The organism is Roseomonas marmotae, from assembly GCF_017654485.1.
In the GTDB taxonomy this organism is placed as follows: domain Bacteria; phylum Pseudomonadota; class Alphaproteobacteria; order Acetobacterales; family Acetobacteraceae; genus Pseudoroseomonas; species Pseudoroseomonas marmotae.
In genome coordinates this window covers 518,374-628,952 of sequence record NZ_CP061091.1, presented here as the reverse complement: position 1 = coordinate 628,952, position 110,579 = coordinate 518,374, and the positions used below count along the sequence as shown (strand labels likewise).

Here is a 110,579-nt window from a genome sequence, read left to right as displayed (position 1 = left end):
CGAACTGGCCGTCGCGAATGCCGCGCGCGGTGGCATCCTCGGGGTTGATCTCGACGAACATGTCCTGCTGCAGCTCGGCCAGCCAGCGGTTGGAGCGCGTCTCCTCGCCGCCGCCCTCGTATTCGACCAGGCGGCCGGAGGTGAGGATGATCGGGAAGCGCTGCGCCGCCTGATAGGAGCGCTGCTGCACCGACTTGCCCAGATGCGGCATGCGGAAGCCACGGCGGTCGTCAAGCGTGGGGTATTCGGCGATCAGGTCGGTGCGCGGCGTGTAGATCGGCTCGCGGTGCACCGGCACGGGGTCCGGCAGGTTCCAGGCATTGCCGCGCGCCTTGGCGTTTCCGTAGGGCACGCAGCCATGCTCCATCGCCACGCGGATGATGCCGAAGGAGAGGTCGGTGGACCAGGAGACGCGGTCCTCGTTCCCCTCGCCGACGCGGGCGATGATCTCCTTCTCCCGCGGCGTCAGCTCGTCATACCAGCCGAGCCGCTTCAGCACGGCGACGGTGAATTCCGGATAGCCGTCGGTGATCTCCGAGCCCTTGGAATAGGAGTTCTCGGCCAGCAGGGTCTGGCCGTTGCGCTCCACGCCGAAGCGGGCGCGGAAGGCGCCGCCGCCTTCCTTCACGTGCAGGTTGGTGTTGTAGAGGATGTGGCTGCCGGGATGCTTCATCTCCGGCGAGCCCCAGCAGGGCCAGGGCAGGCCATAGGTCTCGCCCGCCACGGGCGTGCCGGGCTTGCCGCGCAGCGTCACCACGTCGAAATCGGCCTGGTGCTGCATATGCAGCTTCAGCCGCTCCGGCGACTGGCCGGAATAGCCGGTCGAGATGGCGCCGCGGTTGATCTCACGCAGGATGCTCTCGGCCACGGGCGCATTGCCGCGCACCTCCATGGTCTTGAACATCTCCGGCCCGAAGCCGAGCTTGCTGGCCAGCCGGTAGAAGAGCTCGTAGTCGGTCTTGCTCTCGAAGATCGGCTGCACGACCGGCTCGTACCACTGCAGCGACCGGTTGGAGGCCGTGCGGCTGCCGGCGCATTCGAACTGCGTGCAGATCGGCAGCAGGTAGGTGTTGTCGCGGCGGTTCGACATGCTGGAGAGGTTGGTCGGATGCGGGTCCGCCACCACCAGCAGTTCCAGCTTCTCCATGCCCCGGATCGCCTCGGGCATGCGGCTGACGGTATTGCCGCCATGGCCGATGGCGATCATGGCCTTCAGGTTATCGGGCTGCTCCACCTGGTCCTTGGGCAGCAGCACGGCATCGAACCAGCGGGTGGTCGGGATGCCCGGCGTTTCCATCAGCTTCTTGCTGGCGAAGCGGGAGACCATCCAGTCGTAGGGCACGTCCCAGACGCGGCACCAGTGGCGCCAGGCGTTCTCGTCGATGCCGTAATAGGCGGGCAGGGTGGTGGTATCGAGGCCGAGATCGGTCGCGCCCTGCACATTGGTATGGCCGCGGAAGATATTGGCGCCGGTGCCGGGTTTGCCGAGATTGCCGGTGACCATCAGCAGGGTGGCATAGGCGCGCACATTGGCCGTGCCCACCGTCTTCTGGGTGGCACCCATGCACCAGACCAGGGTGGAAGGCTTCTGCGTCGCGAAGATCTGCGCGACCCGCTTCAGCTGCTCCGGCGGCACGCCGGAGACGCGCTGCACCTCGGCCGGGTTCCACTTGGCGACTTCCTTGCGGACGTCATCGATGCCGTAGACGCGCTGTTCGATGAACTCCTTGTCTTCCCAGCCATTCTCGAAGATGTGCCAGAGCATGCCCCAGATGACCGGGATATCGGTGCCGGGCCGCAGCCGCACATATTCGGTGGCATGCGCCGCCGTGCGGGTGAAGCGCGGATCGATGACGATCATGTTCGCGCGGTTCTGCTCCTTCCCCGTCAGCACATGCTGCATGGAGATGGGGTGCGCTTCCGCCGGGTTGCCGCCCATGATGATGATGGTGCGGGCATTGCGGATGTCGTTGTAGCTGTTGGTCTGCGCGCCATAGCCGAAGACATTGGCGACGCCGGCGACGGTGGTGGAGTGGCAGATGCGCGCCTGGTGGTCCACCGAATTGGTGCCCCAGAAGGCCGCGAACTTGCGCATCAGATAGGCGCCTTCGTTCGAGAACTTGGCGCTGCCCAGCCAGAAGACGGAATCCGGCCCGGATTTCTGCCGGATCTCCAACAGCTTGTCGCCGATCTCGTCGATCGCCTGGTCCCAGGACAGGCGCTGCCACTGCCCGTCCACCAGCTTCATCGGGTATTTCAGGCGGCGGTCGCCATGCGTCAGCTCGCGCACCGAGGCGCCCTTGGCGCAATGCGTGCCACGGTTGATCGGGCTGTCCCAGGACGGTTCCTGGCCGACCCAGACGCCGTTCTGCACCTCCGCCGTGACGGTGCAGCCCACCGAGCAGTGGGTGCAGATATTCTTCACGACCTTGATGGGCTGGCTGAAATCCATCGGCCCCGCCTCCGCCTTGCGGGCGGTGGAGAGGTTCAGCGTGCCGAGCGCCGCCAGCCCCGTGGCCCCCAGGCCGGCCTGCCGCAGGAAGGCACGGCGGTCCAGCCCGCCGGCAGAGAGGCCCTGATAGGCGGCGGACAGCCTCTGCCGCGCCGTCGCCCCTTCGCTGCGCTTGATCAACATGGCGCTTTATCTCCCGGCGTCGTGCTCAGTAGCGGTTGGTGCGGTAGAAGGCCTTGACGTGTTCCGTCTCGCGGTAGCGGGTGGCCACACGCTCCTCCGGCTTTTCCTTGTCAGGCCTGACGCCATCCAGGCCGCCATCCATGTTGAAGGCCGCGGCGGGGGCCGTGGCCGCGACGGCCGCGCCGCCCGCCAGCCCCAGCGTCTTCAGGAAGCTGCGCCGCCGACCCGTGCTCTCGCCTTCGCTCATGCCCGCCTTCTCCTGTCTCATGCCGGCAGCGCTGCCGCCGCCGTCTCAATCTCGATGAACGCCACGCCCAGCGCGCCGACGGCAGAGTAGAAGCCGCCGTCCCGCGCCTTTTCCAGATCCGCGAAGGCACGCCCGGCCCAGGGGCGCAGGTGACGATCGAAGAATTCCGCCACATCCTGCGCCGGGGCCTGGAAAGCGCCGCTCAGCAGCCCGGCCATCGCCTCGCAGAGGAAGCCGAGATGGTCCTCCGGCTCCGCCATGCCGGGGCTGCGCGCGATGCCCAGGCGCAGCAGGTCCGCGCGCACCAGGGCCAGCGGCCGCTCATGCAGGAAGCCGGTCAGGTAGTAGGAGGCGAAGGGCAGCAGCTCGCCGCGCCCGACGCCGATAAAAAGCTCATGATACTCGCGTCCGACCCGGGCCAGCTCGGCATGCGCCGCGGCCTCGGCCAGGGCCAGGCAGGCCTGGCCCAGCGGCGTGCCGGGCTGCGGGCCGAGCGACGCCAGCCCGCGCAGCAGCGCCGCGTCCGGCGGCGCGAGCAGCAAGCGGCCGAGAAGCGCGAAAAGCCGCGCCCGCTGCATGTCCAGCGGGTCGGCTATGCCTCCTTCAGGCTGCCCCGGTTGCGTCATTCCTGTCTGCCGATCATCCGTTCACGAGGCTAAGCATGGAAAAATCTCCACCTCACCCGATTGTGCCTCAAACCGGCCTTCCATCGCAAGCCAGACAGCCGGAAGCTGTTGAATTGCAATCCATTCTCAATCATCAACAAGGCCGTTACGGTTTCCGCACATCATCGGCCAGCGGCAGGTAATCCGCCGCCGTGCGGGGACGCGGCCGGGAAGGGCCGGCATAGGGATCGATCGCCCCTGCCTGTGTGCCGGTCGCGGCCTCGACCCGGCAATCCTCGCAGAGATCCAGCAGGTCGAGGCGGGCGGGGTCGGCGAACATCCAGTGCCCGCTGGCCCGCAGCCGCGCCTTCACCCGGTCGATCGAGGAGCGGGTGCCGAAGATCTTGTGGCAGGACGGGCAGGCGGCCGGCTCCTCCTGCCGCAGGATCTGGCGCTGGCCGGCCTCGGGCAGCAGGTTCAGCCGCGGCTCCAGGCTGATCACCTTCTCCGGGCAGGTCGCGGCGCAGAGGCCGCATTGCACGCAGGCATCCTCCAGGAAGGAGAGTTCCGGCCGGTCCGGATTGGCGGCGAAGGCGCCGGTCGGGCAGACCATGGTGCAGGCGAGGCAGAGGGTGCAGCCCTCCGCCACATGCGCCGTGCCATAGGCGGCGCCGGCGGGCAGGGCGATGCTGGTGGCCGGCACCGCCAGCTCGTCGCGCAGGGCCGCCAGCGACGCCTTCAGCATCTCCCGCGGCGTGCCGAGGGGCAGGAAGTCGGCTTCCTCGGGCAAGGGCGCCGGGCGGGGGCCGGCCCGCAGCGCCTCCAGCAGGGTGAAGGGGTCGTCGGTCTCGATCGCCTCGGGCCCATGCGGGAGGCCGAGGCCCTCCAGCAGCGCCGAGGCGGTGTCGATATTGCCCAGCAGCCCTTCCACCCCATGCGGGCGATGCGCGGGCAGCAGCACCCGCACCCGCCCGGCGCCCCAGACATAGGGGGCGACCAGCAGGGCCAGGTCCACCGCCGTCGCCTGCCCCAGGCGCAGCGGCAGCACATCCGCCGGCAGGCCGGGACCGTGGCGGGAGAGGGCATCGAACATCGCCTCCCCCTGCTCGCCATGCAGCAGCAGGGTGGGCGTCCGCCCGCCCGCCGCGTGATAGGCACGCAGCAGGGCGCGGATGCGCCGCAGCAGCGCATCGGTCGGCGGCAGGGCATAGGTGATGGCGCCGGTGGGGCAGACGGCGGCGCAGGCGCCGCAGCCGGCGCAGATCTCGGCGCTGAGCGCCACACTGTCCCAATGCCCGGCGGCCGAAGGCGTGATGGCGCCGGTCGGGCAGAGATTCAGGCAGCGGGTGCAGCCGGTGCGGCGGTTGCGGGAATGGGCGCAGAGCCCGGCCTCGAAGCTGACGAAGCGCGGCTTGTCGAACTGGCCGGACAGGCCGGCGGCCTCGCTGGCCAGGCGCTCCAGCGCCGCCTCGTCCCCGGGTGCCGCGCGCAGATAGCCCAGCCGCACCTCATGCGCGGAGAAGAGCGGCGTATGGCCGGTCACGTCCAGGATGACGTCGCAGCGGCTGACCGCGCCATTCTGCGCCCGCCCCCAGCGATAGGCGCCGCGGGAGGAGGGGGCGGCGGCGGCATGGCCATCCACCACCACCTCGAAATTGCCCAGCCAGCCCTTGGCGGCGCGGGCGCGGCCGCGCAGCACCGGGTATTCGGCGGTGGCCAGCGGCTCCACCTCCTCCTCGCCGGTCAGCAGCACGGTGAGGTCGAGGCTGCCCTTCAGCTTCTCCGCCAGCCGCAGCGCCGTGGCATCGCGGCCCAGGATCAGCGTCACGCCCTGGCTCTCCAGCGGCACCAGCGGCGTGGATGGCATGGGCACGGCGGCGGCGGCCAGCAGCGCGGCCATCTTCGGCCCGGCCTTGGCACCCTCGTCGGACCAGCCGGCCTGCTCACGGATATTCACGAAGTCGAGCGACCCCTGGTGCCCGGCGGCCTCTGCCTCCTGGCGGAAGAGCGGGGCCTCCTGCGTGCAGCCCACCGTGACCGCGTCCTCGCCCAGCGCGGCGAGGAAGCGATCCAGCTGGCTGCGGCAAAGCTGCTCGGCCGTACGCAGCCGTCCACCACAACCTTGGGCCAGTGCGCCGGTATCTAGAGACATCGTGTCTTCGCAGGAGCAGGCGAAAACCGTGCGACGCTGCGTCTTGTCCATAAGGCCTCTCGCACTCACTTCGGCCCGGCGTGGCGATGCCGGACCCTCCAGTATATATGGGCTTGGCCTCCCGACTGCCAGGAAAGGCTTGCCCTATGCAGCATCTGCTGCCTCCCCTGCCGAGCGTCTTCTCCCCCGTCCTCCTGCCAGCCGGAGCCGACGCGCTGGCTCATGCCGCCGCCATCGCCGGCAGCCATGGCGCCGGCACGCTGGTCTGGGGGGAGGACGGGCGGGTCCTGCAACTGGCCGTGGTGCTGGAGCCGGAGACCACGCTGGCCGCAGCCCGCCCCGCCCTGCTGGTTGCCCTGAATGCCATGGCCGATGCGCTGGGCGTGCTCGGCCCGCCGGAAATCCCGGTGACGCTGCGCTGGCCGGCCGGGCTACTGGTGAATGGCGGGCTGGCCGGCCATGCCTGCCTCGCAACGCTGCCCGGCGCGGCGGAGGATGCCGTGCCGGACTGGATCGTGGCCGGCATCCGGCTCGATCTGCGGGACGACAGCCCCGAGCCCGGCCTGCATCCCGACCGCACCACCCTGGCCGAGGAAGGCTTCGGCGGCATCGACATCCCGGAACTGGTGGCCGCCTGGGCGCGGCACCTGATGGCCGGGCTCGCGGAATGGCAGGCGGAGGGTTTCCGCCGCCTCGCCGACCGCAGCCTGTCACGGCTGGAGACGGAAGCCTGGATGGTCGGAGCCCGCCGTGGCCTGGACCCCGGCAGCGGCGCCCTGGTGCTGGAGCGCGACGGGGACCGCAGCCTCTATCCGCTGGAGCCCCCGCCATGATCCGCCTGCCCCGGACCCTGCGGCTGGACCCGTCGGATGGCGTGATCTTCGAGACGGCGGCCGCACCCGGCGAATGGGCCGTGCCCGGCGGCTTCGCCTTCTGGGACGATGATATCGAGGCCCTGTCCGGCAAGCGGCGGCAGGCCTTCCGCGCCGGCTTCCTCGGCCTGTCCAGCTTCGGCTGGTCAACCCTGGTGGAGGTGGCCGAGGCCAGCCCGGCGCAGCGGGCGGAGGCGGTCTCCGCCCTCGCCACCCATATCCGCGAGGCCTATGGCGCGCCTGACCAGGCCAGTGCCGAGGCGGCGGCGCTGGAGGAGATCCGCTTCGCGGAATCCCTCTGCGACCATCCTCCGGGCACCGTGCTCGCCCTCTCCCGCAGCCTGGAGGGCGGGAAGCAGCGGGAGCGCTTCCGCACCCTGCACCGGCGGGAGACGCCACATCGTGATTTCGGCAGTTTGCCCGTCTTCGGCGTTGTGGAAGTGGAGGGCGAGGACGAGCCGGTGGAGACCCCTGACCTGAAGGCTATGACGCGCGAATGACGGATTTCTGGATCGCCTCGGGCCACCAGCTCTGCGACCGCGATGCCGGCGGAAGGCTGGTGGCGACGCCCGATCTCTGGCGCGCCTTCCTGGCCCGGCCCGAGCTGGTGCCGCCGGAAGAAGCCTGCGAGGCCGAGCGTGCCCTGCATGCCGCCCTGCTGCGCGACCCGCTGCAGCCGGTGGAGCCGGCGCGCCTGGCGGCCCTGGCCGACCCGGACGCCGCCGAGAACTGGCAGGTCTTCCTTCATTTCCGCGACCGCGTCATGGCGCAGCCGACGCTGGAAGCCGCCTGGATCGCGCTCTATCGCGGCAGCGTCCATGGCGTGCCGCCGCTCTTCCTGCAGATGCTGACGCAGCTCGTCACCCGCGCGGCGCTGGAGGGGGTGGAAGACGCCTTCATCCTCCGTGCCGGGGAATGCCTGTTCCGGCCGCAGCGGGCCGCCATCCACCAGGGCGCGCTGCTGCTGGCCGATGAGGAGGTTGTGGAGGCGGCGGCACGGGAAGGCGATTTCGGCACCCTCGGCCGGTTGCTGGAGGAGGCCGGCACCCCCACCCGCGCGGTGGAGCTGGACGTGCTGGGCGATGCCGATCCGGAAGCCTATGCCGCGCGCTCCGACGCGCATGACTACGCGCTCGACATCGCCGAGGGCCGGCCCGGCCAGCATGCGCTGGCGCGGGCGCTGGAGCGCTTCATCGGCCATGTGATGGGCGAGCAGGTCGCCATCCGCCCCGCCGCCGTCATCGAGGACCCCAACTGGTCCTGGCATGTCGGCCTGGATACCGAGGCCACGGCCATTGCGAATGACCTCTGGCACGGGAAGGAGGTGGCGCAGGCCCGGCTGGCGCGGATCATCTGGCTCGGCGTGCTGGAATTCGCCGAATTCAGCCGTGTGCTGCCGCGCGCCAGCGGGCACCCGGTCTATCTCGTGCTGGCCATGGACGCGGCACAGCGGCTGCGCGTGAAGCCGCAGAACCTGCTCCTCGGCCTGCCCCTGCTGGAAGCGGAGGCCGCCTCATGAGCGATACTTTCACCACTCCCCACACCATGCTCATCCCGGTCGCCGTGCTGGCCGAGCGGCGGCCGGCCGCCAGCCCCTGGGCCGACTGGTCCTGGCGCGTGGTGGAGGTGCTGGAGGATGCCCCGGACCTGCCGGACTGGACCCCGCTGCGGCAGGAGGAGAGGCGCACCCTGTTCTTCGCCGGCCGCAGCCATGTCGCCCTGCATCCCAGCGACACCAGCAACTACAAACACAACCTCGAAAGCGCCGACCCGCGCCTCTGGGTGGTGCTGCGTCCGGTGGAGCGGGAGCCCGGCATGGCGCTGCACCTGGTGACGCTGGACCCGGGCGAGGCGCATCTCTATGCCGATGTCGGCAACGACACCATGGAAAGCCTGCCCCTGCCGGCCTTCCTGCGTGTGCCGGCCCAGGACTATGTCGCCACCCACCACCGGGAGCGCGACTTCCACAAGCGCCGCCGCGACCGCGCCGACCCCGAGGCCCTGGCCCGCCGTCCACCGGGTGGGGAAGAACCGTGAGCGGCAGCTTCCTCGGCCGCTGGTCCCGCCGCAAGCGCGGGCTGGAGCAGGAGCAGGAGCCGCAGCCGGCCGAGCCTGCGCCCGCCGTATCGGTGGAAGCCGGGCCAGTGGAAGCCGGGCCGGCGGAAACTGAGCCGGAATTCGACCCCGCCACCCTGCCGCCGCTGGAGAGCCTGGATCGCGGCGGAGATCTCTCGCCCTTCCTGCACCCGAAGGTGCCGGCGCTGCTGCGGCGAGCGGCCATGCGCCGGGTCTGGGCCAGCGATCCCGGCATCCGCGACTTCACCGGCCCGGCGGATTACGCCTGGGACTACAATGCCCCGGACGGCGTGCCGGGCTTTGCGCTGGATCTCGGCAAGGCCGATCTGCGTAAGCTGCTGGCCCAGGCGGTTGGCGACCGCGAGCCCGAACCAGAACCAGAACCTGGGTCAGAGGCAGGGGAAGCCCCGGCCGCCCCCCGGCTCGAGATGGCGGAGGAACAGACCCCGCCGCCACTGACTGAGGCTCCACTGCCGGAGGATCCGGTGCGGCTGAGCGAGGCCCCGACCGAAGCGCCCGCCGGCCTCCCGGCCGAGGCGGCATCCCCCGAGCCGGAGGAAGCGCCCCGGCGCCGGCATGGCGGTGCCATGCCCCGCCCGGGCTGAAGGCTAGGCGACATCACGCGCCACGCGGCGCCCTGGAAGAAGGCTGGACCCGCCCATGCTGAACCGCCTTCCCGACACCATCCTGGCCACCGCGCTGATGCTGATCGTCATCAGCGCCATCCAGCCCCTGGCGCGCAAGATGAAGCTCTCCTCCACCGTGCTGCTGGCCGGGGTCGGCGTGCTGCTGGCTGGCGGCGGCGCAGTGGTGCTGAACAACTCGAACAATCCGTTCATCGACGAGGCGGCGCAGTCGCTGCTGCATTTCCCGATCGATTCGGACGCCTTCCTCTACATCTTCCTCCCCCTGCTGGTCTTCCAGGGCTCGCTGTCCATCGATGTGCGCCGCCTGGCGCGGGACTGGGCCCCGGTCCTGATGATGGCGGTGGTGGCGGTGGTGGTGACGACGGCGGCCATCGGCTTCGCCCTGGCGCCCATCTCCGGGGCCTCGCTCGTCGTCTGCCTGATGCTCGGCGCCATCGTCGCCACCACCGACCCTTCCGCCGTGGTCGGCATCTTCCACGAGGTCGGCGCCAACAGCCGCCTCACCCGGCTGGTGGAAGGCGAGAGCCTGCTGAACGACGCGGCGGCCATCTCCATCTTCACCCTCATGCTGGCGCAGATCACCGGCCAGCAGTCGCTCGCCCTGTCCGATGCCGTCTCGATCTTCTTCGTCTCCTTCCTCGGCGGCATCCTGGCTGGCATCGTCGCCGCCCGGCTGATGCTGCTCGCCATTCCCTGGCTCGGCGGCAACCGGACGGCCGAGGTCACGCTGACCCTCGCGCTGCCCTACCTGACCTATATCGTCTGCGAGCAATTCCTGGATGTCTCGGGCGTGGTGGCCGCCGCCGTGGCGGGGCTGACGGTCAGCGCCAAGGGCCCCTCCATCTTCCGGCCGCAGAGCTGGCACTTCCTGCAGGAGGTCTGGGACCAGCTCTCCTTCTGGGCCAGCTCCCTGGTTTTCGTGCTCGCCTCGATGCTGGTGCCCAAGCTGCTGCTGGGCGCCACGGGATGGGACCTGGTGCTGGTGGGGGTGATGGTGGTGGCAGCGCTGGTGGCGCGCGCCATCGTGCTCTTCGGCCTGTTGCCGGTGCTGGAATACACCCATCTCTCCCAGCGCGTCTCGACCCCGGCCAAGGTCACCATGCTCTGGGGCGGGCTGCGCGGCGCCATCACCCTCGCCATGGCGCTCTCCGTCACCGAGCATGACGCGGTGCCGGAGCAGATCCAGCGCTTCGTCGCCATCCTCGCCACCGGCTATGTGCTCTTCACCCTGCTGGTGAACGGCACCACGCTGCGCTTCCTGGTGCGCTGGCTGAAGCTCAACCAGCTCTCCGCCTCCGACGACGCGCTGCGCAACCAGGTCGTCGCCATCGGCCTGGGGGAGGTGCGGGACAGGCTGCGCGACACGGCGGCCGAGCTCGGCATCTCCTCCCATGCCACCGGCTATGTGCTGGAGAGCTACGAGCGGCGGGTGAAGGAGGAGACGGCCGCCAATACCTTCGATACCGCCATCGGCGACCGTGAGCGCGTGACGTTGGGCCTGATCACCTATGCCAGCCAGGAACGTTCCGTGCTGCTGGAGATGTTCGAGAACCGGACATTGTCCCGCCGCGTCATGGAGAACCTGCTGCGGACCGCCGAGAGCATGATTGACGGCGCCCGCAACGAAGGGCGGCACGGCTATATACAGGCGGCCCGCCGCCGGCTGCAGCCCACGCTGCGCTTCAACCTGGCACGATGGCTGCACCACAGGTTCCGCATCGACAGGCCGCTGACCCACAGCATGGCCGAGCGGTTCGAGACGCTGCTGCTGACGCATCTCGTCTCCATGTCCATGAGCCGCTTCATGCGGCAGCGGATGGAGCCGGTGCTGGGCCAGCGCGTGACGGAGGTGGTGGCCGGCATCGTGGCGCGGCGGCAGGACATGCTGCAGGACGCGCTGGATGTGCTGCGCCTGCAGTATCCCGGCTATTCCGAAGCGCTGGAGAGCCGGCTGCTCCGGCAGATCGGCCTGCGGATGGAATCCGAGGAATATTCCAGCCTGCGCCAGGAATCTCTGATCGGGCAGGAACTGGAGGACGATCTGCTGCGCGGGATGGAGCAGTTGCGCCGCCAGATCGCGCGGCCGCTGCAGTTTAACATCCAGTCCGGCATTGAACTCCGCCTCAAGGAATTCAAGGCCTTCTCCGGCCTGTCGGAAGCCCTGCTGTATGAGCTGGCGATGAAGGTGACCACCCGCTTCGCCGTGCCGGAGGAAGTCATCTACCGGAAGGGCCAATGGGCGCGTTCGGCCTTCCTGATCAGCCGTGGCGAGGTTTCGCTGAAGGAGGATGCCTCGGGCACGGAGGAGGTGGTGCTGGGGGCGGGCGAGATCTTCGGGGAGACCGAGCTTCTGGCCAACCGGCACCGCCGCGGTGCCTCCGCGCATGCCACGAGCTTCTGCCACCTGCTGGAACTGGATAAGGCCGATTTCCAGAGCCTGCTGCACGAGGCGCCGGAGCTGCGCCAGCAGATGGAGCGCATCGCCGCCCAACGCTCCAGGTCCTCCACCCCCGACCCTGCCTCGCCGCCGAAGGGAAGCGAGGCGGCGGAGCCGGTGCCCTTGCCCAGCCTCAAGATAACGCCCAAGCCCGCCACGAAATAGCGCTGCCCGGCCCGCGCCCCGTCTCCGTGGCGCGGGAAGAGGCGGCGGGGGTCTCCCCCGCGCCGCCACAGGCCCTCTCAGGCGGCTGGAAGGCCGCCTGAGGTCATCCCATGCGGATCACCCTCGTCAGGGCAGCGACATGCTCCGGCGGCGTTGGCGGCACGATTCCGTGGCCCAGATTGAAGATGAAGGGCCGCCCGCGCATCGCCGCCAGGATGGAGCGCGCCTCGGCTTCCAGCGCATCACCGCCGGCCACCAGCACCTGCGGGTCCAGGTTGCCCTGCAAGGCGAGATCCGCAGGCAGGTTGGCGGCGGCCCAGCGCGGGTCCATGCCGGTATCCATCCCCACCGTGTTCACGCCCGTGCGCGCCGCGTATTCCGGCAGCAGCGGCCCCGCCAGGCGCGGGAAGCCGATCAGCGGGATATCCGGCCGCACCTTGCGGATGCCGCGGACGATGGCGGCGGTGGGGTCGATGCACCAGCGGCGGAACTGGCTGGGCGGCAGTAGCCCGGCCCAGCTGTCGAAGAGCATCAGCGCCTCGGCCCCCGCCTCGGCCTGGGCCAGCAGGTAGTCCACCGTGCTGTCCACCAGCAGGCGGATGAGGCGGCCGAAGAGCGCGGGATCAGCATAGGCCAGGCGGCGGGCCTGGGCGAATTCGCCGCCGCCACGGCCTTCCACCATGTAGCAGACGACCGTGAAGGGGCTGCCGGCGAAACCGATCAACGCGGCACCCGGCGCTTCCTGAGCCAGCCCGGCCCGGACCCGCACCACGGTCTCCAGGATCGGCGCGATGCGGGCGCGCATGGCGGCGGGGTCCAGCCGCGCCAGGCCCTCTGCATCGCGGATGGGCTCCAGCAGCGGGCCCTCACCCTCGGCATAGCGCAGCGCCTGCCCCATGGCCCAGGGCAGCATCAGGATGTCGCTGAAGAGGATGGCCCCGTCCATGCCGTAGCGGCGGAGCGGCTGCAGCGTCACCTCGGCCGCCAGGGCGGGGGTGGTGCAGAGGGCGATGAAATCCCCGGCCTGGGCACGCAGCTGCCGGTACTCGGGCAGGTACCGCCCGGCCTGACGCATCAGCCAGAAGGGCGGGGGCCAGAGCGCCTCGCCGGAAAGGGCCCGCAGAAGGGGTTTTTGCACAGTGTCCATGGGCCCTCTTTCATAGAAAAAGAGTCTTTAAGAAAGTTGGTGGGGTAGATAGGCCCTGTGGATAATGTGGACGCAAGCGGCTGTACACGTTATCCACAGCCCGCTCCACCGTACGGGCCGGGTGCGACTCGCAGGGATTCCGGCGAGTCGCGTGGGTTATCGGTGATTCGAACCGATCATTCCCATGAAAAGCCCCTGAGAGGTCCAAACTGTACCCGCTATCCCCGATTCCCCCAGGGGGCTTAATCAGGGCTTGCAGTTGTCCACGAATTCCACACCCATCCCCGCTCTTCCCACCGCCTTCGGACCTGGGGGGCCGATGCCGAACCGCTCCTTCAACCTGCATCTCGTCTCGGACAGTACCGGAGAGACACTGAACTCCATGGCGAGGGCGGTGCTGTCGCGCTTTCCGGACCCGCATGTGGTCTATCACCGCTGGTCGCTGGTGCGCTCGCGCTTCCAACTGGACCAGGTGGTGGAAGGCATCAAGGCCGAGCCCGGGCCGGTGCTCTTCACCCTGGTCGACCGCTCCCTCCGCCATTCGCTGGAGGAGGCCTGCAAGCAGATGGGCGTGACCTGCATGTCCGTGCTGGACCCCGTGATCGACCTGCTCCAGGCGCAGATCGGCGAGCAGGCGCGGGAGAAGCGCGCCGCCCAGCATGTGATGGACGCCGACTACTTCCGCCGCATCGACGCCATGCACTACGTGCTGGCGCATGACGACGGCCAGGGGGTCGCCGGCATCGCCGAGGCGGATTGCGTGCTGGTCGGCGTCTCCCGCAGCAGCAAGACACCGACCTGCTTCTACCTCGCCAACCGGGGCATCAAGGCGGCCAATGTGCCGATCGTGCCGACCTCCCCCCTGCCGCCGGAACTGGACAACCCGCCCTGCCCGGTGATCGGGCTGACCATCGACGTGCCGGCGCTGATCGATATCCGCCGGCACCGGCTGAAGATCATCGGCGCCGGCGGAGTACGGCAGGACACCAATGACTACATCGACCATGAAGCGGTGAAGGCCGAGATCCTGGCCGCCCGCCGCCTCTGCACCAGCCGGGGCTGGCCGGTGATCGATGTCACCCGGCGCTCGATAGAGGAAACGGCGGCCACCGTGCTGCAGCTGATGGAAGCCTGGCATGCCCGGCGGGGCGCGGTCGGCCCGGCCCCCAGGGGCATCGGCGCCTGATGGGCGTCATGACCCCCGCCCCGCCGCCGCTGGTGCTCGCCTCCTCCTCCGCCACCCGGGCGGCGCTGCTGCGGGCGGCCGGGCTGTCCTTCGCCGCCATGCCCGCCGCGGTGGACGAGGCCAGCCTGAAGGAAGCCGCGCTGGAGGAAGGCCTGCCGCCGGCCGAGGCCGCGACCCTGCTGGCCGATGCCAAGGCCGAACGCCTGGCCCGCCGCATGCTGCGGGAGGAGCCGGAGGCACTGGTGATCGGCGCCGATTCCTTGCTGGTCTGCGAGGGCCGCTGGTTCGACAAGCCCGAGGGGCTGGAGGGCGCCCGTGCCCAGCTGCGGGCGCTGCGCGGCCGCACGCATGAGCTGGTCTCGGCCGTTGTCTGCTGGCGGCATGGCGCGCGCATCTGGCACCACGCGGCCACTTGCCGCCTCTCCATGCGGGAATTCTCCGATGAATTCCTGGAGGCCTATCTGGCGGCGGAGGGAGAGGAGATCACCTATTCCGTCGGCGCCTACCGGCTGGAGGGCCTGGGGATGCATCTCTTCCGCGCCGTGCAGGGTGAGCATGCGGCCATCCTGGGCCTGCCGATGCTGCCGCTGCTGGATTTCCTGCGCCAGCATGGGGCGGTGCTGCGGTAGCATCCGGCCTGCGCCGCGCGGAGCAGCTTGGGCTGAAGCGCGCGGATGCAGACGGCGGCGGCACTTCCGTGATAGCTTCCGCTTCGAGGGCGCCTGCGCGGCGCCCATGCCTCGGGTTTAGGAGAGCCAAGCCATGGCTTATCGCCGGTTGCTGCTGCCGCTGACGGGTACCGCCGCCGGAGAGGCGGCCCTGCACACGGCGCTGATGGTCGCGCGCATCTGGAACGCGCATGTGCATTGCCTGCACGTGCGCGTGGATGCGCGGGACGTGGCCCCGCTGGCGGGCGAAGGCCTTTCCGGCGCCATGATCGAGGAGATGATGGCGGCCACCGAGCGCGAGAGCGGGGAGCGCGCCAATCGCGTGCACGCGCTGTTCGAGCGCTTCGTGCAGGGCCGTGACGTCACCATCGCGCTGAGCGCCGAAAGCGCCTTGAAGGCCGATGGCCCCACCCTGTCCTTCGAGAGCATCGCGGGACGGGAGGAGGATGTGGTGGCGCAGCAATCGCGCCTCTACGACATGGCGGTGGTGCCGCATCCCGAGGCGGATGACGATGTCTCCTCCTCCGACGCGCTGCATGCCGTGCTCTTCGACTCCGGCCGCCCGGTGCTGATCGCGCCGCGCCTGCCGCCGGCCACCATCGGCACCCGCGTCTGCTGTGCCTGGAACGGCACCGCCGAAAGCGCCGCCGCCATCAATGCCGCGCTGCCCTGGCTGCACCGCGCGGAGCAGGTGCGGCTGCTCTATTCCGACGACTACCAGCGGCGTGGCCCTACAGTGGAGGGCATCCAGGCCTATCTGCGCTGGCACGAGATCACCGCCGAGGCCGCGCCCTTCAAGCCGCAGACGCGTGAGGTGGGCGCCGGCCTGCTGGGCGCGACGCGGGATTTCGGGGCCGACCTGCTCTGCATGGGCGCCTATAGCCATTCCCGCCTGCGCCAGCTGATCCTGGGCGGCGTGACCCGGCATGTGCTGGAGAACGCGGACATCCCCGTGCTGATGTGCCGCTGAGGCACACTCCTCCCGGAGGGGCCGGACCCGCCCTGGCCTGACCACCGTCAGGCCAGGGCGGGCCGGGGTTCTTCACCCGGCCACGGCGGCCGTATCGATCCAGCCCACATGCCCGTCAGGGCGACGGTAGACGACGTTCAGCTGACCGCTGGCGCGGTTGCGGAACATCATCACGGGCATCTGGCCGAGATCCAGCCGCATCACCGCCTCGCTCACCGTCAGGTGGGAGATTTCGGTCGGCGTCTCGGCGATGATGGCGCCGCCGCCATCCTGCTTTTCCAGCAGGTCGTCATGCTCCTTAGCCGTCAGCCCATCGGCCACGGTGCCGTCCTCGGGATGCGCCTCCACCAGGTTGGACACCTCCTCCTCTTCCTCCGGCTCCTCCACCGGGCCGGCCAGGATCACCTGGCGGGCGGTTTCGGCCTCCGCGGGCAGGCGCTCCTCAGCCAGATGTCGGGAATGCTCGTTCACCCGCCGGCGATAACGGCGGAGGCGCTTGGCAATATGCTCGGCCGCCACATCGAAAGCGCGGTGGGCGTCCGGGCCCTCACCCTCACCGCGGACCGTCAGGCCACGGCCGGCATGAATCGTGATGCCGCAGGTAAAGAAGGACCGGTTACGCGCGAAGATGACCTGCGCGTCCAGGGCATGGTCGAAATACTTGCGGGCGACGTTCTTCAGACCCTCGGTGGCATGCACCTTCAGGGCCTCCCCCGTCTCGACCTGCTTCCCAGCGACAGTGATATGCATGGCGAGCCATTCCCTTTCCCGTGTCGGGGAGGGGCCGTCCCAAAAGACGGCGGGCGGGGGCTGTCGTCTGGCGCGAGGCTCGCGCCTGCGGCCGCCAGCGGCTTGGCGCCGACCCGCTCCGGATCAGGCCGGGACGGCCTTCTCCCGTTTGCGCTGCACAGAGGAAGGGATGCGCAGCGCCTCGCGATATTTGGCCACCGTCCGACGGGCGATGTCCACACCTTCTCTCTTCAACATGGCGACGATCGCGTCATCTGAAAGGATGTCATCAGGGGATTCTGCATCAACCATTGCACGAATCCGATGGCGGATGGCTTCGGCGCTGAAAGTTTCGCCATCCGTTCCGCCGATCGCCGTTGTGAAAAAATACTTAAGCTCAAAATTGCCGCGCGGCGTTGCGATGTATTTGTTGGCGGTGACGCGGCTGACGGTGGATTCGTGCATCTCCACAGCCTCCGCCACGTCGCGCAGGATCAGCGGGCGCAGGGAACTGATGCCGTGGCGGAAGAAGCCGTCCTGCCGCCGCACGATCTCGGCCGAGACCTTCAGGATGGTCTGTGCGCGCTGCTCCAGGCTCTTCACCAGCCAGTTTGCGCTCTGCAACTGCTCGGTCAGGAAGGCCCGGCACTCCCGCGAGGCGCCGACCTGCGCGCGGGCATGGAAGCCGCGGTTGATCAGCACGCGCGGCAGCGTCTCCGGATTCAGTTCCAGGATCCAGTCGCTCTCGCCATCCTCGGTGGTGATCGGCGCGGGGCGCATCAGCACATCCGGCACCAGCGCGGGGGTGGGGTCCTGGTCGAAGCCGGCGCCGGGCTTGGGGTCCAGCCGCTTCAGCTCGGCCACCATATCCGCCAGGTCCTCGGCATCGACGCCGCAGGCGCGCATCAGGCCGCGCATGTCGCGCCGGGCCAGCATCTCCAGATTCTCCAGCAGCGCGGCCATGGCCGGGTCCAGCCGGTTGCGCTCCGCCAGCTGCACGGCGAGGCATTCGGCCAGGTCGCGGCAGAACATGCCCACCGGTTCGAAGCGCTGCATGCGCGCGCGGATGGCAGCCACGCGCGCCACCTCGCAGCCCAGCGCCTCGGCGATGCTCTCATCCGGCACCGCCAGGCGCCCGGCGCCGTCCAGCAGCGCGATCAGCTGCGCCGCGATCAGCCGCTCGGCGGGATCGGAGAAACTCAGCCGTACCTGTTCCGCCAGTTCCTCACGCAGGTTGCGGGGGCGCTCGACCGCCAGTTCCTCGATGCCACGCTCATCCAGCTCGAAATCGGCGCGGCCGCCGCGGGCGGGTGCCTCGCTGTCATAGACATTGCTCCAGTCGCCGATATCCAGCGGCGCGGAATCCTCCGGCGGCATGGTGGCGGCGGTGGTGCTCTCGAAGCTGTCGCGGGGCGGGGCGACGGCCGGCGGCAGATCGGGTGCCAGAGCCTCCTCCGGCACCTGGCCATTCCCCTCGTCGCGTTCCAGCAGCGGGTTCCGCTCCAGCTCCTCCTCGACGAAGGCGCTGACCTCCATGTTGGAGGATTGCAGCAGCTTGATGGCCTGACGCAGTTGCGGCGTCATCACCAGCGACTGGGTGTGACGCAGGTCGAGGCGGGGCCCGATGGCCATGGTGGGACCTAGAGGACGGAGTTGCGGGGGGCCACGGACGAAAGGCGCGGCCGGCCCACGTTAGAGGCTGAAACGCTCGCCCAGATAAACACGGCGAACTCCCTCATGCGCCACGATGTCCTGCGGCGTACCTTCCATCAGCACCTGCCCGTCGTGCAGGATGTAGGCGCGGTCGATGATCTCCAGCGTCTCGCGCACATTGTGGTCGGTGATCAGCACGCCGATGCCGCGGTTCTTCAGATGCTTCACCAAGTCGCGGATCTCGCCCACCGCGATGGGGTCGATGCCCGCCAGCGGCTCATCCAGCAGGATATAGGCGGGGTGGGTGGCGAGAGCGCGGGCGATCTCGCAGCGCCGCCGCTCACCGCCCGAGAGCGCGAGCGCCGGCGCGCGGCGGAGATGGGAGATGCCGAATTCGGTCAGCAGCTCGTCCAGCATCTGCTCCCGCCGGGCGCGCTGCGGCTCCACCACCTCCAGCGCGGCACGGATATTATCCTCCAGGCTGAGGCCCCGGAAGATGGAGGCCTCCTGCGGCAGGTAGCCGAGGCCCATGCGGGCGCGCCGGTACATCGGCAGGGTGGTGACATCGTGCCCGTCCATGAAGACGCGGCCTTCATCCGGCCGCACCAGGCCGGTGATCATGTAGAAGCTGGTGGTCTTGCCGGCGCCATTGGGGCCGAGCAGCCCCACCGCCTCGCCCCGCTTCACGCTGAGCGAGACGCCGCGCACCACCGGCCGCTTCTTGAAGCGCTTGCCGAGGCCGACGGCGACCAGACCGCCATCGCCCGGCACCACCTTCAGGCTGGGCGTGGTGCTCGCGGGCGTGGCGGTCATCTGGTCGGCGCTCACCTGGTCGGCGCTCACCTGGTCCGCGCTCACCGGGGCTGCCCCCCTGTGCGCGGCTGAGCGCCGGGCACGCGCAGCGAGTCCTGGCTCTGCTGGTTGGGGATGATCAGGCCCTGCACCCGTTGCCCGGGCGTGGCGACCAGACGAGCGACCCCACTCCGCATGTTCACGATGGCTTCCTGACCGTTCAACTGATTCTCGCCCCGGGTGATGCGTACGCCGCCCAGCAGCCGGGCCATGCCGGTGAGCGTGCTGTAGACGCCGCGGTCGCCGCGCACGACTTCCTGCGGCGTGCGGATCTCGACATTGCCGAAAGCTTCCACCCGCTCCAGCTTGCTATCGGCGCCGGGCACGTTGCGGGCGCCGCCGGGCGTGGTGGCCGTGGCCTGGCGCTGCGGCGCCGGCGGGGCGGTCTGGCCCTCCGGCAGAAAATAGCCCACCAGCGTGTCGGCGGAGATGCGGCGGTTGTCCTCGGTCTCCACGACGGCGGCGCCGCGCGCGACCGCCATGCGCTTGGCCGGCCAGTATTCCATGCTGTCCCGCGCCGTCAGCGTGTCGCCGGGCGTGGTCAGCTTCAGGTTGCGGCCGGTCAGCACCATCACGCCCTGATCCATGTCATAGACGGCGCGGTCGCCCACGGCGCGGTCGGTGGCCGAGCTGATGCGGACATTGCCCTCAGCCTCGATCCGCCAGATCTCGTTGCCGCCGCTCGGCCCCTCGGCCAGCGAGCCTGAAGGAGCGGGGTTGGCGGGCTGGGCCGCGGGCTGGCCGGCGCGGGGGCGGTAACGGGCGATCAGCCGGTCGCCCTCCAGCGTCACCCCCTCGCGGATGGCGCGGGCATCGCCGCGGGCGATCACCGCCTGCTCGTTCTGCCGCCACTCGATGCCGTCGGTGGAGGTGATGTCCACCGGCCCACCCTTGGTCATGTCCAGGCCCTGGGCGCGGGGCGTGGCCGCCGGCAGCGCCAGCAGCCCGGCCAGCAGCGCCAGCGCTAATGGACGATGGAAGCCCGGCATCATCACTTGCCCTCCAGCACGGCATGGCTGCGGCCGGTGAAGATCATCACCTGACCCCGCTCCAGCAGGCGGAAACCCTCGCTCTCGATCGTGCCGAAGGGCCCCTGCGCGGCGGTCGCGCTGTCGCTCTTCGCCTCGCCGGCATGGATGTCGATATGGGCTGCCTCGGTTTTCATGGTGGTGCCGTTGTCGTGCCAGAGCGTCACATTGCCCTGAAGGTCCAGCAGGTTCTTGGGGCGGTCATACTCACCCTCCCGGGATTCCAGCAGCATCCAGGCGCCATTGGTCAGCAAGATGTCGGCGCGCGGGTTGGTGAGGTCGATCAGCCCGCTCTGGTCCTGCTGTTGCACGGCGGAATCGGCGGTCAGGTTATAGGGGCGGTTCTGTTCGTCCACGCCCTGGTAGCGGGCGCCGGAGATCCGCATCGCCTCGGCCTCCGTCTGCGTCGCGCGGCGGAAAGCCATGCGGCCGCGATCGGCCGCGCCGTCGATCTCCGGCCAGAGGGCGATGGCGGAAAGCAGGGCCAGCGCACCGAGCGGCAGCAGCAGCTTCGCCAGGCGAACGGCCACCCGCCGGCGCATCATGGCGCCGGCGCTGACCTGCACCCGGGCGCGGGAGGGCAGCATCGTCCGGCGTGTGGCGGCGCCACGCTCGATACCAGGAGCGGCCAGCGCATCGCGTGGCGGGAAGGGCAATGTCATGCGGCAGGGCCATGGGGCTGCGCCGCCTGGCGCGCCAGGCCCTGCTCCGGTGCGTCGGACAGCCAGGGAAAGGCACGCCAGGATGGCAAGCCAGACTGAAGAAGGAAGAACCTCACGCCCTCATGTATGGGGTTGCACCCCGGGCGGGTCAACGCAGGATGTCAACCGCCCTATCAAAAATCATGCCAGACCTGCGCCACAATTCCGTGGGTGGTATGGTATTTATCTTAATGAGCGAAGATATCCGGGTCGTCATAGCCCAACAGGTCCAACTGGCCCCGCGCGGGCAGGAAGCGGAAGCAGGCCTCGGCCAGTTCCAGCCGGCCCTCGCGGCGCAGCAGCCCTTCCAGCCGTGCCCAGAGCGCGTGCAGATGCAACACGTCCGAGGCCGCATAGGTCAGCTGTTCCGGCGTCAGCTCCGCCGCGCCCCAGTCGGAACTCTGCTGCTGCTTGGAGATATCGACTCCCAGCAGATCCCGCAGCAGGTCCTTCAACCCGTGCCGCTCGGTGAAGGTGCGGACCAGCTTGGCGGCAATCTTGGTGCAGCGCACCGGCGCCACCTCCACCCCCAGCGCCTGCCGCAGGATAGCCACGTCGAAGCGCGCGAAATGGAAAAGCTTGATCTGGTCGGGGTTGGCCAGCAGCCGCTTCAGGTTGGGGCAATCGGCCCCGCGCCCGCCCAGCGCTTCCGGCACGATCTGCACGCAATGCGCCGTGCCGTCGCCAGCGGATAACTGCACGAGGCAGAGCCGGTCCCGGTGCGGGTTGAGACCCATGGTCTCGGTATCCACCGCGACGACGGGACCGAGGTCCAGCCCATCCGGCAGGTCATGTCTGTGCAGCTTGATCATGGTGCCAGCCAAGGAAGAAAGTGGCGCGAAAAGGGTGCGTCCCATTCCCGCATTCCCGATCTTCCAGCCCATCCACCCTGACGAGGGGGAGGGAAAATGCCCAGGAAAGGACTCGAACCTTCACGACCTTGCGGTCACTGGCACCTGAAGCCAGCGCGTCTACCAATTCCACCACCTGGGCAAGGGGGCGAATACGCCGTGTGGCGTGGAGCGGGCTTTTATGGGGGCGGAGGCGGCCCGTCAACAGGCGGCGCGAAAAAATCTGCAGGGGTCGTGGTCGGGGCGTGACCGGAGAGGGCGCCGCCCTCTCCGGACCTCTCCCGCCGGGGTGACAGTGTCACCCCGGACCCCGCCATCTGCTTTGTGCTGAGTGTCACGATGGGGCGTGCCGGAGGTCGATGACCTCCGGCGACTGACGCCCTGGCCCGTGTGGCCTTTTCAAAGATATTGCATGCGCTGGGGTGCCGAAGCGCCCGGCGAATTCGAAGCGGGGCCCGGAGTGGACTCTCCACCCCGGCGGGGGGGCAGAGGGGGCGGCGCCCCCTCTGGCCCGCAGCCCGTCATTCCGCGCGCGGCACCAGCACGAAGAGTTCCGCCTTCTCCTGCATCGGCCCGGCGGCAGCCGCGGCCTCATCTCCCCACCCCCAGAACAGGTCCGCGCGGGCGGGCCCCCGGATGGCACCACCAGTATCCTGGGCCAGCACCAGCCGGCGCAGGGGCTGGCGGGTCAGCGGGTGGTGCGTGACGATCCAGACCGGGCTGCCGAGCGGGATTTCCGTCCGGTCCACGGCGATGGAGCGCAGGGGCGACAGGGGCACGCCCTGGGCGCCGGTGGGGCCCTGATCGGCGCGGGCCGGCACGTCCCGGAAGAAGACATAGGAAGGGTTCTGGTCCATCACCGCCCGGGCGCGTTCCGACCCGGCGGCTTCCAGCCAGGCGCGGATGCTCTGCATCGAGACCTTGTCGCGGGGGATCTCGTTCTTCTGCACCAGCACGCGGCCGATGGGGACATAGGGCCGTCCGTTCTGCCCATCGAATCCCACGCGGCTGATGCTGCCATCGGGCAGCAGGATGCGGCCGGAGCCCTGGATCTGCAGGAAGAAGCGGTCCACGGGATCGGCCAGCCAGAGCAGGGCGGGGCGGTCCTGGGCCTCGATGGCCGCGCGGTCGGGGTAGGGTTCCAGCCTGCCGCCCCGCACGAGGCCGGCGATGCGGCGCCCCATCAGGTCTGGCGCGAAGCGGCCGAGATCGACCTCCACCAGATCGGCGGGGCGGGTATGCAGGGGGATAGGATAGGCGGCGGAAGGGGCGGTGGCGCCGCGGATCTCCGGCTCGTAATAGCCGGTCATCAGCCCCTCGCCGGCCCGGCGGAGGGTGAAGTTCCGCTCGAAGAAGGCGCGGGCGGCGGCGTGGTCGCCCGGAGGCAGGCCGGCGGCCTCGGCACAGAGGGCGGCGGGCAGGGCGGGCGGGCGGCAGCCGGCCAGGAAGGGCGGCAGGGCCTCGGCCAGCCTGTCATCGGCCCAGCCGGGCAGTTCGGCAGGGTGCTGCGGCGGGGGAGGGGTGCAGGCCGCCAGCCCCCAGAGCAGGGCGGCGGCCAGAGCCGGGCGGATCAAACCGCGCCGGTGCCCACCAGCTTCCAGGACGGGTCGCTGTTGCGGAGGTCGCGCTGGAAGGTCCAGAGGTCGACGATCTCCGTCACGCCGTCATGGCCGGACACCACGGAGCCATCCGCCGCCGTGGTCATGTTGACCTGGTCGGAGACGATGCGGACCGTGATCTCGGCGATGGAGCCGCGCAGGTCGGCGGCCTCGATCACCATGTCCTGCACGTTGCGGATCTCGGTGCGCTGCCGCTCATTGGCCGTCTCGCGCGCCGTGATGGCCTGCTCGAAGCCCGCATAGGTCTCGTCGGAGAGCAGGTTGCGCAGCGTCGCGCGGTCGCCGGCGGCGAAGGCCTCGACGATCATGCGGAAGGCGCCCTCGGCGCCGCCCAGGAAGAGAGCAGGGTCGAAGCTGCCATCCTGGGCCTGGATACGCGCCAGACCCTGGCCGGCGGGGCTGCGCGCATCCGGCACGCCCCGCGGGGGGGCGGCGGGTACGGCCTCGGGCACCGGGCGCAGGTCCGGCAGCGGCGCATCGGCAGCGCCGGCCTCGCGCGGCGGGCGCTCATAGCCCTGGCGGCGGCCCAGCACGCTGCGCAGCCGCAGCACCAGGAAGGCCGCGACCATGGCGAACAGGATCAGATCGACCGGAAAGGCGCCGGACATTGCAATCTCCTCATCTTTCGTCACTTAGGACGCGCACCCCTCCGCCGCAACGGCTTCGCGCGCCGCCAGGCCCGATTCGTCAGCCCGGACTGGCCCCGGAGGGCCTGATCTGCTCTATCCTTGGCAAGCGAGGAGTTGCCATGATCCTGCTGCGCCACGGCCAGAGCGAATTCAACCTGCATTTCACCGCCACCCGGCGCGACCCCGGCATCAAGGACCCGCGGCTGACCGAGCTGGGCCACCAGCAGGCGGAGCACGCCGCCGAGGCCCTGCTGGAAGAGACCGGCGGCGGCATCCGCCGCATCATCGCCAGCCCCTATACCCGCGCCATGCAGACGGCGGCCCCCCTGGCGCGCCGTCTGGGCCTGCCCGTGATCATCCAGCCCCTGGTGCGGGAGCGATACGCCTTCGCCTGCGACATCGGCTCTCCCCGCACCACCCTTGCCCTGGAATGGCCGGAGCTCGACCTCTCCCATATCGACGAGGTCTGGTGGCCCGCCATCGAGGAACCCGCCGACCAGGTGGAAGGCCGTGCCCGGCTGTTCCGGCAGGAGATGGCGGCGCTGCCGGACTGGAACCAGACCGTGGTCGTCTCCCACTGGGGCTTTATCCTCTCCATGACCGGTCAATCCGTCACCAACGGCCAGTGGCTGCGCTGCGATCCCACCGCGCCTGGTCCTGAAGCGGTCAACTGGAAGCATTCCTGACAGCACGCGCGGCGCGTGCTACCCCGCGCCCCCGAGCTCCATCCGCATCCCTGCGAGGCCCCGATGTCCGAGACCCAGAACCCCACCCCGAACGGCGCTCCCAACGGCGGCGCCGCGCAGCCCACCGGCCCGCTGGTGATGAACCTGCAATATACGAAGGATCTCTCCTTCGAGGTGCCGGGCGCGCCGGAGATCTTCACGACCCTGCGGGAGCAGCCGCGCATCGACCTGTCGCTGGACGTGCAGGCACGCCCGCTGCAGGAAGGCGGCAATGTCTTCGAGGTGGCGCTGCAGATCCGCGCCGATGCCAAGGCGCATGACCAGACCGCCTTCATCGCCGAGCTGGTCTATTGCGGCATCTTCACCCTGAACGTGGAGCCGCAGATGGTGGAGCCGCTGCTGCTGGTGGAATGCCCGCGCCTGCTCTTCCCCTTCGCCCGCAACATCCTGGCCGATGTCACCCGCGACGGTGGCTTCCCGCCCGTGCTGCTCTCCCCCATCGACTTCGTGGCACTGTGGCAGAGCCGCCGTGGCGCGCAGACGGCGGGCGCGCCGGCCGCGAACGCCTGAGGGCAGGGACCAAGGGTAGGGACCAGGGGGGGCGTCGCCCCCTCTGGACATGGCCCGCGGGGTAACAGCGTCACCCCCGGCACCGTTATCCGTTCCGGCACCTCCGGCGACTGACGCCACAGCCCGCGCTGCCTCCGGGCATTGGCAACCTTAGGTCCGGGTGCCCGCCCTGACGGCTGAGGCATAAAACCCGAAGCGGGGACCCGGGGCGGGCTGGCCGTCCGCTCCGGCGGGGTTCCCCAAGGGGGGCGGCGCCCCCTTGGCCGCGCGCGGCAACCAGCAGATCGAGACAGCATGTTCCGCAATATCCTGACCATCGGCGGCTGGACCTTTGCGAGCCGCATCCTGGGCTTCGTGCGGGACGTGCTGATCGCCGCCTTCCTGGGCGCCGGCCCGGTGGCCGATGCCTTCTTCCTGGCTCTGCGGCTGCCCAACATGTTCCGCCGCCTTTTCGGCGAGGGTGCCTTCAACGCCGCCTTCGTCCCCGCCTTCACCGCCGCGCTGACGCTGGACGGCCCCGCCAAGGCCCGCATGCTGGCCGAGCGGATGTCCACGCTGATGACCCTCTGGCTCTCCCTGCTGGTGGTCATCGGCATGATCTTCATGCCCCAGCTGATGGCGGTGCTGACCCCCGGGCTGGTGGATGAGCCGCTGCGCTTCAACCTGGTGGTGGAACTGTCGCGCATCACCTTCCCCTATCTGATCTTCATCTGCCTGACCGCCCTGGTTTCCGGCGTGCTGAACGCGGCGGACAAGTTCGCCCTGGCTGCGGGGGCGCCGCTGCTCTTCAACCTCTGCGCCATCGTCTCCCTCTTCGCGCTGTCGCCCTTCGTGGCCACGCCGGCGCATGCGCTGGCCTGGGGCACCACGATCTCCGGCGTGCTGCAGCTGATCCTGGTGGTCTGGGCCTGCCACAAGGTGGGGCTGGGCTTCCGCCTCATCTCCTTCCCCAAGCTGACCGAGGATACGCGGCAGGTGCTGCGGCGGATGGTGCCGGGCGTGCTGGGCGCCAGCGTGACGCAGCTGAACCTCGCCATCGACATGTTCATCGCCTCCTGGCTGCCGGCCGGCGCCATCAGCTACCTGAACTATGCCGACCGGCTGGCGCAGCTGCCGCTGGGCGTGGTGGGGGCGGCGATGAGCACGGCGCTGCTGCCCCTCCTCTCCCGCCAGCTGCGGGCGGGGCAGGCGCTGTCCGCCCACCGCAGCATGAACCGGGGCATCGAACTTTCCCTCGCCCTGACCCTGCCCGCCGCCATCGCCCTGATCGTGGCGGCCGAACCCATCATCGCCGTGCTGTTCCAGCGTGGCGCCTTCACCGCCGACAAGGTGGCGCAGACGGCGCCGGCCCTGGCCGCCTATGCCTTCGGCCTGCCCGCCTTCGTGCTGATCAAGTCCCTCGCCCCCGGCTTCTTCGCCCGTGGCGACACTGCCACCCCGGTCAAGATCGGCATCGCGACCGTGGTGCTGAACCTCTGCCTCAACCTCGCCCTGACGCCGACGCTGCACCATGTCGGCATCGCCCTGTCCACGGCCCTCTCCTCCTGGGCCAATGCCGGGCTGCTGGCGCTGGTGCTGGCGCGGCGCGGACAGTGGGTGGCCGACCGCCGGCTGCGCCGCAATGCCTGGCGGCTGCTGGGCGCGGCCATCGCCATGGGCGCGATCCTCTGGGCGCTGGAAGCCCTGATCTTTCCGGCCAGCGGGCTCTGGCGCTTCGTGGGCCTGGGCGTGCTGGTGACGATGGGCCTGGTCAGCTACTTCGGCGTGACCGTCGCCCTGGGGGCCTTCGACCCACGCGAGTTGCTGCGGCGGCGCCGGCGCAAGGTGGCGGCGTAAGGGCCAAAAGGGGGCGCTGCCCCCTCTGGATGCCCCCCCGCCGGGGTGGAAACTCCACCCCGGACCCCGCTTCGAATCCGCCGGGGCTTCGGTGCCCAGGTGCGGCGCCGGTCGCCGGAGGTCATCGACCTCCGGCGCGCCCCACCGTGACACTCAGCACAAAACAGATGGCGCGGTCCGGGGTGACACTGTCACCCCGGCGGGAGAGGTCTGGAGGGGGCAGCGCCCTCTCCGGTCAATCAGGCGCGCTTGGCCTCGATCGCATCCCAGATGGCCTTCTCCAGGTGCACGCCATCGAAGCGCGCGATTTCCTGCAGCCCGGTGGGGGAGGTGACGTTGATCTCGGTCAGGTAGTCACCGATCACGTCGATGCCGACGAAGATCAATCCGCGCTTCTTCAGTTCCGGCCCGATGCGGGCGCAGATCTCCTTGTCGCGCTCGCTCAGCGCGATCTGTTCCGGCCGTCCGCCCACATGCATGTTGGAGCGGCTCTCGCCCGCCGCCGGCACGCGGTTGATGGCGCCCATCGGCACGCCGTCCACCAGGATGATGCGCTTGTCGCCTTCCCGCACGGCGGGGACGTATTGCTGGATCATCAGAGGCTCACGGGATTTCTCCGCGTAGAGTTCCAGCAGGGCGTTGAGGTTGCCGTCCTCCGGCCGCAGGTGGAAGACGCCTGCGCCGCCATTGCCGAAGAGCGGCTTGACGATGATGTCGCCATGCTTCTGGCGGAACTTGCGCACTTCCAGCGGGTCATGGGTGATGATCGTGTCCGGCATCAGCTCCGGAAACTGCATCACGAAGAGTTTTTCGGGCGCGTTCCGCACGCTGGCGGGGTCGTTCACCACCAGGGTCTTCGGGTGGATCATCTCCAGGATATGGGTGGCCGTGATATAGGCCATGTCGAAGGGCGGGTCCTGGCGCATCAGCACCACGTCCATGGTGGAGAGGTCGACCTCCCGCGCCTCGCCCAGCGTGTAGTGGTTGCCCTTCTCCCGGCGCACCTCGACCGGCTGCATCCGGGCGAGCACGCGCCCGGCCGCCAGGGTCAGGTCCTTGACGTGGTAGTGCCAGAGCGTGTGGCCCCGCGCCTGCGCCTCCAGCATGAGCACGAAAGTGCTGTCGCCATCGATATTGATGCTGTGGATCGGGTCCATCTGGACCGCGACCTGAAGGGGACGCGTCATGGGTGTCCTCGTGAGTTCTCGTCGGATGCAGTGGTGGCATCGCGGGCGACAGATTGCCAGAGGGGAGGAGGCATGGGGGCAGGCCGGTGCCGTGACAGGCGGAAGTCCGGGGGCAGGCCGGTTGACCCAATGCCCGCCGCACAGGATTGATGGCGGCATGACGATGATCTCCGGCAAGGCCAAGCTGGCGGGTGTGCTTGGCTGGCCCGTCTCCCATTCCCGTTCCCCGCGCCTGCATGGCTTCTGGCTGCAACGGCATGGGATCGACGGCGCCTATCTGCCGCTGCCCGTGGAATCCGGGGATTTTCCGGACGCCGTGCGGGCGCTGGCGAAGCTGGGCTTCCGCGGCGCCAATGTTACCATCCCCCATAAGGAGGCCGCTTTCGCCCTCTGCGACGAGGTGGACCAGGCCGCCCGCCGCATGGGCGCGGTGAATACGCTGGTCTTCCGGGAAGGGCGCATTCTCGGCAGCAATACCGACGGTTTCGGCTTCCTGGAAAGCCTGGCCGAGCAGGCGCCGGGCTGGGCGGCCACCGACGGCCCCGCCGTGCTGGTGGGGGCCGGGGGCGCGGCCCGTGCCATCGCCGCCGCGCTGCTGGATGCGGGCTGCCCCCGCCTGACCATCGTCAACCGCAGCCCGGCGCGCGCCGAGGCGCTGGCACGGGCCCTGGGCGGCCCGGTGGAGGTCTCCACCACCCCGCCGCTGGAAGGCGCCGCGCTGCTGGTCAACAGCACCAGCCTCGGCATGGCCGGCCAGCCACCGCTGGAGATCGACCTCTCGCCGTTGCCAGCCCAGGCGGTGGTGGCCGATGCCGTCTATGTGCCGCTGGAGACGCCGCTGCTGGCCGCCGCCCGCGCCCGTGGCCTGCGCGCGGTGGATGGGCTGGGCATGCTGCTGCACCAGGCACGGCCGGGCTTCGCCGCCTGGTTCGGCATCATGCCGGCGGTGGATGCGGAACTGCGGGACTTCGTCTCCGCCGATATCCCGAGGACGGCCTGAGCACATGCGGATCTGGGGCCTGACGGGCGGCATCGGTATGGGCAAATCCACCGCCGCCCTGGTGCTGCGCCGCCGCAACGTCCCGGTCTTTGACGCCGATGCCACCGTGCATGCCCTGCAGGCGCGCGGCGGCCGCGCCGTGGCGCCGATCGGCCATGCCTTTCCCGGCAGTATCCGCGACGGCGCGGTGGACCGAGAGGCGCTGCGCCGCGCCGTCTTCGGCAACCCCGCCGCCCTGCGCCGGCTGGAACGCATCGTCCATCCGCTGGTCCGCGCCGAGGAGCGCCGCTTCCTGGCCGCCGCCCGCCGCCGGGGGCGCCCCCTGGCGGTGCTGGACATCCCCCTGCTGTTCGAGACGGGCGGCGAGCGGCGCTGCGATGCCGTGCTGGTCGTCTCCGCCCCCGCGCCGGAGCAGCGCAAGCGCGTGCTGCGGCGCCCGGGCATGACGCCGGAGCGCCTGGCCGCCATCCTGGCGCGGCAGACACCGGACCGGCTGCGCCGCGCCCGCGCGGATCACCTGATACGCACCGGCCTCTCGCGCCATAACACCCGCCGGCAGATCCTGGCGCTGCTGGACCACCACGCCTTTCCGGAGACACGCTGATGAGCCGCGCCCTGGTGCTGGACACCGAAACCACCGGCCTGGACCCCGCGACCGGCGACCGCGTGCTGGAAGTGGCGGCGGTGGAACTGATCAACCTCGTCCCCACCGGCCGTCATTTCCATGTGCTGATCGACCCCGAGCGCGACGTGCCGGAGGAAGCCGCCCGCGTGCATGGCTTCACGCGGGAGATGCTGATCGGCAAGCCCAAATTCCCCGAGATCCTGCCGGGGCTGCTGGAGTTCCTGGGCGACGACCCGGTGGTGGCGCATAACGCGGTCTTCGACTTCAACTTCCTGGACCATGAGTTCAGGCGCGCGGGCGCCCAGCCCATCCCGCGCAGCCGCATGGTCGATACGCTGGTGCTGGCCAAGAAGCGCTTTCCCGGCCTGCCCAACAGCCTGGACGCGCTCTGCCGGCGCTATGGAATCGACAATTCCATGCGCACCTCGCACAACGCGCTGCTGGATGTGCAGCTGCTGGCGCAGGTCTATCTGGAACTGATGGGCGGCAAGCAGCCGGGGCTGGAACTGGCCACGGCGGCGCGCGGCGGCAGCAGCGCGGGCCCGGTGCTGCTGGATGCCGCCCCGGTCAACCGCACCCCGCGCCCCATCCTCCCCCGCGAGGAGGAACTGGCCGCGCATGCGGCCTTCCTGAAGAAGGTGAAGGAACCGCTCTGGACGACGCTGGCGGAGTGAGGCCGGGAGAGGGCAGCTTCCTCTCCAGGCTCTCCCGATCGGGGCGGATCGCCTGATCGGGTGAAGACGCCGCCGGAATGACGGGCCGGGACGGTTGTAGCGCGCCGGGGCGGGCGGAAGCCGTTCTGGCATTCCTCCGTCCCGGCAGCCTCGCCGTGGCGAAGGTCCAGGGAGCACCGCTCCCTGGACCCGCTGTCATGGGCGCGAGGGCCGTGCCGCCGCCGTGGCATGCGCCAGACCCTGGCTGGTATCTTCCGCGAAGATGTCGCGGTCCTTGGTTTCCGGCACGAAGAAGGCGCCGATCACCACCGTCGCCAGGGCGATCACCACCGGGTACCAGAGGCCGTAATAGACATCGCCCGTCTGGGCGATCATGGCGAAGGAGGTGGCCGGCAGCAGGCCGCCGAACCAGCCGTTGCCGATATGGTAGGGCAGCGACATGGAGGTGTAGCGGATGCGGGTCGGGAAGAGTTCGACCAGCGCCGCCGCGATCGGGCCGTAGACCATGGTGACGTAGATCACCAGCAGGGTCAGGACCAGGATGCTGACGGCCACCTGTTCCCGGAAGATATCGAAGGGACTCGACATCTTCACGACGGAGGGGTTGGAGGCCGCCGGATAGCCCGCCGCCGTCACCGCCGCGCCCAGCGCCTGGGTGAAGTCCGGTGTATTGGCGGGGATGCTGGCCTGGCCGATGCGGACCGTCGCGACGCTGCCGGGGGCCGCGTCCTCGACCGAGTAGTTCACCGAGAGCCGGGCCAGCGCCGCCTTGGCGATGTCGCAGCTATTGGTGAAGCGCGCGGTCCCGACCGGGTTGAACTGGAACGAGCAGTCGGCCGGGTCGGCCTGCACCACCACCGTGATGTCGCGGTGCGCGGCGTGCAGCGCCGGGTTGGCCTCGGCGCTCAGCAGCTTGAAGAGCGGGAAATAGGTCAGCGCCGCCAGCAGGCAGCCGCCCAGGATGATGGGCTTGCGGCCGATCTTGTCCGAGAGCCAGCCGAAGAGCACGAAGCCGCCGCAGCCCAGCAGCAGCGCCCAGGCGATCAGCAGGTTGGAGGTATAGCCATCCACCTTCAGGATCGAGTTGATGAAGAACAGGGCGTAGAACTGGCCGGTGTACCAGACCACAGCCTGCCCGGCGACGAGGCCGAACAGCGCCAGGATGGCGACCCTGGCGTTCTTCCACTGGCCGAAGGCTTCCGTCAGTGGTGCCTTGGACTGGGTCCCTTCCTCCTTCATCTTCTTGAAGGCCGGGCTTTCCTGCAGCTGCATGCGGATCCAGACGGAGATGCCCAGCAGCAGGACGGAGAGCAGGAAGGGTATGCGCCAGCCCCAGTCGAGGAAGGCTTCCTCGCCCAGTGCCGAGCGGGTGAAGAGGATGATCAGAAGGGAGAGGAAGAGGCCGCCGGTCGCGGTGATCTGAATGAAGCTGGTGTAGAAGCCGCGGCGGCCACGCGGCGCATGCTCGGCCACATAGGTGGCGGCGCCGCCATATTCGCCGCCCAGCGCCAGCCCCTGCAGGCAGCGCAGCACGATCAGGATGATGGCCGCGGTGATGCCGATCTGGTCCGAGGTCGGCAGGATACCCACCAGGAAGGTCGAGACACCCATGATCAGGATGGTGACGAGGAAGGTGTATTTGCGCCCGACCAGGTCGCCCAGCCGGCCGAAGACCAGCGCGCCGAAGGGGCGCACCAGGAAGCCCGCCGCGAAGGCGAGGAGGGCGAAGATATTGCGGGTGCCCTCGGGGAACTGGCTGAAGAACTTGGCGCCGATGATGACCGCCAGTGACCCGTAGAGATAGAAATCATACCACTCGAAGACAGTCCCGAGGGAGGAGGCCAGGATGACCTTCCTCTCCTCCCGCGTCATGGGCCGGTTAGCGGCGCCTGAAGTTGGGATCGCGGATGGCATTGGTTGAACGATGTCCCTGCCCTGCCCAGGGCGCCAACGAGGCCCTGGGCGCTGTTGACGGTCGTTGATCGCCCGCATCTGCGGCGGGTCCTGGGCCGCCTCTGCCGAAGCGCGGGCGGGTGGCCGGAGCAAGTGTGGCAATGCTCGGGGGGCCGTGGAATCATGGAAGCGGGAACTGGCCAATTATCACGAATTTGTGATACCGACCCCATTACAAGGACGCCTGCCCGCAACGGGCAAAAGGCATTTTCGCCCCAGGGGCGCCTGCAACGCTTCCTCTGCCCGCAAGTTGGCCCATATGATCAGGATACAGAACGCCCGCGCATGCCGCACGGCGCGTGGGGGTGAGCGACCGTCGCGCCTCCACCGGGTCGGCGGGGTGGCGGCAGAGGGGCCCGCGATGGATACGCTCCGCAATCTTGCCGACTACACCATCCGGCGCGCCATGGCTTGCGCCGGACTCGGCATCGCCATGGTCATGTTCATGCTGGCGGCAAGGCCACTGCTGGCGCTGCAGAGCGGCGCCCTGCTGACGGCGGCGCTGTGGCTTGGCATGTGGGCGGCGGCGCTGCGCCTGCCACGGATGGACCTGCGCGGCACGCGGCTCTGGCCCGTGCTGGCCGGGGAAAACGCGCGCCGGCTGCGTAACCCCGAGGGCCGGCGGCAACTGGCGGCGATTCTGGCCGAGCGGCTGATGTGGCATGCCGACCGCGCCGGCCTCGCGGCACTGGGCCTGGGCGGATTGACACTGGCGATCTTCGGCTACCGCTCCCTGCCCGGCTGAGTGGAGCGGGCGCATTGTCCGCGCTGGCCGGTTGACGCATTCCCTCCCGTTGCCGATGGTGCAGGTGAGCCAGGGCAGAGGAGGCAGAGCATGGGCCATTCGCAGCTCACCATCATGCCCGCCGGACAGGCGGAGGACAGCCCGCGCGCCCCTATGCCCCCGGGTTACCGACTGGACGAATCGGTCGGGCACCTGCTGCGCCGCGCCCATCAGCGCCATGCCGCGCTGTTCCAGGACCGCGGCGCCGTCAGCGGCCTGACTCCCACCCAATTCGCCACCCTGCTGCGGCTGGCCGAACTGCGCACCGCCACCCAGAACGCGCTCGGCCGCGCCGTGGCGCTGGACCCCGCCACCATCCAGGGGGTCGTCGCCCGGCTGCGCGACCGGGGGCTGGTGGATACGGGGCGAGACCCGCTGGACCGCCGCACCGTCGTGCTCTCCCTCAACGAGGTCGGGCATGCCGCGCTCGCCGAGGCGGTGCGCCAGGGCAGCCAGGCCAATGAGCGTCTGCTGGCCCCCCTGACCGCCGAGGAACGCCGGCAGTTGATCCGCCTGCTGCGGCGCCTGCTGGGCTGACGGCGCGTTCGGGCTTAGGATCGGGCCATGACCCAGACCACCGATTTCGGCTTCCGCACCGTCGACCGTGAGGCCAAGGCCTCCATGGTGCGCGAGGTCTTTGACAGCGTCGCGCCCAAATACGACGTGATGAACGACCTGATGTCGCTGGGGCTGCACCGCGCCTGGAAGCATGCCTTCGTCGCCGCCATTGGCGCCGGCCCCGGCGACACGCTGCTGGACCTGGCGGCCGGCACCGGCGACGTCGCCTTCCTGGCCAAGAAGCGTGGCGCCGGCAAGGTCATCCTGGCCGATATCAACGCCTCCATGCTGAGCGTCGGCCAGGGCCGCGCCTTGCAGAAGGGGCTGGCCGAGGGCCTGGAATTCGTCTGCTGCGATGCCGAGAAGATTCCGCTGCCTTCGGGCAGCGTCGAGCGCGTCTCCATGGCCTTTGGCCTGCGCAACTGCACCGACAAGGACGCGGTGCTGCGGGAGGGCTTCCGCGTGCTGCGGCCGGGCGGGCGGATGTGCGTGCTGGAATTCTCCAGCCTTGAGGTCGAGGCCCTGAAGCCGCTCTACGACACCTGGTCCTTCAAGGTGCTGCCCGCCATCGGCGCAAAGATCGCCAAGGATGCCGAGAGCTACCAGTATCTGGCCGAGAGCATCCGCATGTTCCCGGACCAGCCGACCCTGGCCGGCATGATGGAGCGCGCCGGCTTCGAGCGGGTGAAGTGGCAGAACCTCTCCGGCGGGATCGTGGCGATCCATACGGGGTGGAAGTTCTGACGGGGTGAAGGCCAGGGGCCCTGCCCCTGGAACCCCGCCGGGGTGGAAAGTCCACCCCGGACCCCGCTTCGAGCTTGCCGGGCGCCTCGGCACCCCGGCGCGGCGCCGGCCGCCAGCGCATTCAATATCTTTGAAAAGGCCACACGGCCCGAGACGTCAGTCGCCGGAGGTCATCGACCTCCGGCGGAACGACCACGCCAAAAGTTCCAGACGGATGGTGGGGTCCGGGGTGACACTGTCACCCCGGCGGGAGAGGTCCGGAGAGGGCAGCGCCCTCTCCGGCGCCCCCCTTTAGAAGGACTGCCCAAGCTTCTCCGTCACCACTGCCAGGGCGCGCGCGAAGGCCGCCTCGGCATCCAGTTCGGTGGTGTCGATCAGCACGGCGTCATCGGCCGGCTTCATGGGCGCCACGGCGCGGGCGGCGTCCTGTTCGTCGCGGGCGCGCAGCTCGGCCAGCACCTGGGCCCGGTCGGCTTCCATGCCGCGCGCGGCCAGTTCCAGCCAGCGGCGGCGGGCGCGTTCCTCGGCGCTGGCGGTGACGAAGAGCTTCACGCGCGCATCGGGGAAGACCACGGTGCCGATGTCGCGCCCGTCCAGCACCGCGCCGTTCCGGCGGCCGAAGTCGCGCTGCCAGTCCAGCAGGGCGTCGCGCACGGCGGGCTGGGCGGCGACGGCGCTGGCGGCCTTGTCGGCATCCGGGCCGCGCAGGTCGCCGCGCTGCAGGTCGGCGTGGTCCAGGCCACGGGCGGCGGCCTCGGCGGCGGCGGGGTCGCGCGGGTCGGCCCCGGCATCCAGCACGCGCCGGCCGGTGGCGCGGTAGAGCAGCCCGGTATCGAGATAGGACAGGCCCAGATAGGCGGCCAGCCGCCGGGCCAGCGTGCCCTTGCCGGCGGCCGCGGGGCCGTCGACGGCGATGACGGGAGGCGTGGCCATGCTCACTCCACCGGGCCGATGGGGCTGCCCCCGGCGGCGCCGTTCATCAGCGCCGCGAAGCCGGGGAAGGAGGTGTCGATGAAGCGGCCGTCATCCACCGTCACCGGCGCCTCGGAGGCCAGGCCCAGCACCAGTGCGCTCATGGCGATGCGGTGGTCCATATGGGTGGTGACGAAGCCGCCGCCGGCAGGCGGCCGGCCATCGCGACGCAGGATCAGGTCGTCGCCTTCCACCTCGGCTGTCACGCCATTGGCGGCCAGCAGGGCGACGGTGGCGGCCAGGCGGTCGCTCTCCTTCACCCGCAGTTCCTTCAGCCCGCGGAAGCGGCTGGTGCCGCTGGCGAAGGCGGCGGCGACCGCCAGGATCGGGTATTCGTCGATCATGGAAGGCGCGCGCTCGCCCGGCACGTCCACGCCGCGCAGCGGGCCATGGGTGGCGGTGATGTCGCCCACCAGCTCCCCGCCCTCCAGGCGCTCATTGGTCACGACCAGATCGGCGCCCATCTCGCGCAGGGTGGTGAAGAGGCCGGTGCGAAGCGGGTTCAGCCCCACGCCCTCGACCGTGAGCGAGGAGCCCGGCACCAGCAGCGCCGCCGCCAGCGGGAAGGCGGCGGATGAGGGGTCGGCCGGCACATGCACCGGCGCGGCGGTCAGTTCCGGCTGGCCCTCCAGCTCGATGATACGGCCATGGCCCTGATGCTCCACCCGCACGGTCGCGCCGAAATGACGCAGCATATTCTCGGTATGGTCACGGGTGGCCTCCGGCTCCTCCACCCGCGTGGTGCCGCGGGCGCAGAGCCCGGCCAGCAGCACGGCGGATTTCACCTGGGCGGAGGCCACGGGCAGGCGGTAGTCCAGCGGCAGCGGCTCGGCCGCGCCCTCGATCGCCAGCGGCAGGCGACCGCCAGTGCGGCTGGTGAAGCGTGCCCCACTGGCGGAGAGCGGGTCCATCACCCGCTTCATGGGGCGGGAGCGGAGCGAGGCATCGCCCGTCAGCACCGCGAAGATGGGATGGCCGGCGATCAGGCCGGCGATCAGCCGCGCGCCGGTGCCGGAATTGCCCATGTCCAGCACATCGGCCGGCTCCAGCAGCCCGCCGATGCCACGGCCGGCGACCTGCCAGTGGCCTTCGCCCAGGCGCTCCACCGTGGCGCCCAGGGCGCGCATGGCGGCGGCTGTCCGCAGCACGTCCTCGCCTTCCAGGAGGCCGGTGATCTCGGTGCGGCCGACCGCCAGCGCCCCGAACATCAGGGCGCGGTGGCTGATGGATTTATCCCCCGCCACGCGCAGGCGGCCGGTCAGGCCCCGGGCGGGTCGGGTGGCACGAAGCGGCAGGGCGGGGCTGGCGTGTTCCACGCTGGCTGGGTTCGACATGGCTTGCGGGGTTTGACATGGCCCCATGTGCGTGGCAATGCGCGGCCTTGCCTTGCGGCCGTCCGCACTTCTGCGGCCACGCGGCCGCCCCCTTCATCGTCTGCGGGAATTCCACGCCAATGGCTAAGCCCGAACTGGGTATGAAGCGTACCTGTGTCGCCTGCGGCGCCAAGTTCTACGACCTCACGAAGCAGCCGGCCGTCTGCCCGAAATGCGGCACGGAACAACCGGCCGAGCAGCCCCGGCCGCGCCGCGCCGCCCTGCCGGTGGAGGAGAAGCTGAAGAAGCGCCCTGTCCCGGTGGATGCCGATACCGACGATGTCGAGATCGAGGACGTGGACGCGGACGAGGCCTTGGAAGACGCCGAGGAACTCGACGACGCCGAGGACGAGCTGGAAGTCGAGGTCGAAACCGATCGGGACGAAGAGAACTGATCGGAAAAGCCAGGGGGTCCCGGCCCCCTGGCCTCGGGCTTCAGCCTGCGCGGTTTTTTTCCAGATTTTCCGGATGCGCTTCGCGGCCCGGGCCGCGAAGCCTCGCGTAACAGCGAATCGGGGTACGGGACGGGCTGGAGGGGCAACGCCCCTCCGTCGCGCTCAGCCCCGGGACGCCGCCAGGGCCGCTTCCGCCGTCAGCCGCCCGTCATAAAGGGCGCGCCCGATGATGGTGCCGGCCACGTTGCCCGCCGCCATCAGCGCCGTGATATCCTCCACCCCCGCGACGCCGCCGGAGGCGATGACCGGCGTGGTCAGCCGCGCGCCGAGCGCGCTGGTGGCCGCCACGTTCACGCCGCCCAGCATGCCGTCGCGGTCGATATCGGTATGGATGATGGCCGCGGCCCCCGCATCCTCGAAGGAGAGGGCGAGGTCGAGGGCGGAGGTGGTGCTGGTCTCGGCCCAGCCCTCGGTGGCCACCATGCCGTCGCGCGCGTCGATGCCGACCGCGACCTGGCCGGGGAAGGCGCGGCAGGCCTCCCTGGCGAATTCCGGATTCTTCACCGCCGCCGAGCCGAGGATGACGCGGGCGATGCCGCGCTTCAGCCAGGCCTCGACGGTGGCCATGTCGCGGATGCCGCCGCCAAGCTGCACCGGGCATGCCGTGCTGGCCAGGATGCGCGTGACGGCCTCGGCATTGGCGGGCCTGCCGGCGAAGGCGCCGTCCAGGTCCACCACATGCAGCCACTCGAAGCCCTGCTGCGCGAAGGCGGCGGCCTGGGCGCCGGGATCCTCGGCATAGGTGGTCGCCTGATCCATGTCGCCGCGCTTCAGGCGGACGACCTTTCCGCCCTTCAGGTCGATGGCGGGGTAGAGGGTGAAGGCCAAGTCGGTCAGCCCTTCTCGCTAGGGGCGCGGATATCCAGCGCGCGGCCGCGCAGCGGTTCCAGCAGCTTGTAGTAGTAGTGGCCCGCGACGGTCTGGCCGCGCACCCGGGCATAGGCGGGGTGGGTGCCCCAGCGGGTATAGCCCATCGCCTCGAACAGGGTGATGGCGGTGGTCTGCGTCTCCCGCACATCCAGGTTCAGCACGCGGTGGCCGAGGGCAGAAGCGCGTTCCTCCACCCGCCGCACCAGCAGCCGCGCCAGCCCGTGGCCGCGCGCATAGGGCGCGATATAGGCATGGGTCAGCTGGGCGGCGAAGGACTGCGCCTCGTTGTTGCGCGGCGGGCGCAGCAGCTGGGCGGAGCCCACCGGCACGCCATCCAGCTTGGCGATGAACAGCTCGATGGCCGGGACCAGCAGCACACCACGGAAATGGCGTGTCAGTGCCTCCCGGCCCTGGGGTTCCACCCAACCGAAGCCGCCCCCTTCGATGATGGCGGCATCGGTGGCCTCGCAGAGATCGGCCAGCTCGCTGTCGGGGAGGGACTCGATGCGCTCGACGAGCAGGGCGTGGGTGACGCTCATGGCCGCCAGGCCAGGAAGTTGGCGAGCATGCGCAGGCCGACGAACTGGCTTTTCTCGACGTGGAACTGGGTGCCGAACATATTGTCCCGTCCGATGGCGGCGACCACAGGGCCGCCGTAATCCGCAGTTGCGAGGATTTCCTCAGGCCTGCCGCCGGCCAGGGCGTAGGAGTGCACGAAATAGGCATGGTCACCCGGCTCCAGCCCCGCCAGCACGGGGTGACTACCGGGGACGAAGCGCAGGGCGTTCCAGCCCATCTGCGGCAGCGGCAACGGGGCGCCGCCGGCATCGCGAGGGTCCATCGGCGCCATCTCGCCCCGGATCCAGCCGAGGCCGGGGGTGGTGCCGTGTTCCAGCCCGCGCTCCACCATCAGCTGCATGCCGACGCAGATGCCGAGGAAGGGGATGCCGCGCCGGGTGACGGCCTCGTCCACCGCCTCGACCATGCCGGGCATCAGGTCCAGCCCGCGCCGGCAGGCGGCGAAGGCGCCCTGTCCGGGCATGACGATGGCATCGGCTCCGGCCACGGCCTCGGCCCGCGTCTCCACCGCGATCTCGGCCCCGCTGCCGCTCTCGCTGGCGGCGCGGCGCAGCGCGCGCAGGACGGAGGCCAGGTTGCCCGAGCCGGGATCGACCACCGCGACCTTCATGCCATCGCGCTCCGCGCCAGATCGGGCCGGGCGTGCAGGGCGCGCAGCAGCGCGGCCTCGGCATCGCGGGCGACCACCACGCCGCTGACGGGCAGGCCGCGCCTGGCCAGGGACCAGCGGCGGATATCCTGCGCCTGCAGCCCGATCAGGAATTGCGCGGCGGCGGCGGCATAGGGCAGCACATCGCCCGGCAGCAGGAAGGCCGCCAGGATGGAGAGGGCGATGTAGATCGCCAGCGGCAGCCAGAGCCGATGCGCCAGGAACCAGACCGGCGGCAGCAGCGCGGCGAGGAGGGAAAAGCCCTCCGGCACCAGCTCCGGCAGGCGGGCCGGACGGGTGGAGGGGACGGAGGAGGGCGGCGGCGCGTGCAGGGTGAAGCGGCGCATCACGCCTCCAGCACGCCCTTGGTGGAGGGGATGGCGCCGGCGGCGCGCGGGTCCATCTCCACCGCCATCCGCAGGGCGCGGGCCAGGGCCTTGAAGCAGCCTTCCGCGATGTGATGCGCGTTGCTGCCGGCCTTCTGGGTGACGTGCAGGGTGATGCCAGCGTTCATGGCGAAGGCCCGGAAGAATTCCTCGAACAGCTCGGTATCCATCTCGCCCACCTTGTCACGCGGGAAAGTGGCGCTCCAGGCCAGAAAGGGCCGGCCGGAGATGTCGATGGCCGCTTCCACCAGGGCCTCGTCCATTGGCACCAGGGCCTGGCCGTAGCGGCGGATGCCGCGCTTCTCGCCCAGCGCGCGCTTCACCGCCTGGCCAAGCACGATGCCGACATCCTCGGTGGTGTGGTGGAAGTCGATATGCAGGTCGCCCTTCGCCTCGATCTCCATGTCGATGAGGCTGTGGCGGCTCAGTGCCGTCAGCATATGGTCCAGGAAGCCGATGCCGGTGGCGATCCGCGCCGCGCCGCTGCCATCCAGGTCGATGCGGATGCGGATCTCGGTCTCGCTGGTGCTGCGGGCGATCTCGGCGGTCCGGGGGGCAGGGGCGATGGCGGGCTGCATGGGGGCTTCCTAGACCCAGGCCCCGCGGATCGCCAGGGGGTATGCCCTTCCCCCGGTCAGAGGCGCCGCAACCAGTCCAGCAGCCGGGCGGCCAGCCGGGGCCAGCCGGGTTCCAGCATCATCAGGTGCCCCATGCCCGGCATGAACTCGGCCGTAGTGCCATGCCAGAGCGCGCAGCGGTGCACCGCATCGGGCGGGATCAGCCGGTCCTCCCCGGCACCGAGCACCAGCACGGGGCGGCCATGCAGCCAGCCATGCGGCACCGGCTGCGGCCCCTGCGCCTCCAGCAGCGCGGCACGGGATTCGCCGCCCATCTGCGCCAGGTAGCGCTGTGCCTGCCCGGCCGGCATCTCCGGCCCGAAGAGGCTGCCGGCCAGCGCGGGATCGGCCTGCCCGGCGGGGGCTTCCATCCGCACCGCCTCGGTCCAGAGGCTGGGATCGGTCAGGGCGAGGCGGGTGCTGGAGAACCAGAGCCCCTCGGGCGGCACGGGCGACAGCAGGGCCGCGCCGCGAATGGCGGGCTCCAGCAGCAGCCGCTGCGCCACCAGCGCGCCCAGCGAATGCCCCACCAGCACCACCGGCCGGCGCTCCGGGCCGGAAAGGGCATCGACCGCCGCGCGCGTCTGGGCCACGTAGTCGCCCAGCCCGGCTGCCTGCCCCTCCTCCGTCTGCCGCAGGAAGGGCAGGGCCTCGACGGCGAAGCCCGCATCGGCGCAGGCCCCGGCGAAACCCTGCTGCCAGACCCATTCGCCACAGGCGGCGCCATGCAGGAAGAGGAGGGCGGGCGATGCGGCCGCGCGCGCGGACCTGTCTCGTGGGAGTGGGCTGTCCGGCATCAGCGGGGAGGAGGGCGGGTCATATGGCGCCATGCTAGGGGCGGGCGATGCGGGCAGCCAGCCCGCAGGTGTCATTGATGCCGCCAATATCCACCGTTTCCAGCCGGCATTTCCCTTTTGCCCCGCGCCATCCCCATCTGGGCGGCGAAGGATGCCATCCATGACCGAGACCACCCCCCTCTCCGCCAGCAGCGTCACCCTGGCGGTGCGCGACCTGACCGGTGTCGCGAGCTTCTACCAGCGCCTGCTGGGCCTCACCCCGCGGCCCGGCCCGGCGGGGCAGCTCAACCTGGCCGCCGGCGGCCAGCCGCTGCTGCATCTGCGCGCCGCGCCCGAAGCCAGGCCGGAAAGCGGCCGGGAGCCCGGCCTGTTCCACACCGCCTTCCTCATGCCGGACCGCAAGGCCCTGGCCGGCTGGCTGCACCACGCGGCGGAGCTGGGCCTGACGCTGCAAGGCGCCTCGGACCACGGCGTCAGCGAGGCCATCTATTTCTCCGACCCCGAGGGCAATGGCATCGAGGTCTATGCCGACCGTCCCCGCGCCGCATGGCCCGCGCCGGGCGACGGGCAGGCCATCGGCATGTTCACGCGCCGTCTGGACCTGCCCGCGCTGATGGCGACGGCGGCCGGGCGTGGCCCCACGGATGGCCTGCGCATCGGCCATGTGCATCTGCGTGCCCATGACGTGCCGGCGGCGGAAGCCTTCTATGCCGCGCTGGGCCTGGAGGTGACGCAGCGGATACGGGGCGCCAGCTTCCTCGCCACCGGCGGCTACCACCACCATGTCGCCGTCAATACCTGGGCCAGCGGCGGCGCGCCGCGCCGGCCGGCCGGATTGTCGGGGCTGCTGGAGATGGAGCTGCGCGCGGCGGACCAGGCCAGCTTCGACCATGCGGCCGAGGCCCTGCGCCGGGCTGGGGCGGTGCTGGAGGAAGCGCCGGGGATGCTGCGGGCGGAGGACCCTGCGGGGCTGGGGCTGCGGCTCTCCCTGACCTGAGGCGCCAGGCGCCCCGGCCATTCCTCAGCCGGTCAGCGCGGCGGAGAGCACGACGAGCGCGGCGCATTCCCCCAGGCCGGCGCCGGCACCCAGCACGTCGCCGGTCTGGCCGCCGATCTGCCGCCGCGCCAGCCGCGCCAGCAGCAGGCCGCAGGCCAGGGCCGCCAGGATGGCCAGGAAGCCGGCACCGGGCGGCAGCAGGAGCAGCGCCGGCAGCACGGCCAGCAGCAGGCCGAGAATAAAAGGCCATGCCGCCGGGCGGCCCAGCCCGGCGGCCATGCCGTCCGGCCGCGCGGGCGGCAGCAGCCGCAGCAGCAGCAGGATCACGCCCCGCCCCAGCGCCGCCGCCGCGCCCCCGGCGGCGGCCAGGACCAGCACCCCGCCCGGCAGCGAGGCCAGGGCCGAGGCGCGCAGCCCCAGCACCACCACCAGCGCCAGCACGCCATAGCTGCCGATGCGGCTGTCGCGCATGATCTCCAGCTTGTGGGCGGTATCGCGGCCGCCGCCGAAGCCATCGGCCGTATCGGCCAGCCCGTCCTCATGGAAGCCGCCGGTCAGCAGCAGCGTGGCGCACAGCGCGCAGAGCGCCGCCACCAGCGGCGGCAGCCCCAGCCAGTGCCCCAGCCCCAGCAGCGCCCCCCCTGCCGCGCCGATGCCGAAGCCCACCAGCGGATAGGCCCAGATGCCGCGCGCGAAACCCGCCGCGCTGTCATGCTGCGGCAGCCAGCCGGTGGGCAGCCGCGTCAGCAGCCCCAGCGCGGCGGAGAGATCGGCCAGCAGGTCACGCATCGGCCGCCGTGCTGACCCCGGCCTGGGTGAAGGTGGCCATGCCGGCATGGCAGGCCAGGGCGGCGCGCAGGATCGGGATGGCCAGGGCGGCGCCCGAGCCCTCGCCCAGCCGCATGCCGAGATCCAGCAGCGGCGCCATGCCCAGCCGCCCCGTCAGCGCCCGGTGTCCATGCTCGGCCGAGGCATGGGCGATGATGGCATGGTCCAGCCCGCCCTCGGCCATCCGCGCCAGCGGCGCCACGGCGGCGGTGCAGACAAAGCCGTCCAGCAGCACCGGCACCCGGTGGCGGCGTGCGGCCAGCGCCGCGCCGAACATCGCCGCCATCTCCCGCCCGCCCAGCCGCCGCGCGGCTTCCAGCGGGTCGTCCAGCGCGGCGCCGTGGAAGGCGAGGGCGGCATCCACCGCCTCCCGCTTGCGGCGCAGCCCGGCATCGTCCACCCCTGTGCCGCGCCCGGCCCAGAAGGCGCCCGGGCTGGCCGCCCCATCGGCGCCGAAGAGCGCCGCCGCCATCGCCGCCCCGGCGGTGGTATTGCCGATGCCCATCTCGCCCAGGCAGAGCAGGTCCGTCTCCGGCCGCACGGCGTCATGGCCGGCCATGACGGCCGCCATGAACTCGGCCTCCGTCATGGCGGGGCCCGCGCAGAAATCGGCGGTCGGGCGCTCCAGCTCCAGCGGGATCACCCGCAGCTCCGCGCCGCCGAGGGCGGAGAGCTGGTTGATGGCGGCGCCGCCGGCCGCGAAATTCGCCACCATCTGCGCCGTGACGGAGGCCGGATAGGGCGAGACCCCGCGCGACACCAAGCCATGGTTGCCGGCGAAGACCAGCACGGCCACATGGTCCAGCCGCGGCATCGCCCGCCCCTGCCAGCGGCCGAGCCAGCCCGCCAGTTCCTCCAGCCGCCCCAGGCTGCCGGGCGGTTTCGTGAGCTGCGCCTGACGGGCGGCGACGGCGGCCCCGGCCGCGTCATCGGCGGGTGGCAGGGCGGCGCAGAGGGCGCGGATCTCCCCGAGTGTCTGCATGCTTCAGCCCTCCTGGCGCGCGATGACATGGAAGAAGCTGCCGGAGACCCGCCCGCGCCAGCCGCCGCCCGGTGGCAGGGCGGTGCCACTGGCATCCGCCAGATCCGCCAGCGGCAGGTCGGCACCGGGGTCGGTGACGCTGGCATAGTGGAATTCATGCCCCCGCAGCACCGTGCCCGCTGGGCCCAGGGCGCAATCCGCCCGCAGCCGCGCCTGCCGGTAGCCCAGGTTCATCTTCCGTCTGGCGAAGCTGGTGGCATGGCCCAGCAGCCCGGCCATTTCGTGCCGGGCGCCGCCGGCATCCTCCAGCCCCTGGCCCAGCACCATGAAGCCCCCGCATTCCCCATGGATACGACCGGCGAAGCCCCGCAACCCCGCCAGGAAGCGCCCCGCCGCGGCCAGCCGCCCCGCATGCAGCTCCGGGTAGCCGCCGGGCAGCCAGCAGGCATCGCAATCGGCCGGCGGTGGCTCATCCGCCAGAGGCGAGAAGGGCAGGATTTCCGCCCCCGCCCGTTGCCAGCCCGCCAGAACATGCGGATAGACGAAGCCGAAGGCCGCATCGGCCGCCAGCGCCACTCGCTGCCCGGGCGGCGGGAGGGCCATCGGCACCTCCTCCGCCCCCGCCAGCGGCGCCGCCAAGGCCTGGATGGCGTCGAGGTCGAGATGGGCCTCCGCCAGATCGGCCAGCTTCTCCAGGATCTCCGGCAGCCCCGGCAGTTCCCGCGCCTGCACCAGCCCGAGATGCCGCTCCGGCAGGGCGATGGCGGCCTCGCGCGACACGGCCCCCAGCACCGGCAGCCCCAGCGCCGCCATGGATCCTTCCACGCCAGCCCGGTGCCGCGCGCTGGCCAGCTTGTTCAGCACCACCCCGCCGACCCGCACGCCCGGATGATGGCAGGCGAAGCCCCGCGCCACGGCGGCGGCCGACTGCGACTGGCCCGAGACATCCAGCACCAGCAGCACCGGCAGGCCCCAGCGCCCCGCCAGATCGGCGGCGCTGCCCTGCCGCCCCGGTTCCTCCCCGGCGCCGTCGAACAGCCCCATCGAGGCCTCGATCAGCTTCAGCCCCTCGCCCGCCGCCAGCCCGTCCAGTAGCGCGGGCGGCATGGCCCAGCTGTCCAGGTTGACGCTGGGCGCGCCGGTCGCCGCCTCGTGGAAGGCGGGGTCGATATAGTCGGGGCCGGATTTCGCCGCCCGCACCCGCACGCCGCGCCGGCGCAGCGCCGCCAGCAGGGCTAGGGTGACGGTGGTCTTGCCGGAGCCCGAGCGGGGGGCGGCGATGATGAGGGCGCGCTGTTGCGTCATGGCCTGGACAGGGGGCGCCGCCCCCTGGACCCCTGCTGGGGGGATAGTATCCCCCCAGGCCCCGCCATCCATTCGGCAGGCCTGGTGCGCCGGAGGTCGTGGACCTCCGGCCACTGGTGGCGCAGCGCGCGAGGCCTCTTTTCAGCAAGTTTGAACGTGCTGGCGGCCAGCGCTCCGCTCTGGCTTCGGGGCTTCGAAGAAATTCGAAGCGGGGTCCGGGGTCCGGGGGGCAGCGCCCCTGGCAAGGGCCGGTTCTTCATGGCGCCAGCCTCTCCCGCATCGTCACCACTTCGCCGATGACGATCATCGCCGGGGAGGCAATGCCCTCCGCCCGCACCCGTTCCGTCAGGCTCTCCAGCGTCCCCACCACCACGCGCTGCCCGGGCAGGGTGCCGGATTCCACGGCGGCCGCGGGGGTGGCGGGGTTCATGCCGCCGGCCAGCAGGGCTGTCGTGATGGCTTCCAGCCGCCGCAGGGCCATGTAGAGCACGATCGGCTGGCCGAGCCGCGCGAGCGCGGACCAGTCCAGCCCGTCCTCGGCGTCGGCGGCGCCATGGCCGGTGGCCAGCACCACGGCGTGGTTGATGCCGCGCATGGTGGCGGGGATGCCGGCATGGGCCAGGGCCGCCAGCCCGGCGGTCAGGCCGGGTACCACGCGGAAGGGGATGCCGGCCGCGGCCAGGGCTAGGGCTTCCTCGCCCCCCCGGCCGAAGACATAGGGGTCTCCGCCCTTCAGCCGCAGCACGCGCCGGCCCTGGCAGGCCAGGGCGACGAGGGTAGCGGTGATGTCCTCCTGCGCGGAGGAGGGGCGGCCGCCGCGCTTGCCGGCGAAGATGCGCTCGGCCTGGGGCGGCGCCATGGCCAGCACGCGGGCGTCGATCAGGTCGTCATGGACAATGGCATCGGCCTGGGCCAGGCCGGCCAGGGCATCGAGGGTCAGCTGCCCCGGCGCGCCCGGCCCGGCGCCGGCCAGCCAGACATGGCCGGGCTCCAGGCGGGGGGCGGGGGTGCCGGTCAGCTCTTCCAGCAGGCGCAGGCGGTCGGTGGCGGTGGTCATGGTGTCAGGGGGGCGGCGGGTGTAGGAATGGGGGCGTGCCACAGGCCGAGACCGAACCGAACAGGCCGCTGCGCCATGGCTGGACCACCGGCGCCTGCGCCACGGCCGCCGCCAAGGCGGCCTGGGCGGCGCTGACGACCGGCCATTTTCCCGACCCCGTCGAGATCCGCCTGCCGCGCGGGGAGCGCCCGGCCTTCGCCCTGGCTGAAACCGGACTGGGCGATGGCAGCGCCATGGCGGCGGTGGTGAAGGATGCCGGGGACGATCCGGACGTGACCCATGGCGCCCTGGTGCGCGCCTGGGTACGGCGCGGGGCGCCCGGCAGCGGCGTGCATTTCGCGGCGGGGCCCGGGGTGGGCATGGTCACGCTGCCCGGCCTGCCCATCCCGCCGGGGGAGCCCGCCATCAACCCGGTGCCCCGCGCCATGGTCCGGTCGGCGCTGGAGGAGGTCTCGGGCGGGCCGGTGGATGCGCTGGTCACCATCGGCATCGACGATGGCGAGGAACTGGCGAAGCGCACCATGAACCCGCGCCTGGGCATCCTGGGCGGGCTCTCCGTGCTCGGCACCACGGGAGTGGTGGTGCCCTATTCCTGCTCGGCCTGGATCCATTCCATCCACCGGGGGGTGGATGTGGCGCGCGGCATCGGCCTCACGCATGTCGCGGGGGCGACGGGCGATGCCTCGGAACGCGCGGTGGCGCGGCTCTACGGATTGCCCGAGCAGGCGCTGATCGACATGGGCGATTTCGTCGGCGGCATGCTGAAATACCTGCGCGCGCATCCCATCCCGCACGTGACAGTGGCCGGGGGCATCGCCAAGATCACCAAGCTGGCGCAGGGCCGGCTGGACCTGCATTCCCGGCGCGGCACGGTGGACATGCAGGCCCTGGCCGCGCTGGCGCGGGAGCTGGGCGGGGATGAGGCGCTCGCCGCGCGCATCGCCGCCGCCAATACCACGCCCCAGGCCTTTGCCCATGCCGCTGCGGCTGGCATCGCGCTGGGGGATGCCGTGGCCGAACGCGCCCGCGCGGTGGCCGCCGCCGTGGTGGAAGGCAGCGGCATCGCGCTGGATGTCGTGATCTTCGACCGGGACGGCGCGCTGATCGGTCATGCCGGGTCGCCGCCCCTGAACCTGCGGCGGTAATCGGCGCTGTAGAGTGCGCTCTCCGCGAAATCCCCGTCATCCAGGCCGGGGCCGACCAGGATCAGCGCGGTGCGCTCCGCCGGTTCGGCGGCCAGTTTCTGCGCGATATCCGCCAGCGTGCCGCGCAGGATGCGCTGCTCCGGCCAGCAGGCCCGTACCACGATGGCGACGGGGCAATCGGCGCCATAGAAGGGCGTGAGCCGCGCCACGACGGAATCCAGCGCATGGATGGCCAGATGGATGGCGAGCGTCGCGCCGGTGGTGGCAAAACCTTCCAGCGTCTCGCCCGCCGGCATGGCGCTGGCGCGGCCGCTGATGCGCGTCAGCACCAGGGACTGCGCCCGCGCCGGCACCGTCAGCTCCTGCCCCAGCGCGGCGGCGGCGGCGGCGAAGGCTGGCACGCCGGGCGTGACGGTATAGGGGATGCCGAGGCGCTTCAGCCGCCGCAGCTGCTCCCCCATGGCGGACCAGACGGAGAGGTCGCCGGAATGCAGCCGCGCCACGTCCTGCCCCGCCCGATGGGCGCGGAGGAACTCGGCCTCGATGGCATCCAGGTCCAGGGGCGCGGTGTCGATGATGCGGGCGCCGGGCGGGCAATGTTCCAGCAGTGCGCGCGGCACCAGGGAACCGGCATAGAGGCAGACCGGGCAGGCGGCCAGCAGGTCGCGCCCCCGCAGGGTGATGAGGTCGGCGGCGCCCGGCCCGGCGCCGATGAAATGCACGGTCATGCCCCGCTTCCTGCCGCGACGGCGCAGGTGACACCAGCCCCAGCGATGCGGGGCCTGACCAGCGTGGCGCCCGGCCCCGCTGCCGCCAGGGCGCAGGCCTCGGCCACCGAGGCGAGGCCGGTGGCGCGCAGCGCGGCCTCCGACCGGGTGGGGCAGAGCGGCTGCATCTGTTCCAGCGCGGCGCGGGGCAGGAACAGCAAGGGCAGGCCCAGGCGCTCAGCCGCCCGCCGCAGGCCCGGCACGTCCCGCCGGAACTCCGGCGCGGCGAGATGCGTCAGCGCCGGCAGGCCGCGCACGGCCTCCGCCAGCAGCGCGAGGATATCCTCCGCCTCCGCCCCCGCGCGGCAGCCCAGCCCGGCGGCCATCATGGCTTCCAGGCCACGAGCTGCGTCACCGTCATGGCCGGGCGGAAGCCGTGGCGGGTGCCGATGGCATCCATCCGCTCCAGCCCGATCCGCGTCAGCCGCGCGCCAAGGCGGGCATGGCTGGCCAGGAACAGCGCCTCCGTCTCCACCGTCACGGCATTGGCCACCAGCCGCCCGCCAGACCTCAGCGCTGCCCAGGCGGCGTCCAGCACCGCCGCGTCACAGCCACCGCCGATGAAGACGGCATCCGGCGCCGGCAGCCCGGCCAGCCCTTCCGGCGCCGCGGCCTGCACCACCCGCAGTCTCGGCACGCCCAGCGCCAGCGCGTTGCGCGCCGCCCGCGCCGCGCGTTCCGGCTTCGGTTCCAGCCCGATGGCGCGATTGGCGGGGTGGCGGAGCATCCATTCGATGCCGACGGAGCCGGAGCCGCAGCCGATATCCCAGAGCAGCTCCCCCTGGCGCGGTGCCAGCGCCGCCAGGGTCATGGCGCGGATCTCTGCCTTGGTGATCTGCCCGTCATGCTCGAAGACGTCGTCGGGCAGGCCGGTGGAGAGCGGTAGCACCCGCGCGCCCGGCCCGGCCGCCACCTCCAGCGCCACCAGGTTCAGCGGGCCGGGGGAGAGGGAGAATGCCTCCGCCGTGGTGCTGGCGATGGCCTCGCGCGGGCCGCCCAGCGCCTCCAGCACATGCATCCGCGTCGGACCGAAGCCCAGGCGGTTCAGCAACTCCGCCAGCGCCCCCGGCGTGCCGCCATCGGCCGAGAGCGCCAGGATGCGCGCCCCCGGCTGCAGCAGCGCCCGCACCGGCTCCAGCGGCCGGCCACAGAAGGAGATCGTCGCGCAGTCCTGCCCTGGCCAGCCCAGCCGCGCGCAGGCCAGCGCGAAGGCCGAGGGCGCGGGGATGCACAGCATCTCCCCGGGTGGCACCAGCCCCGCCAGCACGCTGCCCACGCCGAAGCAGAAGGGATCGCCCGAGGCCAGCACCACCACCGGGCGCGGGCGGCAGGCCAGCAGGGCGGGATAGGCGCCGTCCATCGGGCTGGGCCAGGGCCGGGCCTCCCCCTGGATCAGCCCTTCCGCCAGCGACAGATGCCGCCTTCCGCCGTAAACCACCGCTGCCCCCCGCAGCAGGTCCCGCGCGGCGGGGGAGAGCCCGTTCACGCCATCCTCGCCGATACCCAGGATGGTCAGCCAAGGCGAGGAGGTCATCGGCATTGCGCGTCCTGCTGCTGGGCGGAACCACGGAGGCTTCGGCGCTGGCGCGCCTGCTGGCCGCCGATCCGCGCTTCCAGTCCGTCCTCTCGCTGGCCGGCGCCACCCGCGCGCCGCGCCCGCAGCCCATCCCCTGGCGCATCGGCGGCTTCGGCGGCATCGAGGGCCTGCGCCGCTACCTGGCCGAGGCGCGCATCCAGCTGCTGGTGGACGCCACGCATCCCTTCGCTGCACAGATGACGCGCCATGCCCTGGCCGCCGCCGGCCCCATCCCGCTGCTGCGGCTGGAACGCCCGGCCTGGCAGCCCGGGCCCGGCGACGACTGGCTGCGCGTGCCCGACATGCCATCCGCCGCCCAGGCGCTGGGCGAGGCCCCGCGCCGCGTGCTGCTGACCATCGGCCAGAAGGAACTGGAGCCCTTCCGCGCCGTGCCCCAGCATGACTACGTCATCCGCAGCGTGGACCCGCCCGATCCCGCCCACCTGCCGCCTGGGGCGGAGACCATCACGGAAACCGGCCCCTTCTCCCTGGAGGCCGAGCGTGCCCTGCTGGAAGGCCGGGACATCGAGGTCCTGGTGACGAAGAATTCCGGCGGCAGCGCCACGGCGGCGAAGCTGGCGGCGGCGCGGGAACGCGGCATCCCCGTCGTGATGATGGACCGGCCCGCGCCGCCCCCCGGGCTGGTGATGGTGGCGGATGCGGGGAGCGCGATGCGCTGGCTGGAAGGGTTTCTCTGAAGGTTCGGCCGGGGCCAGAGAGGGCGCCGCCCTCTCTGGACACACCCGCTGGGGGGACAGTGTCCCCCCAGGCCCCGCCATCCATTTGGTGCTGGTGGAATGGTGGTTCCGCCGGAGGTCGATGACCTCCGGCGACTGCGGCCTCAGCCAGCGTGGCCCTTTCTGAAGATCTTGAACGCGCCTGCGGCCCACACCGCGCTTTGGCGCCGAGCCCCTGGAAAAACCCGAAGCGGGGTCCGGGGTGGACTTTCCACCCCGGCGGGGGTGTCCAGAGGGGGCAGCGCCCTCTCTGGCCCCGGCTTCCGGCACAATCACGGCGCCCCTTCCGTTGCCACGCTGCGCGGCGAATAGACCCAGGGCGCGTCGCTCCCCGGCCGTTCCAGCACGCGGGTCGCGGCGGTGCCGATCATCACCAGGGTGCGCATATCGGCCTGGGCGGGGTCGGCGCTCACCAGGGGCTGGACGGTGATGCGTTCGTCCGGGCGTGTCACGGCGGTAGCGAAGATCACGGGCGTCGCGGGCGGCAGGTATTGGCGCAGCAGGGTCAGCGCCGCGCCGAGTTGCCAGGGCCGGGCGCGGGAGAGCGGGTTGTAGAGGGCCATGACGAAGCCCCCCAGCGCCGCCGCCTTCAGCCGATGTTCGATGACCGGCCAGGGCTTCAGGTTGTCGGACAGCGAGATGGCGCAGAAGTCGTGGCCCAGCGGCGCGCCGATGCGCGCGGCGGCGGCGAACATGGCGGAGATGCCGGGCAGGACGCGGATCTCCAGCATCCGCCAGGCAGGGTCGCCCTGTTCCAGTGCCTCGAAGACCGCGCTGGCCATGCCGAAGACCCCGGCATCGCCGCCGGAGACGACGGCCACCTTCGCGCCGGCCTGGGCCAGCATCAGGGCGTGCCGGGCGCGGTCCAGCTCCACCCGGTTGTCGGAGGCGTGGCGGAAGAGGCCGGGGCGCGGCGGCACGCGGGCGACATAGGGAGCATAGCCGACGAGGTCGGTGGCCTCGGCCAGGGCGGCTTCCACTTCCGGCGTGCGCAGGGCGGCATCGCCGGGGCCGAGGCCGAGGATGGTGAGGCTGCCGGGCATCATCGGGCGCCCTGCCGCCCGGGGATGAGGAGGAGGGAGAAATAGGGCGCCGGGCTGTCGTCGCGCTGCGCCAGCGGGATGACCTGACCGCCTTCCATCGTGCCGCGTTCCACGTACAGGGCGCGGCCGGTCAGGCCCAGTTCCTCCAGGATGCCGCGCAGCCGGGGCAGGTGGCGGCCGAGCTTCATGACGACGGCGGCTTCCGCCTGCCGCAGCCGGGCGGCGAGGGTCTCGCTGTCCAGCGTGGCGGGCAGCACCATCAGCGTATCGTCGCCATGCACCATCGGCGCCTGGGCCAGGGACCAGCAGCCGGACATGGCGGTGATGCCCGGCACCACCTGCACGGGGTGGCGGTGGCGCAGCCGGTCGAAGGGATACATGGCGGAGCCGTAGAGGAAGGGATCGCCCTCGCAGAGCAGGGCCACGTCCTGCCCGGCGGCGAGGCGGGCGGACAGCGCCTCGGCGCAGCGGTCGTAGAAGCCGGCCATCTCGATGAGGTAGCGCGGGTCCTCCACCGGCAGGTCGGTGGTGAAGGGGTAGTCGAAGCGTAGTTCTTCCGCCGCCGGGTTCAGGTGCGGCGTGGCGATGCCGCGGGCATGGCCGGGCCGCCCGCGCTTGGCGAAGAAGGCAAAGACCGGTGCGGCGCCGAGGATGCGCGCCGCCTTCAGCGTCACCAGTTCCGGATCGCCGGGGCCGAGGCCGAGGATATGCAGGGTGCCCGAACTCATTCCGCCTCGCTCGCCAGGGCATTGACGGCGGCGACGGCCATGGCGCTGCCGCCGAGCCGCCCTTCCACGATCATCCAGGGAATACGGTTGTCTTCCGCCAGGGCCTGCTTGGATTCCGCCGCGCCGACGAAGCCCACGGGCAGGCCGATGACGGCGGCGGGCGGTGGCGCGCCACGGTCCAGCAGGTCCAGCAGGTGGAAGAGCGCGGTGGGCGCATTGCCGATGGCGACGACGGCGCCGCCCATCCTCTCCCCCCAGAGCTCCAGCGCGGCGGCGGAGCGGGTATTGCCGATGGACTTCGCGAGATCCGGCACGCGCGGGTCGTCCAGCAGGCAGAGCACCTCGTTGTCCGCCGGCAGGCGGGGGCGGGTGATGCCATGCGCCACCATCTTGGCATCGCAGAGGATGGGCGCCCCGGCCAGCAGCGCCTGCCGCGCGGCATGGGCGAAGCCGGGGGCGAAGCGGATGCGTTGCGCGACTTCCACCATGCCGCAGGCATGGATGACGCGCACGGCCACGCGCGCTTCCTCAGGGCTGAAGCCGGAGAGGTCGGCCTCGGCGCGGATGGTGGCGAAGGATTGCCGGTAGATGGCGGCGCCGTCGCGGATGTAGTCGCTGCGGTTGGTCATGGTCGTTCGAGCACCGCCAGGGCTTGTTCGAGGGTCAGGCCGGTGGCGACGGGCCTGTCGCTGGCGCGGCCATTGCGGATGACGGCGAAGCCGCCGGGGCCGCCCAGCAGGGTGACGGGCGCCGCGCCGGGATGCGCGCAGCCTTTGGCGCAACCGGAGAGATGCAGCAAGCCCGGGATGCCGGCCCCCGCCAACCGCGCCGCCACGGCGCGGGTTTCGATGGCCGCGCGTGGGCAGCCGGGCGCGCCGGTGCAGGTGACGATCCGCAGCCGCGCATCCCCGGGCGCCGTGATCAGCCCCAGCGCCGCCGCCTCGCCGGCATCGGCCAGGCCCGGCAGCAGCAGGGCGCGCCAGGGCGTCAGGCGCAGAGTGCCATCCCCCCGCCGCTCCGCCAGATCGGCCAGGGCCGAGAGCTGTTCCGCGCGCAACTGCCCGAAGGCGGGGGACACCCCCAGCACAGGGCCGGGCAGCAGGCCCACCGCCTGGGGCGGAGCGATGTGCGGGGTGGCATCGGGCAGCGGTTGCAGCCCCAAGGCGGCCAGGATGGCGGCGGCTCCCTGCGCCGCCACGGCCTGATGCATCCGCCGCGCCGGGGCCAGGGAGAGGAAGAGATGCGCCAGCCCCGTGGCAACGGCCACGGCCTGGGTGGGCGTGCAGCGGGCCAGGGCATCGCCGCCGCCCAGGCGCAGTTCCACGGCCCCGCCGGCGGTCTGGCGCAGGCGGATGTCGGTGCTTTCGCTGGAGAGCGGCAAGAGCCCGCCGCCATCCACCAGCGCGCCGAACTTGGCGGGCAGCGCGGGCCAGCCCGCCATGGCGTCTTCCAGCGCCGCCACCAATGCGGCCGTGCCGGGGGCGATACCGGCATCCAGCCCCAGCAAAGGCGGCGCCATCAGGTTGCGGCCGCGCTCCACCGCCGGGTCGGGATGGGCGAGGCCCGCCGCCAGCATCGCCTCCGCGAAAACCCTGGCGCCGTCAGGCGAGAAGCCGCGCGGCTGCAGATTGGCGCGTTGTGTCAGGTCGATGGCACCATTGCCATGCCGCGTGGCGGCCTCGGCCAGGGCGCGCGCCTGGGCCGCCGTCAGGCAGGCCGCACGCGGCTTTACGCGCAGCAGCAGCCCGTCGCCGGATTCCATCGGTTCATAGAGGCTGGGGCACCACCCGCGCCGCGCCGAACTCCCAGCGGGGTCCGGGGTGGACTTCCCGCCCCGGCCGGGGTCTGGGGGCAGCGCCCCCGGCCTTACCACCTCGCCACCTCGGCGGCGATGCTGTTGCGGCGCGGCTGCCACAGCCCCTGGCGCAGCGCCCCGGCGAAGGCATGGCGCATCCCCGCCAGGGCCTCCGGGTTCTCGCGTTCGAGAAAGGCCAGGACCTCAGGCGTGCCGAGCGTGGCCTCGAAGACCAGGTCGAACTGCCGGTCCAGCCGCTGGGGCAGGGTGGCGGCGAAAGCGTGCAGACTGTGGATCGGCCGGGCGATCTCGGCCGCACCGCGATAGCTGTGGCGCATCATGCCGGCGATCCAGGCGGGATTGGCGGCGCGGCCGCGCACCACGCGCGCGATTTCCTCCACCAGCGCGCGGCTGCGAGGGGATGCCGGCTTGCTGGTGTCGAGGTGATAGAGCGCGGGCGCGCCGCCCAGGACGCGCGCCGCGGCCGCGAAGCCGCCTTCATGCGCGGCGAAGTCCGGGCTGTCGAGCAGGTCGGTCTCGGCATGGTCCTGCAGGTGCAGGAAGGCATCGGCTGCGCGGATGCGCTCGGCCAGCCCGGCCTGATCGGCCGCGCCGTCCAGCCCCTGGCCATAGGCGCTGGCCGAGCCGGACAGATAGGCCGCGCCGGCATCCTGCCAGGACTGGCCTGAGAGCCCGGCATCCACCCCCGTGCCATAGGCACCCGGCGCGGCGCCGTAGATGCGCGTGATGGCCCGGCGCAGCGCGGCGCCCTCCAGCCCCCGCGCGGCGCCCGCCAGCGGGTTCCAGTCCGCTGCCTCATCGCGCGCGGCGATGGCGCGTACGGCCTCGTCGAACAGCGCGATCTGATCCGAAAAACTGTCGCGGAACAGGCCGGAGATGCGCAGCGTCACGTCGATGCGGGGGCGGTCCAGCAGCGCCAGCGGCAGGATCTCGATGCCGCTGACACGGGCTGAACCGTCATCCCAGACGGGCCGCGCGCCCAGCAGCAGCAGGGCAAGGGCAAAATCCTCGCCGCCGGTACGCAGGGTGGTGCTGCCCCAGAGGTCCAGCACCAGGGCGCGCGGATACTCCCCATGGTCCTGCAGATGGCGGCGCAGCAGTTCCGCCGCCGCCTTTTCCGCGAGGTTCATGGCGGAGCGGCTGGGGATGGCGCGGGGGTCCACGGCATAGAGGTTGCGGCCGGTGGGCAGTACATCGGCGCGCCCGCGCGTGGGAGCACCGGCCGGACCGGGCTGGATGAAGCGCGCATCCAGCGCCGCCAGCACCGCCCGCCGCTCGGCCTCCGCGCAGGCATCCAGGCGCGGGGCGAGATCCGCCACGCCGGGACTGGCGGCTTGCAGCGCGGCCAGCAGCGCATCCCGGCCGGCGGGCGGGCGGCCCAGCACATGCAGGCCGTCGCGGATCTGCAATTCCTTCACGTCGCAGAGCCAGGCATCCAGCCGCGCCAGGGTTTCCTCCTCCGGCAGGCCGGGGGGAATGGCGCTTTCGGCCAGCAGCCCGCTCTCCTCCGCGCGGGTGAGGATGTCCTGGCGCAGCAGGGCGGTGCGGCGGGCATCCAGCCCGTCGGCGGCGGCATATTCGTCGATCAGCCGCTCCAGCTCGGCGGCGGGGCCGTGGTTTCCGGCGGATTTCAGCGGCGGCGTCAGATGGCCGATGGTGACGGCGCCCAGGCGGCGGCGGGCGAAGGCGGCCTCGCCGGGGTTGTTGACGATGAAGGGATAGATCACCGGCAGCCCGCGCGTCAGCGCGGCCGGGGCGCAGGCTTCCGAGAGCGCGACCGCCTTGCCCGGCAGCCATTCCAGCGTGCCATGCGTGCCGAGATGCAGCAGCGCATGTGCACCATATCGCTGCCGCAGCCACAGGTAGAAGGCCAGATAGGCATGGCGCGGCGGCAGGTCGGGATCGTGGTAGCTGGCGCGCCGGTCCTTCGCCAGCCCGCGATCCGGCTGCAAGGCCAACAGCATGTTCTTCGCGTGCCAGTGGCGCAGGGTGAAGCCATCCGGCGTCAGCGCCGGGTCTGCTTCCGGCGCGCCCCAGGCGGCTTGCACGGCATCACGCAGCGGTGCCGGAAGGGCCGAAAAAAGTTCTTTGTAGTCCTGCAGGTTCAGGAAAGCCGTGGCGGGTGCGGCGGTCAGTGCCCGCACCAGTTCGCTGCTGTCCGGCCTATCGGTTGCATAACCGGCCGCGTGCAGGTCCCGCAGCAGCGCGGCAAGGCTGGCAAAGGAGTCCAGCCCCACCGCATGTCCGGCCTGCCCCGCGCCCGCTGCGCCGGGATAGTCGGAGAGGATGATGGCCAGCCGCCGGCCCGCCGCGGGTGCGGCGCGGAGCCGGGCCCAGCCCGCCGCGCGGTCCGCCGCCAGGGCGATGCCCTCGGCGCAGGGTTGCAGGCGGGTCGGGCTGAAATCGAGGCCCGGCAGCGGCGCCGCTTCGGCCTTGAAGCCGATGACGGTGGTGGGCAGCCTTCCATCCAGTTCCGGCAGCACCACCTGCATGGCGAGATCGGCCTGCGACAACCCGCGCGAGGAACCCGCCCAGGCCGCGCGCGGCGCGCCGGAGAGCATGAGTTGCAGCACCGGCACCCCGGCGGCATCCAGCGGCGAGGCATCCTGCTGGCGGGCGGAAAAGGCCGTGGCGTTCAGCACCACCGCCGGCGGCCGCCGCCCCAGTTCCGCCGCGATGAAGCGCGCGGCGTCCCCCTCCTTCAGGCTGGCGGCGAAGAAACCGCGCGGGTTCAGCCCGCGTGCCGCCAGGGCTTTTGCCAGTTCGCGCATCGGCGCGATGTCATCGGCCAGCAGGTGGGAGCGGTAGAAGACGATGGCGGCATCCGGCCCTTCCGCCGTCACGCCGAAATCATGCTTGCCGAAGCCGGGCAGCGGCGCGGGGTCGCTCTCCGGCGCTTCGGCCAGCCCGGCGGCACTGGCCGCCAGTTGCAGCGCCGCCGCCCAATGCGCGGCGCCACCATGGCGGCAGCAGGCTTCCAGCCGCGCCAGCAGCGCGGGTTCCATGGTGGAGAGCGCGGCCAGCCGGTCATCCGGCCGGCCCTCCCCCGGCAGCAGCGCCAGGGGAATGCCCTGGGCGCGGCAGAGCGCAGAAACCTCCTCGGCGCCGTAGCGCCAGTAGTCCAGGCCGCCCAGCAGGCGGATGACGATGGCGCGGGCGCCCGCCAGCACCTGCTCGGCATAGAGATCGACCGACATGGGGTGGCGCAGCCTGGCCAGGCTGGCCAGCCGCAGCGTCGGGCGCGGCTCCGGCAGGGTGGACCAGCCCGCCGCCGCCGCCGCGAGGTCGCTGTCGCTGAAGGAGAGCAGCACCAGATCCGCCGGCGCGTGACCGAGGTCCACCGCCTGCTCGGCGGCGTCCAGGCTCAGCGTCTCGCGCGGCAGCAGGTGCATGGCGCTATCCGGCGATGGCGGCGGCGATGGCCGGCTTGTCCAGCCCGGCCTGGCCGATCACCACCAGATGCCCCTCCCGCGCTTCGCCGGGCGCCCAGGGGCGGTCGAAATGATGGCGGAAGCGCGTGCCCACGCCCTGCACCGCCAGCCGCATCGGCTTGCCGGGCAGGCTGACAAAACCCTTCATGCGCAGGATGTCGTGCTCCGCCGCCACCCGCGCCAGCTTTTCCACCAGGGCCTCGGCGCTGGCGACTTCCGGCAGCGGCACGACGAAACTGTCGAAATCGTCGTGCTCGTGGTCATCGGCGCCGTCGTGGTGGGAGGGGCGGGCGGCGAGGTCGTCCTCCGCCGCGGCGCCCAGGCCCAGCAGCACGGCGATGTCCAGCGCGCCTTCCCGCGCCGCCACCACCTTCACCTGCCGGGGCAGATGCGCGGCGATCTCCGCCCGCAGCCTCGCCACGGCATCCTCGTCCAGCAGGTCGGCCTTGTTCAGCACCACGAGGTCGGCGGCGCCGAGCTGGTCCTCGTAGACTTCCGCCAGCGGATTGTCGTGGTCCAGGTTGTCATCCGCCGCGCGCTGGGCCTCCACCGCCACCGGGTCGTCGGCGAAGCGGCCATCGGCCACGGCGGGGCCGTCCACCACCGTCACCACGCCATCCACCGTGACGCGGGAGCGGATGCCCGGCCAGTTGAAGGCCTTGATCAGCGGCTTCGGCAGCGCGAGGCCGGAGGTCTCGATCAGGATGTGCTCCGGCGGCTCCGGCCGGTCCAGCAGCGCGGTCATGGTCGGCAGGAAGTCGTCCGCCACGGTGCAGCAGATGCAGCCATTGGCCAGCTCGACGATATTCTCCTCCTCGCAGCCGGGGATGCCGCAGGATTTCAGCAGGTCGCCATCGATGCCGAGGCTGCCGAACTCATTGACGATGATGGCGATGCGCCGCCCCGCCGCCTGCGCCATGACATGCCGCACCAGCGTGGTCTTCCCGGCGCCGAGGAAGCCGGTGACGATGGTGGCCGGCACCTTTTCGAGTTTGCTCACGACTGGGGCTCCATCAAGGAAGGGATGCGGCCGAGCACGACCGAACGCAGGGAGGCAGGGCGGCGGGAGGGCAGGACCGCCCCGCTGCCGCTGGCGGCATAGGCGGCGCCATAGGCCAGCAGGTCGGCGGCATGGGAGAGGTCGAGCCGCCCCAGCAGATAGCCCCATTTGCCCGGGGCCGTCATGGCGGCGGTGCAGCCATGGTCGCAGGCGGCCAGGCACTTCACGGCGCGCAGCTCGACCGGCGGTGCTTCCAGGCCCTCAAGCTGCGCGGCCACGGCGTCATGCAGATGGCGGCCGGGCGGCACCTCGCCCTCGGCCAGCGGACGGCCGGCGCGGCAGGTGACGCAGATATGCAGCACGGGCCTCGGCGCCCTGTCCTGTTCAGCCTCGTGCAAGGGGCACCTCACTCATGTCCATGAGGTGCCGACCGCCCGGGCGCGCAGGCGCCGGGGTCCACGCCCGGCGGCCCCGCCGCCCGGCGCTTCTGCCATCCGGGGCACCCCGCCCGGCGGCACGATCTCACGGGTGATGGCAGGTCTCCTGGCTCGCGGATCCGGCGCATCCCGCCTGGCCTTCCCGAGGATCGCTCCCCAGTGGCACGGGCGGCGGAATGCTCTCCGCTTACAGTTGCGGGGGCAGCCGCGGTGTCGCACCGCGTTCCCTTTTCACCTTCCTCGCGGAAGGACCATCAATGCCGGCAGGGTTAGGGCGGGGGGGAGGGGCTGTCAAACCTTATGCCGGGGGCCGGAGAGGCTCTGCCCCTCCGGGCCACCCCAGGTCCCGCTTCGGGTTTTGGGTGCGGCCTGAACAGCCATGGCGCGCGAGGCCACGGGGCCGGTTTCACTGAAACGGCCAAGCGGGCCGAACCCGCAGTCGCCGGAGGTCCATGACCTCCGGCGGAACCCCGTGCCACAGGAGCAAAACGGATGGCGGGTTCTGGGGTGGCACTGTCACCCCAGCTCGGGACAAAGGCTTTGCCTTTGCCCGGGGGTTCCAAGGGGGCGGAGCCCCCCTGGCCTCAGGTCGCGTCGCGGAAGTAGGGCTCGACCGTCCCGGTCACCTTCATGGTCAGCGGGCGGCCCTTGCGGTCCAGCGCCTTGCCGACGGCCAGCCGCACCCAGCCTTCGCTGACGCAGTATTCCTCGACATTGTTCTTCTCGACGCCCTTGAAGCGGATGCCGATGCCGCGCTCCAGCAGGGCCTCGTTGTAGTAGGGGCTGCTCGGGTCGTTCGAGAGGCGGTCGGGCGGGGTATCGGACATGGGGGTTGCCTCCTGCGTCGGTTCAGGCCGGGTGATAGCCAGCCCGGCCTGCTTTCGGCTAGTCCTGGCTGCCATGAGCATCACTCTGGTTCTGGGGGGCGCCCGTTCCGGCAAGTCCCGGCATGCGGAGGCGCTGGTGGCCCGCCACCCCGCCCCCTGGGTCTATCTGGCCACCGCCGAGGCCTGGGATGAGGAGATGCGCGCCCGCATCGCCGAGCACCGCGCCCGCCGGGGGCCGGAATGGCAGACGGTGGACGCGCCGCTGGGCCTGCCGGTGGCGCTGGCGGCGGCGGGGGCGCGCCCGGTGCTGGTGGATTGCCTGACGCTCTGGCTGACCAACCTGATGCTGGGCGGGCGGGACGTGGAGGCCGCGACGGCGGCGCTGGAGGCGGTGCTGGCCGCCCGTGCCGCGCCCACGGTGCTGGTGGCCAATGAGGTGGGCCTGGGCATCGTGCCGGAGACGCCGCTGGGCCGGGCCTTCCGGGACAAGGCGGGGGTGCTGAACCAGCGGATCGCCGCGCGGGCGCAGCATGTGCATTTCATCGCGGCCGGCCTGCCGCTGCTGCTGAAGGGAGAATTGCCGTGACCGGGGAGGAGGCTGCGCGGCATCGCGAGAAGATGCAGAAGCGCAAGGCGGTGCAGGATGCCGAGGTCGCCGGCAAGACGATCGAGAAGGGCCTGCTGATGGTCCATACGGGCGCCGGCAAGGGCAAGAGCACGGCGGCATTCGGGCTGGCGCTGCGGATGCTCGGGCGTGGACGCTCGGTGGGGGTGGTGCAGTTCATCAAAGGCGCCTGGAGCACCGGGGAGCGCACGCCGCTGGAGGCCATGCCGGGGCTGGAATGGCACAGCATGGGCGAGGGCTTCACCTGGGAGACCCAGGACCGGGAGCGGGACGTGGCCGCCGCCCGCCGCGCCTGGGGCAAGGCGCTGGAGCTGATGCAGCGGCCGGGCCTGGGGCTGCTGGTGCTGGACGAGCTGTGTATCGCGCTGCGCTACGAATACCTGCCGGTGGAGGAGGTGGTGGCCGCGCTGGTGGCACGCCCGCCCGCCTTGCATGTGGTCGTGACGGGCCGCAACGCACCGCCCGCGCTGACCGAGGCCGCCGACCTCGTGACCGAGATGAAACTGATAAAACATCATTTCGCGGCGGGGGTGAAGGCGCAGGAAGGGATCGAGTTCTGATGGCCCGTGCCTTGATGTTGCAAGGCACAGGCAGCAGCGTCGGCAAATCCCTGCTGGTGGCGGGCCTGGCGCGGGCGCTGACCCGGCGCGGGCTGCGGGTGCGGCCCTTCAAGCCGCAGAACATGTCCAACAACGCCGCCGTGACACCCGATGGCGGCGAGATCGGCCGCGCCCAGGCCTTGCAGGCACGCGCGGCGCGCGCGGCGCCCAGCGTGCACATGAACCCCGTGCTGCTGAAGCCGCAGAGCGAGGTGGGCGCGCAGGTGGTCGTGCAGGGGCGCGTCCATGCCACGGTCCGGGCGCGCGAATACCAGGCGATGAAGCCCTCGCTGCTGCCCTTCGTGCTGCAGAGTTTTGCGCGGTTGCGGGAAGAAGCCGATATCGTGCTGGTGGAGGGCGCGGGCTCGGCCTCCGAGATCAATCTGCGCGCGGGCGACATCGCCAATATGGGTTTTGCCTGTGCGGCGGATGTGCCGGTGGTGCTGGTGGGGGATATCGACCGAGGCGGGGTGATCGCCAGCCTTGTTGGCACGCGGCATGTCGTGGCCGAGGCGGACGCGGCCATGATCCGCGGCTTCATCGTCAACCGGATGCGCGGCGACCTCTCGCTGTTCGCCGAAGGCATGGCGGAGATCGCACGCCGCACCGGCTGGGCGCCGCTGGGGCTGGTGCCCTTTTTCGACGGCGCACGCCGCCTGCCGGCCGAGGACGCGCAGGACCTGCTGGAGAGCATCGGTCCGTCGCAGCAGGGCAAGCCCTGCGTGGCGGTGCCGCTGCTGCCGCGCATCTCCAATTTCGACGACCTCGACCCCCTGGCCGCCGAGCCCGGCATCGACCTGCGCCTGCTGCGCCCCGGGCAGCCCATCCCGGCCGGGGCGGCGCTGGTGATCCTGCCGGGCTCCAAATCCACCATCGCCGATCTGGCGGCGCTGCGGCGGGAGGGCTGGGATATCGACATCCTCGCGCATCGCCGGCGCGGGGGCGCGGTGCTGGGGCTCTGCGGCGGCTACCAGATGCTGGGCCGGCGCATCGCCGACCCCGAGGGCGCGGAAGGCCCGCCGGGGGAGGTGCCGGGCCTCAGCCTGCTGGAGGTGGAGACGGTGCTGGCGGGCGAGAAGCGGCTGGAGGCGGTACGGGGCAGCAGCCTCGCCGATGGCGTGCCCTTCGAGGGCTACGAGATGCATATCGGCCGCACCACCGGGGCGGATACCGCGCGGCCCCTGCTGCGGCTGGCGGATGGGCGGCTGGATGGCGCCAGCTCCGCCGATGGCCGTGTGGCCGGCACCTATGCCCATGGCCTCTTCGGGCATGACGGGCAGCGCGCCGCCTGGCTGGCGCGGCTGGGCGCCGCCGCCGCGCCGCGCAGCCATGAGGCGGAGGTGGAGGCCGCGCTGGATGGCCTGGCCGCGCATCTGGAGCGGCATGTGGATATCGGCGCGCTGCTGGGCATGGCGCGCTGAGCCGGCGGGCGGATGATCCGCCCGCCGACGGCTTTGCTCAGACGGCCTCGGCCCGCAGCACCATGCGGCCGAGATTCTGGCCGTTGCGGAGCCGCTGCAGCGCCTCATTGGCCTGGTCCTGCGGCAGCTCCGTGATGGGAATGGGCGGCAGCCCGCCCTTGTTGGCCAGCGCCACAAGCTCCCGCAGGTCCCGCAGCGAGCCGACATAGCTGCCGCGCAGCGCCAGCTCCCGCATCGCCATCACCGGCAGGTCGACAGTCATCTCCCCACCGAAGAGCCCGACCTGCACCAGCGTGCCGCCCTTGGCGAGGGAGTCAAACAGCAGGCGCGCCGTCTCGGAGGAATTGACGAGGTCGATCGCCGCGCGCAGCGGGCCGCCGGCCGCCGCCGTCAGCCGGGCGGCGATGTCATCGCCCTTCGCCAGCACGGTGGTGCTGGCGCCGCCGGCGCGGGCGGCCTCCAGCTTCGCCTCGCTGACATCGGCGGCGATGATGGCCTCGTGCCCCATGGCCTTCAGCATGGAGACGGCCGAGAGCCCCAGCCCGCCCAGGCCCATCACCACCACCGGGATCTGCGGCGGCAGCGGCATCAGCTTACGGACGGCGGAATAGACGGTGATGCCGGAACAGGCATAGGTCGCGGCCAGCGCCGGGTTCAGCGCGCCGGGGTCCACCAGGTAGCGCGGATGCGGCACGATGACATGGGTGGCGAAGCCGCCGTCCCGGCGGATACCGATGGGCTTGGTATCCGGGCAGAGCTGGTCCTGCTCATCCCGGCAGCGGTCGCAATGGCCGCAGCCGACCCAGGGATAGACGATCCGCCGCTCCCCCACCGGGACCGGCCCCGCATCCGGCCCGGCCGAGACGATGCGGCCGACGATCTCATGCCCGATGGCCAGCGGCAGTGTCGCGCGCGTACGGTGTTCCAGCCGCCGGCCGCCGCCCAGCTGGTAATAGCCTTCCCAGGTATGCAGGTCGGAATGACAGACGCCGCAATGCGAGACCTCGACCAGGACCTCGGTCCCCTGCGGCTGCGGTGTCGGCCTGTCGATTTCCTGGAGCGGCGCTCCGTATTCCACCAGGGCCCAGCTGCGCATGGCGTTTCCTCCGTTCTTCCGGTTCGGCTGGGGAGGATGATAGCGGCTCCTGCGCGCCCATCCAGTTCCCCGCGGGAAACGAGCGCGTGTGGGAGGAGGCGCGCGGCCTCCTCCCGTGCCGTGGCTTATTCCTTCACCGCCCCTGTCAGGGAGGAGACGTAGTAGTCCACGAAGAAGGAATAGAAGATGGCAACCGGCAGCGAGCCCAGCAGCGAGCCCGCCATCAGCGCCCCCCACTGATACACATCGCCCTGCACGAGTTCCGTCAGGATCGCCACCGGCACCGTCTTGTTCTCCGAGGAGGAGATGAAGGCCAAGGCGTAGATGAACTCGTTCCAGGACAGGGTGAAGGAGAAGATGCCCGCGCTGATCAGCCCCGGCACCGCCAGCGGCAGGGTGATCTGCCGCAGGATCTGCAACCGGGTGGCGCCGTCGATCAGCGCGCATTCCTCCAGCTCATAGGGGATGGATTTGAAATAGCCGATCAACAGCCAGGTGCAGAAGGGAATCAGGAAGGTGGGATAAGTGAGGATCAGAGCGAAGGGGCTGTCGAAGAGGCCGAGCTGGAAGACCATGCTGGCCAGCGGGATGAAGAGGATCGAGGGCGGCACGAGATAGGCGATGTAGATCGCCAGCCCCACATAGGCCGAACCCTTGAACCGCAGCCGCTGGATGGCATAGGCGGCGAGCACGGAAGCCACCAGCGAGAGCACGGTGGAGCAGACCGCGATCAGCATGGTGTTGAAGAGCCAGGACGGGTAGCTGGTCTCGAAGAGCAGCTTCCTGATATTGGCCAGGGTGGGGCTCACCACCCAGAAGGGGTTGTAGTTCTTGTAGTCGTACAGCTCCGCATTGGGTTTGAAGGTCGTCACCGTCATCCAGTAGAAGGGGAAGAGCAGGATGACGACGAAGCAGATGAGCGGCAGATAGACTGTCACCACCCGCCGCTGGCGCGACTGCCAGGAGAGCAGGTCGGAGCCGTCATCCGCGGTGGCGGCCTTACTCATTGTCTTCTCCCTGCTGCCACTTGCGGCGGGCAAGGGCGAAATAGCTGAAGAGCGTGGCCAGGACCAGGAAGGGGATCATCGAGACCGCGATGGCCGCGCCCTCGCCCAATTGCCCGCCGGGAATGCCGCGCTGGAAGGCCAGCGTCGCCATCAGGTGGGTGGAGTTGATCGGCCCACCGCGCGTGATGGCATAGACCAGCTGGAAATCCGTGAAGGTGAAGAGGACCGAGAAGGTCAGCACCACCGCCAGGATCGGCATCAGCAGCGGCGCGGTGATGCGCGTGAAACGCTGCCAGGACGAGGCGCCGTCCAGCAATGCGGCCTCGTAGAGCGAGGGCGGGATGGTCTGCAGACCAGCGAGAAGGCTGATGGCCACGAAGGGAATGCCACGCCAGACATTGGCGAAGACCAGCGACCAGCGCGCGGCCCAGGGCGTGCCGAGGAAGTCGATATACTGGTCCAGCAGTCCCAGCTTATCCACCAGGATATAGGAGATGATGGAGAACTGCGCGTCGAACATCCACCAGAAGGCGATGGCCGAGAGCACCGTGGGCACGATCCACGGCAGCAGGATGACGGCCCGCAGCAGCGATTTCAGCGGCAGGTTCTCGTTCAGCAGCAGCGCCAGCCAGAGGCCGAGGCCGAATTTCAGCACCGTGGCCACCGCCGTGTAGAAGACGGTGTAGAAGACCGCTCCCCAGAAGACACGGTCGTGCCAGAGGGATTCGAAATTCTCGAACCCGATGAAATAGCCGCCGCGGCCGATATGCGTATCGGTGAAGGCCAGCCAGATGCCGAGGCCCAGCGGATAGGTCAGGAAGACCAGCAGCAGGCCCAGGGCCGGCGTCAGGCAGGCGATGACCAGGAAGGTCTTGGAATCGAAGAGCCGCGCCAGCCAGCCCTGATTGACCTGCGGGCGCCGCCAGTTGGTCGTGCGCTCAGTCGCGCTCACGGACATGGTTCATATCCTTGCAGGACAGCCGTGGGGTTTCCCCCACGGCCGCGCCGAACGGCAGGCCAGTTCAGCGGTAGTAGCGGCGGGCACGGCGCTCGGCCTCGCGCGCCGCATCCTCGGGCGTCGACTGGCCGGAGGAGGCGGCCGCGAACATCTGCACCACCACGTAATCCGCGGCGACCGAGCCGGAAGCCTGGCTGATCGGGCCCTTGTAGCCGGACCAGAAGGGCGTGGTGTTGGTGTCGCGATAGACGGCCAGCTTCGGGTCGTTCTTCCAGACCTCGCTTTCGGCATAGGCATTCAGCGGATGCGACCAATAGCCGCCGCAGCCGGTCAGCCAGGTGTCATACTGCTCCGCCTCCATCATGAAGCGCAGGTATTCCTTGGCCGCATTGGGGAATTTCGTGTGCTTGAACACCATGGCGTTCAGCAGCAGCACGTTTTCCGCCATCTGGCCGCCCGGGGCCAGCGGCATGCGGGCCATGCCGGTATCGGCGGCGACGGCCGCGGTCTTGGGGTCGTTCTTCAGCGAGAAATACATGGAGACGCCGTTCTGCGTCAGCCCGATCTCGCCCGCCGCATAGGCGCGGTTGTTGTTGACATCGCCCCAGGACAGCGTGCCGGGGATGAAGGTCTGGTACAGGTCCCGCGCGTATTTCAGCGCATTGATGGTCTCGGGGCTGTTGATGGCGACCTTGCCCTGCTCATCGACCACCATGCCACCATGGCTCCAGAGCAGCCAGTTGCAATAGGCATTGCCGTCGCCTACTGCATTGCCCAGTGCGAAGCCGGCCGGATGGCCATTGGCCTTCAGCGCCTGGCAGGCCTTGAGGAAGCCGGCATGGTCCGTCGGCAGGCTGTCGAAGCCCGCTTCCTTCAGCCAGGAGATGCGATAGACGCAGGGACCGCCGGAGCCGCCCATGGGCAGCGCGATCCACTGGTCCGTGCCCCATTTCTTGCCGAAGCGCTGTGGCAGAGCCATCCAGCCGCCGTATTTCTGGCCGAGGTAACTGGCCAGCTCCGTCAGGTCCAGCACCTTGTCGGCATAGATATGCGGGTCGTCCGCCCAGGCCACCACCACGTCCGGCCCGGCGCCGGTATTGGCGGCGACGGCGGTCTGCGGCCGCAGATCCTCCCAGCCCGCGAAATCCACGCGGATCTGCACGCCCGTCTGCTCGCTGAACTTCTGGGTGTTCTGGCGGAACACCGTCTCGTCGGCATCGACGAACTTGGTGGGGCGCAGCACGCGCAGGCTGGCACCCTTCTCGACTTCCAGCTTCGGCGCGGTGGCATTGCCCATGGGGATGGCGGCGCGGGACTGGCCGGGCAGCAGGCCGGCGGCCAGTGCGCCGGCGCCAAGCCCCAGAGCCCCGCGGCGTGTCAGGTCGTACATTCTTGTGGTCCTCCTCAGGGGGCGCCGCTTGTTCTTGAATGCGCCCATTTTTTTGCTGTCAGTTCAGACGCTGGCCTGTCTCGCCATGGAAGAGATGGGCGAGGGCCGTATCCGGCATGACATGGATGCTCTCGCCCACCCGTGCCGTGATGCGTTCCCGGAACGCACCCACCACCTGCGCCGTGCCGTTGCGGCCGGTCACCTGGGTTTCCGACCCCGTCGGCTCGATCAGCGACACCGTCAGGGGAATGCCGTCCTCGGTCAGGCGCAGATGCTCCGGCCGGAAGCCATAGGTGGCGCGTTGCCCTTCCACCGCCGAGGCCCCGGCAGGCAGGGGCCAGGGGCTCTCGCCGCCATCGGGGTGGAAGGTGCCGTCCCGCACCACGCCCGCCAGCAGATTCATCGCCGGGGAGCCGATGAAGCCCGCGACGAAGAGATTGGCGGGACGGTCGTAAAGCTCCAGCGGCGCGCCGATCTGCTCCACATGCCCGCCATGCATGACGACGATCTTATCGGCCATGGTCATGGCCTCGATCTGGTCATGCGTGACGTAGATGGTCGTGGTCTTCAGGCGCTGGTGCAGGTCCTTGATCTCCGCCCGCATCTGCACGCGCAGCTTGGCGTCCAGGTTGGAAAGCGGTTCGTCGAACAGGAAGACCTGCGGGTGGCGCACGATGGCCCGGCCCATCGCCACGCGCTGCCGCTGTCCGCCGGAAAGCTGGCGCGGATAGCGGTCCAGCAGCTTGTCCAGGCCCAGGATGCGGGCCGCGCGTGTCACTTCCGCCTCGATGATATCGGCCGGCGCCTTCGCCAGCTTCATCGAGAAGGCCATGTTGTCCCGCACCGTCATATGCGGATAGAGCGCGTAGTTCTGGAACACCATGGCGATGTCCCGGTCCTTCGGCGGGACGTTGTTGACGACGCGGTTGCCGATCGAGACCTCCCCGCCCGAGATATTCTCCAGCCCCGCGATCATGCGCAGCAGCGTGGATTTGCCGCAGCCGGAAGGGCCGACCAGCACCACGAATTCGCCATCCTCGATATCCACATTCACACCGTGGAGGATGGCGGTACTTCCGAAATTCTTGCGAACATCGCGGATATCGACGGTGGCCATTGTCAGGCGGCACCCTGCAGGCACGCCGGATCGTTTGCGCGGTAGCGCATTCTTCCTCGCCTCCCCTCTTCATGCCCACTTCACGCGGGCTTGTGGTGAGCCTAGGCATTCCGGCATCGGGCTGGCAACAACGCTCTTGCCTTAACCGAGCAGGAATGCCGCCGCCCAGGCGAGGGTCACGAGCTGGAGCCTGCAGGCCAGACGGTAGATCGCCAGGGCACGCCGCAGATCCGCGGCCGTGGCCTCGGCCCGGCCACGGCCCATCCAGCCATCCTCGACGCGCCTGCCGCCATAGACGCGCGGCCCCGCCAGCCGCAGGCCCAGCGCGCCGGCCATGGCCGCTTCCGGCCAGCCGGCATTGGGCGAGCGGTGATGCCGCGCATCCCGCCAGACCGCGCGCCAGGCGCCGCCCGCATCCATCCCCGGCAGCAATGCCGCCGCCAGCCAGATCCAGAAGGCCGAAAGCCTGGAGGCCGGCAGGTTGATCAGGTCGTCCAGCCGCGCCGCCGCCCAGCCGAAGGCGGCATGGCGCGCGGAGCGGTGGCCGATCATGCTGTCGGCGGTGTTCACGGCCTTGTAGAAGACCGCGCCGGGCAACCCGCCCAGGGCGCACCAGAAGGCCGGCGCGACCACGCCATCGGAGAAATTCTCCGCCAGGCTCTCGGTCGCGGCCCGCACCACGCCGGCTTCGTCCAGGCTCTGCGGATCGCGGCCGACGATCATGGAGACGGCGGTGCGGCCACCCTCCAGCCCATGCTCCTCCAGGCCTTCGGCCACCGCACCCACATGGTCATGCAGGCTGCGCTGAGCCGGCAGGCTGGCGGCCAGCACAGCCAGCACCGCCAGCCCGGCCCAGCCTTGCGGCAACAGCGCCCATTGCAGCAGGGCCGCCGGCAGCACCGCCACCAGCAGCAGGACCAGCAGCGCCACCACGCCCATCAGCCGCCGCCGCGCGAAGCTCTGCGCCTCGCTGTTCAGGTGCCGGTCCAGCGAGCCGATCAACGCGCCGAACCAGACCACGGGATGGCGGATCAGGCGGAAGAGGAAGGGTGGATAGCCCGCGAGCGCCTCGATCAACAAGGCGCCTGTCAGGATCAGGATGTTTGCCTGCATCGGTTGCTCTTGCGCCGGTTGGGGCCAAGGGGGCGCTGCCCCCTCGGAACCCCCGCCGGGGTGACAGTGCCACCCCGGACCCCGCCATTCCCTTTCTTTCGTGCCATGGTGGATGCGCCGGCGGTCATCGACCTCCGGCGGCCGCGGATTCGGCCCGCGTGAATTTCTGGAGAATGCGAAGGCACCTGCCGCCGGCATGAGGCTTCCGGCTGAGGCCTCGCGGAATCCGAAGCAGGGTCCGGGGTGGCACTGTCACCCCGGCGGGGGTCTCAGGGCAGTAGTGCTCCCTGGCTTCTGCCAGCCACTCCGTCACTCCCCCTCCGCGCTGCCCCATTCCGCCACCCGCGCCAGATGGTCATGGTCGCGCCGCACCGGGCTGCGGCGCGGATGCGGGCGGGCGGTGAAGCGGCGGTTGCCCAGCAGGAAGGCGCGCAGCAGCGCCTCGGTCTGGTCCAGCGCATCGGCGGCCAGGGCGGCGGGGTCACCCTTCACCGGCTTCACCTCGCCCGGCGTGCCGCCGCCGGAGAGGCGCCAGTAGGTCAGCGCGGAGACGGAGGCGGGCTCGATGCCCTCGAAGCCGCCGCGCTCGGCGATGGCGGCCTCCAGCGGCAGCTGCGGCGCGCGGCCATCGGCCACCTCGGAACTGCTGGGGGGTGTGCCGGTCTTGTAGTCGATCAGCGCCAGGCTGCGGTCGGCCAGCCGGTCGATGCGGTCGGCCCGCACCTTCAACGAGAGGCCGGTGCCCTGCAGCGTCAGCCTTCCCGCCACCTCGGCATAGCGGTGCATGATGCGGTGCCCGGCGGCCGCGGCGGCTTCCTGCGCCACGGCGAATTCGCCGATCCGCGCCAGGCGCGGGCGCCAGAAGGCCAGCAGGCCGGGCCGGGCGGCGGCCCGGGCCAGGGTATCCTCGGCAGCTTCCTGGAACCAGGCGTGCGCCTGCGCGGTGCCGGGCCAGGGCCTGCCGTCCAGCCGCCGCGTCCAGCCGGCCATGGTGTCATGCACGAGGTTGCCGTAGTCGCTGGCGCCGACCTCGGCATCCAGCGGCTCCAGCGGCACCAGGCGCAGCACGCGGCGGGCGTAGTAGCCATAGGGGTCGGCCACCAGGTCGGCGATCTCGGTGACGCTGATCTCGCGCGGGCGCGCCTCGGGCGGCGGGCAGGGGGAGGGGCGGGGGCAGGCGCGTACCTCGGCCGGCATGTCCAGCGCGGCGGCCCAGGCGGCGGCGGGGTTGCGCGGCAGGGCGAGGCCCTGGCCGCTCCCGTCGCGCTGCCCACCCAGGAAGGTCTCCAGCCGCGTCAGCCAGCGGGATGGCACGGTGGGGCTGCCGGCCCGCTTGCGCGCCCGCGCCAGCACCGCGTCGGGGGCGGAGGCGGCGGCCAGCAGGAAATCGGCGGCGACGCGGCCGATGCGCGCCTCGGGCTCCGGCAGGCCGAATTCGGCGCGCATGGGGCGGCTCATCCAGGGGCCGGGGTCGGTGGCCTGGGGCCAGACGCCTTCCTCCAGCGCGCCCAGCACGGCGAGGTCGTGATGCAGCAGCCGCGCCTCCAGCAGGCCGAGGATGGCGACGCGTGGATGCCGTCCGCCGGCCCGGCCCCGGCTGATCCGCACGCTGGGCGCCAGCGGGCCTTCCAGCGCCACGTCGAACAGGGCAGGCCAGGAGGCCGGGCTCATCGGCGCCAGCTCGCGGAAGGCGGGTTGCAGGCTGGCCAGATGCACGGCCAGCGGTTCGCCTTCCTCCCCGGCATAGAGGCGCAGCCCGCCGGGGCGGGTCTCGGTGGCGGCCAGCGCCTCGGCGGCGGCCAGATGCGCCTCCAGCAGGTCGGCCGGCGGGCGGGCCGGACCGTCGGGCAGTTCGAGGAAATCGCCCAGCGCGCGTTCCAGCGCGTCCAGCAGGTCCAGGGCGCGAGCCAGCAGGGGGGCATCCTTCTCGCGCCCCAGGGCCTCCCGCGCGCGGGCGCGCAGCCCGCGCATGCCGGGGGCGGGACGGGGGCCGCGCAGGGTGCGCCGCTCCAGCAGGCGCACCGCCTCCATCCAGGCCTGGCGCGACATGCCGCCGGCGGCCAGCGGGTGCTTGATCAGCGCCAGCAGCGGGGCCGGCGCGAAACCCTCGGCCACCGCGCGGGCGAGCAGGCGCAGGAAGGCGCCGGCCGGGGTCTCCCCCAGCGGCTGGCCGGCGGAATCATCGGCCAGGATGCCGTGGCGCGTCAGCTCGGCGGCCACGCGGCGCCCGAGGTCGCGGTCCGGGGTGATCAGCGCGGCGCGGGCGCCGGGGGTCTCCAGCGCCTGCCGCAGCAGCAGGGCGATGGAGACGGCCTCGGCCTGCACATCCGGCGCATCCAGCAGGGAAAGGCCGTCCAGCGCCGGCTTCCAGTATTCGGGCTGGCGGTCCAGCCAGGCATCCAGCCCGGCGGCGGGGCGCATGGCGCGGGCCAGCAGCTCGGCCCGGCGGGCCAGGGCCGGGTCGCCGGAGGGGCGGCCTTCCGGGGCGAGGCCCGGCGCGCCCAGCCCGTGCCAGGGGCGGATATCCTCCAGCACCGCGCCCATCTGCCGCAGCAGCCGGTACTGGCCGGCCAGGGGATGGGTGGGGCTGCCGGCGATGGCTTCCCACAGCTCGGCCGACATCTTCTCCACGCCGTCATGCAGGATGACGGCGCCGCGCGGCAGGGTGGCCACCACGCGCAGCAGCTCGGCGGCGGCGGGGATGGTGCCGCCCGCGCCGATACCGGCGGCGAAGACGGGGGCGGCGGGCGGGTGGTCACGCCATTCCTGCGCCTGGGCCTTCAGGGCGGCGACGCGGCGGGGGCCGATATCCATCAGCCCCTGTTCCTCCAGCCAGCCCTCCCAGGCCTCCACCACGCCGCGCAGGAAGGTGATGGTCACCTGCCAGTGGGTGGCGAATTCCTCCGGCACCAGCTCCGGCAGGCGGGCGGGGTCGCAGCCTTCCAGCGCGATCTCGTCCAGCAGCTCGCCCAGGGCGCGGGCCAGGCGCCAGGCCTGCTCCGGCCCGTTGGGGCCGCCGTAGCGGGGCGGCAGGCGCAGCACCAGCGAGGTCAGCACCGCCTGCCGGCGCGCGGCATCGACGGCGGGCGGCAGGTCCAGCAGCCCGGGCAGGGCGAGTTCGTCCGCATCCTCGACCGAGAGGCCGGTCAGCGCCCGCATCACCGGCAGCAGCATGGTGCGGCCATCGGCGCAGCGCAGGAAAGCCTCCCGCAGCGCCATGGCGGCGCGGCGGGTGGGCAGCAGGATGGTGACGCGCGAGAGCGCGGTGGGGTCCTGCCCCGCTTCCCCCATTTCCTCGATCACGCCCCGCGCCAGGGTGTCCAGAAAGGGCAGATGCGCGGGGATGTTGTAGAGGCCGAGCCGGCGCGTGCCGCTCATGGGGGCGGGACCTTCATCAGAAAACAGCGCCAGGCATCAGAACAGCGCCCGGGTCAGGCCGGTGGCCAGGGCGGCCTCGGCCACCCGCAGGTCGCCGGGGCGGGAGAGATGGAACCAGGCGCCGTCATGCACCAGGCCGTAGAGGCGCCCGGCCTCGATGGCCCTGCTCCAGGGCTCGCGCATGGAGAAGGACCCTTCCGGGCTGCCCTCCATCAGCCGGGGATGGACGATCTGCAAGCCCCCGAAGACATAGGGCGAGACCTCCCGCTCCTTCGGCCATCGGACACGGCCGAGGGGGTCGAGCAGGAAGTCGCCATGGCCGATCTCGCTGTCCACCTGGGAGGCGCGGACCATCAGCAGCAGCCCGTCCATCGTCTCCGGGTCGAAGCGGCCGGCAAGGCGGGCGATGGTGGAGACGGGGCCGTCCATCCAGTAGGCGTCGCCATTGACCACGAGGAAGGGATCCTCGCCCAGCAGCGGCAGGGCATTCCGCACGCCGCCGCCGGTCTCCAGCAGCGTATCCTCCGCCACCACCCGCGGCGGCTGCGGCCGGGCGGCGCAGACCTCCTCGATCCGATCCGGGAACCAATGGGCATTGACCACCACATTGCCGATGCCGGCTTCGTCGATCCGGTCCAGCGCGTGGTCCAGCAGGGTGCGGCCGGCCAGCGGCAGCAGGGGCTTCGGGCGCGCCTCGGTCAGCGGCCGCATGCGGGTGCCGAGGCCGGCGGCCAGGACCATGGCGGAGGAGAGAGAAGTCACGCGGCGGTATCCTTGAGGGCGGCGGGGTTCCGGCGCAGCTCCGGCGGCACATGCCGGTCCAGGAAGCGGCGCAGCGGCGCGGTGGCGGGGTGTTGCAGCGCCTGTTCCAGCAGCGCCCAGCAGCGAGGGCCGTGGCGCAGATAGGCGGGCTTGCCGTCCCGCCGCGCCAGCCGCACCCAGAGGGCGGCGACGCGCAGGTGGCGCTGCGCCGCCATGGCGGCCATGGCGGCGGTGAAGCCCCCGGCATCCAGGCCGGGGCGGGCGGCCAGATAGGCTTCCAGCGCGATGCGCCGCACCTCCGGCGCCACGTCCCGCCGCGCATCTTGCAGCAGGCTGACGAGGTCATAGGCGGGATGGCCGCGCGCCGCGTCCTGGAAGTCAATGATGCCGACGCGCCGCGCGCCCGGCCGGTCCGGCAGGTGCATCAGGTTCGCGGGGAAATAGTCGCGGTGGACGAAGCCATCGGCCCCGGCATGGGGTGAGAGCATGGCATGGAGCGCTGCCTCGAACTCGGCGCGGATGGCGTCGGAAGGCGCGGCGCCGAAGCTGGCGGGCCACCACCAGTCCAGGAAGGTCAGGCCGGCCATGCGCGTCATGGCCGGCGCCTCGTAATCCGGCAGGCCGGGCGGGGGCGGCGCGGCATGCAGCGCGGCCAGGGCCTCGGCGGCCGCCACGTAGAGCGGCAGCGGGTCGGCCCCGGCGTCCAGCAGCCCGGCATGGGTCTCCCGGCCCAGGTCCTCCACCAGCAGCAGCCCGTTCGCCCGGTCCTCCGCCAGCACCTCGGGCGCGGAGAGGCCGAGGCCGCGGATATGCGCGCCGATGCGCAGGAAGGGCAGCAGGTCCTCCTCCGGCGTCAGCCCGACCCGGGGGGCATCGGTGCAGTCCATCAGCAGGGCGGGGCGCGGCACCGCGCCGGAGAGGCGGGTGTAGCGGCGGTGGCCGGCATCCTGCGGCAGGGCGGCGCGGCTGGCCCGGCCATAGCCGGTGGCGTCCAGGAAGCGGTCGATGGCGTTCATGCTGCGGCGGGTTCCTGGCGGCACGGGCCGGTTTTGCCAAGCGCCGATCGCGTCTGGCTCGGTTGCATCACGCCCGCAGCGCCTCCAGCCGCGCGCCCCAGCCGGAGAGGGTGGCGGTGCGGGCATCGCCCTCGCCCGGCTCCAGCCGCAGCCGCAGGGCATCGGGCGGGGCCAGGTATTCCAGGCGCTGCGGCCATTCGACGATGACGATGCCGTCCCGCGCCTCCTCCCAGCCCAGCTCCTCCAGCTCCTCGGGGCCGGAGAGGCGGTAGAGGTCGAAATGATGCGCCACGCCCAGCGGCAGGTCATAGGCCTGGACCAGGGTGAAGCTGGGGGAGGGCACCTCCAGCCCCGCATCCCCCGCCGCCGCGCGCAGGAAGGCGCGGGCGAAGGCGGATTTACCGGCGCCCAGCGGGCCTTCCAGCAGCAGCGCGTCCCCCGGCCGTGCCAGGGCGGCGGCACGGGCGGCCAGGGCCTCGGTGGCGGCCAGGTCGGGCAGGGCGAGGGTCAGGGATTCCAGGGACATCGGCGCCGCCAATCTGCCCCGCCCGCCCCCACCACCACAAGGGCGGCGCGCGGCGGCGGAGCCGGGCTGTGAATATCTCATTGCTTGAACCTTGCGGGGCCGGGGCCGCAAGCCTATCCGCTGCCCCGGCCGACCATCAGCCTGCCTGCCGCCCTACTTCTCCAGAGGAACGACACCCATGCGCCTCCTGGCATCCCTCCGCCTCGGTGGCCTGAGCGCCGCGATGGCCCTCATGGCCCTGCCCTTCGCCGCGTCCGCCCAGCCCTCCGCCGATGTCGTCGGCGCCATCCGGGCCCGGGGCGCCCTGATCTGCGGCGTGACGCCGGCCACCGTGGGCTTCGCCACGCCCGGCTCCGACGGCCAGTTCCGCGGCATCGATGCCGATTACTGCCGCGCCATCGCCGCCGCCATGCTGGGCGATGCCGGCAAGGCCCGGATCACCCCCACCACCACCCAGCAGCGCTTCACCCTGCTGCAGTCCGGCGAGATCGACCTGCTCTCCCGCGTCACGACCTGGACCCTCTCGCGGGAGGCGGCGCTCGGCCTCGCCTTCGCGGCGGTCAATGTCCATGACGGCCAGGGCTTCCTGGTGAAGGCGGCGTCCGGGGTGAAGTCGGCCAAGGAGCTGGACGGCGCCAGCATCTGCATGCAGCCCGGCTCCACCACCGAGCTGAATGCCTCCGACTGGTTCCGCACCCAGGGCATGACGATGACGCCGGTGCTGATCGAGGACATCGAGGAAGCCCGCAAGGCCTTCTTCAGCGGCCGCTGCGACGCCTTCAGCACCGATGCCACCTCGCTGGCTGCGCTGCGCTACAACCAGGGCGCCAATGCCGACCAGTATGTGGTGCTGCCCGAGGTCATCTCGAAGGAGCCGCTGGGCGTGGCCGTGCGGAAGGGCGACTGGCGCTTCTTCGACATCGTCCGCTGGACCCATTTCGCCCTGCTGACCGCCGAGGAGCTGGGCCTGACCGCCGAGAATATCGACGCCCAGGCGAATAGCCCGAACCCGGATGTGCAGCGCTTCATGGGCAAGACCGGCGACCTGGGCAAGATGCTGGGCCTGGAGCGGGACTGGGCCGTGCGCGTGGTCAAGGCCGTGGGCAACTACGGCGAGATCTGGGACCGCAACCTGGCGCCGCTGGGCATCCAGCGCGGGCTGAACAACCTCTGGAACAAGGGTGGCGTGCATTACGCGCCACCGATGCGCTGAGGTTCTGAGACCCGGGGGGCAGCCCCTGGGAACCCCGGGCAAGGGCACGGCCTTTGCCCGGGCCGGAGTGGACACGCCACCCCGGGCCCCTTTCGGGTTCACCGGGCGAACCGGCGCCCGGGCATGGCGCCAAGCGCCTGAACCTTATGAATAAAACTTGTCGCAGGCTGATGCCCTGGCCGCTGAGGGGACCATGACCTCCGGCGCGCCATGGGCCAGCTCGTGGCGGAGCCCGGGATGGCGCCGTAGGCCCGGCCGGTACCCGGAGGGGCTGGGCCTCCTTGGCCTCCGGCGATGCGCCCCAAGGTTTCGGCGCGCCCCGATATGCCCTATGCACCCTGCCTTCGAGACGCGGAGACCCTCTGATGGCCGATGTCACCCACCCCGCCCCCGCTGCGCATGAGGCTGCCATTCAGGCGGATGTCGCCGTCATCGGTGCCGGCCCGACCGGGCTTTTCGCTGTGTTCGAATGCGGCATGCTGCGGATGAAATGCGTGGTGATCGACACGCTGGAGGCGATCGGCGGGCAATGCGCCGCGCTCTATCCCGAGAAGCCGATCTACGACATCCCCGCCCATCCGGCGATCGCCGGCGCCGAGCTGATCGCGCGGCTGGAGGAGCAGGCGCAGCCCTTCGCCCCCATCTACCTGCTGGGCCGCCGGGTGGATGCCCTGGCCGAGGACGGCGAGGGCGGTTTCCTGCTGCGCACCAGCCAGGGCGAGCAGGTGCGGGCCAAGGCCGTGATCATCGCCGCCGGGGCCGGCGCCTTCGGCCCCAACCGGCCGCCGCTGAACAACCTGGAGGCTTTCGAGGCCACGGGCGCGGTGCGCTACATGGTCTCCCGCCGGGAGGAGCTGCGCGGCAAGCGGGTGGTGATCGCCGGCGGCGGCGATTCCGCGGTGGACTGGGCGCTGAGCCTGAAGGACGTGGCGGCGCGGGTGACTGTGGTGCACCGCCGCCCCAAGTTCCGCGCGGCGCCGGAGAGCGTGGCGCAGATGGAAGCGGCCGCCGGGCGCGGCGAGATCGACCTCGCCATCCCCTACCAGCTGTCCCGGCTGGAAGGCACGGAGGGCGAACTGGAACATGTGGTGCTGGCGACCATGAAGGGGGAGGAACGCCGGGTGCCGGCCGACCACCTGCTGGCCTTCTTCGGCCTGTCGATGGAGTTGGGGCCGATCGCCGAATGGGGGCTGGGGCTGGAGCGCAGCCATGTCGCCGTGAACCCCGCGACGCTGGAGACCAACCGCCCGGGCATCCATGCCATCGGCGATATCGCCACCTATCCCGGCAAGCTGAAGCTGATCCTGCAGGGCTTCTCGGAGGCGGCGATGGCGGCCCATGCCATCCATCCCCGCATCTTCCCGGGCGAGGCGCTGCATTTCGAATACAGCACCTCCAAGGGCGTGCCGGGGGCCTGAGGGCAGGCAGCTCCCGCCGCCCAGGGCCTGCCGCCGCGCCGGCCGGGAGGCCGGCGGGCAGCCCGCGCGGGCCTGGGTGGCCTCAGCCCTCGCCCCGCATGGCCGGCACCAGCAGCCCGAGATTGTGGCGGAACATCGCCTCGTAATCCGGCGCCGGGCCATCGGGGGCGGAGAGGGCATCGGCATAGAGCCGGCCGCGCATCGTGACCTTCGCCTCGGCCGCGAGCCGCCGCAGGGTGGCGGGATTGGCCATGTTCTCCAGGAAGACGGCGGTGATGCCCTCCTGCCGCAGCAGCCGGATCAGCCGCGCCACCTGGGCGGCGGAAGGTTCGCTATCGGTGCTGACGCCCTGCGGCGCCAGGAAGCGCACGCCATAGGCCGCGCCGAAATAGCCGAAGGCGTCATGGCTGGTGACGACGCGGCGGCGCTCCTCCGGCACGCTGGCGATCTGCGCCCGCACCCAGGCATCCAGCGCCTCCAGCCGGGCGAGATAGGCTTCGGCGCGGCGCCGGTAGATCTCGGCGCCGGCGGGGTCGGCCTCGGCCAGGGCCCGGGCGATGTTGCGCGCATAGGCCTGGCCATGGCGCAGGTCCTGCCAGGCATGCGGGTCCACCGCCTCTCCGGCGTGATCGTGGTCATGGCCATGGCCGTGCTCCTCCAGCCGGCGCGGGCTGATGCCCTCGCTGGCCGTCGCCACCGGGCCTGCATAACCTGCCGAACGCACCAGCCGGTCCAGCCAGGGGTCGAAGCCCAGGCCGTTGCGCACCACCAGCCGCGCCCCGCGGATGGCCCCGGCATCCGAGGGGCGGGGCTGGAAGGCATGGGCATCCACATCCGGCCCCGCCAGCACGCGCAGGGCCACGCGCTCTCCACCCAGTTGCCGCACCATGTCGCCCAGGATGGAGAAGGAGGCGACCACCGGCACCGCCGTCCGCGCGGCGGCGCCCCGTGCCAGGAAGGGCGAGGCGAGGGAGAGGGCCAGCAGGCTGCGGCGGTGCATTACTCAGTCCCGTCATGTTATATCATAACATATGCCGCCTGATGGCGGGGAAGGCAAGCGGGCTACCATTCCACGACAAAGCGGAGATAGCCTGGATTCCCGCGGCCCGGCCCCCGTGGCCCCCGGGCAGGAGGTGGCGCATGCGTATCGTGGTGATCGGCATCTCCGGTGCCGGCAAGACCAGCCTGGCACGGCAACTCGCCCAGGAGATGCAGGTGCCGCATATCGAGCTGGACGCGCTCTACTGGGAGCCCGGCTGGACCGCCGCCGCGCCGGCGGCCTTCACCGCGCGGGCCGAGTCGGCCAGCGCCGGCCCGGCCTGGGTGGCCGATGGCAACTACCGGGTCGTGCGTCCCCTGCTCTGGGCGCGTGCCACGCATCTGGTCTGGCTGGACTACCCGCGGCCGCTCATCATGGCCCGCGTCATCCGCCGCTCCGTTGCCCGCCTGCTGGGGCGGCGGGAATTGTGGAACGGCAACCGCGAGCGGTGGCGGAACCTGCTGGAACCCGGCCACCCCATCCGCTGGGCCTGGACCCAGTGGCGCCCCTGGCGGCAGGGGGTGGAGGTGGCACTGGCCGGCGGGGCCTATCCGCACCTGGCCGTGCTGCGCCTGCGCCATCCGCGGGAACTGCCGGCCGCCCGCGCCACCCTGGTCCGTCGGGCCGGCAGGACGGCTCTGCCTCCCCGTCTGGTCGAGGAAAGATAAGCCCCCGCCTTGCCAGCCCTCTTCCCGTGCTTTTCCATCGGGATGATGGAGACGAGGTTCCGTGGAAGACCGGCTGCCCCAGGCTGGATGTTCCGCCGCGGTCATAATGCTGGCATTGGCGCCATCCCGCGTTGCCTCGCGCCGCGCGGGGCGGCACATCCGGGGATGTGCCCGTGAGCCTTCTCTCCCGACTGTTGCTGCTCGTGGCCGTCAGCGCCCTGCCCCCGGCGGCCCTGGAGGCTTGGCGCAATGTCGAGGAGCGGCGGGAGCAGAGGGCGGAGATCGCCGAACAGGCGCTGCGCCTGGCCCAGCTGGTCGCCGCCGAGCAGGGGCGCGTGGCCGATGGGGCGCGCCAGCTGCTGGCGGTCCTCTCCTCCATGCCGGCGGTGTGGGAACATGACGCGCCACGCTGCAACGCGGTGCTGCGGCGCCTGCGCGACCAGTTCCCGATCTATACCGCCATCGGCGTGGCCGATCCGGACGGGCGGATCTGGTGCAGCAGCGCCACGCCCGGCACGGATATCTCGGACCGGCCCGGCTTCCGCGCGGCGATCGAGAGCGGGCGCTTCTCGATCAGCGGCTATACCGTGGGCTCCGTCACCGGGCGGCGCACGCTGAACTTCACCCTGCCGCTCTATGGCGGCGAGATGCAGCTCGACGGCGTTCTCAGCGCGGGCCTGGACCTGGGCCGCCTCGCGGAGGATCTCGGGCGGACCGGCCTGCCGCCCGGCTCGCGGCTGATCGTTGCCAGCCCTTCCGGGGATGTGCTGGTGGATCTGCCGGATGGAAGCCTGTTGGGGCAGCCGCTGCCCCCGGGCCTGCGCCACCTGCTCGACGACCGCCATGCCGGAATCACCGAGGTGGAGGACCCGGCGCGGCAGATCCGCCAGGTGGTCGGCTATGTCCCCGCCGGGGCCGAGCCGGGGGCCGGCTTCCTCGTCGCCGTCGCGCTGGATCATTCCACGGCCTTCGCCGAGACGGAGCGGCGGTGGCAGCAGGGGCTGCTGGTCTCCCTGGCGGTGCTGGGCCTGACCCTGCTGGCGGCCTGGTGGTTCGCCACACGCTTCATCCGCCAGCCGCTGGCGCGGCTGGTGGCGGTGGCGGAACGCTGGCGCCAGGGCGACCTGAGGGCGCGGGCCGGGCTGATCGATCATGGCTCCGAGATCGGTCATCTCGGCAGGGCCTTCGACACCATGACCGAGGCCGTCGCGGAGCGCGAGCGGCGGCTGAGTGACATGCTGGAGAGCACGACGGATGGCGTCCTCGCCGCCGATACCGGCTGGCGCATCACCTTCGTCAATGCGCGCCTGGCCAACCGGCTGGGCCGGCCCGGCCTGCTCGGCCGGAATCTCTGGGAGGCATTCCCCGAGATCGCCGGCACTCCGGCCGGCGAGGCCTTCCGGCGGGCGATGACGGAGCGCGTGCCCGCCCATGTCTTCATGTTCCATGAGCCGAGCGGCGGCTATTTCGACCTGAGCGTTTTCCCCGCCGTCGATGGCGGCGTCACGAGTTTCAGCCGCGATGTGACCGAACAGGTCCGGGCGGAGGAGAAGCTCCGGCACATGGCCTATCACGATGGGCTGACCGGTCTGCTGAACCGTGCCGGCCTGTGGGAATTCGGCGAGAAGGAAGCCGCCACGCGGCAGCCCATGGCCGCGCTGGTGCTGGACCTCGAGGGCTTCAAGAATGTGAACGATACCGTCGGCCACCGGGCGGGCGACGACGTGCTGCGCGAGGCGGCCAGGCGGCTGGCCGGGCGGCTGGACAGCCAGGGGGCGCTGGCGCGGCTGTCCAACGACGATTTCGCGGCCCTGCTGCCGGGCATCGGCGGCCCGGAGGAGGCGGTGGCGGCGGCGCGGGCCTTGCAGTCCGCCATCGTGGCGGAGCCGTTCCAGGCCGGCGGCCGGGTCTTCCATCTGACATGCAGCGCCGGCTTGGCCTTTGGCGCGGCGGCATCCGGCGCGGCTTTCGACATGCTGCTGTCCGATGCCGACCTCGCCAACCAGCGGGCGAAGGCGGCGGGCGGCAGCCAGTGCCTGCTGTTCGACAGCAGCATCCGCGCGGAATACGAGGGCCGGCGCCTGCTGGCCGAGGAGATCGGCCGCGCCGCGCGCGAGGGCGAGTTCGAGCTGCACTACCAGCCGCAGATCCGCCTCGCCGATGGCGCGCTGGTGGGGGCGGAAGCGCTGCTGCGCTGGCGGCACCCGCTGCGCGGGCTGCTGCCCCCCGCCGCCTTCCTGGAGGCGCTGGAGGCCAGCCCGCAGGCCGTGGCCGTGGGCGACTGGATCATCGACGAGGCCTGCCGTCAGGCGTCAGAATGGCGCCGCGCCGGCCTGGAATTGCGGATCGGCGTGAACCTGTTCGGCGGGCAGCTGCGCGCCGGCGACCTGGCGGGGCGGATCGGGGCGGCGCTCGCCCGCCGGGGCCTGCCGCCGGAGGCGTTGGAGCTGGAGCTGACGGAGAATATCGCCCTGCGCCAGGACGAGGAGGTGCTGCGGCCGCTGCGGAGCCTCCGCGAGCGCGGCATCGGCATCGCTCTGGACGATTTCGGCACCGGCTTCGCCTCCCTGACGACGCTCAAGAACTTTCCGCTGACGCACATCAAGATCGACCGCAGCTTCATCTCCAACATCACCGGGAACACGCACGACCTTGCGATCGTGGAGGCGGTGCTGACGCTGGGGCGGCGCCTCGGCCTGCAGGTGATCGCGGAGGGGGTGGAGACGGCGGAGCAGGAGGCGATCTTGGCCGCCCATGGCTGCGCGGAGGGCCAGGGCTACCGTTATGGCCGCCCGATGCCGGCCGGGGAATTCCTGGAATGGCGGGGCGTGGAATAGCGGCGTCCTGGGCCGCGCTCAGCCTTCCGTCATGCCCATGAAGAGGGAGGCGGCGGCCAGTGCCTCCTCCCGGATGAAGCGGCGGGCGAGGCGGACATGCGCCAGCTCCGCCACATCCGCATGCACCACCATCCAGTAGCTGCGGAGCAGGGAGATCTCCTCCGGCAGCACGCGCTGCAGCTCCGGCCGGGTATTGGCGATGAAGGCCGGCAGGACACAGAGGCCGAAGCCGGAGACCGCGGCCTCCATCTGCGCGTGCAGGCTGGAATTCTGCAGCCGCGCCCGCAGCCCCGGCACGATCTCCGAGAGGTAGTCCAGCCCGCGCGTGAAGATCAGATCGTCCACATAGCCGGCGAAGGGGTGCCGGGCGAGATCCTCGCGGCCGCGGATGGGCGGGTGGCTCTCCAGGTATTCGCGCGAGCCATAGATGAACAGGCGGTAGTCCGTCAGGTGCTCGTGCAGGAAGCGGCCGCTGGCGGGCGGCGCCAGGGTGACGGCGATATCAGCCTCGCGGCGGGAGAGGGCGAGGATCTGCTGGATGGTGATCAGCTCGACCGAAAGGCGCTGATGCGCCGCGGCGAAGCGGCCGATGCGCGGTGCCAGGAAGAAGTTGCCGAAGCCTTCCAGCGTGCTGATCCGCAGCGTGCCGGTCAGGCCCTGGTTCTGCCCCGCCAGCTCCTCCTCCAGGCGCTCGGCCTCCCGCTCCATGGCGGCGGCCGTGGCCAGCAGCCGCTCGCCATGCCGGGTCAGGTTGTAGCCGCGCGGGTTACGCTCGAAGAGCTGCACGCCCAGCGCCGCCTCCAGCGCCGAGATGCGGCGGCCCACCGTGGCATGGTCGGTGCCCGTCCTGCGCCCCGCGAGGGAGATGGTGCCGGAACGCGCGACGGCGAGGAAGAAGCGGAGGTCGTTCCAGTCGAAGGGCTTGGGCATAGGGATGCGCGTTTCTGCACAGATTGCGCGCGGAAATTCCCGTATCCGTTCATATCCGTCAACGCTACCAGTGAGGCGAAGGCCCTGGCGCGCGCCCGGGCCCTCGCCGGGAACAAGGACCAGGAGGAAGCGTGTCGGCCATTGTCCTTCCCCAGGGAAGGCGGAGCGGCGCCCGCGCTTTGGATGCGCCGGCACGATCCGCGCGGGCTTCCGCCCGTGGCGGCGCATGGCCGCGCCACCTGCCGATGCGGAGCCTCCCGCCCGCCCGCCACCCACCGATTCAAGCTGCCAAGCCGGCCTGGGACCTTTATCCAGGGTTCCGGGCCTGAAGGAGGAAACCGATGTCCGCCACCGCTCCCTATCTGGTGCCGAATGTGATCGCCGGCCGCGCGCCGGGCACCGCACCGAAGCTGACCGATGTCTTCAACCCCGCGACCGGTGAGCGCGCCGGCCAGGTCGCCACCGCCACGGCGGAGGAGATCGAGGCCGCGGTGCAAGCGGCGGCGCGCGCCTTCCCGGAATGGGCCGCGACCTCCCCGCATGTCCGTGCGCGCGTGATGTTTCGCCTGCGCGACCTGATCGAGCGGGACATGGACCGGCTGGCGGCCATCATCACCGCCGAGCACGGCAAGGTCTTCTCCGATGCCAAGGGCGAGCTGCAGCGCGGGCTGGAAGTGGTGGAATTCGCCTGCGGCATCCCGCAGCTGCTGAAGGGCGAGTTCAGTGAGGCCGTCGGGCGCGGCATCGACGCCGTCTCCATGCGCCAGCCGCTGGGCGTCGTGGCGGGCATCACGCCCTTCAACTTCCCGGCCATGGTGCCGATGTGGATGTTCCCGGTCGCGCTGGCCTGCGGCAACTGCTTCATCCTGAAGCCTTCCGAGCGCGACCCGAGCCTGGCCAATGAGATCGCGGCGCTGCTGCAGCAGGCTGGCCTGCCAGAGGGCGTCTTCCAGGTCGTGCATGGCGGCAAGGAGGCGGTGGACGCGCTGCTGGACCACCCGCTGATCGATGCCGTCTCCTTCGTCGGCTCCACGCCCATTGCCGAATACGTCTACAAGCGCGGCACGGCGGCCGGGAAGCGCGTGCAGGCGCTGGGCGGCGCCAAGAACCACATGGTCATCATGCCCGATGCCGATCTGGACAAGGCCGTGGATGCGCTGATGGGCGCGGCCTATGGCTCGGCCGGCGAGCGCTGCATGGCCATCTCCGTCGCTGTGCCGGTGGGCCAGGCTGTGGCCGATGCGCTGGTCGAGCGGCTGGCGCCGAAGGTGCGGACGCTGAAGATCGGCCCGGGCATGGACCCGGAGGCCGAGATGGGCCCGCTGGTCACCCGCGCCCATGCGGACAAGGTGCTGGGCTATATCGACGCGGGCCTGAGCGAGGGCGCGCAGCTGGTCGTCGATGGCCGCGGCCTGAAGATCCAGGGCTATGAGAAGGGCTTCTTCGTCGGCGGCACGCTGTTCGACCATGTGACGCCGGAGATGAGCATCTACCGCGAGGAGATCTTCGGCCCGGTGCTCTCCGTCGTCCGCCGCGACAGCTTCGAGGATGCGCTCTCCCTGGTGAACGCGCATGAATTCGGCAATGGCACCGCCATCTTCACGCGGGACGGCGATGTGGCGCAGAGCTTCCTCAGCCGCGTCAAGGCCGGCATGGTCGGCGTGAACGTGCCGATCCCCGTGCCCATGGCCTTCCATTCCTTCGGCGGCTGGAAGCGTTCGCTCTTCGGCGACCACCATGTGCATGGGCCGGAGGGCGTGCGCTTCTATACCCGCCTGAAGACCGCGACGGTGCGCTGGCCGACGGGCATCCGCGCCGGCGCCGAATTCGTCATGCCGACCCTGCGCTGACGGCCACGGCCCATGGCCCGCCTCGCCGGGCCATGGGCGGCTTGCCGCCGGGGAAGGTGCTCAGGCCGGTTCCTCGGCCAGCACGCAGCGGTTCCGCCCGGCGCGCTTGGCGCGGTAGAGCGCCAGATCGGCCGCATTGACCAGATGCGTGTAGTCGGGATGCCCGTTGAAGGTGGCGATGCCAGCCGAGAGGGTGACCCGCAGGCTGCTGCCATCGGCCAGCCGGATCTCCTTCGCCTCCAGGTCCCGCCGGATGCGGTCGGCGACCTGCAGGGCCTTGGCGCTGTCCGTCTCCACCAGCGCGATCAGGAATTCCTCCCCGCCATAGCGGAAGATGAAATCGCCCATCCGGCAGGATTCCTGGATGGTCTCGGCCACCTGCGCCAGCACCACATCCCCGCCGCTATGGCCGAAGCGGTCGTTGACCTCCTTGAAGTGGTCCACGTCGATCATCACCAGGCTGAAGCTGCTGTCGCTCTGCGCGGCCAGCGTCACCTCCCGGCTGAGGATGGAGGGCAGGAAGCGGCGGTTCAGGGCGCGGGTCAGCGGGTCGCGCCCGTTCTCCAGCGCGGCGGCGGCCTGGAAGAGGCTGGAGAGGAGATACTTCATCTCCGTGATCTTGTTCTGCAACTCCTCCAGCTGCCGCGCGACCGTGGGTGAATCGGCATGGCGCGCGCGGACGATGGCGGGCAGCAGCAGCTGGTCGACCTCCCGCATGCTGGCGCGGATCTCGTCGAGGGCGCTGGCGCCCTGAAACATGATGCCGGCCTTGTGGTGCAGCCAGAGGCCGAAATCCGAGCTGCCGAGGGAGGGCAGCGGCGCGCCGGGCGGATGGCTGTAGAGGCTGAAGAGAACCCCCTGGCTCCATTCCAGCAGGGCAGCGCGCTGCGTCTCCCGCTCCAGCGAGATATCCTGGCCGAGCGCGAAGATCCGGTAGGCCTCGTCGGTCTGCGCCCCCCGCCGGGTGTCCTTGACGAAGGCCTGGTTCATCAGGGCCACTGCGATGTCGATCAGCGCACCGACATAGATCATGGCCTCGACCAGGGCGTCCCGCTCCAGCGTTGTCCTGGCCAGGTGACGGATGATCGCCCCCTTCAGCAGCCGGGCGCCCTGCATGACCAGGTGGATCGGGATCTGCATGCGCGCATGCGCCACCCCGATCGCCTGCTGCTCCCTGGCGAAGGTCTCCACATCCTCCGGCTGGTCGCAGAAGAGCCGCAGCAGCCATTTCTGCAGTGAATGGCTCAGCCGCTCGTTGACCATATTATGGGAGAGGAAAGGCGCGGCTTCTTCGTCGTCGAGCAGTGTCGAATAGAAAACAGAGACGAATTCTGCGGAATTATCAGAAATGATGTCAGACACCGACTGAGCAATATTGGAATCAAGCTCGGTAACGTGCTCCAGCCACTGTTGTTGTGTCTGAGAACGGCTTGCACCCTCAGGGATTTTTACGGTGCCGTTCATTATTGTTACGCTCCGAATACTTTTCGCGGCTGCTTTCGGAGCCGTCATACCAACCTCCGCCAGATGTGACCAGAATCCTTCCGGCCCTCAGGGAAGGAGCGGGCGTGAAGGCGGGGCGGCCTCGGGAAGGCGGTGGCGGGCTGGAAGGTCACGGCATCTATCCCCGGTCAGGGGCAGCGGTGCCGGTGCCGGTGCCGGCTGCCGGCGGAAGGCGGGGTTTCCGCCAGGGGCGCCTGGTCCCGCGGCACCGCCTATGGCGCGAGCATGCCGCACCAGAAGGCCTGGCCCGCCCGGGAATCCAGCGCATGCTGGCCCTGAAGGGTGAGACGGCCATCCTCCCCCAGGCCGAAGAAGGTCAGGCTGGGCGGCACATGCCGCAGCGCATCGCCCTCCCGCACCGCCAGGGAGCCCACGGCGGCGGTGACGAGCATCCGGCCCTCCGGGTGGATGGAAAAGCTGCGGCAATGGAAGCTGCGGGTTTCCGCCGTCTGGATCAGTTCCGGCTCGCCTGTCGCCGGGGCGATGGCGAAGCAGGCGACGCTGTTCTCGCCCCCGCCATGCAGCTTCTGCCCCTCTTCCTCCACCGCGCCGTCCGAGCGGTTGACGAGATAGAGGAAGCGCCCGTTGGGATGCAGATGGATGGCCCCGGCATATTGCCGGGGCGCCCGGCCTTCCGCCCCCTGGAACAGCGTGTCCCGGCTGAAAAGGGGCGAGAGGCGGCCGCTCTCCTCCTCCAGCTCATAGGCCAGCAGCTGGTTGCCCCGCTCCAGCGAGACATAGACCCAGGGTTGGCTGGGGTGGAAATCCAGGTGCCGGGGGCCGAAGCTGCGCGTCCCGAAGACGGGGGCCGGCGGCAGTTGGGACAGCTGACCATCCCGGAAGCGGAAGATCTGGATGGAGCCCGGCTCCTCCGCCGTGCCGGCCGTGGCGTCGTTCCCGCGCGCGCAGAGCAGCACCAGCCCGCCGGAGGGCGAGACCCGCAGCTGATGCGCGTAGATGCCGGCCTCCACCGGCCGCTCCTGCCGCACCGGGGCGCCGATGCCGCCATCCTCCCCCAGCCGGTGGACGGTCAGGGCGGAGGGCTGATTATAGGCCATCAGCAGATACCGGCCCGCCGGGTCCAGCGTCAGGTGGATGGGACGGCTCTCGACGAAGACGGGTTCCCCGAAGGGGGAGAGCGCGCCGGTCTGCCGGTCGATGCGGAAGGCGGCGACCCCGTGCCGGTCATCCCGTCCGGAGGCCCGGTTGCTGAAGGCGGCATAGAGCAGCGGCAGCCGGGGATGGGGCCAGGCATATTGCACCGCCTCCGGCACCTCCACCCCGGCGTCCCACCGCAACCCGCCGCCCGGTTCCAGCCGGCAGGCGAAGAGCCGGGACCCGATGGCGAGATGGAGGATGCCGTGCCCGGCTTCCTCAGGCGACATAGCGGAAGCGCTTGTGCATGCTCCGCTCCCGCGGGTCGGGCCGCGGAATGGCGGAGAGCAGCGCCTGGGTATAGGCATGGGTAGGGGCGTTGCAGACCTGCCGCGCCGGCCCCGTCTCCACCATCTTGCCGCGATACATCACCGCCACCCGGTCGCACATGTAGCGGATGACGCCGATGTCGTGGCTGATGAAGACATAGGCCAGGCCCAGCTCGTCCTGCAGGCCCATCAGCAGGTCCAGCATCTGCGAGCGCAACGAGACATCCAGCGCCGAGGTCGCCTCATCCGCCACGATGACGCGGGGATTGAGCGCGATGGCGCGGGCGATGCCGATGCGCTGCCGCTGCCCGCCGGAGAAGGCATGTGGATAACGCTCCCGCCAGTCCGGGTTCAGCCCGACCTGCTTCAGCAGCCCTGCCACCCGGTCATCCAGCGCGCGGCCCTTGGCGATGCCGTTGACCAGCAGCGGCTCGCCCACGATCTGCGCGACCGTCATGCGCGGATTGAGCGAGGAGACCGGGTCCTGGAAGACCATGCGGATCTCCCGCCGCACCATCCTCAGGGTGGGCTTGTCGGCGGTGACGAGATCGACCGTGCTGCCGTCGGGTCGGCGGTAGAGCATGGAGCCGCTGGTGGGGTCGTACATCCGCAGCAGACAGCGCCCCATGGTGGTCTTGCCGGAGCTGGATTCCCCGACGATGCCCAGCGTCTCGCCCGGCCGCAGGTCGAAGGAGACGCCATCCACCGCGCGTAGCTGCGTCTTGGCCGTGCCGAAGACCATGTTGAGGTCGCGCACCTCCAGCACCGGCGGCGTGGCCTCGGAGATGGGCTGGCGGCGCTGGCGGATCTCCGCCTCCTGCTCCAGCTTCAGCACGGAGCCGATCAGCATGCGCGTATAATCGTCGCGCGGGGCATGGAAGACCTGGTCGGCCGGCCCGCCCTCCATCACCTTGCCATGATACATCACCAGCACCTCATCGGCGATCTCCGCCACCACGCCCATGTCGTGGGTGATGAAGAGCACGGCCATGCCATGCTGCGCCTGCAGCCGCTTGATGAGGTCCAGGATCTCCGCCTGCGTGGTGACGTCCAGCGCCGTGGTCGGTTCATCGGCGATCAGCAGCGCCGGGTTGCAGGCCAGCGACATGGCGATCATGACGCGCTGGCGCATGCCGCCGGAGAATTCGAAGGTATAGCGGTCGATCGCCCGCTCCGGATTCGGGATCTCCACCTGCCGCAGCAACTCGATGCAGCGCGCGCGCGCCTCGGCCTTGCCCATGCCGAGATGCAGACGCAGCACCTCGGTGATCTGGTTGCCCACCGTATGCACGGGGGAGAGGGCGGACATCGGCTCCTGGAAGATCATGGCGATCTCCCGCCCGCGCACGGCGCGGATCTGCCGGCTGCGCGGGTGCAGCTTCGCCAGATCCACCGCGCTGCCATCCGGCCGGTGCAGCATGATGGAGCCGGCGACGATCCGCCCGGGTGCGTCGACGATCTGCAGGATGGAGCGGGCGGTGACGCTCTTGCCCGAGCCGCTCTCCCCCACCACGCAGAGGGTGCGGCCGCGCCGCAGGGTGAAGGAGACGCCGTCCACCGCCTTCACCACGCCGGCACGGGTGGGGAAATGCGTGGCGAGGTCGCGCACCTCCAGGACGAGTTCGGGCTCGGGCGCCGCCGGCGTCGCCGGCCGCGGATGCAGGACGGTGGCGCTCATTTGTTGTACGGATCCGCGGCATCGCGCAGACCGTCTCCCAGGAAGTTAAGGGCGATCACGGCCAGCACCACGGCGACACCCGGCGCGAAGAGCCAGGGGGCGGTGGCGATGGAGCGGATATTCTGCGCCTCCCGCAGCAGCACGCCCCAGGAGATGGTGGGAGGCTGCAACCCGAGGCCGAGGAAGGAGAGCGAGGTCTCCGCCAGGATCATCGCCGGGATGGCCAGCGTCACGGAGGCGATGATGTGGCTGGCGAAGGAGGGCAGCATGTGGCGGAAGATGATCCGCTTCTCCGAGGCGCCGTCCAGCCGCGCGGCGGCCACGAAATCCTCGGTTCGCAGGCTGAGGAAGCGGCCGCGCACCACGCGCGCCAGCTGCGCCCAGCCGGTGAGGGAGAGGATGAGCGTGATGGTGAAGTAGTTCAGCGTCGCCGGCCAGTCATGCGGCACGGCGGCCGAGGCCGCGAGCCAGATGGGGATGGCGGGCAGAGAGAGGACGAATTCCACCGCCCGCTGCACCGCCGAATCCACCCATCCGCCGTAATAGCCGGAGATGCCGCCGAGGATGATGCCCAGCGTCAGCGACAGCAGGACGCCGACGAGGCCGACGGAGAGCGAGATCTGCGCGCCCTGCATGATGCGCGAATAGACGCAGCGCCCGAGGCGGTCCGCCCCCAGCGGCAGCACCACCTGCCCCGGCTCGGAGGGCGCCAGCAGATGCACCCGCGTCGGGAAGAGGCCGAGCAGCTTGTATTCGAAGCCCTGGCCGAAGAGGCGCAGCCCCACCGTCTTCGTCTCATCCGGCACATAGCCCATCTCCAGCGTGTCCGGGTCCCGCTTCATGACGGAAGGATGGACATAGGGGCCGAAGCTGCCATCCGGCGCGATGAAATGGATGGCCTGCGGCGGGTGATAGGCCGCGCGGGTATTCTGCTGCTCCGGGTCGTTGATGGCGAAGAAGCCGGGAATGAGCGCGATGACATAGAAGATGACGGTGATGACCAGCCCCACCATGGCCAGCCGGTGGCGGCGAAAGGCCCACCAGACCAGCTGCCACTGAGAGGCGACGGCAAGGCTCCGGCGATCGACGGTGCCGATGATGGCCTCAGACATGTCCTGTTACTCCAGCCGGATGCGCGGATCGGCGATGGCGAGGAGGATGTCGCTGATCAGCGAGCCCAGCAGGGTGAGCACGCAGGTCAGCAGCACGAAGGCGCCGGCCAGATACATGTCCTGGCTCATCAGCGACTGCAGCAGCATCGGTCCCGCCGTCGGCAGGTTCAGCACGATGGCCACGATGATGGAGCCGGAGACGAGGTTGGGCAGCAGCCAGGCGATGGTAGAGATGAAGGGGTTCAGCGCCACCCGCATCGGGTATTTCATCAGCAGGCGGAATTCGGAAAGGCCTTTGGCGCGCGCCGTGGTGACATAGGGGCGGTTCAGCTCGTCCAGCATATTGGCGCGCATCACGCGCACCAGGCTGGCCGTGCCGGAGACCGCCAGGATGATGACGGGAATCCAGAGATGTTCGAGCAGGTCAACGACCTTGGCCATGCTCCAGGGCGCGTTGACATAGGCGTCGGAGAAGAGGCCGCCGACTTCCTGCCCCCATTCCACCGCGGCGATGTACATCAGCACCACCGCCAGCAGGAAGGACGGCACGGCCAGCCCGACGAAGGAGAAGAAGGTCAGCACATAATCGGCGATGGAATACTTCTTCACCGCCGAGAAGACGCCGAGCGGCAGGGCGATGCCCCAGGTGGCCAGCAGCGTGGCGAAGGTCAGCACCAGCGTCAGGGCCATCCGTTCCCAGATCAGCCCGCTGACCGGCTGCTGCCATTCGAAGCTGAGGCCGAAATCCCCGCGCAGCAGGATATTGCTGATCCATTTCACATACTGGACGATCATGGGCTGATCGAGGCCGAAGCGCTGCCGCAGCTCCATGGCCGTGTTCTGGTCAACGGTTTCGTTGGAGGCCGCCAGGGTCGCGATATAGGTCGTGACATAGTCGCCCGGCGGCAGCTGGATCAGCACGAAGGACAGGAAGGACACCACCAGCAGGGCGGGCACCATCCAGGCAAGCCGCTTGAGGATGAATTTCAGCATGGTTCCCGCTCCATGTTGCTGGCCGCCTGCCCGCCCGGAGGCGGGCGGGCCGGCAGTCCGGGCTAGGTGAAGAAGAACTGCTGCGGCAGCGCCGGACCCGGGTTCGGCCAGGACCAGGAATTCGGGTAGCGCGGCGGCACGTTCTGCAGCTTGTTGCTGACCACGCCGAAGGAGTTGCAGTAGAGGCAGATGCCGAAGGATTCGAATTCCTCGGCGGCGATGTCGAAGACCTGCTTCATGATCTCGGCGCGCTGGCCGAGATCGGCCGTGCCGCGCGCCTGGTCGAAGAGCTGCATGCGCTTCTTCTGGTGTTCCGGCGGCTCCATCCCGTCCTTGCCGCCGGAAACGTACCAGAGCGCCCAGGGAAGGCCGTAGCGCGTGCCCTGCGGGTGCTGCGCGAAATAGTCGCGGGGGTCCATCATCGGGTCGAGCCCGCCGGGGCCGGACCAGGTGGCGGCGTCATGGTCGTTATTGTCGCCGCGCGTGTAGTACAGCGCGCGCTCGATGGTATTGACCTTGATGTCGACGCCGATGGCGGACCAGTGGCGCTTCACCAGCTCCAGCGCATCCACCTGGTCCGGCGCCAGGGTCGGGATCACATCCACCGAGAAGAAGATCTTCTGCCCATCCGGGCGCAGGCGGAAATTCTGTGCGTCGCGCTTGTTGTAGCCGATCTCGTCCAGGATGGCATTGGCCTTGGCCTGGTCGTATTCCGTGAACTGCCGGGCCAGCTTCTCATGATACCAGGGATGGCCCGGGCGCGGCCCGGTCTGGTAGGGCTCGGACTGGCCGAGATAGACCAGCTCGATGATCTCGGCGCGGTTGATGCCGTGGGAGAGCGCCTGGCGGAAGCGCTTATTGCTGAACATCGCCCGCATGGCGGGGTCCTTGTGGGTGATGTTCAGGTAGATCTGCATCTGCTGCGCCGAGGCGCCGATCAGCTCCACCAGATGGTAGTTGCCTTTCTGCATGTTGCGCGACAGGGTCGGCTTGTTCTGCAGGCTGTCGATATGCCGGTCCTGGATGTCGAGCTTGCCCGAGACGGCGTCGATCATCAGGGATTCGACGTCCTGCGAGATGCCGAGATTGAGCCGGTCGATATAGGGCAGCTGGTTGCCCGCCGTATCCACCTGCCAGAAATAGGGGTTGCGCTCCAGCACCACGCGGGTGGCGCCGCCGGTATAGGGCTCGGCGATCACCCAGGGGTCCAGCACCGGCTTCTCCGGATTGCCCCAGCGGGAGGGGATCTCCACATCGCCGCATTTGACGCGGAACAGCGCCGCCCAGTCCGACATATTCGCCGCCTTGGCCTGGTTATTGGCCTCGGGGTTGTACTTCGGGTGGAACCTGCTGCAGTAATGCCTGGGGAAGAGCGTCGGATACTGGCCAAGCGGCGTCGCCAGCGCCTCCAGGAAGGTGGCGTAGGGCGCCTTGAAGGTGAACCTGACGGTGTTGTCGTCGATCTTGGTCGCCGTGCAGGCCGCGTTGGCGATGGTGATGGTCGAGGGCGGCGAGCGGAAGAGCTCGGGATTCTTGGCGCAGTCCTCTATGGCGAAGACGATGTCATCGGCGGTGAAGGGATGGCCATCCGACCAGCGCATGCCCGGGCGGAGGTGGAAGACGAATTCCGTCGCCTCCGCATTGACGTCCCATTTCTCGGCCACGCAGGGCAGCACCTCGGTATAGGCGAGGTTCCAGCGCACCAGCCCCTGGTTGCCGACGATCTTGAGGATGCCGTTATGGTCGGAGGAACCGCGCAGCCCACGTCGCAGCGTGCCGCCGTAGCGGCCGACTTTCTCCACCGGCACCACCAGCGGGCGGGAGGGCAGGCGCTCGGCCAGCGGCGGCAGCTTCTTGTCCGCCACCAGCTTGGCGAGGTCCGGGGCCTCCTTGGCGCCCTGGGCAAAGGCGCTGCCGGGCAGCGCCAGGGCCACGGCGGTGCCCATGGCACCTTGCAGCAGCTGGCGGCGGTCCAGGCGGCAGAGTTCCGGTGTCGCCCGTGGAGGGCGACCCTGATTCTTGGACATGTCTTCCTCCAGACGCCCGGGTTTTCCCGTGACGTTCAACGCTTTGCGTGTTCCGGTCCGCATCGGGGCGGATTCCGGTCAGTGGCCGCCACGGCAAGGCACCAGCTTCCGTGACGGCTTTTCATCCAGGCTAGGGATCGCGCCGGAAGGGAGTCAATCGCGATCACCGCGGCGGGAACCAAGGACCTGGAGCAGCCCGGCGATATAGCCGTAGCAGAAGGCAAAGGCCGTGCCTTTGGGATCGCGGCCGCTGATGAGCGGCACATGGTCCGGCATGATCATGTAGGGATAGCCGGTTTCGGCGTAGATCTGCAGAGAATCCCACATGTCCATGTCGCCATCCTCCGGAAAGGTCTCCATGAAGGAGAGCCTGCCGCCACGGATGTTGCGGAAATGGACATTGAAGATCTTCTTCTGCTCGCCGAACCAGCGAATGACCTCGCCCACCTCGCGGCGCGGGTCGTCCAGCATCTCCCCCACCGTGCCCTGGCAGAAGTTCAGCCCGTGGTAAGGGCTTTCCCGCATCTGCACGAAACGCTTCAACCCCTCCACCGTGCCCAGGACGCGGGTGACGCCGCGATAGCCGGGCGGCGTATAGGGATCGTGCGGGTGGCAGGCGAGGCGGACGCGGTTGCTCTCGGCCACCGGCACCACCCGTTCCAGGAAGTAGTCGATCCGCTCCCAGTTCTCGTCCTCCGGAAGCACCCCGGCCATGGTGGGCGGCGCATCCTGCTCGGCCTTCTCCCAGCGGAAGGCCTCGCTCATGGCGCCGCCGCGGCTGGGCTCCATCTCCGTGCGGGGGATGCCGATGATGTTGAGGTTGTATTTGGCGGCAGGAATGCCGGCCGCCGCCAGGCGCTCGATCAGCCGGCAGATGCTGTCGATCTGCCGGTCACGGTCGGAGCCGGCGGAAAGGATGTCCGGGCTGGCCTGCTGCTCGATCGGGCGGGAGGAGAGCGGCAGCTGCACCATGTCCAGCGAGAGGCCGAAGCCGCCGATCCTGTCACGGAAGGCCAGGAGCTGGTCCAGCGTCCAGTCATGCGGATTGCCGGGCGGGTCGGCGCAGATATGCGTGACGCCGAGCTGGGCCATCACGCGGTAATCGTCATCGTCCCGTGCGGGAACCTGGGTGCCAAGCAGCATGGATGCGGCTCAGGACAGGCGCGGGCCGGCACGGCGGACCCGCGCCCGGGGGTGTCCAAAGGGCCTGCTGTCCGGCAGATGCGCCATCCGATCCCTCCCGGTGTCCTGGCGGAGATTCTGTCGCATCCGCCTGTCCCGTACTTGTCATACGACCATATATCGGTCGCGGCGGCGGTCAAAGGGTTTTGTGCGCCACCGTTCCGATCGTCAGGCGAAGGCAGTCGAGCCGTCCGGGCGGAGGGGCACCTTACGTTCCCAGTGGATGTAGCGGTCGGTCTTCAGATACTCCTCGTCGATCTCGACGCCCCAGCCCGGGCGGTCCGGGCGCAGCTCGAGGTAGCCGTCCCTGGGGAGGTAGGGATCGAGGACATAGCGGGCCTCGCCCTGCTGCGGGGCAGGCGTGCCCTTCTCCCCGCCGGCTTGGAAGGCGTAGTTCGCCCCGTTGGGCAGGCGGTATTCCAGGATGCGGAAATTCGGCTGGGCGGCGCTGAAATGCACATTCACGGCCGTGGCCAGCGGGCCCATCGGGTTGTGCGGCGCGACGGTGACGAAATGCGCCTCCGCCAGGGCGGCGATCTTGCGCATCTCCAGCAGCCCGCCGACGACGCAGATATCGGGCTGGATGATGTCGCAGCCGCGCACCTGCAGCAGGCGCAGAAACTCGAAGCGGCTGTAGAGGGATTCGCCGGTGGCCAGGGTGCAGGTCAGATCGCGGTGCAGCTCGCCCCAGGCCTCGAAATTCTCGGGCCGCAGCGGCTCCTCGAAGAAGAGGGGGTCGTAGGGCGCCAGGGCATTGCCGAGCTGCGCGGCCTGACGCGGCTCGAAGATCTTGGCATGGGCGTCGAAGGCGATTTCGTAGCGGGAATCCACCGTCTCCCGCAGCTGGCGGAAATATTCGGCGCTGGTGCGCACCACCTCGCCCCAGCGATGGGCATGCATGTCGATGCGATAGGGGCTGAGCTTGAAGGCGGTGAATCCCCAGCCCTCATGCAGGGCGTCCATCTCGTCCCGCGCGCGCTCGGGGTCGGGGGCGGTATAGACGCCGGCATAGACGCGCACGCGGTCGCGCGCATGGCCGCCCAGCAGCATATAGACCGGCACGCCCAGCGCCTTGGCGGAGATGTCCCAGAGGCAGTGATCGATGGCGGAAATCGCCGCCAGCCCCAGCGCGCCCGGCGGAAACCGGGTCTGCTGCATGAGATACTGGATCAGGAACTCAATGCGGCGGGGATCGCGCCCCGCCAGGAAGGTCGACAGATAGTTCAGCAGGGGCAGCAGGGCCCTGTCCGGCCCGTGGTTGTAGCATTCGCCCCAGCCGGTGATGCCGGCATCCGTGTCCATCGCCAGCAGGACGCGCGGGCGATCCTTGTCGCGCGTCATATAGGCGCGCAGCCGCTCGATCTTCACCTTTCTCTCCCTCTCCTCGCGGCCGGTTGTCGCGGCCACGAGAGGCGGCGGGCGAGTCCAGCTCTGGCATTTCTTGAAGCGCAGATCGGGCGCCCGTGCCAGAGCGGAGTGCGGCGCGGAGGGTGAAAGAACGGACAGCCGGCGGCCGCCGGCCCGCCCTCAGGCGAAGCGGGCGGCGATATTCTCCAGCGCCTCCTGCCGCCCGCTGCGCGGCTGCGGCGGTGGATGCGTCGCGGCATGTTCGGCCAGGGCTTCCAGGCTGACCTGCCCCTGCATCACCTGCTGGCCGAAGCCGCTCTTCCAGCCGGCGTAACGCTCCTCCCGCGCCCGCTCCAGCCCGCCATCCCGCAGGATCCGCTCCGCGATCAGCAGGGCCCGCGCGGTGGTGTCGATGCCGCCGACATGCGCGTGCAGCAGATCCTCGGGATCGATGCTCTGGCGGCGGATCTTGGCATCGAAGTTCACGCCGCCCTGGCCGAGCCCGCCCGCGCGCACGACCTCCAGCATGGCCAGCGAGAGATCCTGCGCGTTGTTCGGGAACTGGTCGGTATCCCAGCCATTCTGCGGATCGCCCCGGTTCATGTCGAGCGAGCCCAGGATGCCCAGCGCCGCCGCCGTCGCGATCTCATGCTCGAAGGAATGGCCGGCGAGGGTGGCGTGGTTCGCCTCGATATTCAGCTTCACCTCGCCCAGCAGCCCGTGCCGGGAGAGGAAGCCGTACACGGTGGCGACATCGCGGTCATACTGGTGCTTGGTGGGCTCCATCGGCTTGGGCTCGATCAGGATGGTGCCGGGGAAGCCGATGCGGTGCTTGTGCTCCACAACCAGGTTCAGGAAACGGCCGAGCTGCGCGTCCTCCTGCCGGAGGTCGGTGTTCAGCAGGGTGTCATAGCCCTCGCGCCCGCCCCAGAGCACGTAATTGGCGCCGCCCAGCCGGTGCGTGGCTTCCAGAACGTGCTTCACCTGCCCGGCGGCATAGGCGAAGACTTCCGGGTCCGGGTTGGTGGCGGCGCCGGCCATGTAGCGGGGATGGCTGAAGAGGTTGGCGGTGCCCCAGAGCAGGCGGATGCCCGTCCGCTGCATCTGCGCCTGCACCGTCTCCAGCACGCGGTCCAGCAGGGCATTGCTCTCCCGCAGCGTCCCGCCCTCCGGCGCCACGTCGCGGTCATGGAAGCAGAAGAAGGGCAGGCCGAGCTTCTCCAGGAAGACGAAGGCGGCCTCGGCCTTCTGATGCGCCGCCTGCACCGGGTCGCCGGAGAACCAGGGGCGCTGATGCGTCGGCGCGCCGAAGGGATCGAGCCCGTTGCCGACGAAGGAATGCCAATAGGCCACGGCGGGGCGCAGCCAGTCCTCCATGCTCCGCCCCAGCACCACCCGCTTCGCGTCGTAGTAGCGCAGCGCGAAGGGATCGGTGGCTTCGGGGCCGGCATAGCGGATGTGGGGCAGGCGGTCGAAGATGGTGCTCATCGGACGGTTTCCGGATGGGCCGCGGCGAAGAGATCGCGCAGCGCGGGATAGAGGCGGCGATAGGTGGCGCGGCGGGGGGCCAGACCCGCCGCCAGATCGCCCTCGGGTTCGATCACGGCGGCGATGGCGGGCTTGGCGCAGACCTCGGCGATGCCGCCGTCACCGCAGGCGATCCGGGCGAGGCGCGCGGCCCCCAGGGCAGGCCCGGTCTCGGCGCCCGTCACGGTCAGCACGGGCCGGTCGAGCGTGGCCGCCAGGATGCGCAGCCAGGCCCGGCTGCGGGCGCCGCCGCCGATGGCCGCCAGCGCGGGGATGCGGGCGCCCCGGGCCTCCAGCGCCTCCAGCCCGTCCGCCATGGCGAAGGCCACGCCTTCCAGAACCGCGCGGGCCAGGTCGGCTCGCTCCGTGCCGGCGGTGAGGCCGAAGAACTGGCCGCTGGCATGCGGGTCGTTATGCGGCGTCCGCTCGCCGGAGAGATAGGGCAGGAAGACCGGGCCGTGGGCGGCGGCCAGGCCCGCCCGCTCCACCTCCGCCAGCAGCGCCGCCTCATCCGCCGCGCCCGTGACGCGGGTGATCCAGGAGAGGGAGGCGGCGGCGGAGAGGATGACGGACATCCGGTGCCAGCGCCCGGGCAGGGCGTGGCAGAAGGCATGCACCGCGCGGCCGGGGTCGGGCAGGAAGCCGGGGTCGCTGACGAAGATGACGCCGGAGGTGCCGAGCGAGAGGAAGGCATCCCCCGGCTCCGTGCAGCCGATGCCCACCGCCCCGCCCGCATTGTCCCCCGCGCCGCCGGCCAGCGGAATGCCGGGCGGCAGGCCCAGCGCCGCGGCGGCCTCGGGCCGCAGGCGCCCGGCGGGGGCGCTGCCTTCCACCAGGGCGGGCATCTGGCTTTCGGAAAGCCCTGTTGCCGCCAGCATCTCCGGAGACCAGCGCCGCGCCGCCACATCCAGCCAGAGCGTGCCGGCGGCATCCGACATCTCGGAGATGGCCTCGCCCGTCAGGCGCAGCCGCAGCCAGTCCTTGGGCAGCAGCACGCGCCGCGTGCGGGCGAAGATCTCCGGCTCATGCCGCCGCACCCAGAGCAGCTTGGGCGCGGTGAAGCCGGGCATGACGAGATTGCCGGTGATGGCGGCGGCGCGCGGCTCGGCCGCCTCCAACTCCCGGCATTCCGTGCCGCAGCGGCCGTCATTCCAGAGGATGGCGGCGCGCAGCACCGCATCCGCCGCGTCCAGCAGCACCGCCCCGTGCATCTGCCCGGCGATGCCGAGCGCCCGGACGCCGGAGAGATCATGCGTGCGGCGCAGCGCCGCCAGGGCGGCTTCCGTCGCCCGCCACCACTCCGCCGGGTCCTGCTCGCTCCAGAGCGGACGGGGACGGGAGACCGCCAGGGGAGCGGTGGCCTGGGCCAGCACCTCCCCCGCGGCCCCCGTCAGCACCGCCTTGACGCCGGAGGTGCCGAGATCGAGGCCGAGATGCATCAGCCTTCCAGTGCCGTCCAGGCCGCGTCCCGCCGGCTGGATTCGACGGCGGCGGTGATGAAGCGCATGCCGCGCAACCCCTCCTCCAGCCCCGGCACCAGCAGGCTGGCGGGGTCGGGCTGCCGCCTGTCCAGCCGCGCCGCGATCTGGTCGGCCAGCTCGCGGTAGAGCTGGGCGAAGGCTTCCAGATAGCCCTCCGGATGCCCGCCGGGGATGCGGCTGGCATGGGCGGCGGCCGGGCTGGCCCCGGCCCCCGCGCGGCGGATCAGCCGGGGCGGCTCCCCGAAGGGGCTGTGCAGCAGGTGGTTGGGCTGTTCCTGCGCCCATTCCAGCCCGCCCGTCTCGCCATAGACGCGCAGGCGCAGCGCATTCTCGTTGCCCGGCGCGACCTGGGAGGACCAGAGCATCCCCCGCGCGCCGCCGGCGAAGCGCAGCAGCATATGCGCGTTGTCGTCCAGCGCGCGGCCCTGAACGAAAGTGCTCAGCTCCGCCGCCAGCCGCTCGCAGCGCAGCCCCGTGACGAATTCGGCGAGGTTGAAGGCATGGGTGCCGATATCGCCCACGCAGCCGGCGGCGCCGGAGCGGGCGGGGTCGGTGCGCCAGGAGGCCTGCTTCTGCCCGCTCTCCTCCAGCCGCGTGGTCAGCCAGTCCTGCGGATATTCCACCTGCACCACCCGCACCGGGCCGATGGCGCCGGCGGCGACCATCTCCCGCGCCTGCCGCACCATCGGGTGGCCGGTGTAATTATGCGTCAGGCCGAAGACGATGCCGGAGCGCCGCACCACCTCCGCCAGCTCCAGCGCATCCTCCAGCCGGTGGGTCAGCGGCTTGTCGCAGATGACATGGATGCCGCGCTCGGCGAAGGCGCGCACGGGGGCGGCGTGCATGTGGTTGGGCGTCACCACCGCCACCACGTCGATGCCGTCCGGCCGCGCCGCCTCGCGCTCCGCCATCTCCGTGAAGCTGCCATAGGCACGCCCGGGCGCGATATGCAGCGCCGCCGCGCTGGCCTTCGCCCGCTCCGGCTCGGAGGAGAGCGCTCCGGCCACCAGCTCATAGCGATCGTCGAGCCGCGCCGCGATGCGGTGCACGGCGCCGATGAAGGCGCCCTCGCCGCCGCCCACCATGCCCAGCCGCAGGCGTCGTCCGGCCGCCGCCCCCTGGCCTCCCTCGATGGTCATCTCAGCCGATCCCCAGAAGCTTCTTGTTGGTGTCCTGGTCGATGCCGCTCGCCGCGAAATCATCGAAGGCGCGGGAGGCGACCTGGATGATGTGACTGGCGATGAAGGGCGCGCCCTCGGCCGCGCCCTGCTCGCTGTCCTTGATGCAGCATTCCCATTCCAGCACCGCCCAGCCATCGAAGCCGTATTGCGAAAGCTTGGAGAAGATGGCGCCGAAATCCACCTGCCCGTCGCCGAGCGAGCGGAAGCGGCCGGCGCGCTGCGCCCAGGGCTGGAAGCCGGAATAGACGCCCTGCCGGCCGGTCGGGTTGAACTCGGCATCCTTCACATGGAACATGCGGATGCGCTGGTGGTAGATGTCGATATTCTCAAGGTAGTCGAGCTGCTGCAGCACGTAGTGGCTGGGGTCGTAGAGCATGTTGCAGCGCGGGTGGTTGCCTGTGCGTTCCAGGAACATCTCGAAGGTGACGCCGTCGTGCAGGTCCTCGCCGGGATGGATCTCGTAGCAGAGATCGACGCCCGCCTCGTCGAAGGCATTCAGGATCGGCGTCCAGCGGCGCGCCAGCTCGTCGAAAGCGGCCTCCACCAGCCCCGCCGGGCGCTGCGGCCAGGGATAGACGAAGGGCCAAGCGAGGCCGCCGGAGAAGGTGACATGCGCCGTCAGCCCGAGATTGGCGGAGGCGCGGGCGGCCAGCATCATCTGGTTCACCGCCCATTCCTGCCGCGCCTTCGGGCTGCCGCGCACCTCCGGCGCCGCGAAACCGTCGAAGGCCAGGTCATAGGCCGGATGCACCGCGACCAGCTGGCCCTGCAGATGCGTGGACAGCTCGGTCAGCTCCAGCCCCGCATCGGCCAGGATGCCCTTGACCTCGTCGCAATAGGTCCTGCTCTCGGCGGCGCGGGCCAGGTCGAAAAGACGCGCGTCCCAGCTCGGGACCTGCACGCCCTTGTAGCCGTGTCCGGCCGCCCAGCGGGCGATGTTGGGCAGGCTGTCATGCGGCGCCGTATCGGCGGCGAACTGCGCCAGGAAGATACCGGGCCCCTTGATGGTGCGCATGGGCATGTTGGTTCACGCTCCTCCGATGTCTGTTCTTGTCAGCCCTTCACCGCACCGCTGGTCAGCCCGGCGACGATCTGCTTCTGCGCCACCAGGAAGAAGATGACGGCGGGGATCAGGGTCAGCGTTATGAAGGCCAGGATGCCCGGCCAGTCCGTGGAATATTCGCCGGCGTAATCCATGATGGTCAGCGTCCAGGGATAGGTGCCCGGCGAGTTCAGCAGCGTCAGCGGCAGCAGGTAGCTGTTCCAGCTGTGCACGAGGGTGAAGACCGCGACGGTGGCCAGGATGGGCCGCGAGAGCGGCAGCACCACATGCCAGAGGAAGCGCCCGTGGCTGCAGCCATCGATCACCGCCGCGTCCCAGAGCGCTTCCGGAAGCTGCCTGAAGAAGCCCCAGAGCAGCAGGATGGCCATGCCCAGGCCGAAGGCGGCCTGCGGCAGGATCACGCCCCAGGGCGTGTCCAGCAGGCCCAGGTTCCGCACGCGGATAAAGAGCGGCAGGATGGCCGTGGCGGCCGGAAAGAGCAGGCCCAGCAGGAAGTAGGAGAAGAGCATCCGCTTGCCGAAGAAGCGGATCTGCGCGAAGGCGAAGGCCGCCATGGCCCCCACCACCAGGGTCAGGAAGACGGTGCCGAAGGAGAGCAGCACCGAGTTGAGCAGCGACCGCCAGAGCCGCGAGCCCATGATGGCGTCGCGGTAATTCTCCCAGTACCACTCGGCCGGCAGGCCGAAGGGGTTCACCCGCAGCTCGCCCATGTTCTTGAAGCCGCCGAGCGCCACCGTGACCAGCGGCAGCAGCACGATGCCAGCGACGAGCGTCAGCACCAGCAGGCGGGGAAGTGCGGCACGGTCGCGCATCAGTGGGACTCCCGCATCACATAGCGCCGGTAGACCAGGGTGAAGCCCACGCAGGCCAGGAAGAGCACCACGCCCATCGCGCTGCCGAAGCCGATATTCATGCGGGTGATGCCGAAATTGTACTGGAAGGTGACCAGGGTATGCGAGGCATTGGAAGGCCCGCCGCCGGTCAGCGGCATCACCACGTCGAAAAGCTGCAGGGCGCCGACGACGGAGAAGAAGATGGAGATGCGGATGGCCGGCCAGAGCATCGGCAGCACGACATGGCGCAGCGACTGCCAGCGTGTGGCGCCATCGATCTCCGCCGCCTCCCGCATCTCGCGCGGGATGTCCTGCAGGCCGGCGATGTAGATCATCATGTGGAAGCCGAAATACTTCCAGACCACCACGACCAGGATGGCATAGATGGCCAGTTCGGTATCCGCCAGGATGAAGGGTGGCTCCACCCCGAACCAGCGGGCGGCCGCCGCGACCAACCCGACATTGCCGTCGAAGACGAAGCGCCAGATCAGGCCCGCCGCCACCTCGCCCAGCACATAGGGCAAGAAAAAGATGGTGCGGAACAGCGTGCTGCTGCGGCTGTTGCGCGCCACCAGCAGGGCGAGGCCCAGCGCCAGCGGCAACTGCACCAGCAGCGAGACGAAGACCACCATCGCCGTGTTCCAGGCGGCGCTGGCGAAGACGCTGTTGTTGAACAGCGCGATGTAGTTGCGCCAGCCCACCCAGTCCGTCGGCGTGCCATAGCCGTTCCAGCGGTAGAAGCTGTACCAGGCGGCCTCGATGACCGGCAGCACGACGAAGAGGGTGAAGAGCAGGGTGGCGGGGGCCAGGAAGCCCCCGGCGGTGATGTTGCGGGCGAGCGCCTCCCGCCGCCGGTCCCGCTTCCGCGCGGTGTTCCGCGCGGCCATGGGGAGATCGAGGGCCTCCGAGCCGCTCATCCCGCGTGCCCCCTTACTGTTCCAGGTCCCAGGCGTCCTGGATCTGCCGGCCCACCTGCCTCGGGGTCATCCGTCCGGCGGCCAGGTCGGCCGAGGTGTCGTTGACGACGCGCCCCACCGACGGGCCAAGCATCTGGTCGTAGAAGTTCTGCACGTAGCTGGCGCGTTGCAGATAGTCGGAGATCTGGCGGAAGAAGGGATTCTTCAGCGCCTCGCCCGCGCCGCGCGCGGCGGGGATGAAGAAGCCGCGCTCGGCGCCTTCCCGCTGCACGGCGGGGCTGGTGTAGTAGCGCAGGAAATCCACCGCCTCAGGCGGCGCGCCGCGCGTCACCAGGAAGCCGTTGATGCCACCGACCACGTCGGTCGCCTCGCCCTTGCCGCCGGACACGGCGGGGAAGGGCATCCAGCCGAGGTCCTCGTCCGGGATGCCCTTCTGGCCGCTGCTCTGCGAGCGCTGGGTATTGTAGAACCAGTTGCCCATGACCTGCAGCGCGGCCTTGCCGTCGCCGAACTGGCCCGCCGCCTGCGGCGCGGTATCGCCCAGGAAGCCGCGCTGGAAGGGTTCGAGGTCGACCAGCTGCTTGAACATCTCGCTGGCGCGGGTGAAGACCGGACCGTCGAAGCCGCCGCCCGTGCGGCGCTCCAGCGCATCCTGGAAGCCCTGCCTGCCGCCGATCCGCAGCGCGAGGCCGGACCAGAACATGTTCAGCGGCCATTTGTCGGAGCCGCCGGCCGTGAAGGGCTGGATGCCCGCCTCCTTCAGCCTGCGCGTGGCCGCCAGCAGCCCGTCCCAGGTACCGAGGCTGGCGGGATCGATGCCCGCCTGGGCCAGCAGGCGGCGGTTGTACCAGAGCACGACCTGGCTCAGATGCGTGGGCGCGCCATAGGTCCTGCCCTGGTAGCTCATCGCCTCCAGCGCCGCGGGACTGAGGTCGTTGGCCCAGGCGCCCTTCACCTTGTCGGTGATGTCCTGCAGCAGCCCCGCCTGGGCCTGGGCGAAGAGCACGCCGCCACCCCAGGTATAGATCAGGTGCGGGCGGTCGCTGGACTGCAGCATGGTGGTGAGCTTGGCCTTGTAGGGCTCGCCCGACATGACCTGGATGTCGATCCTGGTGCCGGGGCGGCTTTCCTCGTAGCGCTTGGCGACCTCGCGCATCCACACGGTCTGCTGGGGCGTGTTCTCGGAGATGAACCAGCGGACGGTGCTGTCGGCGAAGGCTGTGGCCGTGGTGGCCATGAGCGTGACGAGGACGGCCCCCATGCGGAGACATGCGTGCATCGATTCCTCCGTGCGCCACGTTCGCGGACGCATGTTTATTTTGGTTCTCGGATAAATATGCGAAGGCCGCTGGAGGCGCGTCAAGAAAAATAGGGAGGCGTGGTGAGGTGGCGGGGATTTAAGTTTCTTACCCGAAGTTATTCCCTTGACCTTCGGGTCGCGTGGCGCAGAATTCCCGCGAGAACCGGAGGAACCAAGCGCCCGCGATGAAAACGGCCGACCCCGAGCTGATGCGGGCGATCAACCGCTATCATGTGATCGACACCATCCGCCGCGACGGCCCGATCGCGCGGGTGGAAATTGCTGAGCGTACCGAACTCAGTCCGGCAACAGTCTCCGCCATCACAGCTGCGTTGATCGAGGAGGGGCTGGTCGACGCCCTGCGCGTCGCCTCGGCCGAGAATGGCGGGCGCGGCCGGCCGCGCGTGCTGCTCGGGCTGAACGGCGCGGCCTATCATGTGGTGGGCGTGAAGCTTTCCGCGCAGCGCATCGGCATCACCGTCACCGATGCGCGGGGGGAGCCGCTCGCTTCCGTGGTCCTGCCGGTGAAGATCGCGCGGCAATCTCCCGGTGTCATCGCCGACCTGATCGAGGATGGCGTACGGCAATGCGTCAGCGATGCCGGCATGACCATGGAGCGGATCTCCGGCATCGGCATCGGCCTGCCTGGTGTCATAGACGCGCGCAACGGCATCTCCCACTGGAGCCCGGTCCTGGGCGCCTCGCCCGAGCCGCTGGCGCAGGCGGTGGAGCGGCGGCTTGGCGCGCGCACGCTGATCGAGAACGATGCCAGCCTCGTGGCGCTGGCCGAGCACTGGTTCGGCTATGGCCGCGGATTGCAGAACTTCGCCGTGGTAACCGTCGAGAACACGATCGGCATGGGGTTGATCACGGAAGGGCGGCTCTATCGCGGCGCGCGGGGCGTGGGGCCCGAACTGGGCCATGTGAAGGTGGAGCCGGGCGGCGCGCCCTGCCGCTGCGGCCAGCGTGGCTGCCTGGATGCCTATGCATCGGACTGGGGAATCCTGCGGCAGGCGGAGGAGGCCGGCCTCTCCGATGCCGGCGAGGGCGATCCCTCCCGCCGTATCGCCGCCCTGGCGCGGCGGGCGCTGGAGGGGGAGGAGGCGGTCGCGCGACTGTTCCGGCAGGCGGGCGCCATGCTGGGCCTGACCATCGCCAATATCGTGAACCTGCTGAACCCGCCAAGGGTGATCCTGACGGGGGAGGGCCTGCGCGCCACCGAGCTGCTGCGCGCGCCGCTGCTCTCGGCTCTGGAGGAGCATGTTCTGCCGGCGCTGCGCGAGGTGACGGAGATCATGTTCCACCCCTGGGGCGACGAGATGTGGGCCCGGGGCGCCGCCGCCATCGTGCTGCGCCGGATCTATGAAGCGCCGTGGAACAATGCGGCGATGGACCGATCGGAGGAGGAAGCATGGAAGCCGTCAAGGTTGGGCTGATCGGCTGCGGCAATATCAGCGCCGCCTATCTGCGCGCGGCGCCGCTGTTCCCGGAGCTGCGCATCGCCGCCTGCGCCGACCTCAATGAAAGCCAGGCACGCGCGCGGGCGGAGGAATTCGGGCTGCGCGCCGTCACGGTGGATGCGCTGCTGGACGATCCGGAGATCGAGATCGTGCTCAACCTCACCACGCCGCAAGCGCATGTGCCGGTGGGGCTGGATGCGCTGGCGCATGGCAAGCACGTGCATGCCGAGAAGCCGCTGGCGCCGACGGTGGCCGAGGGGCGCAGGCTGATCGAGGCCGCGCGGCGCGCGGGGCTGCGGGTCGGCTCGGCGCCGGACACCTTCCTGGGTGGCGCACATCAGACGGCGCGCAAGCTGATCGATGACGGCGCCATCGGAAAGCCGCTGTCCGGCACGGCCTTCATGCAGAATCATGGGCATGAGCACTGGCACCCGGCGCCGGACTTCTACTACGCGCCCGGCGGCGGGCCGATGCTGGACATGGGCCCCTACTACATCACCGGCCTGGTGAACCTGCTGGGCCCGGTGGCGAAGGTCACCGGCTCCGCCACCCGTGGCTTCGAGGAGCGGACCATCGGTAGCGGCCCCCGCCAGGGCGAGGTGGTGCGGGTGGAGACGGCGACCCATGTGGCGGGGCTGCTGCATTTCGCCAGCGGCGCCGTGGTCTCCGTCACCACCAGCTTCGATGTCTGGCAGCACCGCCATGGCAACATGGAGATCTATGGCAGTACCGGGTCGCTGGTGGTGCCGGACCCCAACCGCTTCGGCGGCACCGTCTCCCTCGCGCGCGGGCGGGAGCCCTGGCAGGACATGCCGCTCTCCCATGGCTTCGCCGACGGGAATTTCCGCATCCTCGGCCTGGCCGACATGGCGCGCGCCATCCGCATCGGCCGGCCGCATCGCTGCAATGGCGATCTCGCCTTTCACGTGCTGGAGGTGATGGAAGCCTTCCAGCGCTCCAGCGACGCCGGCCGCACGGTGGAGGTCGAGAGCCGCTGCGAGCGTCCGGCGCCGCTGCCGCCGCGCTCCGTGCTCGGCGAACTCGACTGATAAGGGGAGGAAGACATGAGACAGGCATTGATCGTCTGGGGTGGCTGGGCCGGCCATCAGCCGCAGGAATGCGCCGCGGTGGTGGGCCGCATGCTCCGTGAGGAAGGCTTCGAGGTGGTGACGGAGAACACCACCGAGGCCTTCGCCGACCCGGCGCTACAGGATTTCCACCTGATCGTACCCATCGTGACCATGTCCACGATCGAGAAGGAGGAGATCGAGGGGCTGAGCAATGCCGTGCGCGACGGGGTCGGCCTCGCCGGCTTCCATGGCGGCATGGGCGACAGCTTCCGCAACGAGGTGAAGTATCAGTTCATGGTGGGCGGCCAGTGGGTCGCGCATCCCGGCAACGTCATCGACTATACCGTCGATGTCACGAATCCAGAGGACCCGGTGATGGAGGGGATCGGCTCCTTCCGCTACCACTCCGAGCAGTACTACATGCATGTCGATCCGAATAACGAGGTGCTGGCCACCACGACCTTCAACGGCGACCACTGCTCCTGGATCGACGGGCATGTGATGCCGGTGGTCTGGAAGCGGCGCCATGGCAAGGGGCGGGTCTTCTACAGCTCCCTCGGCCATGTCGCCGCCGAATTCGAGGTGCCGCAGATGGCCACCATCCTGCGGCGCGGCATGCTCTGGGCCGCGCGGGACTGAGCTAGCGGCAGGAGGGGTTGCCGCCGTTCAGCGGCGGAACCAGGGCCAGGATGCCCAGCTCGCGGAAGCCGCCGGGACCCAGAGGCTCGGCCACCATGACACCCGCCTCCGGCAGGCGGGTGCCGGCCACCGGCTCCCCCAGCAGGATCTGCACGGGGCCGCGATGCCCGACCAGCACGCGGTTCCGCCCCTCCGGCACCGGAACGGAGAGCAGGCGCCGATGCTCCTCCAGCACCCAGGGCAGGCGCCCGCCGGCATAGTCGTCAGCGGTCAGGCTGTCCGTCACCGCCACCCTCTCCGCGCCGAAGGCCAGTTCCGCGGTGTCCCGTGCCCGGAAGACCGGCCCCGCCAGAACGGGCCATGCCACCGGAATGCCCAGCGCGGCGAACCGCCGCCCCAGCTCCTCCGCCTGCCGCCGCCCGTCCGGGGAGATGTTCCGCTGCCCCGCGCGGTCGCCGATGCGGAAGCCTCGGTCGCAGGGCTCGCCGGCAGTGTCGGCGTGGCGGATGAAAAGCACCAGGCCGCCGCGCCGGACCCGCTCCACCAGCGCCGCGCCGGGGGGCGTAGCAGGCGTCAGCGGCTGTGTCAGCGCGGCGGAGGGGGCGAGGCAGAGCAGGGCGGCCAGGCTGCGGCGGGGGATCGGCATGGCGGCAGGCTGGGCCGAAGCCGCGGCCCGCGGCAATCGTGGCGCGGTGACAAATCGGTGAGTCCGCCGGAAGGCGCGGGAGGATCTTGAACACCGCCATGCGCCAACCCAGAAAAACACGCCGGGAGCCCAGGAGGGGTCCGGCTGCCGGCACCCGGGCCGGGTGCCGCTCGTATCCATGTTGCTTCTTTGGGAGGATGTGGAAATGAGGACTGATTTCGATTTCGGTCCGCTGTTCCGTTCAACCGTGGGCTTCGACCGCATGTTCGATCTGCTGCGCGGCGCGGCGCAGATCGGGCATCTGGAGAACTATCCGCCCTGCGACATCGAACGCATTGGCGAGGACGGGTATCGCGTCACCCTGGCCGTGGCCGGCTTCAGCCGGGAGGAGCTGGCCGTGACAGCGCAGCAGAACCTGCTGGTCGTCTCGGGCGAGAAGCGCGTGGAGGGCAGTAACAGCCCGGCGCAGCCCAACCTCCTCTATCGCGGTATCGCTGCCCGCTCCTTCGAGCGCCGCTTCGAACTGGCCGATCATGTCCATGTGTTGGGCGCCGATCTCTCGAACGGCCTGCTCAGTATCGAGCTGCGCCGTGAACTGCCTGAAGCCATGCGGCCACGCCGCATCCGGATCGGGTGCAGCCAGGAGCCGCGCTACCAGATCGAGGGCCAGGCCTCCGGGGATCGTCACGCCGCCTGAGACGGATCGTGGGAAGGGCCGGGTGCCGCGGCGTGCCCGGCCTTCGCGTCAGGCGGCCAGCTTCGTCCGGCAATAGGCGCGGACCTTCGGCGCCACATCCTCCACCAGCCGGCGCATGGAGCCCTGCCACAGCGCCTTGCGGTCCCATTCATGGAAGGCCGCCAGCAGCCCGCCAAAGGGCCCGACCTCGTCGATGAAGGCCACCAGCCGGTCCACGATCTGGCTGGCCGGGCCGGCCATGACCATGGAATCCATCACCTCCTGCAGCGTCAGATCGGCCTCGCCGCTGTCCTCGCGGGTGAGGAAGATCCTGCGCGCGCCGGCGCGGCCGAGTTGGGTGAAGAGGTAGTTGTAATAGGCCCAGATGGCATTGCCTTCCTCGGCCAGGTAATCCCGCGCCTCGGCCTCGCTCTCCGTCACCAGGATGCTGCGGGCGATGCGCCAGGTGGCGGGGTCCGGGCGGCGCCCGGCGGCCTCGGCTCCCGCGGCATAGGCTTCCCAGTGGCTGCGCACCACCCAGGGCGCGTTGAAATTGGCGGAGATCAGGTGCCATCCCCGCTGCCCCGCGAGCCGGGCGGTGCCGGAATGCGGGCTCATGGCGGAGGTGCAGAAGGTCGGGAAGGGGTTCTGGAAGGGCTTCGGGATGGGGCCGATGCCCATGTCGTCCTGCACGCTCTCCCGGATCCTCACCGTCCAGTATTTGCCGGGGATGTCATAGGGCGGGTCGCTGCTCCAGATCCGCTCGATGATCTCCACGGCCTCCACCATCATCTCCTGGCGGTTCTTCTCGGCGGTGCCGAAAAGCTCGAAATCCGAGGCCAGGCCGCCGGGGCCGATGCCCATGATGAAGCGGCCATTGGACATGTGGTCGAACATCGCCGCATCCGCCGCCACGCGGGCGGGGTGGTGCTGGGGCAGGTTCATCACCCCCGTGCAGAGCTTGATGTTCCGGGTCTGCGGAATTAGCAGGGAGAGGAATTGCAGGGTATTCGAAACCGGTTCCACCTTGGCCGAGCTGTGCTCGCCGATCCAGAACTCGTCGAAGCCCAGGCGGTCGGCATGAAGCGCGGCTTCCACATCCTGGTCATACATCTCCTTGTAGGAGAGCTTCAGGCTGTGCAGCGGCATCATGAAGAATCCGAGTTTCATCTCATTCTCCTGCGGGCGCGCGACGGGGGCGTGGCGCGCCATGATGCCAGAAGCGGTAGCGTCTTCCCGTTCATGCCGCTGTGAACGGCCGCTGGCCGACCGCTTCGAGGCCTGCCATGCAGGATGCTGCCGCCGAGGCCAGGACATCATGAGTGCGGGTGCCCGGCCGGCTCGCCGCAGCCTTCCATGCTCGTGGTACTCGGGATCTTGCCACCGCGGCGCGGGCAGCCTCGGCCATCGGCCCCCTGACGGTTTCCGGATTCGCGCGGACGTCTTGGGCGAGTTCCACGGCGCCGCGCCGGCCTTCAGCAGGTCGTCATCCCACCGGGCGACAGTGCTCCTCAGGATAACAGGCCGGAGCGGACGGTGCCCGCCCCGGCTGCGCTGGGGGCGCCAGTCCTAAAGCGCCAGTTCCACCAGCACCGGCACATGGTCGCTGGCCTGGGTCCAGCCGCGCGCGGGCTTGTGGATGTGGTGCCCGGAAAGCCTGCCCAGCAGGTCGTTGCTGACCCAGACATGGTCCAGCC

General features: G+C 70.6%; 102 protein-coding genes, 1 tRNA gene and 1 riboswitch (2 of these 104 only partly in view). Of the genes, 34 read left to right on the top strand and 69 right to left on the bottom strand.

What is annotated here, in order from left to right; translation table 11 throughout:
* The 4 genes from IAI58_RS02980 to IAI58_RS02965 form a co-directional block, all read right to left on the bottom strand.
* Positions 1 to 2,635 carry the 5' portion of a formate dehydrogenase subunit alpha gene (locus tag IAI58_RS02980; RefSeq protein ID WP_207447125.1) on the bottom strand. 260 nt of this gene lie to the left of the window's left edge, so 2,635 of the gene's 2,895 nt are visible here — the first part of the coding sequence; its start codon is at positions 2,633 to 2,635; its stop codon lies beyond the left edge, outside the window.
* A 25-nt stretch (positions 2,636 to 2,660) separates the two neighbouring features.
* Positions 2,661 to 2,882 (bottom strand): twin-arginine translocation signal domain-containing protein, encoded by a 222-nt coding sequence (locus IAI58_RS02975; RefSeq protein ID WP_207447126.1) that lies wholly within the window; start codon positions 2,880 to 2,882, stop codon positions 2,661 to 2,663.
* Positions 2,883 to 2,899: 17 nt separating this feature from the next.
* A complete protein-coding gene (locus tag IAI58_RS02970; protein WP_207447127.1) occupies positions 2,900 to 3,508 on the bottom strand; it encodes a TorD/DmsD family molecular chaperone in 609 nt (202 codons plus the stop codon).
* 145 nt (positions 3,509 to 3,653) lie between these two features.
* A complete protein-coding gene (locus IAI58_RS02965; protein ID WP_237182404.1) occupies positions 3,654 to 5,639 on the bottom strand; it encodes a 4Fe-4S dicluster domain-containing protein in 1,986 nt (661 codons plus the stop codon).
* A 146-nt stretch (positions 5,640 to 5,785) separates the two neighbouring features.
* Here IAI58_RS02965 and IAI58_RS02960 point away from each other — a divergent pair, with 146 nt between their 5' ends.
* Genes IAI58_RS02960 through IAI58_RS02935 form a run of 6 tightly spaced genes read left to right on the top strand, consistent with a single transcriptional unit; the run spans position 5,786 to position 11,836 of the window.
* Positions 5,786 to 6,472, top strand: a complete 687-nt coding sequence (locus IAI58_RS02960; protein WP_207447129.1) for a biotin/lipoate--protein ligase family protein — start codon at positions 5,786 to 5,788, stop codon at positions 6,470 to 6,472.
* Complete coding sequence (locus IAI58_RS02955) at positions 6,469 to 7,011, top strand: DUF6505 family protein (protein ID WP_207447131.1); 543 nt, start codon at positions 6,469 to 6,471, stop codon at positions 7,009 to 7,011. The genes IAI58_RS02960 and IAI58_RS02955 overlap by 4 nt, the downstream gene beginning before the upstream one ends.
* On the top strand, positions 7,008 to 8,030 hold the full coding sequence (locus tag IAI58_RS02950; RefSeq protein ID WP_207447133.1) for a DUF6352 family protein: 1,023 nt from the start codon (positions 7,008 to 7,010) through the stop codon (positions 8,028 to 8,030). Before IAI58_RS02955 ends, IAI58_RS02950 begins: the two co-directional genes overlap by 4 nt.
* Complete coding sequence (locus IAI58_RS02945; protein ID WP_207447135.1) at positions 8,027 to 8,548, top strand: DUF3305 domain-containing protein; 522 nt, start codon at positions 8,027 to 8,029, stop codon at positions 8,546 to 8,548. The genes IAI58_RS02950 and IAI58_RS02945 overlap by 4 nt, the downstream gene beginning before the upstream one ends.
* Positions 8,545 to 9,192: a DUF3306 domain-containing protein gene (locus tag IAI58_RS02940; protein WP_207447137.1), complete on the top strand. Its 648-nt coding sequence runs from the start codon at positions 8,545 to 8,547 to the stop codon at positions 9,190 to 9,192. The genes IAI58_RS02945 and IAI58_RS02940 overlap by 4 nt, the downstream gene beginning before the upstream one ends.
* A gap of 55 nt (positions 9,193 to 9,247) precedes the next feature.
* A complete protein-coding gene (locus tag IAI58_RS02935) occupies positions 9,248 to 11,836 on the top strand; it encodes a cation:proton antiporter (RefSeq protein ID WP_207447139.1) in 2,589 nt (862 codons plus the stop codon).
* Between the two features lie 103 nt (positions 11,837 to 11,939).
* On the opposite strand, the gene hemE is transcribed toward IAI58_RS02935, so the two are convergent.
* Positions 11,940 to 12,983, bottom strand: a complete 1,044-nt coding sequence (gene hemE, locus IAI58_RS02930) for a uroporphyrinogen decarboxylase (RefSeq protein WP_207447141.1) — start codon at positions 12,981 to 12,983, stop codon at positions 11,940 to 11,942.
* 319 nt (positions 12,984 to 13,302) lie between these two features.
* Here hemE and IAI58_RS02925 point away from each other — a divergent pair, with 319 nt between their 5' ends.
* The 3 genes from IAI58_RS02925 to IAI58_RS02915 all read left to right on the top strand — a co-directional run bounded on the left by IAI58_RS02925 (position 13,303) and on the right by IAI58_RS02915 (position 15,807).
* On the top strand, positions 13,303 to 14,169 hold the full coding sequence (locus IAI58_RS02925) for a pyruvate, water dikinase regulatory protein (RefSeq protein WP_207447143.1): 867 nt from the start codon (positions 13,303 to 13,305) through the stop codon (positions 14,167 to 14,169).
* An 8-nt stretch (positions 14,170 to 14,177) separates the two neighbouring features.
* Positions 14,178 to 14,798: a Maf family protein gene (locus IAI58_RS02920; protein ID WP_408906201.1), complete on the top strand. Its 621-nt coding sequence runs from the start codon at positions 14,178 to 14,180 to the stop codon at positions 14,796 to 14,798.
* A gap of 133 nt (positions 14,799 to 14,931) precedes the next feature.
* On the top strand, positions 14,932 to 15,807 hold the full coding sequence (locus tag IAI58_RS02915; RefSeq protein WP_207447147.1) for a universal stress protein: 876 nt from the start codon (positions 14,932 to 14,934) through the stop codon (positions 15,805 to 15,807).
* A 72-nt stretch (positions 15,808 to 15,879) separates the two neighbouring features.
* Here the strand turns inward: IAI58_RS02915 and hpf are convergent, their stop codons facing one another.
* The 9 genes from hpf to IAI58_RS02870 all read right to left on the bottom strand — a co-directional run bounded on the left by hpf (position 15,880) and on the right by IAI58_RS02870 (position 23,848).
* Complete coding sequence (hpf, locus tag IAI58_RS02910) at positions 15,880 to 16,557, bottom strand: ribosome hibernation-promoting factor, HPF/YfiA family (RefSeq protein WP_207447148.1); 678 nt, start codon at positions 16,555 to 16,557, stop codon at positions 15,880 to 15,882.
* A gap of 123 nt (positions 16,558 to 16,680) precedes the next feature.
* Positions 16,681 to 18,168 (bottom strand): RNA polymerase factor sigma-54, encoded by a 1,488-nt coding sequence (rpoN, locus tag IAI58_RS02905; protein ID WP_207447150.1) that lies wholly within the window; start codon positions 18,166 to 18,168, stop codon positions 16,681 to 16,683.
* Positions 18,169 to 18,228: 60 nt separating this feature from the next.
* Entirely contained in the window at positions 18,229 to 19,002 is a 774-nt protein-coding gene (lptB, locus tag IAI58_RS02900) for an LPS export ABC transporter ATP-binding protein (RefSeq protein ID WP_207447365.1), read from the bottom strand.
* Positions 19,003 to 19,043: 41 nt separating this feature from the next.
* Complete coding sequence (locus IAI58_RS02895) at positions 19,044 to 20,033, bottom strand: LptA/OstA family protein (RefSeq protein ID WP_207447152.1); 990 nt, start codon at positions 20,031 to 20,033, stop codon at positions 19,044 to 19,046.
* On the bottom strand, positions 20,033 to 20,731 hold the full coding sequence (gene lptC, locus IAI58_RS02890; protein WP_207447154.1) for an LPS export ABC transporter periplasmic protein LptC: 699 nt from the start codon (positions 20,729 to 20,731) through the stop codon (positions 20,033 to 20,035). Before lptC ends, IAI58_RS02895 begins: the two co-directional genes overlap by 1 nt.
* 227 nt (positions 20,732 to 20,958) lie before the next feature.
* Entirely contained in the window at positions 20,959 to 21,627 is a 669-nt protein-coding gene (locus IAI58_RS02885; protein ID WP_207447156.1) for a ribonuclease D, read from the bottom strand.
* 52 nt (positions 21,628 to 21,679) lie between these two features.
* A tRNA-Leu gene (locus IAI58_RS02880) sits at positions 21,680 to 21,763 on the bottom strand.
* A 379-nt stretch (positions 21,764 to 22,142) separates the two neighbouring features.
* The gene (gene mltA / locus IAI58_RS02875; protein ID WP_207447158.1) at positions 22,143 to 23,195 is read right to left on the bottom strand and encodes a murein transglycosylase A; all 1,053 of its coding nucleotides are present in this window, start codon (positions 23,193 to 23,195) and stop codon (positions 22,143 to 22,145) included.
* Positions 23,192 to 23,848, bottom strand: a complete 657-nt coding sequence (locus IAI58_RS02870; protein WP_207447160.1) for a Tim44/TimA family putative adaptor protein — start codon at positions 23,846 to 23,848, stop codon at positions 23,192 to 23,194. Before IAI58_RS02870 ends, mltA begins: the two co-directional genes overlap by 4 nt.
* 140 nt (positions 23,849 to 23,988) lie before the next feature.
* Here IAI58_RS02870 and IAI58_RS02865 point away from each other — a divergent pair, with 140 nt between their 5' ends.
* From IAI58_RS02865 to murJ, 3 genes are all read left to right on the top strand, one after another.
* Positions 23,989 to 24,555 (top strand): histidine phosphatase family protein, encoded by a 567-nt coding sequence (locus tag IAI58_RS02865; protein ID WP_207447162.1) that lies wholly within the window; start codon positions 23,989 to 23,991, stop codon positions 24,553 to 24,555.
* Positions 24,556 to 24,618: 63 nt separating this feature from the next.
* Positions 24,619 to 25,125 (top strand): protein-export chaperone SecB, encoded by a 507-nt coding sequence (gene secB, locus IAI58_RS02860; protein WP_207447164.1) that lies wholly within the window; start codon positions 24,619 to 24,621, stop codon positions 25,123 to 25,125.
* 294 nt (positions 25,126 to 25,419) lie between these two features.
* On the top strand, positions 25,420 to 26,961 hold the full coding sequence (murJ, locus tag IAI58_RS02855) for a murein biosynthesis integral membrane protein MurJ (RefSeq protein ID WP_207447166.1): 1,542 nt from the start codon (positions 25,420 to 25,422) through the stop codon (positions 26,959 to 26,961).
* 239 nt (positions 26,962 to 27,200) lie between these two features.
* Here the strand turns inward: murJ and gshB are convergent, their stop codons facing one another.
* Complete coding sequence (gshB, locus tag IAI58_RS02850; RefSeq protein WP_207447168.1) at positions 27,201 to 28,148, bottom strand: glutathione synthase; 948 nt, start codon at positions 28,146 to 28,148, stop codon at positions 27,201 to 27,203.
* A 163-nt stretch (positions 28,149 to 28,311) separates the two neighbouring features.
* Here gshB and IAI58_RS02845 point away from each other — a divergent pair, with 163 nt between their 5' ends.
* The 3 genes from IAI58_RS02845 to dnaQ are packed head-to-tail and all read left to right on the top strand — an operon-like array spanning position 28,312 to position 30,447.
* Positions 28,312 to 29,148, top strand: a complete 837-nt coding sequence (locus IAI58_RS02845; protein ID WP_207447366.1) for a shikimate dehydrogenase — start codon at positions 28,312 to 28,314, stop codon at positions 29,146 to 29,148.
* 4 nt (positions 29,149 to 29,152) lie between these two features.
* Complete coding sequence (gene coaE, locus IAI58_RS02840) at positions 29,153 to 29,752, top strand: dephospho-CoA kinase (protein WP_207447170.1); 600 nt, start codon at positions 29,153 to 29,155, stop codon at positions 29,750 to 29,752.
* Positions 29,752 to 30,447, top strand: coding sequence for a DNA polymerase III subunit epsilon (dnaQ, locus tag IAI58_RS02835; protein WP_207447172.1), 696 nt, complete (start codon positions 29,752 to 29,754; stop codon positions 30,445 to 30,447). Before coaE ends, dnaQ begins: the two co-directional genes overlap by 1 nt.
* Positions 30,448 to 30,642: 195 nt before the next feature.
* On the opposite strand, the gene IAI58_RS02830 is transcribed toward dnaQ, so the two are convergent.
* Positions 30,643 to 32,319 carry an MFS transporter gene (locus IAI58_RS02830; RefSeq protein WP_237182405.1) on the bottom strand — a complete coding sequence of 559 codons (1,677 nt, stop codon included), beginning with the start codon at positions 32,317 to 32,319 and terminating at the stop codon, positions 30,643 to 30,645.
* A 442-nt stretch (positions 32,320 to 32,761) separates the two neighbouring features.
* On the opposite strand from IAI58_RS02830, the gene IAI58_RS02825 reads away from it, so the two are divergent.
* The 3 genes from IAI58_RS02825 to IAI58_RS02815 all read left to right on the top strand — a co-directional run bounded on the left by IAI58_RS02825 (position 32,762) and on the right by IAI58_RS02815 (position 34,486).
* On the top strand, positions 32,762 to 33,145 hold the full coding sequence (locus IAI58_RS02825) for a hypothetical protein (RefSeq protein ID WP_207447176.1): 384 nt from the start codon (positions 32,762 to 32,764) through the stop codon (positions 33,143 to 33,145).
* Between the two features lie 90 nt (positions 33,146 to 33,235).
* Entirely contained in the window at positions 33,236 to 33,721 is a 486-nt protein-coding gene (locus IAI58_RS02820) for a MarR family winged helix-turn-helix transcriptional regulator (protein WP_207447178.1), read from the top strand.
* Between the two features lie 27 nt (positions 33,722 to 33,748).
* Positions 33,749 to 34,486, top strand: a complete 738-nt coding sequence (locus IAI58_RS02815) for a class I SAM-dependent methyltransferase (protein ID WP_207447180.1) — start codon at positions 33,749 to 33,751, stop codon at positions 34,484 to 34,486.
* 291 nt (positions 34,487 to 34,777) lie between these two features.
* Here IAI58_RS02815 and cmk read toward each other — a convergent pair whose 3' ends face one another.
* Entirely contained in the window at positions 34,778 to 35,419 is a 642-nt protein-coding gene (gene cmk / locus IAI58_RS02810; protein ID WP_207447182.1) for a (d)CMP kinase, read from the bottom strand.
* A gap of 2 nt (positions 35,420 to 35,421) precedes the next feature.
* Positions 35,422 to 36,792: a 3-phosphoshikimate 1-carboxyvinyltransferase gene (gene aroA / locus IAI58_RS02805; RefSeq protein WP_207447184.1), complete on the bottom strand. Its 1,371-nt coding sequence runs from the start codon at positions 36,790 to 36,792 to the stop codon at positions 35,422 to 35,424.
* A gap of 119 nt (positions 36,793 to 36,911) precedes the next feature.
* Between aroA and IAI58_RS02800 the strand changes: the two genes are divergently transcribed.
* Positions 36,912 to 37,226 (top strand): TIGR02300 family protein, encoded by a 315-nt coding sequence (locus tag IAI58_RS02800; protein WP_207447186.1) that lies wholly within the window; start codon positions 36,912 to 36,914, stop codon positions 37,224 to 37,226.
* Between the two features lie 162 nt (positions 37,227 to 37,388).
* Here IAI58_RS02800 and hisA read toward each other — a convergent pair whose 3' ends face one another.
* The 6 genes from hisA to IAI58_RS02770 are packed head-to-tail and all read right to left on the bottom strand — an operon-like array spanning position 37,389 to position 41,217.
* On the bottom strand, positions 37,389 to 38,114 hold the full coding sequence (hisA, locus tag IAI58_RS02795; protein WP_207447188.1) for a 1-(5-phosphoribosyl)-5-[(5-phosphoribosylamino)methylideneamino]imidazole-4-carboxamide isomerase: 726 nt from the start codon (positions 38,112 to 38,114) through the stop codon (positions 37,389 to 37,391).
* Positions 38,115 to 38,119: 5 nt separating this feature from the next.
* A complete protein-coding gene (locus IAI58_RS02790) occupies positions 38,120 to 38,695 on the bottom strand; it encodes a GNAT family N-acetyltransferase (RefSeq protein ID WP_207447190.1) in 576 nt (191 codons plus the stop codon).
* Positions 38,692 to 39,345: an imidazole glycerol phosphate synthase subunit HisH gene (hisH, locus tag IAI58_RS02785; protein WP_207447192.1), complete on the bottom strand. Its 654-nt coding sequence runs from the start codon at positions 39,343 to 39,345 to the stop codon at positions 38,692 to 38,694. The genes IAI58_RS02790 and hisH overlap by 4 nt, the downstream gene beginning before the upstream one ends.
* A complete protein-coding gene (locus tag IAI58_RS02780) occupies positions 39,342 to 39,731 on the bottom strand; it encodes a DUF2628 domain-containing protein (RefSeq protein WP_207447194.1) in 390 nt (129 codons plus the stop codon). The genes hisH and IAI58_RS02780 overlap by 4 nt, the downstream gene beginning before the upstream one ends.
* Positions 39,731 to 40,348, bottom strand: a complete 618-nt coding sequence (hisB, locus tag IAI58_RS02775; protein WP_207447196.1) for an imidazoleglycerol-phosphate dehydratase HisB — start codon at positions 40,346 to 40,348, stop codon at positions 39,731 to 39,733. Before hisB ends, IAI58_RS02780 begins: the two co-directional genes overlap by 1 nt.
* Positions 40,349 to 40,404: 56 nt before the next feature.
* Entirely contained in the window at positions 40,405 to 41,217 is an 813-nt protein-coding gene (locus IAI58_RS02770; RefSeq protein WP_207447198.1) for an alpha/beta hydrolase, read from the bottom strand.
* Positions 41,218 to 41,344: 127 nt separating this feature from the next.
* On the opposite strand from IAI58_RS02770, the gene IAI58_RS02765 reads away from it, so the two are divergent.
* The gene (locus tag IAI58_RS02765) at positions 41,345 to 42,181 is read left to right on the top strand and encodes a VOC family protein (protein ID WP_207447199.1); all 837 of its coding nucleotides are present in this window, start codon (positions 41,345 to 41,347) and stop codon (positions 42,179 to 42,181) included.
* Positions 42,182 to 42,205: 24 nt separating this feature from the next.
* Here IAI58_RS02765 and cobS read toward each other — a convergent pair whose 3' ends face one another.
* From cobS to cobA, 4 genes are all read right to left on the bottom strand, one after another.
* Entirely contained in the window at positions 42,206 to 42,970 is a 765-nt protein-coding gene (gene cobS / locus IAI58_RS02760) for an adenosylcobinamide-GDP ribazoletransferase (protein WP_207447200.1), read from the bottom strand.
* Positions 42,963 to 43,991, bottom strand: a complete 1,029-nt coding sequence (cobT, locus tag IAI58_RS02755) for a nicotinate-nucleotide--dimethylbenzimidazole phosphoribosyltransferase (protein ID WP_207447201.1) — start codon at positions 43,989 to 43,991, stop codon at positions 42,963 to 42,965. Before cobT ends, cobS begins: the two co-directional genes overlap by 8 nt.
* 3 nt (positions 43,992 to 43,994) lie before the next feature.
* Positions 43,995 to 45,296, bottom strand: coding sequence for a cobyrinic acid a,c-diamide synthase CobB (locus IAI58_RS02750; protein ID WP_207447202.1), 1,302 nt, complete (start codon positions 45,294 to 45,296; stop codon positions 43,995 to 43,997).
* Positions 45,297 to 45,552: 256 nt separating this feature from the next.
* The gene (gene cobA, locus IAI58_RS02745; RefSeq protein WP_207447203.1) at positions 45,553 to 46,353 is read right to left on the bottom strand and encodes a uroporphyrinogen-III C-methyltransferase; all 801 of its coding nucleotides are present in this window, start codon (positions 46,351 to 46,353) and stop codon (positions 45,553 to 45,555) included.
* Positions 46,354 to 46,388: 35 nt separating this feature from the next.
* Here cobA and IAI58_RS02740 point away from each other — a divergent pair, with 35 nt between their 5' ends.
* On the top strand, positions 46,389 to 47,498 hold the full coding sequence (locus tag IAI58_RS02740; RefSeq protein WP_207447204.1) for a cobalt-precorrin-5B (C(1))-methyltransferase: 1,110 nt from the start codon (positions 46,389 to 46,391) through the stop codon (positions 47,496 to 47,498).
* Here IAI58_RS02740 and cobM read toward each other — a convergent pair.
* From cobM to cbiE, 3 genes are read right to left on the bottom strand one after another with little or no spacing between them, the layout of a single operon-like run.
* Complete coding sequence (cobM, locus tag IAI58_RS02735; protein ID WP_207447205.1) at positions 47,462 to 48,226, bottom strand: precorrin-4 C(11)-methyltransferase; 765 nt, start codon at positions 48,224 to 48,226, stop codon at positions 47,462 to 47,464. The genes IAI58_RS02740 and cobM overlap by 37 nt on opposite strands.
* Positions 48,223 to 48,594, bottom strand: coding sequence for a cobalamin biosynthesis protein (locus tag IAI58_RS02730; RefSeq protein ID WP_207447207.1), 372 nt, complete (start codon positions 48,592 to 48,594; stop codon positions 48,223 to 48,225). The genes cobM and IAI58_RS02730 overlap by 4 nt, the downstream gene beginning before the upstream one ends.
* Positions 48,591 to 49,805, bottom strand: a complete 1,215-nt coding sequence (cbiE, locus tag IAI58_RS02725) for a precorrin-6y C5,15-methyltransferase (decarboxylating) subunit CbiE (RefSeq protein WP_207447209.1) — start codon at positions 49,803 to 49,805, stop codon at positions 48,591 to 48,593. The genes IAI58_RS02730 and cbiE overlap by 4 nt, the downstream gene beginning before the upstream one ends.
* On the opposite strand from cbiE, the gene IAI58_RS02720 reads away from it, so the two are divergent.
* Positions 49,805 to 50,539, top strand: a complete 735-nt coding sequence (locus IAI58_RS02720) for a cobalt-precorrin-6A reductase (RefSeq protein ID WP_207447210.1) — start codon at positions 49,805 to 49,807, stop codon at positions 50,537 to 50,539. The genes cbiE and IAI58_RS02720 overlap by 1 nt on opposite strands.
* Before the next feature lie 311 nt (positions 50,540 to 50,850).
* Here IAI58_RS02720 and cobJ read toward each other — a convergent pair whose 3' ends face one another.
* The 8 genes from cobJ to IAI58_RS02680 all read right to left on the bottom strand — a co-directional run bounded on the left by cobJ (position 50,851) and on the right by IAI58_RS02680 (position 59,860).
* Complete coding sequence (cobJ, locus tag IAI58_RS02715; RefSeq protein WP_207447211.1) at positions 50,851 to 51,621, bottom strand: precorrin-3B C(17)-methyltransferase; 771 nt, start codon at positions 51,619 to 51,621, stop codon at positions 50,851 to 50,853.
* Positions 51,621 to 52,349, bottom strand: coding sequence for a precorrin-2 C(20)-methyltransferase (locus IAI58_RS02710; RefSeq protein WP_207447212.1), 729 nt, complete (start codon positions 52,347 to 52,349; stop codon positions 51,621 to 51,623). Before IAI58_RS02710 ends, cobJ begins: the two co-directional genes overlap by 1 nt.
* Entirely contained in the window at positions 52,346 to 52,978 is a 633-nt protein-coding gene (locus IAI58_RS02705; protein WP_207447213.1) for a precorrin-8X methylmutase, read from the bottom strand. Before IAI58_RS02705 ends, IAI58_RS02710 begins: the two co-directional genes overlap by 4 nt.
* Complete coding sequence (gene cobG, locus IAI58_RS02700) at positions 52,975 to 54,222, bottom strand: precorrin-3B synthase (RefSeq protein ID WP_272877184.1); 1,248 nt, start codon at positions 54,220 to 54,222, stop codon at positions 52,975 to 52,977. The genes IAI58_RS02705 and cobG overlap by 4 nt, the downstream gene beginning before the upstream one ends.
* Positions 54,216 to 57,557 (bottom strand): cobaltochelatase subunit CobN, encoded by a 3,342-nt coding sequence (gene cobN / locus IAI58_RS02695; RefSeq protein WP_207447216.1) that lies wholly within the window; start codon positions 57,555 to 57,557, stop codon positions 54,216 to 54,218. Before cobN ends, cobG begins: the two co-directional genes overlap by 7 nt.
* A 4-nt stretch (positions 57,558 to 57,561) precedes the next feature.
* Entirely contained in the window at positions 57,562 to 58,596 is a 1,035-nt protein-coding gene (gene cobW, locus IAI58_RS02690) for a cobalamin biosynthesis protein CobW (protein ID WP_207447217.1), read from the bottom strand.
* Entirely contained in the window at positions 58,593 to 58,994 is a 402-nt protein-coding gene (locus tag IAI58_RS02685) for a DUF1636 family protein (protein ID WP_207447218.1), read from the bottom strand. The genes cobW and IAI58_RS02685 overlap by 4 nt, the downstream gene beginning before the upstream one ends.
* 118 nt (positions 58,995 to 59,112) lie before the next feature.
* Positions 59,113 to 59,304, bottom strand: a riboswitch (cobalamin riboswitch).
* Between the two features lie 313 nt (positions 59,305 to 59,617).
* The gene (locus tag IAI58_RS02680; RefSeq protein ID WP_207447219.1) at positions 59,618 to 59,860 is read right to left on the bottom strand and encodes a DUF3297 family protein; all 243 of its coding nucleotides are present in this window, start codon (positions 59,858 to 59,860) and stop codon (positions 59,618 to 59,620) included.
* Positions 59,861 to 59,933: 73 nt separating this feature from the next.
* Between IAI58_RS02680 and cobU the strand changes: the two genes are divergently transcribed.
* The 3 genes from cobU to IAI58_RS02665 are packed head-to-tail and all read left to right on the top strand — an operon-like array spanning position 59,934 to position 62,505.
* Positions 59,934 to 60,446: a bifunctional adenosylcobinamide kinase/adenosylcobinamide-phosphate guanylyltransferase gene (cobU, locus tag IAI58_RS02675; RefSeq protein ID WP_207447220.1), complete on the top strand. Its 513-nt coding sequence runs from the start codon at positions 59,934 to 59,936 to the stop codon at positions 60,444 to 60,446.
* Positions 60,443 to 61,045 carry a cob(I)yrinic acid a,c-diamide adenosyltransferase gene (gene cobO, locus IAI58_RS02670; protein ID WP_207447221.1) on the top strand — a complete coding sequence of 201 codons (603 nt, stop codon included), beginning with the start codon at positions 60,443 to 60,445 and terminating at the stop codon, positions 61,043 to 61,045. Before cobU ends, cobO begins: the two co-directional genes overlap by 4 nt.
* Positions 61,045 to 62,505, top strand: coding sequence for a cobyric acid synthase (locus tag IAI58_RS02665; protein WP_207447222.1), 1,461 nt, complete (start codon positions 61,045 to 61,047; stop codon positions 62,503 to 62,505). Before cobO ends, IAI58_RS02665 begins: the two co-directional genes overlap by 1 nt.
* Positions 62,506 to 62,542: 37 nt before the next feature.
* On the opposite strand, the gene IAI58_RS02660 is transcribed toward IAI58_RS02665, so the two are convergent.
* The 10 genes from IAI58_RS02660 to tsaE all read right to left on the bottom strand — a co-directional run bounded on the left by IAI58_RS02660 (position 62,543) and on the right by tsaE (position 74,868).
* Positions 62,543 to 63,601 (bottom strand): alcohol dehydrogenase, encoded by a 1,059-nt coding sequence (locus IAI58_RS02660; protein WP_208776012.1) that lies wholly within the window; start codon positions 63,599 to 63,601, stop codon positions 62,543 to 62,545.
* Between the two features lie 125 nt (positions 63,602 to 63,726).
* Positions 63,727 to 64,608, bottom strand: coding sequence for a carbohydrate ABC transporter permease (locus IAI58_RS02655; RefSeq protein ID WP_207447225.1), 882 nt, complete (start codon positions 64,606 to 64,608; stop codon positions 63,727 to 63,729).
* Positions 64,601 to 65,566, bottom strand: a complete 966-nt coding sequence (locus tag IAI58_RS02650; RefSeq protein ID WP_207447227.1) for a carbohydrate ABC transporter permease — start codon at positions 65,564 to 65,566, stop codon at positions 64,601 to 64,603. The genes IAI58_RS02655 and IAI58_RS02650 overlap by 8 nt, the downstream gene beginning before the upstream one ends.
* A gap of 64 nt (positions 65,567 to 65,630) precedes the next feature.
* Positions 65,631 to 66,956: an ABC transporter substrate-binding protein gene (locus IAI58_RS02645; RefSeq protein ID WP_207447229.1), complete on the bottom strand. Its 1,326-nt coding sequence runs from the start codon at positions 66,954 to 66,956 to the stop codon at positions 65,631 to 65,633.
* 58 nt (positions 66,957 to 67,014) lie between these two features.
* Positions 67,015 to 68,073 (bottom strand): ABC transporter ATP-binding protein, encoded by a 1,059-nt coding sequence (locus IAI58_RS02640; RefSeq protein WP_207447231.1) that lies wholly within the window; start codon positions 68,071 to 68,073, stop codon positions 67,015 to 67,017.
* Between the two features lie 141 nt (positions 68,074 to 68,214).
* Positions 68,215 to 69,186, bottom strand: a complete 972-nt coding sequence (gene cbiB, locus IAI58_RS02635) for an adenosylcobinamide-phosphate synthase CbiB (RefSeq protein ID WP_207447236.1) — start codon at positions 69,184 to 69,186, stop codon at positions 68,215 to 68,217.
* 309 nt (positions 69,187 to 69,495) lie between these two features.
* The gene (gene addB, locus IAI58_RS02630) at positions 69,496 to 72,564 is read right to left on the bottom strand and encodes a double-strand break repair protein AddB (RefSeq protein WP_207447238.1); all 3,069 of its coding nucleotides are present in this window, start codon (positions 72,562 to 72,564) and stop codon (positions 69,496 to 69,498) included.
* A 36-nt stretch (positions 72,565 to 72,600) separates the two neighbouring features.
* A complete protein-coding gene (locus tag IAI58_RS02625; RefSeq protein ID WP_237182896.1) occupies positions 72,601 to 73,326 on the bottom strand; it encodes a nucleotidyltransferase family protein in 726 nt (241 codons plus the stop codon).
* Entirely contained in the window at positions 73,323 to 74,342 is a 1,020-nt protein-coding gene (locus tag IAI58_RS02620) for an aminoglycoside phosphotransferase family protein (protein ID WP_207447239.1), read from the bottom strand. The genes IAI58_RS02625 and IAI58_RS02620 overlap by 4 nt, the downstream gene beginning before the upstream one ends.
* A gap of 67 nt (positions 74,343 to 74,409) precedes the next feature.
* A complete protein-coding gene (tsaE, locus tag IAI58_RS02615; RefSeq protein ID WP_207447240.1) occupies positions 74,410 to 74,868 on the bottom strand; it encodes a tRNA (adenosine(37)-N6)-threonylcarbamoyltransferase complex ATPase subunit type 1 TsaE in 459 nt (152 codons plus the stop codon).
* 178 nt (positions 74,869 to 75,046) lie between these two features.
* On the opposite strand from tsaE, the gene IAI58_RS02610 reads away from it, so the two are divergent.
* On the top strand, positions 75,047 to 76,081 hold the full coding sequence (locus IAI58_RS02610) for an amino acid ABC transporter substrate-binding protein (protein WP_207447241.1): 1,035 nt from the start codon (positions 75,047 to 75,049) through the stop codon (positions 76,079 to 76,081).
* A gap of 365 nt (positions 76,082 to 76,446) precedes the next feature.
* Positions 76,447 to 77,499, top strand: coding sequence for an NAD(P)/FAD-dependent oxidoreductase (locus IAI58_RS02605; protein WP_207447242.1), 1,053 nt, complete (start codon positions 76,447 to 76,449; stop codon positions 77,497 to 77,499).
* An 82-nt stretch (positions 77,500 to 77,581) separates the two neighbouring features.
* On the opposite strand, the gene IAI58_RS02600 is transcribed toward IAI58_RS02605, so the two are convergent.
* The gene (locus IAI58_RS02600) at positions 77,582 to 78,499 is read right to left on the bottom strand and encodes a metal ABC transporter substrate-binding protein (protein ID WP_207447243.1); all 918 of its coding nucleotides are present in this window, start codon (positions 78,497 to 78,499) and stop codon (positions 77,582 to 77,584) included.
* Positions 78,500 to 78,639: 140 nt separating this feature from the next.
* Here IAI58_RS02600 and IAI58_RS02595 point away from each other — a divergent pair, with 140 nt between their 5' ends.
* Both IAI58_RS02595 and IAI58_RS02590 read left to right on the top strand, forming a co-directional pair.
* Entirely contained in the window at positions 78,640 to 79,206 is a 567-nt protein-coding gene (locus tag IAI58_RS02595) for an AAA family ATPase (protein WP_207447245.1), read from the top strand.
* A gap of 173 nt (positions 79,207 to 79,379) precedes the next feature.
* Positions 79,380 to 82,043: a bifunctional diguanylate cyclase/phosphodiesterase gene (locus IAI58_RS02590; protein ID WP_207447247.1), complete on the top strand. Its 2,664-nt coding sequence runs from the start codon at positions 79,380 to 79,382 to the stop codon at positions 82,041 to 82,043.
* An 18-nt stretch (positions 82,044 to 82,061) separates the two neighbouring features.
* Here IAI58_RS02590 and IAI58_RS02585 read toward each other — a convergent pair whose 3' ends face one another.
* Positions 82,062 to 82,973 (bottom strand): LysR family transcriptional regulator, encoded by a 912-nt coding sequence (locus IAI58_RS02585; RefSeq protein WP_207447249.1) that lies wholly within the window; start codon positions 82,971 to 82,973, stop codon positions 82,062 to 82,064.
* Between the two features lie 341 nt (positions 82,974 to 83,314).
* Between IAI58_RS02585 and IAI58_RS02580 the strand changes: the two genes are divergently transcribed.
* Positions 83,315 to 84,823, top strand: a complete 1,509-nt coding sequence (locus IAI58_RS02580) for a CoA-acylating methylmalonate-semialdehyde dehydrogenase (protein WP_207447251.1) — start codon at positions 83,315 to 83,317, stop codon at positions 84,821 to 84,823.
* Between the two features lie 60 nt (positions 84,824 to 84,883).
* Here IAI58_RS02580 and IAI58_RS02575 read toward each other — a convergent pair whose 3' ends face one another.
* The 15 genes from IAI58_RS02575 to IAI58_RS02505 form a co-directional block, all read right to left on the bottom strand.
* Positions 84,884 to 86,287, bottom strand: a complete 1,404-nt coding sequence (locus IAI58_RS02575; protein WP_237182407.1) for a GGDEF domain-containing protein — start codon at positions 86,285 to 86,287, stop codon at positions 84,884 to 84,886.
* Between the two features lie 251 nt (positions 86,288 to 86,538).
* Positions 86,539 to 87,711: a lactonase family protein gene (locus IAI58_RS02570; protein ID WP_207447255.1), complete on the bottom strand. Its 1,173-nt coding sequence runs from the start codon at positions 87,709 to 87,711 to the stop codon at positions 86,539 to 86,541.
* Positions 87,701 to 89,428 (bottom strand): ABC transporter ATP-binding protein, encoded by a 1,728-nt coding sequence (locus IAI58_RS02565; RefSeq protein ID WP_207447257.1) that lies wholly within the window; start codon positions 89,426 to 89,428, stop codon positions 87,701 to 87,703. The genes IAI58_RS02570 and IAI58_RS02565 overlap by 11 nt, the downstream gene beginning before the upstream one ends.
* Entirely contained in the window at positions 89,425 to 90,540 is a 1,116-nt protein-coding gene (locus tag IAI58_RS02560; RefSeq protein WP_207447259.1) for an ABC transporter permease, read from the bottom strand. Before IAI58_RS02560 ends, IAI58_RS02565 begins: the two co-directional genes overlap by 4 nt.
* Positions 90,541 to 90,546: 6 nt before the next feature.
* Positions 90,547 to 91,533 (bottom strand): ABC transporter permease, encoded by a 987-nt coding sequence (locus IAI58_RS02555; RefSeq protein ID WP_207447260.1) that lies wholly within the window; start codon positions 91,531 to 91,533, stop codon positions 90,547 to 90,549.
* Positions 91,534 to 91,595: 62 nt separating this feature from the next.
* The gene (locus IAI58_RS02550; RefSeq protein WP_207447262.1) at positions 91,596 to 93,560 is read right to left on the bottom strand and encodes an ABC transporter substrate-binding protein; all 1,965 of its coding nucleotides are present in this window, start codon (positions 93,558 to 93,560) and stop codon (positions 91,596 to 91,598) included.
* Between the two features lie 153 nt (positions 93,561 to 93,713).
* On the bottom strand, positions 93,714 to 94,703 hold the full coding sequence (locus tag IAI58_RS02545) for a mannonate dehydratase (protein ID WP_207447264.1): 990 nt from the start codon (positions 94,701 to 94,703) through the stop codon (positions 93,714 to 93,716).
* Positions 94,704 to 94,910: 207 nt separating this feature from the next.
* Positions 94,911 to 96,110 (bottom strand): mandelate racemase/muconate lactonizing enzyme family protein, encoded by a 1,200-nt coding sequence (locus IAI58_RS02540; RefSeq protein WP_207447266.1) that lies wholly within the window; start codon positions 96,108 to 96,110, stop codon positions 94,911 to 94,913.
* Positions 96,111 to 96,269: 159 nt separating this feature from the next.
* Entirely contained in the window at positions 96,270 to 97,577 is a 1,308-nt protein-coding gene (gene xylA, locus IAI58_RS02535; protein ID WP_207447268.1) for a xylose isomerase, read from the bottom strand.
* A complete protein-coding gene (gene xylB, locus IAI58_RS02530) occupies positions 97,574 to 99,055 on the bottom strand; it encodes a xylulokinase (protein WP_207447270.1) in 1,482 nt (493 codons plus the stop codon). Before xylB ends, xylA begins: the two co-directional genes overlap by 4 nt.
* Positions 99,055 to 100,236, bottom strand: a complete 1,182-nt coding sequence (locus tag IAI58_RS02525) for a Gfo/Idh/MocA family protein (RefSeq protein ID WP_207447272.1) — start codon at positions 100,234 to 100,236, stop codon at positions 99,055 to 99,057. Before IAI58_RS02525 ends, xylB begins: the two co-directional genes overlap by 1 nt.
* A gap of 1 nt (position 100,237) precedes the next feature.
* Complete coding sequence (locus tag IAI58_RS02520) at positions 100,238 to 101,299, bottom strand: sugar phosphate isomerase/epimerase family protein (RefSeq protein WP_419555843.1); 1,062 nt, start codon at positions 101,297 to 101,299, stop codon at positions 100,238 to 100,240.
* 32 nt (positions 101,300 to 101,331) lie between these two features.
* Positions 101,332 to 102,153 carry a carbohydrate ABC transporter permease gene (locus IAI58_RS02515; RefSeq protein ID WP_207447274.1) on the bottom strand — a complete coding sequence of 274 codons (822 nt, stop codon included), beginning with the start codon at positions 102,151 to 102,153 and terminating at the stop codon, positions 101,332 to 101,334.
* Positions 102,153 to 103,091: a carbohydrate ABC transporter permease gene (locus tag IAI58_RS02510; RefSeq protein ID WP_207447276.1), complete on the bottom strand. Its 939-nt coding sequence runs from the start codon at positions 103,089 to 103,091 to the stop codon at positions 102,153 to 102,155. Before IAI58_RS02510 ends, IAI58_RS02515 begins: the two co-directional genes overlap by 1 nt.
* Positions 103,092 to 103,104: 13 nt before the next feature.
* Entirely contained in the window at positions 103,105 to 104,370 is a 1,266-nt protein-coding gene (locus tag IAI58_RS02505; RefSeq protein WP_207447278.1) for an ABC transporter substrate-binding protein, read from the bottom strand.
* 206 nt (positions 104,371 to 104,576) lie between these two features.
* On the opposite strand from IAI58_RS02505, the gene IAI58_RS02500 reads away from it, so the two are divergent.
* The 3 genes from IAI58_RS02500 to IAI58_RS02490 are packed head-to-tail and all read left to right on the top strand — an operon-like array spanning position 104,577 to position 107,560.
* Positions 104,577 to 105,827: an ROK family transcriptional regulator gene (locus tag IAI58_RS02500; RefSeq protein WP_207447281.1), complete on the top strand. Its 1,251-nt coding sequence runs from the start codon at positions 104,577 to 104,579 to the stop codon at positions 105,825 to 105,827.
* Positions 105,803 to 106,900, top strand: coding sequence for a Gfo/Idh/MocA family protein (locus IAI58_RS02495; RefSeq protein ID WP_207447282.1), 1,098 nt, complete (start codon positions 105,803 to 105,805; stop codon positions 106,898 to 106,900). Before IAI58_RS02500 ends, IAI58_RS02495 begins: the two co-directional genes overlap by 25 nt.
* 15 nt (positions 106,901 to 106,915) lie before the next feature.
* On the top strand, positions 106,916 to 107,560 hold the full coding sequence (locus IAI58_RS02490; RefSeq protein ID WP_207447283.1) for a ThuA domain-containing protein: 645 nt from the start codon (positions 106,916 to 106,918) through the stop codon (positions 107,558 to 107,560).
* Between the two features lies 1 nt (position 107,561).
* Here IAI58_RS02490 and IAI58_RS02485 read toward each other — a convergent pair whose 3' ends face one another.
* Positions 107,562 to 108,206: a histidine phosphatase family protein gene (locus tag IAI58_RS02485; RefSeq protein WP_207447284.1), complete on the bottom strand. Its 645-nt coding sequence runs from the start codon at positions 108,204 to 108,206 to the stop codon at positions 107,562 to 107,564.
* A 205-nt stretch (positions 108,207 to 108,411) separates the two neighbouring features.
* On the opposite strand from IAI58_RS02485, the gene IAI58_RS02480 reads away from it, so the two are divergent.
* Positions 108,412 to 108,903, top strand: a complete 492-nt coding sequence (locus IAI58_RS02480; RefSeq protein ID WP_207447285.1) for an Hsp20 family protein — start codon at positions 108,412 to 108,414, stop codon at positions 108,901 to 108,903.
* 48 nt (positions 108,904 to 108,951) lie between these two features.
* Here IAI58_RS02480 and IAI58_RS02475 read toward each other — a convergent pair whose 3' ends face one another.
* On the bottom strand, positions 108,952 to 110,052 hold the full coding sequence (locus tag IAI58_RS02475) for an LLM class flavin-dependent oxidoreductase (protein WP_207447286.1): 1,101 nt from the start codon (positions 110,050 to 110,052) through the stop codon (positions 108,952 to 108,954).
* Between the two features lie 399 nt (positions 110,053 to 110,451).
* Positions 110,452 to 110,579, bottom strand: the 3' portion of a protein-coding gene (locus tag IAI58_RS02470) for an exodeoxyribonuclease III (RefSeq protein WP_207447287.1). 679 nt of this gene lie beyond the right edge of the window; the window shows 128 of its 807 coding nt (coding positions 680–807); its start codon lies off the right edge, out of view; the stop codon is at positions 110,452 to 110,454.

Bases quoted from the DNA above. Each gene is read 5' to 3' on its own strand.
- IAI58_RS02605 (WP_207447242.1), top strand. From the start codon at position 76,447: ATGGCCGATGTCACCCACCCCGCCCCCGCTGCGCATGAGGCTGCCATT.
- IAI58_RS02895 (WP_207447152.1), bottom strand. From the start codon at position 20,033: ATGATGCCGGGCTTCCATCGTCCATTAGCGCTGGCGCTGCTGGCCGGG.
- hemE (WP_207447141.1), bottom strand. From the start codon at position 12,983: ATGGACACTGTGCAAAAACCCCTTCTGCGGGCCCTTTCCGGCGAGGCG.
- cobU (WP_207447220.1), top strand. From the start codon at position 59,934: ATGAGCATCACTCTGGTTCTGGGGGGCGCCCGTTCCGGCAAGTCCCGG.
- cmk (WP_207447182.1), bottom strand. From the start codon at position 35,419: ATGGCCACGCCTCCCGTCATCGCCGTCGACGGCCCCGCGGCCGCCGGC.
- hpf (WP_207447148.1), bottom strand. From the start codon at position 16,557: ATGCATATCACTGTCGCTGGGAAGCAGGTCGAGACGGGGGAGGCCCTG.
- lptB (WP_207447365.1), bottom strand. From the start codon at position 19,002: ATGACCGCCACGCCCGCGAGCACCACGCCCAGCCTGAAGGTGGTGCCG.
- IAI58_RS02975 (WP_207447126.1), bottom strand. From the start codon at position 2,882: ATGAGCGAAGGCGAGAGCACGGGTCGGCGGCGCAGCTTCCTGAAGACG.
- murJ (WP_207447166.1), top strand. From the start codon at position 25,420: ATGTTCCGCAATATCCTGACCATCGGCGGCTGGACCTTTGCGAGCCGC.
- IAI58_RS02665 (WP_207447222.1), top strand. From the start codon at position 61,045: ATGGCCCGTGCCTTGATGTTGCAAGGCACAGGCAGCAGCGTCGGCAAA.
- IAI58_RS02500 (WP_207447281.1), top strand. From the start codon at position 104,577: ATGAAAACGGCCGACCCCGAGCTGATGCGGGCGATCAACCGCTATCAT.
- IAI58_RS02845 (WP_207447366.1), top strand. From the start codon at position 28,312: ATGATCTCCGGCAAGGCCAAGCTGGCGGGTGTGCTTGGCTGGCCCGTC.
- cobN (WP_207447216.1), bottom strand. From the start codon at position 57,557: ATGCACCTGCTGCCGCGCGAGACGCTGAGCCTGGACGCCGCCGAGCAG.
- rpoN (WP_207447150.1), bottom strand. From the start codon at position 18,168: ATGGCCATCGGGCCCCGCCTCGACCTGCGTCACACCCAGTCGCTGGTG.
- IAI58_RS02570 (WP_207447255.1), bottom strand. From the start codon at position 87,711: ATGTCGCCTGAGGAAGCCGGGCACGGCATCCTCCATCTCGCCATCGGG.
- IAI58_RS02945 (WP_207447135.1), top strand. From the start codon at position 8,027: ATGAGCGATACTTTCACCACTCCCCACACCATGCTCATCCCGGTCGCC.
- IAI58_RS02865 (WP_207447162.1), top strand. From the start codon at position 23,989: ATGATCCTGCTGCGCCACGGCCAGAGCGAATTCAACCTGCATTTCACC.
- IAI58_RS02600 (WP_207447243.1), bottom strand. From the start codon at position 78,499: ATGCACCGCCGCAGCCTGCTGGCCCTCTCCCTCGCCTCGCCCTTCCTG.
- IAI58_RS02510 (WP_207447276.1), bottom strand. From the start codon at position 103,091: ATGAGCGGCTCGGAGGCCCTCGATCTCCCCATGGCCGCGCGGAACACC.
- IAI58_RS02475 (WP_207447286.1), bottom strand. From the start codon at position 110,052: ATGAAACTCGGATTCTTCATGATGCCGCTGCACAGCCTGAAGCTCTCC.
- IAI58_RS02815 (WP_207447180.1), top strand. From the start codon at position 33,749: ATGACCCAGACCACCGATTTCGGCTTCCGCACCGTCGACCGTGAGGCC.
- IAI58_RS02480 (WP_207447285.1), top strand. From the start codon at position 108,412: ATGAGGACTGATTTCGATTTCGGTCCGCTGTTCCGTTCAACCGTGGGC.
- coaE (WP_207447170.1), top strand. From the start codon at position 29,153: ATGCGGATCTGGGGCCTGACGGGCGGCATCGGTATGGGCAAATCCACC.
- cbiE (WP_207447209.1), bottom strand. From the start codon at position 49,805: ATGCCGATGACCTCCTCGCCTTGGCTGACCATCCTGGGTATCGGCGAG.
- IAI58_RS02620 (WP_207447239.1), bottom strand. From the start codon at position 74,342: ATGAACGCCATCGACCGCTTCCTGGACGCCACCGGCTATGGCCGGGCC.
- IAI58_RS02680 (WP_207447219.1), bottom strand. From the start codon at position 59,860: ATGTCCGATACCCCGCCCGACCGCCTCTCGAACGACCCGAGCAGCCCC.
- IAI58_RS02780 (WP_207447194.1), bottom strand. From the start codon at position 39,731: ATGCGCCGCTTCACCCTGCACGCGCCGCCGCCCTCCTCCGTCCCCTCC.
- IAI58_RS02925 (WP_207447143.1), top strand. From the start codon at position 13,303: ATGCCGAACCGCTCCTTCAACCTGCATCTCGTCTCGGACAGTACCGGA.
- IAI58_RS02595 (WP_207447245.1), top strand. From the start codon at position 78,640: ATGCGTATCGTGGTGATCGGCATCTCCGGTGCCGGCAAGACCAGCCTG.
- IAI58_RS02515 (WP_207447274.1), bottom strand. From the start codon at position 102,153: ATGCGCGACCGTGCCGCACTTCCCCGCCTGCTGGTGCTGACGCTCGTC.
- IAI58_RS02490 (WP_207447283.1), top strand. From the start codon at position 106,916: ATGAGACAGGCATTGATCGTCTGGGGTGGCTGGGCCGGCCATCAGCCG.
- IAI58_RS02950 (WP_207447133.1), top strand. From the start codon at position 7,008: ATGACGGATTTCTGGATCGCCTCGGGCCACCAGCTCTGCGACCGCGAT.
- gshB (WP_207447168.1), bottom strand. From the start codon at position 28,148: ATGACGCGTCCCCTTCAGGTCGCGGTCCAGATGGACCCGATCCACAGC.
- IAI58_RS02790 (WP_207447190.1), bottom strand. From the start codon at position 38,695: ATGAGCGTCACCCACGCCCTGCTCGTCGAGCGCATCGAGTCCCTCCCC.
- IAI58_RS02765 (WP_207447199.1), top strand. From the start codon at position 41,345: ATGACCGAGACCACCCCCCTCTCCGCCAGCAGCGTCACCCTGGCGGTG.
- cobA (WP_207447203.1), bottom strand. From the start codon at position 46,353: ATGACCACCGCCACCGACCGCCTGCGCCTGCTGGAAGAGCTGACCGGC.
- IAI58_RS02640 (WP_207447231.1), bottom strand. From the start codon at position 68,073: ATGGCCACCGTCGATATCCGCGATGTTCGCAAGAATTTCGGAAGTACC.
- IAI58_RS02710 (WP_207447212.1), bottom strand. From the start codon at position 52,349: ATGAGTTCGGGCACCCTGCATATCCTCGGCCTCGGCCCCGGCGATCCG.
- IAI58_RS02495 (WP_207447282.1), top strand. From the start codon at position 105,803: ATGGAAGCCGTCAAGGTTGGGCTGATCGGCTGCGGCAATATCAGCGCC.
- IAI58_RS02525 (WP_207447272.1), bottom strand. From the start codon at position 100,236: ATGACCATCGAGGGAGGCCAGGGGGCGGCGGCCGGACGACGCCTGCGG.
- secB (WP_207447164.1), top strand. From the start codon at position 24,619: ATGTCCGAGACCCAGAACCCCACCCCGAACGGCGCTCCCAACGGCGGC.
- IAI58_RS02550 (WP_207447262.1), bottom strand. From the start codon at position 93,560: ATGTCCAAGAATCAGGGTCGCCCTCCACGGGCGACACCGGAACTCTGC.
- IAI58_RS02970 (WP_207447127.1), bottom strand. From the start codon at position 3,508: ATGACGCAACCGGGGCAGCCTGAAGGAGGCATAGCCGACCCGCTGGAC.
- IAI58_RS02955 (WP_207447131.1), top strand. From the start codon at position 6,469: ATGATCCGCCTGCCCCGGACCCTGCGGCTGGACCCGTCGGATGGCGTG.
- IAI58_RS02935 (WP_207447139.1), top strand. From the start codon at position 9,248: ATGCTGAACCGCCTTCCCGACACCATCCTGGCCACCGCGCTGATGCTG.
- xylB (WP_207447270.1), bottom strand. From the start codon at position 99,055: ATGCATCTCGGCCTCGATCTCGGCACCTCCGGCGTCAAGGCGGTGCTG.
- IAI58_RS02825 (WP_207447176.1), top strand. From the start codon at position 32,762: ATGGATACGCTCCGCAATCTTGCCGACTACACCATCCGGCGCGCCATG.
- cobM (WP_207447205.1), bottom strand. From the start codon at position 48,226: ATGACCGTGCATTTCATCGGCGCCGGGCCGGGCGCCGCCGACCTCATC.
- IAI58_RS02920 (WP_408906201.1), top strand. From the start codon at position 14,178: ATGACCCCCGCCCCGCCGCCGCTGGTGCTCGCCTCCTCCTCCGCCACC.
- IAI58_RS02520 (WP_419555843.1), bottom strand. From the start codon at position 101,299: ATGCCCATGCGCACCATCAAGGGGCCCGGTATCTTCCTGGCGCAGTTC.
- IAI58_RS02750 (WP_207447202.1), bottom strand. From the start codon at position 45,296: ATGACGCAACAGCGCGCCCTCATCATCGCCGCCCCCCGCTCGGGCTCC.
- IAI58_RS02485 (WP_207447284.1), bottom strand. From the start codon at position 108,206: ATGCCGATCCCCCGCCGCAGCCTGGCCGCCCTGCTCTGCCTCGCCCCC.
- IAI58_RS02660 (WP_208776012.1), bottom strand. From the start codon at position 63,601: ATGCGCAGCTGGGCCCTGGTGGAATACGGAGCGCCGCTCCAGGAAATC.
- IAI58_RS02965 (WP_237182404.1), bottom strand. From the start codon at position 5,639: ATGTCTCTAGATACCGGCGCACTGGCCCAAGGTTGTGGTGGACGGCTG.
- IAI58_RS02915 (WP_207447147.1), top strand. From the start codon at position 14,932: ATGGCTTATCGCCGGTTGCTGCTGCCGCTGACGGGTACCGCCGCCGGA.
- hisH (WP_207447192.1), bottom strand. From the start codon at position 39,345: ATGAAGGTCGCGGTGGTCGATCCCGGCTCGGGCAACCTGGCCTCCGTC.
- cobS (WP_207447200.1), bottom strand. From the start codon at position 42,970: ATGCGTGACCTGCTGGCCGATCTCTCCGCCGCGCTGGGGCTGCTGACG.
- cbiB (WP_207447236.1), bottom strand. From the start codon at position 69,186: ATGCAGGCAAACATCCTGATCCTGACAGGCGCCTTGTTGATCGAGGCG.
- xylA (WP_207447268.1), bottom strand. From the start codon at position 97,577: ATGAGCACCATCTTCGACCGCCTGCCCCACATCCGCTATGCCGGCCCC.
- IAI58_RS02575 (WP_237182407.1), bottom strand. From the start codon at position 86,287: ATGAACGGCACCGTAAAAATCCCTGAGGGTGCAAGCCGTTCTCAGACA.
- IAI58_RS02545 (WP_207447264.1), bottom strand. From the start codon at position 94,703: ATGCTGCTTGGCACCCAGGTTCCCGCACGGGACGATGACGATTACCGC.
- hisB (WP_207447196.1), bottom strand. From the start codon at position 40,348: ATGCAGCCCGCCATCGCCCCTGCCCCCCGGACCGCCGAGATCGCCCGC.
- IAI58_RS02870 (WP_207447160.1), bottom strand. From the start codon at position 23,848: ATGTCCGGCGCCTTTCCGGTCGATCTGATCCTGTTCGCCATGGTCGCG.
- lptC (WP_207447154.1), bottom strand. From the start codon at position 20,731: ATGACATTGCCCTTCCCGCCACGCGATGCGCTGGCCGCTCCTGGTATC.
- IAI58_RS02585 (WP_207447249.1), bottom strand. From the start codon at position 82,973: ATGCCCAAGCCCTTCGACTGGAACGACCTCCGCTTCTTCCTCGCCGTC.
- tsaE (WP_207447240.1), bottom strand. From the start codon at position 74,868: ATGTCCCTGGAATCCCTGACCCTCGCCCTGCCCGACCTGGCCGCCACC.
- IAI58_RS02610 (WP_207447241.1), top strand. From the start codon at position 75,047: ATGCGCCTCCTGGCATCCCTCCGCCTCGGTGGCCTGAGCGCCGCGATG.
- IAI58_RS02800 (WP_207447186.1), top strand. From the start codon at position 36,912: ATGGCTAAGCCCGAACTGGGTATGAAGCGTACCTGTGTCGCCTGCGGC.
- IAI58_RS02580 (WP_207447251.1), top strand. From the start codon at position 83,315: ATGTCCGCCACCGCTCCCTATCTGGTGCCGAATGTGATCGCCGGCCGC.
- IAI58_RS02820 (WP_207447178.1), top strand. From the start codon at position 33,236: ATGGGCCATTCGCAGCTCACCATCATGCCCGCCGGACAGGCGGAGGAC.
- IAI58_RS02505 (WP_207447278.1), bottom strand. From the start codon at position 104,370: ATGCACGCATGTCTCCGCATGGGGGCCGTCCTCGTCACGCTCATGGCC.
- IAI58_RS02705 (WP_207447213.1), bottom strand. From the start codon at position 52,978: ATGACCAACCGCAGCGACTACATCCGCGACGGCGCCGCCATCTACCGG.
- IAI58_RS02885 (WP_207447156.1), bottom strand. From the start codon at position 21,627: ATGGGACGCACCCTTTTCGCGCCACTTTCTTCCTTGGCTGGCACCATG.
- IAI58_RS02830 (WP_237182405.1), bottom strand. From the start codon at position 32,319: ATGACGCGGGAGGAGAGGAAGGTCATCCTGGCCTCCTCCCTCGGGACT.
- IAI58_RS02645 (WP_207447229.1), bottom strand. From the start codon at position 66,956: ATGTACGACCTGACACGCCGCGGGGCTCTGGGGCTTGGCGCCGGCGCA.
- IAI58_RS02650 (WP_207447227.1), bottom strand. From the start codon at position 65,566: ATGTCCGTGAGCGCGACTGAGCGCACGACCAACTGGCGGCGCCCGCAG.
- dnaQ (WP_207447172.1), top strand. From the start codon at position 29,752: ATGAGCCGCGCCCTGGTGCTGGACACCGAAACCACCGGCCTGGACCCC.
- IAI58_RS02770 (WP_207447198.1), bottom strand. From the start codon at position 41,217: ATGGCGCCATATGACCCGCCCTCCTCCCCGCTGATGCCGGACAGCCCA.
- cobJ (WP_207447211.1), bottom strand. From the start codon at position 51,621: ATGCCCGGCAGCCTCACCATCCTCGGCCTCGGCCCCGGCGATGCCGCC.
- aroA (WP_207447184.1), bottom strand. From the start codon at position 36,792: ATGTCGAACCCAGCCAGCGTGGAACACGCCAGCCCCGCCCTGCCGCTT.
- IAI58_RS02555 (WP_207447260.1), bottom strand. From the start codon at position 91,533: ATGCTGAAATTCATCCTCAAGCGGCTTGCCTGGATGGTGCCCGCCCTG.
- IAI58_RS02560 (WP_207447259.1), bottom strand. From the start codon at position 90,540: ATGTCTGAGGCCATCATCGGCACCGTCGATCGCCGGAGCCTTGCCGTC.
- IAI58_RS02655 (WP_207447225.1), bottom strand. From the start codon at position 64,608: ATGAGTAAGGCCGCCACCGCGGATGACGGCTCCGACCTGCTCTCCTGG.
- addB (WP_207447238.1), bottom strand. From the start codon at position 72,564: ATGAGCGGCACGCGCCGGCTCGGCCTCTACAACATCCCCGCGCATCTG.
- IAI58_RS02960 (WP_207447129.1), top strand. From the start codon at position 5,786: ATGCAGCATCTGCTGCCTCCCCTGCCGAGCGTCTTCTCCCCCGTCCTC.
- IAI58_RS02565 (WP_207447257.1), bottom strand. From the start codon at position 89,428: ATGAGCGCCACCGTCCTGCATCCGCGGCCGGCGACGCCGGCGGCGCCC.
- IAI58_RS02730 (WP_207447207.1), bottom strand. From the start codon at position 48,594: ATGATGGCCGCCGGGCTGGGCTGCCGCGCGGGGGCGGAGGCGGAGGAT.
- cobT (WP_207447201.1), bottom strand. From the start codon at position 43,991: ATGCAGACACTCGGGGAGATCCGCGCCCTCTGCGCCGCCCTGCCACCC.